98 protein-coding genes and 1 tRNA gene (2 of these 99 cut by a window edge) are annotated in these 115,343 nt (G+C 38.6%); 57 read left to right on the top strand and 42 right to left on the bottom strand.

The genetic code is table 11. The features are described from left to right. Together EG365_RS03465 and EG365_RS03460 are read right to left on the bottom strand one after the other, a co-directional pair. Positions 1-841: the 5' portion of a diguanylate cyclase domain-containing protein gene (locus EG365_RS03465; RefSeq protein WP_000448850.1), read on the bottom strand. The gene continues 596 nt to the left of window position 1, outside the view; the window shows 841 of its 1,437 coding nt (coding positions 1-841); the start codon lies at positions 839-841; its stop codon lies beyond the left edge, outside the window. Positions 842-1,009: 168 nt separating this feature from the next. Next, positions 1,010-1,801 carry a hypothetical protein gene (locus EG365_RS03460; RefSeq protein WP_000222200.1) on the bottom strand — a complete coding sequence of 264 codons (792 nt, stop codon included), beginning with the start codon at positions 1,799-1,801 and terminating at the stop codon, positions 1,010-1,012. Between the two features lie 179 nt (positions 1,802-1,980). Here EG365_RS03460 and uvrB point away from each other — a divergent pair, with 179 nt between their 5' ends. The 8 genes from uvrB (at position 1,981) to proB (ending at position 11,517) form a co-directional block, all read left to right on the top strand. Further along, on the top strand, positions 1,981-4,002 hold the full coding sequence (uvrB, locus tag EG365_RS03455) for an excinuclease ABC subunit UvrB (RefSeq protein ID WP_001004983.1): 2,022 nt from the start codon (positions 1,981-1,983) through the stop codon (positions 4,000-4,002). A gap of 93 nt (positions 4,003-4,095) precedes the next feature. Beyond that, complete coding sequence (locus EG365_RS03450; protein WP_000885644.1) at positions 4,096-4,683, top strand: lipocalin family protein; 588 nt, start codon at positions 4,096-4,098, stop codon at positions 4,681-4,683. A gap of 108 nt (positions 4,684-4,791) precedes the next feature. Next, a complete protein-coding gene (rarD, locus tag EG365_RS03445) occupies positions 4,792-5,739 on the top strand; it encodes an EamA family transporter RarD (RefSeq protein ID WP_014466252.1) in 948 nt (315 codons plus the stop codon). 216 nt (positions 5,740-5,955) lie between these two features. Beyond that, the gene (locus EG365_RS03440; protein WP_000031228.1) at positions 5,956-7,413 is read left to right on the top strand and encodes a glyceraldehyde-3-phosphate dehydrogenase; all 1,458 of its coding nucleotides are present in this window, start codon (positions 5,956-5,958) and stop codon (positions 7,411-7,413) included. A gap of 149 nt (positions 7,414-7,562) precedes the next feature. Next, positions 7,563-8,297: a hypothetical protein gene (locus EG365_RS03435; RefSeq protein WP_001183836.1), complete on the top strand. Its 735-nt coding sequence runs from the start codon at positions 7,563-7,565 to the stop codon at positions 8,295-8,297. 11 nt (positions 8,298-8,308) lie between these two features. Next, positions 8,309-8,983: a hypothetical protein gene (locus tag EG365_RS03430; protein WP_000468065.1), complete on the top strand. Its 675-nt coding sequence runs from the start codon at positions 8,309-8,311 to the stop codon at positions 8,981-8,983. A 164-nt stretch (positions 8,984-9,147) separates the two neighbouring features. Next, the gene (gene cgtA, locus EG365_RS03425) at positions 9,148-10,368 is read left to right on the top strand and encodes an Obg family GTPase CgtA (RefSeq protein ID WP_001212949.1); all 1,221 of its coding nucleotides are present in this window, start codon (positions 9,148-9,150) and stop codon (positions 10,366-10,368) included. Positions 10,369-10,383: 15 nt separating this feature from the next. Continuing rightward, the gene (gene proB, locus EG365_RS03420; RefSeq protein WP_000573844.1) at positions 10,384-11,517 is read left to right on the top strand and encodes a glutamate 5-kinase; all 1,134 of its coding nucleotides are present in this window, start codon (positions 10,384-10,386) and stop codon (positions 11,515-11,517) included. A gap of 26 nt (positions 11,518-11,543) precedes the next feature. Here proB and EG365_RS03415 read toward each other — a convergent pair whose 3' ends face one another. Together EG365_RS03415 and EG365_RS03410 are read right to left on the bottom strand one after the other, a co-directional pair. Further along, positions 11,544-12,200, bottom strand: coding sequence for an HAD-IB family hydrolase (locus tag EG365_RS03415; RefSeq protein WP_000271361.1), 657 nt, complete (start codon positions 12,198-12,200; stop codon positions 11,544-11,546). Then, complete coding sequence (locus tag EG365_RS03410) at positions 12,167-13,375, bottom strand: DUF1615 domain-containing protein (RefSeq protein ID WP_001039861.1); 1,209 nt, start codon at positions 13,373-13,375, stop codon at positions 12,167-12,169. The genes EG365_RS03415 and EG365_RS03410 overlap by 34 nt, the downstream gene beginning before the upstream one ends. 83 nt (positions 13,376-13,458) lie before the next feature. Between EG365_RS03410 and dusB the strand changes: the two genes are divergently transcribed. Beyond that, a complete protein-coding gene (gene dusB, locus EG365_RS03405; protein ID WP_000275423.1) occupies positions 13,459-14,484 on the top strand; it encodes a tRNA dihydrouridine synthase DusB in 1,026 nt (341 codons plus the stop codon). Between the two features lie 43 nt (positions 14,485-14,527). On the opposite strand, the gene EG365_RS03400 is transcribed toward dusB, so the two are convergent. Continuing rightward, positions 14,528-15,574, bottom strand: a complete 1,047-nt coding sequence (locus EG365_RS03400; protein ID WP_000055185.1) for an NAD(P)H-dependent flavin oxidoreductase — start codon at positions 15,572-15,574, stop codon at positions 14,528-14,530. 110 nt (positions 15,575-15,684) lie between these two features. Beyond that, positions 15,685-16,386: a VIT1/CCC1 transporter family protein gene (locus EG365_RS03395; RefSeq protein WP_000885355.1), complete on the bottom strand. Its 702-nt coding sequence runs from the start codon at positions 16,384-16,386 to the stop codon at positions 15,685-15,687. 252 nt (positions 16,387-16,638) lie between these two features. Between EG365_RS03395 and EG365_RS03390 the strand changes: the two genes are divergently transcribed. Together EG365_RS03390 and wecB are read left to right on the top strand one after the other, a co-directional pair. Next, positions 16,639-17,859, top strand: coding sequence for a tetratricopeptide repeat protein (locus tag EG365_RS03390; protein ID WP_001988579.1), 1,221 nt, complete (start codon positions 16,639-16,641; stop codon positions 17,857-17,859). A 2-nt stretch (positions 17,860-17,861) separates the two neighbouring features. Then, complete coding sequence (wecB, locus tag EG365_RS03385; protein ID WP_000718061.1) at positions 17,862-18,998, top strand: non-hydrolyzing UDP-N-acetylglucosamine 2-epimerase; 1,137 nt, start codon at positions 17,862-17,864, stop codon at positions 18,996-18,998. A gap of 7 nt (positions 18,999-19,005) precedes the next feature. Here wecB and EG365_RS03380 read toward each other — a convergent pair whose 3' ends face one another. From EG365_RS03380 to EG365_RS03340, 9 genes are all read right to left on the bottom strand, one after another. Then, the gene (locus tag EG365_RS03380; protein WP_000744212.1) at positions 19,006-19,911 is read right to left on the bottom strand and encodes a hypothetical protein; all 906 of its coding nucleotides are present in this window, start codon (positions 19,909-19,911) and stop codon (positions 19,006-19,008) included. Continuing rightward, on the bottom strand, positions 19,889-21,733 hold the full coding sequence (locus EG365_RS03375) for a hypothetical protein (RefSeq protein WP_000750603.1): 1,845 nt from the start codon (positions 21,731-21,733) through the stop codon (positions 19,889-19,891). Before EG365_RS03375 ends, EG365_RS03380 begins: the two co-directional genes overlap by 23 nt. After that, the gene (locus EG365_RS03370; protein WP_000035259.1) at positions 21,734-22,984 is read right to left on the bottom strand and encodes a glycosyltransferase family 2 protein; all 1,251 of its coding nucleotides are present in this window, start codon (positions 22,982-22,984) and stop codon (positions 21,734-21,736) included. Beyond that, complete coding sequence (locus EG365_RS03365; RefSeq protein ID WP_000067476.1) at positions 22,971-23,867, bottom strand: hypothetical protein; 897 nt, start codon at positions 23,865-23,867, stop codon at positions 22,971-22,973. The genes EG365_RS03370 and EG365_RS03365 overlap by 14 nt, the downstream gene beginning before the upstream one ends. Then, positions 23,867-24,607: a hypothetical protein gene (locus tag EG365_RS03360; RefSeq protein WP_001186267.1), complete on the bottom strand. Its 741-nt coding sequence runs from the start codon at positions 24,605-24,607 to the stop codon at positions 23,867-23,869. The genes EG365_RS03365 and EG365_RS03360 overlap by 1 nt, the downstream gene beginning before the upstream one ends. Before the next feature lie 194 nt (positions 24,608-24,801). Next, on the bottom strand, positions 24,802-26,244 hold the full coding sequence (locus EG365_RS03355; protein ID WP_000063728.1) for a cryptochrome/photolyase family protein: 1,443 nt from the start codon (positions 26,242-26,244) through the stop codon (positions 24,802-24,804). Between the two features lie 103 nt (positions 26,245-26,347). Continuing rightward, positions 26,348-26,830 (bottom strand): FKBP-type peptidyl-prolyl cis-trans isomerase, encoded by a 483-nt coding sequence (locus EG365_RS03350; RefSeq protein WP_000123995.1) that lies wholly within the window; start codon positions 26,828-26,830, stop codon positions 26,348-26,350. Between the two features lie 135 nt (positions 26,831-26,965). Further along, positions 26,966-28,252, bottom strand: coding sequence for an NAD(P)/FAD-dependent oxidoreductase (locus tag EG365_RS03345; protein WP_000193163.1), 1,287 nt, complete (start codon positions 28,250-28,252; stop codon positions 26,966-26,968). 99 nt (positions 28,253-28,351) lie between these two features. Next, on the bottom strand, positions 28,352-29,671 hold the full coding sequence (locus tag EG365_RS03340) for a D-alanyl-D-alanine carboxypeptidase PBP6B (RefSeq protein ID WP_000667917.1): 1,320 nt from the start codon (positions 29,669-29,671) through the stop codon (positions 28,352-28,354). Positions 29,672-29,843: 172 nt separating this feature from the next. Between EG365_RS03340 and EG365_RS03335 the strand changes: the two genes are divergently transcribed. Together EG365_RS03335 and EG365_RS03330 are read left to right on the top strand one after the other, a co-directional pair. After that, positions 29,844-31,547, top strand: coding sequence for a M61 family metallopeptidase (locus EG365_RS03335; protein ID WP_000903512.1), 1,704 nt, complete (start codon positions 29,844-29,846; stop codon positions 31,545-31,547). 400 nt (positions 31,548-31,947) lie between these two features. Continuing rightward, positions 31,948-34,185 (top strand): NADP-dependent isocitrate dehydrogenase, encoded by a 2,238-nt coding sequence (locus EG365_RS03330; RefSeq protein WP_000896679.1) that lies wholly within the window; start codon positions 31,948-31,950, stop codon positions 34,183-34,185. A gap of 117 nt (positions 34,186-34,302) precedes the next feature. Here EG365_RS03330 and EG365_RS03325 read toward each other — a convergent pair whose 3' ends face one another. Further along, on the bottom strand, positions 34,303-35,091 hold the full coding sequence (locus EG365_RS03325; RefSeq protein ID WP_000706554.1) for an rRNA large subunit pseudouridine synthase E: 789 nt from the start codon (positions 35,089-35,091) through the stop codon (positions 34,303-34,305). A 200-nt stretch (positions 35,092-35,291) separates the two neighbouring features. Here EG365_RS03325 and icd point away from each other — a divergent pair, with 200 nt between their 5' ends. Further along, positions 35,292-36,548, top strand: coding sequence for an NADP-dependent isocitrate dehydrogenase (gene icd, locus EG365_RS03320; RefSeq protein WP_000542119.1), 1,257 nt, complete (start codon positions 35,292-35,294; stop codon positions 36,546-36,548). 100 nt (positions 36,549-36,648) lie between these two features. Here icd and EG365_RS03315 read toward each other — a convergent pair whose 3' ends face one another. The 4 genes from EG365_RS03315 to EG365_RS03300 form a co-directional block, all read right to left on the bottom strand. Then, on the bottom strand, positions 36,649-37,140 hold the full coding sequence (locus EG365_RS03315; protein WP_001218091.1) for a hypothetical protein: 492 nt from the start codon (positions 37,138-37,140) through the stop codon (positions 36,649-36,651). Continuing rightward, positions 37,141-37,551 carry a hypothetical protein gene (locus EG365_RS03310; RefSeq protein WP_000069666.1) on the bottom strand — a complete coding sequence of 137 codons (411 nt, stop codon included), beginning with the start codon at positions 37,549-37,551 and terminating at the stop codon, positions 37,141-37,143. It lies immediately after the preceding gene. Between the two features lie 225 nt (positions 37,552-37,776). Further along, positions 37,777-37,902, bottom strand: a complete 126-nt coding sequence (locus EG365_RS03305; RefSeq protein ID WP_000853581.1) for a hypothetical protein — start codon at positions 37,900-37,902, stop codon at positions 37,777-37,779. Beyond that, a complete protein-coding gene (locus tag EG365_RS03300) occupies positions 37,899-39,077 on the bottom strand; it encodes a YbfB/YjiJ family MFS transporter (protein WP_002016789.1) in 1,179 nt (392 codons plus the stop codon). The genes EG365_RS03305 and EG365_RS03300 overlap by 4 nt, the downstream gene beginning before the upstream one ends. A 96-nt stretch (positions 39,078-39,173) precedes the next feature. Between EG365_RS03300 and EG365_RS03295 the strand changes: the two genes are divergently transcribed. The 4 genes from EG365_RS03295 (at position 39,174) to EG365_RS03280 (ending at position 45,496) form a co-directional block, all read left to right on the top strand. Then, positions 39,174-40,055 carry a LysR family transcriptional regulator gene (locus EG365_RS03295; RefSeq protein ID WP_000925116.1) on the top strand — a complete coding sequence of 294 codons (882 nt, stop codon included), beginning with the start codon at positions 39,174-39,176 and terminating at the stop codon, positions 40,053-40,055. A 197-nt stretch (positions 40,056-40,252) separates the two neighbouring features. Further along, entirely contained in the window at positions 40,253-41,647 is a 1,395-nt protein-coding gene (locus EG365_RS03290) for an L-cystine transporter (protein WP_001025080.1), read from the top strand. A 148-nt stretch (positions 41,648-41,795) separates the two neighbouring features. After that, a complete protein-coding gene (locus tag EG365_RS03285; protein WP_000784939.1) occupies positions 41,796-42,611 on the top strand; it encodes a PhzF family phenazine biosynthesis protein in 816 nt (271 codons plus the stop codon). Between the two features lie 122 nt (positions 42,612-42,733). After that, positions 42,734-45,496: a M16 family metallopeptidase gene (locus EG365_RS03280; RefSeq protein ID WP_000480989.1), complete on the top strand. Its 2,763-nt coding sequence runs from the start codon at positions 42,734-42,736 to the stop codon at positions 45,494-45,496. Between the two features lie 57 nt (positions 45,497-45,553). Here the strand turns inward: EG365_RS03280 and EG365_RS03275 are convergent, their stop codons facing one another. Continuing rightward, positions 45,554-45,937, bottom strand: coding sequence for a DUF3144 domain-containing protein (locus EG365_RS03275; protein ID WP_000078676.1), 384 nt, complete (start codon positions 45,935-45,937; stop codon positions 45,554-45,556). A 103-nt stretch (positions 45,938-46,040) separates the two neighbouring features. On the opposite strand from EG365_RS03275, the gene EG365_RS03270 reads away from it, so the two are divergent. Next, positions 46,041-46,673: a hypothetical protein gene (locus tag EG365_RS03270; RefSeq protein WP_001150006.1), complete on the top strand. Its 633-nt coding sequence runs from the start codon at positions 46,041-46,043 to the stop codon at positions 46,671-46,673. 35 nt (positions 46,674-46,708) lie between these two features. Here EG365_RS03270 and EG365_RS03265 read toward each other — a convergent pair whose 3' ends face one another. Continuing rightward, on the bottom strand, positions 46,709-48,172 hold the full coding sequence (locus EG365_RS03265) for a CYTH and CHAD domain-containing protein (protein ID WP_000230510.1): 1,464 nt from the start codon (positions 48,170-48,172) through the stop codon (positions 46,709-46,711). Positions 48,173-48,337: 165 nt separating this feature from the next. Between EG365_RS03265 and EG365_RS03260 the strand changes: the two genes are divergently transcribed. From EG365_RS03260 to rapA, 6 genes are all read left to right on the top strand, one after another. Continuing rightward, positions 48,338-48,721, top strand: coding sequence for a DUF962 domain-containing protein (locus EG365_RS03260; protein ID WP_000636741.1), 384 nt, complete (start codon positions 48,338-48,340; stop codon positions 48,719-48,721). A gap of 116 nt (positions 48,722-48,837) precedes the next feature. Continuing rightward, positions 48,838-49,449 carry a thiamine phosphate synthase gene (thiE, locus tag EG365_RS03255; protein WP_001214802.1) on the top strand — a complete coding sequence of 204 codons (612 nt, stop codon included), beginning with the start codon at positions 48,838-48,840 and terminating at the stop codon, positions 49,447-49,449. A 42-nt stretch (positions 49,450-49,491) separates the two neighbouring features. Beyond that, positions 49,492-50,790: a glutamate-1-semialdehyde 2,1-aminomutase gene (gene hemL / locus EG365_RS03250; RefSeq protein WP_000059234.1), complete on the top strand. Its 1,299-nt coding sequence runs from the start codon at positions 49,492-49,494 to the stop codon at positions 50,788-50,790. A gap of 61 nt (positions 50,791-50,851) precedes the next feature. Beyond that, on the top strand, positions 50,852-51,556 hold the full coding sequence (locus tag EG365_RS03245; protein ID WP_000499850.1) for a phosphopantetheine-binding protein: 705 nt from the start codon (positions 50,852-50,854) through the stop codon (positions 51,554-51,556). A gap of 132 nt (positions 51,557-51,688) precedes the next feature. Continuing rightward, positions 51,689-52,327 carry an RluA family pseudouridine synthase gene (locus tag EG365_RS03240; RefSeq protein ID WP_001279312.1) on the top strand — a complete coding sequence of 213 codons (639 nt, stop codon included), beginning with the start codon at positions 51,689-51,691 and terminating at the stop codon, positions 52,325-52,327. Positions 52,328-52,471: 144 nt separating this feature from the next. Continuing rightward, entirely contained in the window at positions 52,472-55,309 is a 2,838-nt protein-coding gene (rapA, locus tag EG365_RS03235) for an RNA polymerase-associated protein RapA (protein WP_000413587.1), read from the top strand. 56 nt (positions 55,310-55,365) lie between these two features. Here rapA and EG365_RS03230 read toward each other — a convergent pair whose 3' ends face one another. Both EG365_RS03230 and fabR read right to left on the bottom strand, forming a co-directional pair. Beyond that, positions 55,366-56,382, bottom strand: coding sequence for an AI-2E family transporter (locus tag EG365_RS03230; RefSeq protein ID WP_001191208.1), 1,017 nt, complete (start codon positions 56,380-56,382; stop codon positions 55,366-55,368). A gap of 166 nt (positions 56,383-56,548) precedes the next feature. After that, the gene (fabR, locus tag EG365_RS03225) at positions 56,549-57,244 is read right to left on the bottom strand and encodes an HTH-type transcriptional repressor FabR (protein ID WP_000195202.1); all 696 of its coding nucleotides are present in this window, start codon (positions 57,242-57,244) and stop codon (positions 56,549-56,551) included. A 140-nt stretch (positions 57,245-57,384) separates the two neighbouring features. Here fabR and EG365_RS03220 point away from each other — a divergent pair, with 140 nt between their 5' ends. Together EG365_RS03220 and EG365_RS03215 are read left to right on the top strand one after the other, a co-directional pair. After that, complete coding sequence (locus EG365_RS03220) at positions 57,385-58,455, top strand: ferredoxin reductase (protein ID WP_001147894.1); 1,071 nt, start codon at positions 57,385-57,387, stop codon at positions 58,453-58,455. A 12-nt stretch (positions 58,456-58,467) separates the two neighbouring features. Then, positions 58,468-59,562, top strand: coding sequence for a fatty acid desaturase family protein (locus EG365_RS03215; RefSeq protein ID WP_001057073.1), 1,095 nt, complete (start codon positions 58,468-58,470; stop codon positions 59,560-59,562). A gap of 32 nt (positions 59,563-59,594) precedes the next feature. On the opposite strand, the gene EG365_RS03210 is transcribed toward EG365_RS03215, so the two are convergent. After that, complete coding sequence (locus tag EG365_RS03210; RefSeq protein ID WP_000246244.1) at positions 59,595-60,059, bottom strand: hotdog fold domain-containing protein; 465 nt, start codon at positions 60,057-60,059, stop codon at positions 59,595-59,597. Positions 60,060-60,179: 120 nt separating this feature from the next. Between EG365_RS03210 and EG365_RS03205 the strand changes: the two genes are divergently transcribed. Continuing rightward, on the top strand, positions 60,180-60,812 hold the full coding sequence (locus tag EG365_RS03205; RefSeq protein WP_000253006.1) for a TetR/AcrR family transcriptional regulator: 633 nt from the start codon (positions 60,180-60,182) through the stop codon (positions 60,810-60,812). Positions 60,813-60,866: 54 nt separating this feature from the next. On the opposite strand, the gene EG365_RS03200 is transcribed toward EG365_RS03205, so the two are convergent. Continuing rightward, entirely contained in the window at positions 60,867-61,568 is a 702-nt protein-coding gene (locus EG365_RS03200) for an SIMPL domain-containing protein (RefSeq protein ID WP_001259423.1), read from the bottom strand. A gap of 467 nt (positions 61,569-62,035) precedes the next feature. On the opposite strand from EG365_RS03200, the gene EG365_RS03195 reads away from it, so the two are divergent. The 3 genes from EG365_RS03195 (at position 62,036) to EG365_RS03185 (ending at position 66,651) form a co-directional block, all read left to right on the top strand. After that, positions 62,036-63,409, top strand: coding sequence for a diaminobutyrate--2-oxoglutarate transaminase (locus EG365_RS03195; RefSeq protein WP_000117540.1), 1,374 nt, complete (start codon positions 62,036-62,038; stop codon positions 63,407-63,409). A gap of 2 nt (positions 63,410-63,411) precedes the next feature. After that, positions 63,412-64,944, top strand: a complete 1,533-nt coding sequence (locus EG365_RS03190) for a pyridoxal phosphate-dependent decarboxylase family protein (protein WP_000227392.1) — start codon at positions 63,412-63,414, stop codon at positions 64,942-64,944. 276 nt (positions 64,945-65,220) lie between these two features. Continuing rightward, positions 65,221-66,651, top strand: coding sequence for an aldehyde dehydrogenase family protein (locus EG365_RS03185; protein WP_001183475.1), 1,431 nt, complete (start codon positions 65,221-65,223; stop codon positions 66,649-66,651). Between the two features lie 71 nt (positions 66,652-66,722). Here EG365_RS03185 and EG365_RS03180 read toward each other — a convergent pair whose 3' ends face one another. Then, entirely contained in the window at positions 66,723-67,208 is a 486-nt protein-coding gene (locus EG365_RS03180; RefSeq protein ID WP_000357087.1) for an Lrp/AsnC family transcriptional regulator, read from the bottom strand. 134 nt (positions 67,209-67,342) lie between these two features. Between EG365_RS03180 and EG365_RS03175 the strand changes: the two genes are divergently transcribed. The 8 genes from EG365_RS03175 to blp2 all read left to right on the top strand — a co-directional run bounded on the left by EG365_RS03175 (position 67,343) and on the right by blp2 (position 79,432). Beyond that, entirely contained in the window at positions 67,343-69,064 is a 1,722-nt protein-coding gene (locus EG365_RS03175; protein WP_000469457.1) for an alpha-keto acid decarboxylase family protein, read from the top strand. 140 nt (positions 69,065-69,204) lie between these two features. Beyond that, positions 69,205-70,584 (top strand): amino acid permease, encoded by a 1,380-nt coding sequence (locus EG365_RS03170; RefSeq protein WP_000339846.1) that lies wholly within the window; start codon positions 69,205-69,207, stop codon positions 70,582-70,584. A gap of 455 nt (positions 70,585-71,039) precedes the next feature. Beyond that, positions 71,040-72,071 (top strand): substrate-binding domain-containing protein, encoded by a 1,032-nt coding sequence (locus EG365_RS03165; RefSeq protein ID WP_001238909.1) that lies wholly within the window; start codon positions 71,040-71,042, stop codon positions 72,069-72,071. A gap of 100 nt (positions 72,072-72,171) precedes the next feature. Next, positions 72,172-73,551, top strand: coding sequence for a phosphate ABC transporter permease subunit PstC (gene pstC / locus EG365_RS03160; RefSeq protein ID WP_001050723.1), 1,380 nt, complete (start codon positions 72,172-72,174; stop codon positions 73,549-73,551). Next, positions 73,548-74,945 (top strand): phosphate ABC transporter permease PstA, encoded by a 1,398-nt coding sequence (gene pstA, locus EG365_RS03155; RefSeq protein WP_000107954.1) that lies wholly within the window; start codon positions 73,548-73,550, stop codon positions 74,943-74,945. Before pstC ends, pstA begins: the two co-directional genes overlap by 4 nt. A gap of 13 nt (positions 74,946-74,958) precedes the next feature. Further along, positions 74,959-75,861 carry a phosphate ABC transporter ATP-binding protein PstB gene (gene pstB / locus EG365_RS03150; RefSeq protein WP_001091973.1) on the top strand — a complete coding sequence of 301 codons (903 nt, stop codon included), beginning with the start codon at positions 74,959-74,961 and terminating at the stop codon, positions 75,859-75,861. Between the two features lie 146 nt (positions 75,862-76,007). Then, positions 76,008-76,970, top strand: a complete 963-nt coding sequence (gene sohB / locus EG365_RS03145) for a protease SohB (RefSeq protein WP_000897185.1) — start codon at positions 76,008-76,010, stop codon at positions 76,968-76,970. A 275-nt stretch (positions 76,971-77,245) separates the two neighbouring features. Further along, complete coding sequence (blp2, locus tag EG365_RS03140) at positions 77,246-79,432, top strand: Ig-like repeat protein Blp2 (RefSeq protein WP_000196843.1); 2,187 nt, start codon at positions 77,246-77,248, stop codon at positions 79,430-79,432. A gap of 49 nt (positions 79,433-79,481) precedes the next feature. Here the strand turns inward: blp2 and EG365_RS03135 are convergent, their stop codons facing one another. The 9 genes from EG365_RS03135 to EG365_RS03095 form a co-directional block, all read right to left on the bottom strand. Next, positions 79,482-80,123, bottom strand: coding sequence for a DUF2238 domain-containing protein (locus EG365_RS03135; protein ID WP_000570322.1), 642 nt, complete (start codon positions 80,121-80,123; stop codon positions 79,482-79,484). 82 nt (positions 80,124-80,205) lie between these two features. Further along, positions 80,206-81,594, bottom strand: a complete 1,389-nt coding sequence (gene purB, locus EG365_RS03130) for an adenylosuccinate lyase (protein WP_000993080.1) — start codon at positions 81,592-81,594, stop codon at positions 80,206-80,208. A 54-nt stretch (positions 81,595-81,648) separates the two neighbouring features. Next, entirely contained in the window at positions 81,649-82,383 is a 735-nt protein-coding gene (gene hflD / locus EG365_RS03125) for a high frequency lysogenization protein HflD (RefSeq protein ID WP_000229971.1), read from the bottom strand. Between the two features lie 13 nt (positions 82,384-82,396). Next, on the bottom strand, positions 82,397-83,530 hold the full coding sequence (mnmA, locus tag EG365_RS03120) for a tRNA 2-thiouridine(34) synthase MnmA (protein ID WP_001187603.1): 1,134 nt from the start codon (positions 83,528-83,530) through the stop codon (positions 82,397-82,399). Between the two features lie 4 nt (positions 83,531-83,534). Next, complete coding sequence (locus EG365_RS03115) at positions 83,535-84,023, bottom strand: NUDIX hydrolase (protein ID WP_000741964.1); 489 nt, start codon at positions 84,021-84,023, stop codon at positions 83,535-83,537. A 119-nt stretch (positions 84,024-84,142) separates the two neighbouring features. Further along, complete coding sequence (locus EG365_RS03110; protein ID WP_001107201.1) at positions 84,143-84,688, bottom strand: gamma carbonic anhydrase family protein; 546 nt, start codon at positions 84,686-84,688, stop codon at positions 84,143-84,145. 99 nt (positions 84,689-84,787) lie between these two features. Beyond that, positions 84,788-85,936 carry a D-alanyl-D-alanine carboxypeptidase PBP5/6 gene (gene dacC, locus EG365_RS03105; RefSeq protein ID WP_000197256.1) on the bottom strand — a complete coding sequence of 383 codons (1,149 nt, stop codon included), beginning with the start codon at positions 85,934-85,936 and terminating at the stop codon, positions 84,788-84,790. A 126-nt stretch (positions 85,937-86,062) separates the two neighbouring features. After that, complete coding sequence (locus EG365_RS03100) at positions 86,063-86,485, bottom strand: MCR_0457 family protein (protein ID WP_000480885.1); 423 nt, start codon at positions 86,483-86,485, stop codon at positions 86,063-86,065. 147 nt (positions 86,486-86,632) lie between these two features. Then, entirely contained in the window at positions 86,633-87,004 is a 372-nt protein-coding gene (locus EG365_RS03095) for an MCR_0457 family protein (RefSeq protein WP_000846423.1), read from the bottom strand. Between the two features lie 102 nt (positions 87,005-87,106). Between EG365_RS03095 and surE the strand changes: the two genes are divergently transcribed. The 3 genes from surE to EG365_RS03080 all read left to right on the top strand — a co-directional run bounded on the left by surE (position 87,107) and on the right by EG365_RS03080 (position 89,850). Then, positions 87,107-87,874 (top strand): 5'/3'-nucleotidase SurE, encoded by a 768-nt coding sequence (gene surE / locus EG365_RS03090; protein WP_001023216.1) that lies wholly within the window; start codon positions 87,107-87,109, stop codon positions 87,872-87,874. Between the two features lie 114 nt (positions 87,875-87,988). Then, complete coding sequence (locus EG365_RS03085; RefSeq protein ID WP_000550750.1) at positions 87,989-88,819, top strand: peptidoglycan DD-metalloendopeptidase family protein; 831 nt, start codon at positions 87,989-87,991, stop codon at positions 88,817-88,819. Between the two features lie 101 nt (positions 88,820-88,920). Continuing rightward, complete coding sequence (locus tag EG365_RS03080; RefSeq protein WP_000886770.1) at positions 88,921-89,850, top strand: LysR family transcriptional regulator; 930 nt, start codon at positions 88,921-88,923, stop codon at positions 89,848-89,850. A gap of 57 nt (positions 89,851-89,907) precedes the next feature. Here the strand turns inward: EG365_RS03080 and EG365_RS03075 are convergent, their stop codons facing one another. After that, positions 89,908-92,526, bottom strand: a complete 2,619-nt coding sequence (locus tag EG365_RS03075; protein ID WP_000192292.1) for a Lon protease family protein — start codon at positions 92,524-92,526, stop codon at positions 89,908-89,910. Positions 92,527-92,692: 166 nt separating this feature from the next. On the opposite strand from EG365_RS03075, the gene EG365_RS03070 reads away from it, so the two are divergent. From EG365_RS03070 to rpmE, 4 genes are all read left to right on the top strand, one after another. Then, on the top strand, positions 92,693-94,882 hold the full coding sequence (locus EG365_RS03070; protein ID WP_000428302.1) for an AmpG family muropeptide MFS transporter: 2,190 nt from the start codon (positions 92,693-92,695) through the stop codon (positions 94,880-94,882). A 2-nt stretch (positions 94,883-94,884) separates the two neighbouring features. After that, positions 94,885-95,286 (top strand): lactoylglutathione lyase, encoded by a 402-nt coding sequence (gene gloA, locus EG365_RS03065; RefSeq protein ID WP_001242511.1) that lies wholly within the window; start codon positions 94,885-94,887, stop codon positions 95,284-95,286. Positions 95,287-95,419: 133 nt separating this feature from the next. Continuing rightward, positions 95,420-96,391: a bile acid:sodium symporter family protein gene (locus EG365_RS03060; RefSeq protein ID WP_001984712.1), complete on the top strand. Its 972-nt coding sequence runs from the start codon at positions 95,420-95,422 to the stop codon at positions 96,389-96,391. Positions 96,392-96,584: 193 nt separating this feature from the next. Next, the gene (gene rpmE / locus EG365_RS03055; RefSeq protein ID WP_001200845.1) at positions 96,585-96,809 is read left to right on the top strand and encodes a 50S ribosomal protein L31; all 225 of its coding nucleotides are present in this window, start codon (positions 96,585-96,587) and stop codon (positions 96,807-96,809) included. Positions 96,810-96,871: 62 nt separating this feature from the next. Here the strand turns inward: rpmE and EG365_RS03050 are convergent, their stop codons facing one another. Genes EG365_RS03050 through epmB form a run of 3 tightly spaced genes read right to left on the bottom strand, consistent with a single transcriptional unit; the run spans position 96,872 to position 101,754 of the window. Next, a complete protein-coding gene (locus EG365_RS03050) occupies positions 96,872-98,980 on the bottom strand; it encodes an EAL domain-containing protein (RefSeq protein WP_002000052.1) in 2,109 nt (702 codons plus the stop codon). Continuing rightward, positions 98,977-100,722 (bottom strand): hypothetical protein, encoded by a 1,746-nt coding sequence (locus tag EG365_RS03045; protein ID WP_000981543.1) that lies wholly within the window; start codon positions 100,720-100,722, stop codon positions 98,977-98,979. Before EG365_RS03045 ends, EG365_RS03050 begins: the two co-directional genes overlap by 4 nt. Positions 100,723-100,737: 15 nt before the next feature. Next, the gene (gene epmB, locus EG365_RS03040; RefSeq protein WP_000611579.1) at positions 100,738-101,754 is read right to left on the bottom strand and encodes an EF-P beta-lysylation protein EpmB; all 1,017 of its coding nucleotides are present in this window, start codon (positions 101,752-101,754) and stop codon (positions 100,738-100,740) included. A 73-nt stretch (positions 101,755-101,827) separates the two neighbouring features. Between epmB and efp the strand changes: the two genes are divergently transcribed. From efp to EG365_RS02995, 8 genes are all read left to right on the top strand, one after another. Continuing rightward, positions 101,828-102,397: an elongation factor P gene (gene efp / locus EG365_RS03035; RefSeq protein WP_000035083.1), complete on the top strand. Its 570-nt coding sequence runs from the start codon at positions 101,828-101,830 to the stop codon at positions 102,395-102,397. A 166-nt stretch (positions 102,398-102,563) separates the two neighbouring features. Continuing rightward, a complete protein-coding gene (locus tag EG365_RS03030) occupies positions 102,564-104,660 on the top strand; it encodes a carbon starvation CstA family protein (RefSeq protein WP_000380469.1) in 2,097 nt (698 codons plus the stop codon). Positions 104,661-104,662: 2 nt separating this feature from the next. Then, positions 104,663-104,965, top strand: a complete 303-nt coding sequence (locus EG365_RS03025; RefSeq protein ID WP_001009532.1) for a YbdD/YjiX family protein — start codon at positions 104,663-104,665, stop codon at positions 104,963-104,965. Between the two features lie 168 nt (positions 104,966-105,133). After that, a tRNA-Val gene (locus EG365_RS03020) sits at positions 105,134-105,210 on the top strand. Between the two features lie 218 nt (positions 105,211-105,428). Further along, positions 105,429-105,908, top strand: coding sequence for a hypothetical protein (locus EG365_RS03015; protein ID WP_001107802.1), 480 nt, complete (start codon positions 105,429-105,431; stop codon positions 105,906-105,908). A 391-nt stretch (positions 105,909-106,299) separates the two neighbouring features. Beyond that, positions 106,300-107,061 carry a hypothetical protein gene (locus tag EG365_RS03010; RefSeq protein WP_000041487.1) on the top strand — a complete coding sequence of 254 codons (762 nt, stop codon included), beginning with the start codon at positions 106,300-106,302 and terminating at the stop codon, positions 107,059-107,061. Between the two features lie 134 nt (positions 107,062-107,195). Then, positions 107,196-107,708, top strand: a complete 513-nt coding sequence (locus EG365_RS03005; protein ID WP_001182561.1) for a phage antirepressor KilAC domain-containing protein — start codon at positions 107,196-107,198, stop codon at positions 107,706-107,708. A 681-nt stretch (positions 107,709-108,389) separates the two neighbouring features. Continuing rightward, positions 108,390-108,944 (top strand): TetR/AcrR family transcriptional regulator, encoded by a 555-nt coding sequence (locus tag EG365_RS02995; protein WP_001120607.1) that lies wholly within the window; start codon positions 108,390-108,392, stop codon positions 108,942-108,944. A 436-nt stretch (positions 108,945-109,380) separates the two neighbouring features. Here the strand turns inward: EG365_RS02995 and EG365_RS02990 are convergent, their stop codons facing one another. Further along, complete coding sequence (locus EG365_RS02990; protein ID WP_000628137.1) at positions 109,381-110,823, bottom strand: PucR family transcriptional regulator; 1,443 nt, start codon at positions 110,821-110,823, stop codon at positions 109,381-109,383. 131 nt (positions 110,824-110,954) lie between these two features. On the opposite strand from EG365_RS02990, the gene EG365_RS02985 reads away from it, so the two are divergent. The 3 genes from EG365_RS02985 to EG365_RS02975 are packed head-to-tail and all read left to right on the top strand — an operon-like array spanning position 110,955 to position 114,265. Next, the gene (locus EG365_RS02985; RefSeq protein WP_001001107.1) at positions 110,955-112,343 is read left to right on the top strand and encodes an NAD(P)/FAD-dependent oxidoreductase; all 1,389 of its coding nucleotides are present in this window, start codon (positions 110,955-110,957) and stop codon (positions 112,341-112,343) included. Positions 112,344-112,361: 18 nt separating this feature from the next. Further along, positions 112,362-112,712, top strand: coding sequence for a cupin domain-containing protein (locus tag EG365_RS02980; protein WP_000210402.1), 351 nt, complete (start codon positions 112,362-112,364; stop codon positions 112,710-112,712). Between the two features lie 56 nt (positions 112,713-112,768). Next, positions 112,769-114,265 (top strand): CoA-acylating methylmalonate-semialdehyde dehydrogenase, encoded by a 1,497-nt coding sequence (locus EG365_RS02975; protein ID WP_000078456.1) that lies wholly within the window; start codon positions 112,769-112,771, stop codon positions 114,263-114,265. A gap of 906 nt (positions 114,266-115,171) precedes the next feature. Here the strand turns inward: EG365_RS02975 and EG365_RS02970 are convergent. Further along, a protein-coding gene (locus tag EG365_RS02970; protein WP_001121396.1) for an amino acid permease crosses the window boundary here: on the bottom strand, positions 115,172-115,343 show its final stretch. 1,232 nt of this gene lie beyond the right edge of the window; only the last 172 of its 1,404 coding nucleotides appear in the window; its start codon lies beyond the right edge, outside the window — the gene reads right to left on this strand; its stop codon occupies positions 115,172-115,174.

Genomic DNA, 115,343 nt, shown 5'->3' with positions numbered 1-115,343 from the left:
TTTGACCATCTAACGCATAGTTAACGGCTTCACGCTTGTGGTGAATATTTCCTTGCCAGAGTTCAATCAGCTGTTCTCTAAAAGTTTCCACCATCTCTTTGGCAAAAATTTTATGGGTATTTTTTAACAGAGTGGTTTTATCTGGTGCTTTAAATAAATCGAGAGTCGACTGATTGACGTCTAAAATTAAAATGTCTTCTATGCATTGGCGAACAAATTCAGGATGTACATCTAAAAAAGTTCTAAAGTCTTCAATTCCTAATAGCCTAAGCTGATCAATTCTATTTTTAATACGGCTAAAATCTTCAACCCAAAGCGAAGTCGGGGAGTAGATAAACATTGACTCTGCTAGGCGTCGATTTTTCTCTTCCTGACGAAGTGCATTTTGATACGGAGTAATGTCTTCGGTGGTAATTAAAATACGGTCAAACGTAGTTTCAGAACCCGGTAAAATTGCTCCACGTAGTTGTACATCAATACGTTTACCAGAGAGCGTGTAATTTATAGTGGTACTCGAGAAATGAGTTTTGCCATTCCATAACGCTTCGAGTTCATGAATATGAGCTTCAAACATTTCTTTTTTAAAAATAAGATTTAAGTTGGCACATAACTCTTCTTGGTTTTTTGCTTCAAAAAGGTCTAATACTTTTTGGTTGACCTTAATAATTTTAATTTTATGAGCACATTCAACCACTAGATTTTCATTTTGACTTAGAAATTCATATAAGTTTTCAACCCCTTGATTTCTCCATAAGTCAAATAACTGCTTAACTTCACTAAAGTCTTCAATCCACATTGGAATTGGGGTGAGGTCAAAAATTGAAGAATCTAAAGTTTCCATGCGTTTCTTTTAAGTATTCAGTTTGTCTTAAAGTATAATGAGAAAAACTAAGGTTTGGGAAATAATCGATTTAAATCTATTAGAATAATTAAAATAAAAATATTAAATATAAGTAAAATAATGAGAAAGCAGAATTTATCTGCTTCACTCATAAAATATCAAAGTAAATTAACGGTTAATAGGGTGGTCGATATTTTTCTCACCGCGCCATAATTTTATAAAATCTTGCTCATCAAAATCATAAAGTTCCATAAGCGCAACAATTACACTTACGAAAATCATTGCACCTTCTGAGTTACCATGAATATTAAAAATCTTACCATTGAGTTTACCTAAAATATCCCTCAATTCGTGGTCACGGCCTCTGCCATAGCGGTCACGAGGATACAATTCCTCATTAAGCACAATAAGCGCTATCGCTTTTTCAGCACGTGATAAATCCGTTTTATCTAAAGCATCTTCAAAAGATTCACTGGCGTGATTAAAGTAAAAAATAACTTCATCATTAATGAAACTTTGAACCATTTTTTGAGTGAGTGTTGGGAACTGTGAAACAGCATCTTCTTCAACATACGGTTTAAACGATTCAGGAAAAATCACATTGTGATGTATGCCTTTAAAAAGAGGAGCGATTTCGGAAACCTTATAACCTGCGATCCCACATCCTAAAGCTGTCACAAAGTATTTCATTTTAGGATGATTTTTTGCATAAACTTTAAAGTCTTCAACATAATGCTCGATTTGGGAGAGTGGCATTTGTTGGATATGTTCATTTAATGTTGGAATTGCAAAGCTCTGACCAGCCCAGCCACGTCCTACACCCTCTACAGCCCCAAAATGCTGACTGGCAACACGTGCGGCTCCACTACCATGTTGTCCAGCCATATTACTACCGAAGACAAACACGGTATCTTCAGGGAGTTCGGTTACAATACTTTCATCATGATATTGATAGGTCATGGTTATGCTTTTTATCTAATGGATAAGTCCATGTTGCAACCGTTTACAGCATTGGTCAAGTATCAAGATGCTTAATATTTTCGATATAGATTAATCTCACTATAGACTTTAAATTAGGGAAAAAATCCCCATTAATTTGCTAGACGATAAATTCAAATTTTTTATAAAGAGAGAGAACTGTGAACGAAAATCAACCTTTCGATTTGGTCACTCATTACCAGCCAGCGGGTGATCAGCCACAGGCAATTGAAAAGCTGGTGAATGGTATCGAAAAGGGTTTTCGTAATCAGTTACTGCTAGGTGTGACCGGTTCAGGTAAGACCTATACCATGGCAAATGTGATTGCCCAAACTCAGCGCCCGACGATTGTGATGGCGCATAATAAGACCTTGGCAGCCCAGCTCTATGGTGAGTTCAAAGCCTTCTTCCCAAACAATGCAGTTGAGTATTTCGTAAGTTATTACGACTACTATCAACCCGAGGCTTATGTTCCGTCATCAGATACATTTATTGAAAAAGACGCAGCAATTAATGACCATATTGACCAGATGCGATTATCGGCAACGCGTGCTTTGTTAGAACGTCGTGATGCGATTATTGTTGCTTCTGTTTCGGCCATTTATGGTTTGGGTGACCCAAATGCTTATATGCAAATGTTATTGCATGTGGTCCAAGGTGATCGAGTAAGTCGAGACGAAATTATTCGCCGTTTGGTTGAAATGCAATATACCCGTAATGAGCTTGAATTCTTACGTGGTACGTATCGTATCCGTGGTGAAATTATTGATATTTTCCCGGCAGAATCCGACCAACATGCGATTCGTATTGAACTCTTTGATGACGAAGTAGACTCAATTCGCTGGTTTGATCCGCTTACCGGTAAAATGGTCCGCAAAGTACCACGTGTCACGATTTACCCGAAAAGCCATTATGTGACGCCAAAAGACAACCTAACACGTGCTATCGATACCATTAAGGATGAATTGCAAGACCAGCTTAAGTTCTTCCGTGAACATGATAAGTTACTCGAAGCGCAGCGTATCGAGCAACGTACTCGTTATGATTTGGAAATGATGCAGCAGTTAGGGTACACCAATGGTATCGAAAACTACTCACGTCATTTATCGGGACGACCGGCAGGTGAAGCACCACCGACTTTATTTGACTATGTACCAGAAGATGCCTTACTTATTATTGATGAGTCGCATGTAACGGTTCCTCAAATTGGCGCAATGTATAAAGGTGACCGTTCGCGTAAAGAAAACTTGGTGAATTACGGTTTCCGTTTACCAAGTGCGCTTGATAACCGCCCAATGAAATTTGAAGAGTGGGAGCGTATTGTTCCAACGACTATTTTTGTGAGTGCCACACCAGCTAGATATGAACTGGAAAAATCAGAACAAGTGGTTGAGCAGGTTGTTCGACCAACAGGCTTGATTGATCCTGAAATTGAAGTTCGTCCAGTGCTTACCCAAGTCGATGATGTTTTGTCTGAAATTAATATTCGTAAGAACTTAAATGAGCGTGTGTTGGTAACGACTTTAACCAAGCGTATGGCGGAAGATTTAACTTCTTATTTAAAAGAATATGGCGTTAAGGTTGCTTATCTGCACTCGGATATTGATACAGTTGAACGTGTCAAAATTATTCATGAATTACGTACAGGCGTATTTGATGTACTAGTGGGTATTAACTTGCTGCGAGAAGGCTTAGATATGCCGGAAGTTTCTTTAGTTGCTATTTTAGATGCAGATAAAGAAGGTTTCTTACGTTCTGAGCGTTCGCTTATTCAGACGATTGGTCGTGCTGCGCGAAATGTGAAAGGTAAAGCAATTTTATATGCTGATACAATCACTGATTCTATGCGAAAGGCAATTGATGAGACAGAGCGTCGACGTGCAAAACAAATCGAGTTTAATGAGCAGCATGGTATTACGCCACGTAGTGCAGTTCGTCAGGCTGTGAAAGAAATTGATACGGGTGAAGTACTTTCTGATGATCAGATTGATGAGAAAGTACTAGAGCAGGCGCAAGCACTTAGCGCAGATGAACGACATATTCTTTCTGACCCTAAATTGTTTAGTAAGCACATTACTAAGCTAGAGAAAGAAATGTTAAAGGCGTCGAAGGATTTACAATTCGAGCAAGCGGCGCGTATTCGTGATGAAATTGTTCGTTTAAAAGCGCAAATGTTGCAATAAATGGATACATAACACTACATGATTTGTTTAAAAAACAAGCTACTGTAGATATTTAAGTTATTTTGTATTCACAACAAAGAGTTGAGGGCAACAATGGCATTTCGAAATAATGTTCCGCAAGCCAGTTGGCGCTTGGCAAAAATTGCATTGGGCGGTATTGTTCTGACTGGCTTAGCTGTCGGAACATATGCCTATGCCCAGCAGAAGCCTCTACCTACCGTCGATAAGGTTGAATTAGACCGTTATTTAGGTGTGTGGTATGAAGTCGCGCGTAAACCTGCTTTTTTCCAAAAAAAATGTGCTTACAATGTATCTGCAACCTATACCTTAAATGAAAATGGAAACATAGTTGTAGATAACCGCTGCTACGATAATCAAAAGCAATTACAGCAATCTATCGGTGAGGCTTTTGTAGTCAATCCGCCGTATAACACGAAATTAAAGGTAAGCTTTTTACCAGAGGCTGTAAGATGGATTCCGATAATTCGTGGAGACTACTGGATTTTAAAGCTCGATGAAGATTACCAAACAGTTTTGGTAGGCGAACCTTCCCGAAAATATCTTTGGGTTTTATCTAGAACGCCACATCCACACAAAGAAGTGGTTGATGAATATCTAAATTATGCAAAAACATTAGGATTTGATATTCGAGATATTATTCATACCGAGCATAAAGAATAAATATATACTGCTTAAGAAAAAACCATGTTTTCGCATGGTTTTTTCTTTTTTATAGTGGATAAATCAAGTATTGTATCGCTTTATTTTTCTTAAAGTATAAAGAGGTTAGTGATGTTAAAGGGCGTGATTTTGTCTGTCATGGCATCATTAACTTTTGGTGTTCTTTATTTTTATACTCAATTACTCGGCCAGCTTGATAGTGAACAGACTTTCGGATGGCGTATTATTGCGACTTTGCCATTTTTAACTTTATTTATGTGGTGGAGTGGTGATTTAAGCCATATTAAAAATATATATCAACGTATTTTAGCGAAACCTTCTTTACTTCTATTACTCATTACAACATCCGTTTTGACTTCGGTGCAGTTATGGCTGTTTTTATGGGGGCCTATGCATGGACGTGGTTTGCAAGTTTCTTTGGGATATTTCCTGTTACCACTTGTTTTGGTTTTAGCGGGTAGTGTCTTATATGGAGAGAAAATATCGAAATTTCAGTGGGTCGCTATTGTCCTTGCAATTATTGGCGTAGGGCATGAGATTTTTCGACTAGGAAGTATTGCTTGGGAAACTGCTTTAGTGGCTATAGGTTATTCCGCTTATTTCTTGTTACGTAAGAAAATTAAAACGGATAATTTAGGGGGCTTTTGGTGGGACCTTCTGATTATTATGCCAGTTGCAATCTATCTGACACATACAGGGTTATTGCCATATAGTAAGTTCCTCGATCAGCCGACACTCGGGTTGGTTATTGCGGGTTTAGGTGTGCTTAGTGCTATAGGCTTGGGATGTTATATATTGGCAAGCCGTTATTTACCTTTGGTTGTGTTTGGTTTGCTTGGATATCTTGAACCGGTGTTACTTGCTTTAGCATCTTTAGTGCTGGGGGAAAGCATTGGTAAAGAAGAATGGTTTACTTATCTTCCAATTTGGTGTGCCGTTTTCGTATTGGTTTTAGAAGGGGCTTTTCATCTTTACCAACAGCAGCAAAAAGCCAAAAATTTGCAATTAAATATCGAAAAATATCAAAAAAGATTAAAAAATGATGCTCACGATTAGAGCATCAAAATCTAAAAAGTAAGAAAAAGCAAAAATTTAGCGGCTTTAAACAATAAGATAATAAAAAATAATTATAGGTATTTTATGAATTTATGATGAATTTTGGGAAAATCTAGCCACTAACGTCAGCTTTTGATTCATTCTTGCCAATAATTCCATTACAATTACGGGGTTTTAAAAATCACGCCTAGATATAATTAATTAGAGGACGTATCTGTGAGCAAAGACACTATCATCGCCCTGCACGCTGAACACCAAGGCCGTTGGAAAAACCGTGAAGAAATCGCGGAACGTATGATTGCATTAATCGGTCAATTATACCGTGAAAAAAATATTGTCGTATCTGTTTACGGTCGCTCTTTAATTAACCGTTCTGTTATCCAAATTTTGAAAACTCACCGTCGTACACGTGTTGTAGATGTTGAGCTTTCTGTAGTAAATACTTTCCCAATTTTAGAAGCTTTAGCAAAAGTTGAAAATATCGGTTCTGCAGAAGTTGATATCGGTAAACTTGCAGTTGAATATAAAGAAAAAGGCGGTGATGTTGACGCTTTTGTTGCTCAAGCTGTTGAGTCAATTAAAGGTAGCGCAACTTCTGAACAACCTAAAGATGTAGTTCTTTACGGTTTTGGTCGTATTGGCCGTATCTTGGCTCGTTTAATCATTAGCCAATCAGGTTTAGGTCGTGGTTTAAGCCTTAAAGCGATTGTTGTTCGTAAGTCTTCTGACGGTGACTTGGCTAAACGTGCTTCTTTACTTCGTCGTGATTCTATTCACGGTACTTTTGCAGGTACAATTTCTGTTGATGAAGAAAACGAAGCAATTATCGCTAACGGTAACTTCATTAAAGTGATCTATGCGTCTAGCCCAAGCGAAGTAGACTATACTCAATACGGTATTGAAAACGCGCTTTTAATCGACAACACTGGTAAATGGCGTGATGCTGAAGGCCTAAGCCAACACTTGAAATGCCCAGGTGTTGCACGTGTTGTATTAACTGCACCAAGTAAAGGCGAAATGAAAAACGTTGTATTTGGTGTAAACAACTCTGACATTTTAGATGAAGACAAAATCATCTCTGCTGCAAGTTGTACAACAAATGCGATCACTCCAATTCTTAAAGTATTGGATGACAAATATAAAGTTCTTAATGGTCACGTTGAGACAGTTCACTCATTTACAAATGACCAGAACTTGATCGATAACTACCATAAAGCTGATCGCCGTGGTCGTGCTGCTACATTGAACATGGTTATTACTGAAACTGGTGCTGCTAAAGCTGTTGCTAAAGCATTGCCTGCATTAAAAGGTAAGTTAACTGGTAACTCTGTACGTGTTCCAACACCAAACGTATCTCTTGCGATTTTAAACTTAACGCTCGATAAAGAAGTTGATCGTGAAGAAGTGAACGAATACATTCGTCAAATTTCAATCAACTCTAACCTTCAAGGTCAAATTGGTTATACCAACTCTACAGAAGTGGTATCAAGCGACTTTATCGGTTCTCGTACTGCTGGTGTATATGATGCTCAAGCAACGATTACTTCTGGTAACCGCTTAACTGCATATGTTTGGTACGATAACGAAGTAGGTTATAGCTGCCAAGTATTACGTATTGCTGAGCAAATGTGTGGCGTAAGCTATAAAAAAATCCCTGCAGAAACTAACGCTTAATCTGCTTTAACGTTAGATAAAAGAATGTGACAAAAAAACCCAGTTTAGACTGGGTTTTTTTACAACCGTACAAAATATATGCTGATTATTTTTTAGAAATCAATGAGAATACGGTTTAAGGAACAAAAAGAAATAGTAAGGGATTGGAATTGCAGCAGTTTAAAAGATTATTGATCGTCTTCTTTTTTATTATCATCGCGAATATATGTGGTGTACTTATCGCCATTTGGGTGTTTAAACATTTTAATATTTATATTCCTTTGAAAAACCAAGCAGTAGCGATCGATTTACAAGAACCATTACAGGTACAAGTTAAAGTAAAAGATGCTTTAAATGTCGATGTAAAAGGGCGAGTGAATGCTAATATTCCTATTAATGAGAAGTTAAATATTCCTTTGACGCAGACTTTAACACCACGTGTCTATTTCGATAATATGGTGCCGATTAGTACGGTTATTCCAGTTAAAGAAACTTTAAAAGTTGACCAAAGTTTGCCAATTGACACGAAAGTTCAGGTGAGAGTACTTGGTAAAGATATTACTTTGCCATTAAAAGGTAATATTCCTTTACAGTTGGATGTACCTATTGATATACAAGTTCCACTCGATCAAAAAGTTCATTTGAAGTTTGATGCGCCAGTAAAAACGGTCTTAAAAGAAAATCTTCATATTCCATTAAATGCTCAATTAAAAACAAATATTCCAATTCAGGGAAGTTTGAATGTCCCTGTGAAAACAGCTTTAAATGCGTCGGTAGATGTAAAAAATACCTTGCCAGTTAAAATCGAGCATGGTGAGTTAAAAATACCACTATCGAGCATGAGCCTGAATCGCGTTAAATCTGGCGAAGATCACTCTTCACCTGTTCAGAACCAGACAAAATAGGTGAATGGCTTATGTTTGGCTCATTAAAAAGTATATTAATCAGTTTCTTTCTGATTATGATACTCACGGCAATCTTATTTTGGTTCTATTTAAACATACAGGCTTCAGTTGTAGTTTCAGCACATGAGTCGGATATTCGTCTACCAGAATCATTAGAAACTAAAATACATGTTGGTAATAATTTGCAGGTCCAATCGATAGGTAAATTAGACACATCTATTGATATTGACCGTCAGATTTCAGTTCCATTAAAAGGAAGATACTTGGCTGATTTAGAGTTTGAAGTCGAGACTCCAATTACGGTAAGTGTTGATTATGCGACAACATTAAAAGTCGATCAGGTGATGCCTTTAGAAACAACCACTGATTTAATTTACAAAAATAAGTTATTACCAAGGTTTCCATTAAAATTAAATATCCCGATTAAACTTGATATTCCATTTCAGTTAAAACGTAGTTATACCATTCCGGTTAAAATTGCTTTTAATGGTCCGGTTTATTTTGAGTTTGACGAATCTATAAATTTGCCAATTAAACATCAGTTTAATCCAAGTTTGAACGTTAACGATGCAATGGAAATGGGGAATATTTCAAGCTTTAATGCCATTATGTATAACTCTGTTCAGCACACTAAAGCTAATTTGGACATGAAGATGGATTTACCTTTACGTAATGTCCATCCTTAGGTAATTAATCAATAAAAATAGATCATGGCTTGCTGTAGGTTTATATCCTGATAAAAAGAAATAAAATAAGCAGCAGGAAAGTAGAATTCTCTCGATTTTCTATTCGAGAATTTTCTGAAAATATGGCAGAATAGGCGGTTTTAGAGTTTTTAGAGGATTGGCAAATGCGCTTTGTTGATGAAGCAGTCATTACCGTAGAGGCTGGCGACGGTGGCAATGGCGTAGCCAGTTTTCGCCGTGAAAAATTTGTACCATTTGGTGGCCCAGATGGTGGTGATGGCGGACGTGGTGGAAGTATCTATATTCAAGCAGATGATGATACAAGTACCCTAGTCGATTACCGTTACACCCGTAAATTCCGCGCTGAGCGTGGTAAAAACGGTGCAGGTGCTAACTGTACCGGACGTGGTGGTGAAGATGTGGTTTTAAAAGTACCCGTTGGTACAACAATTGTTGATACAGATTCAGGCGATATTATTGGCGATCTGGTAGAAGACGGCCAAAGAGTCATGGTTGCAAGCGGTGGTGAAGGTGGTTTAGGAAATACTCACTTTAAATCATCAACCAACCGTGCTCCACGTAAATGTACGACAGGTACAAAAGGTGAGTTCCGTGAAATTCGCCTTGAGTTGAAAGTATTAGCAGATGTTGGCTTATTAGGTATGCCAAATGCTGGTAAATCAACATTTATTCGTGCAGTAAGTGCCGCGAAACCAAAAGTAGCAGATTATCCATTTACCACTATGGTTCCTAACCTAGGTGTAGTAGATGCTGACCGTCACCGCTCGTTTGTGATGGCAGATATTCCGGGACTTATTGAGGGTGCAGCAGAAGGTGCAGGTTTAGGTATTCGTTTCCTTAAGCATTTAGCACGTACACGTATTCTTTTGCACATTATTGATGTACAACCAATTGATGGTTCAGATCCGGCCCATAATGCTAAAGCAATTATGAATGAACTTGCCAAGTTTTCTCCTACTTTGGCGAAGTTACCAATTGTATTAGTACTTAATAAACTTGATCAGATTGCTGAAGAAAGCCGTGAAGAATGGTGTCAGCATATTCTAGATGAGTTGCAATGGACAGGTCCTGTCTTTAAGACCTCGGGTTTACTCGAAGAAGGAACCAAAGAAGTTGTTTATTACCTCATGGATCAGATTGAACAACAACGTGAACGTGAAGTTGAAGATCCTGAGTACGCAGCAGAAGTAAGAGCATTCCGTGAACAGCTTGAAGCTGAAACACGTGAACAGACCATTGCAGCGAAGGAAGCATATCGTGCTATGCGTAAGGCACAACGCCTTGAAAGCATGATGGACGATGATGATGACTTCGATGACGATGAAGACGATGGTGATGTAGAAAGCATCTACGTTCGTGACTAAAAAACCGAGGAAAACATGATAGAAGTGGTCGATGGGCAACGTAAGCTCAGTGAGTGTAAACGAATCGTTGTTAAAATCGGATCATCTTTACTCACGGCAAATGGGCAGGGTCTAGATCTGGACGCTATTTCGCATTGGGCGAAACAGATTGCAGATTTACACAATGCTGGACACGAAATTATTTTAGTGTCTTCAGGAGCTGTGGCAGAAGGTATGGTTCGTATGAAGCTTGCGAGTCGACCCACCGATCTACCCAGTCTTCAAGCATGCGCCGCAATTGGGCAGATGGGCCTAATTCATACTTGGTCTAGTGTGCTTGAAAATCATAGTATCCGAACTGCTCAGGTGTTGTTAACACATGATGATTTGGCAGACCGCCGTCGTTACTTAAATTCATGTGATGCATTGCAGAACTTGATTGATTGGCGTGTTATTCCGGTCATTAATGAAAACGATACTGTATCTACCGATGAGATTCGTTTTGGTGATAACGATACACTAGCAGCTATGGTTGCTGGTCAAGTACATGCTGATTTATTAATTATTTTAACAGATCAGCAAGGTATGTTTGATTCAGACCCACGTCATAATCCTGATGCAAAGTTATTATCAACTGTGCGTGCCATGGATGATGTTTTATTTGAAATGGCTGGTGGTGGCGGTGTGCTTGGACGAGGTGGCATGGTCACTAAAGTTCGTGCTGCACGTTTAGCTGCCAAGTCAGGTTGCCCGACATTGATTGCTAGTGGTGAAAGCGACAATGTGTTGTCACGAGTGATGGCTGGTGAGATGCTGGGTACATTGTTTACGACTGATAAAGACCGTATGACAGCGCATCAGCAATGGCTTGCTGCACATTTACAAACAGCGGGTCGTCTTGTAATTGATGATGGCGCAGTTGAAGCGATTAAATTGAAACATCGCAGTTTATTGCCTGTTGGGGTAAAAACTGTTGAAGGACATTTTGATCGTGGTGATGTGGTTGAATGTGTCGATAAACAAGGTAAACGTGTTGCGGTTGGGCGAGTGAATTTTAGCTCTCGTTCTGCTGAAATTATTAAAGGTCTTTCTTCAGACAAAGTTTATCAAGTACTTGGTGAAGCCCGTTCATTAGAAATGATTCATCGCGATCATATGGCAATTTACTAAGTTGTTCTAAATTAAAAAAGCTCGCATCATGCGAGCTTTTTTTGTGGGGTTAATGAGGGCAAGATTCGATCTTCACCGACCATAAAAGGATGTGTAGCAAGACTAAGCATGTCTAAATCTTCTGAGCTATTTCCATACGCATAGATTCGCTGATAATGTTTTAGAGAATATTGCTCATGTATTCTTAACTTCTTTTGCTCACTACTACAATCCGGAGTTGAGTAGTAACCTGTCATCATGCCATTTTTAATTTGAGTCTCTGTACAAATTAATTCGATATCTAGTAATTTGCAAAGTGGAGCAAGATAGATATCAATAGAGGCAGAAACTAATACCACCTGATCACCTAATAGCTGGTGTTGCTGTAATTGTGCAAAAATTTCAGGTGAAAGTGCAGAGACGAGTTCTTGTGCGTATTCTTCACCTAGTCTTTGCAATTCAATTGCAGGAGTATCTCTGAACATGCTACGAAATAGCTTGGCACGCATAGCATGGGCTGGATAAAAGTTAAGATAATAGGCTTGAATCCATGGCAGGATTTTCAAGCCTTGCTTCACAATATGACGTTTAGACAACGCATAAAAGATAAACCCTGTAAAACTGTCTTTACTGCACAAGGTTCCATCAAAATCGAACAGGGCGAGATTTTTTATAGTCTTATTCGTTTCGCTCGTTGCATACATGTTTCATATCGTCCGTTTACGCGGGTTGCATACCAGTTAGTATTATAGTCACGACTTAGTTTAGGCCCAGAAATCACCACTTGCGGCATAATTGCATAGAGCGGCTCTTTGCCAGTTTTTGATTTATAAAGTTTAGTCAGCGCAATATAAGTTTGAGTACTCTCAAACTTTTTCTCTTTTTCTAATTTTAAATCATCACGAATCTGTCTTGGTGTAACTAAAACATTATTACTAGCAAATACGGTAATTAGTTCTTTTTCTGACTCGCTTTGAGTTGCGCGTGGATCACCATCTTTTGTGTAAAGGAGTAGATCGCCATCAAGACTTATATCCTTGTCGGTGAGTTCTTTTAGCATTTTTTGAAAAGCTGCATTACGACTAGAGTACATACCAGAGTTGTAATCTGCAAAACGATAAATGGCTTTATCATAATCTGCCGGATAAACCATTAAACGGTGAATTCCATAATAAAGGCCGCCATACTCGGTATATAAGTCATCACGTAGTGCAGCAGTATTCATACTCGAGCGTTTGTTTGCTTTGGCATAATTAATATGAACTTGCATTGAACCCAGTGTAGTGATCGGATTCATTTTTTCGCCAATATCTTGTCCAACTAATTTAGCTGCGCCAGTTAAAGCACTCACGTGATAGTGTTTGGCCATAAAATCGAAAATTTCTCGGTAAAGTAAATCAAGGTCTTTCTCGGTTTTAACTTTACGCATCTGACTCATATAGTTATTGTCAGGAGAGGGTTGGGTTCTTAGTACTTCTTCAAAGTAACCTGCAATTGTTCCACCAATGGTTTTGCCAAGCTTATCTTCAAATTTTTCATTTAAACGTGTACTGACTTCCTCAACCGCTTTTTGTCCTAATCCTGGCACTTGAGGATTGGCGACAAAATTGGATTCCTGATCAACGACCGCCACAATACTACAGACATTTTGTTTGGTTTTAGGAATGTCTAAGTCTTTCATAATGTCATCAATATCTTTAGCCCATGACTCACGGTCATACACACGAGATGGGATGAGACGTTTGATTTGCTGGCTTTCTAATTCAGGCTCATCATTATTTGACCACCAGGCTTTATCTCCACAAGCAGCTAAACTCATGCATACGGCAACCATACCGAATGATTTAAATAAAAAACGGGAAGACAACGGTTTGTTCATGGAGAGGAGGACACCTGCATAAAAAGATGAGCTGATCAAGCGGATGAAGTATACTATGCCGATCATCAATTGTATGAATATATATGTATATTGGTCCCTATCAACTGTCAAATAATTTAATTGTTGCCCCTATGGCCGGTGTAACTGACCGTCCATTTAGAACGCTGTGCAAGTATTTCGGTGCGGGTCATGCAGTCAGTGAAATGATGACTGCTGACAAGACTTTACGTATGACTAAAAAAAGTCTTTATCGTGCTAATTTTGATGGAGAGTTAGCTCCAATTTCTGCACAGATTGCTGGTTCCGATCCAGAACAGTTGGCTGAAGCGGCTCGTTACCAAGTCGCAAATGGCGCGCAAATTGTTGATATCAATATGGGATGTCCTGCAAAGAAAGTATGTAATAAATTAGCGGGTTCAGCATTATTACAAGATGAAGATTTGGTAGCTCGAATATTAGATGCAGTCGTTGCAGCAGTTGATGTTCCGGTAACTTTAAAAACCCGTTTGGGATTTTTAAATGGCCAAGAGAATATTCTACGGGTGGCTAAGCGTGCCGAAGAGGCTGGCATCGCTGCATTAGCACTACACGGCCGTACGCGTGAAGATATGTATTTAAATACCGCCCGTTATGAATTGATTAAGCATGTTAAAGAATTAATCCATATTCCTGTGATTGCTAATGGTGATATTGATAGTCCTGAGAAAGCAAAATATGTACTGGACTATACTGGGGCGGATGCAATTATGATTGGGCGGGCTGCACAAGGTCGACCGTGGATTTTTCGTGAAATTGCCCATTACTTAAAAACTGGTGAACACCTTGCTGCTCCGAATATTGAAGAAGTTAAAGAAGTGCTTTTAGGGCATTTGTCTGAGTTATATCAGTTTTATGGTGAATACTCTGGTTGTCGTATTGCCCGTAAGCATATTGCTTGGTACACCAAAGGTTTACGCTCAAGTAATGAGTTTCGACAAAACATGTATAAAGTTGAAACGACTGCTGAACAAGCTTTAGTTGTTGAGAGCTATTTTAATCAATTACTTGCTGAAGGTAATTTGATGAGCGATGTTCAGGTTGAACAGGTTAATTTATTAGATACTCACTAAAATAAAGCAACCAGTACAGAGACTGGTTGCTTGGAATTTTTATCTATTCACTGTCTAGCATTTCAACGACCAGTTGATTAACCAGATCGGGTGCTTCAAGTTCACGTATTTGTGCAACGTTACTTCCTGCCCAAAAAGCACCAAAACCGTAATCTTGGTGTTTGCTTGCAATAGCATTTAGTTGCTTTGCTAAATCATAGGTATAAGGATATTCAGGTTGTACAGGGCGAGTAGGTGAATCAATTTTTGTATGCCAATGGTTGAGTATCCCCCGAGCAGGGCGCCCAGAAAGACTAGCACTAATCTGTGTTACAGGTTTACTAAATAGGGCTTTGCGGTATTCGGCAGAAGCATTTGAAGTTTGGCATTGAACAAATGCTGTCCCTAATTGGACTGCGGCTGCGCCTAAGCCCAACATATGTTTGGCTTGTAAGCCAGTCATTATGCCACCTGCGGCTACAACTGGAAGTGTACAGTGCTGCACAATCAGTTGAACCAAGTCACTAGTTTTAATTGCCCCATCAAAAGTCTGGTTGAAAATCCCTCTATGTCCGCCTGCCTCAATCCCTTGGGCAATAATAATATCGATGCCCGCTGCCTCAATAGCTTGAGCTTCGATCAAATTAGTTGCCGAAACCATAGTCAAAATACCAGCCTCTTTTAAAGCTTTAATTTGATGCGGATGCGGAATACCAAAGTGAAAACTTACTGCTTTTGGCTTAGTTTCTAAAACAACATTTAAAAAATCATCATTGTCTAAAAAACTTGGATAGATACAGTGTAATTCTTGGGGCGGTTGAGCACCGAATTTTTCAAAATGAGGACGTAGGTAATCAAGCCATTGTTTTGCTTTTTCTACATTAAGCTCAGTCGATTGATGACAGAAAAAATTAACTTGAAATGGGTTTTCCGTGAGCGCTTGAGTTTTTAAAATTTGTTCACGTGCACTTTGCGGTGTGTTTGCTCCTAAGCCTAATGATCCAAGGCCTCCTTGATTTGAAACCTCGGCTGCTAATTCAGGAGTAGAGACGCCCGCCATAGGAGCCAGAAAAATTGGATGTTTGATTGCAAGTTGTTGTAATAGGCTCATTTTATTCACCTCAATTCTTTCTCTTCACCATAACGTGAAAATAGAATGAAGAGCAAATAATATTGGCTATTTAATTTTTAAATATTAAGAGTCTTATTTAAAAAACTCTCTTATAAAGGAGTGACATTAAATAAGGAACCAATCCAGCTTGAAAAAGCCATCGCTAAAATACCCCATAAGGTAATACGTAAACTACCTTTGATTTTAGAAGTGCCTGCAAAATAACTCGAAAGGGCACCTAAAATTGCTAATGCCGCGATACCTGTAATAAGCACACTTGGCATAATTAAATGCTCTGGGCTAAACAAAATGGCAAGCATAGGGAAAAATGCCCCAAATGAAAATGATGCTGCTGAGGAGAGTGCTGCTTGAATTGGTTTTGCCGCCGTATTTTCATGAATACCGATTTCATCTCGGGCATGTGCACCCAAAGCATCATGAGTTGTAAGCTGAATAGCCACCTCCTTTGCTAGTTCTTTTGAAAGTCCCCTAGAAATATAGATTTGAGTTAATTCATCCAATTCTTTTTGAGGGTATTTTTTTAATTCTTTTGCCTCAATAGCTAAATCTGATTTTTCAATATCTTCTTGAGATTTAACCGAAATATATTCTCCGGCAGCCATTGAGGTTGCGCCTGAAATGAGCCCGGCAATACAAGTGATAAATAGAGTATGTGAGCTTGCCCCACTTGCAGCCATCCCCATAATTAAGCTAGTCACTGAAATAATGCCATCATTAGCGCCTAATACTGAGGCTCTTAGCCAACCTGAGCGTTGAATGGCATGATGCTCTGTATGATGTGGAAAAGCCATGTGTTTTTCCTTATTAATGTTTTATAAATGCTATGAAATTTTACAATTTATTGGTCAAAAAATATGTCATTATTATAGGAAATTTAGGGATAAGACAGAATAGATCAATAATAAAAATGGAGATTAAACAATTATTTTAAAACATCCTTAACCTAACTTAACGATGTAACTTATTATTTTTAATTATAATATTTATTGATCATTCCAGAGACTTGCCCTCCCTAATAAGTCTAATTTACTGTAGAGGTGAAAATGAAAAATATCAAAACAATAAACTCTATAACACATTCAATATTACTGATGGGAGCAGTGATCTCTTCTTTGGGAATGATCGGTATAAGCTCAGTTTATGCACAAGAGCAAGTCGACCCTGCATATAAGCCCGGTAACCCTATTTATGATAAATGGGATAGATTTTATAAAATTGAACAGTCTCAACCGCAAGAAGCAGAAAAAATATTAGTTGAGCTTAGTAAACTGACACCAACCGATATTAAAGTCTGGAAAAGTCTTACTTATTTACAGATTCGGCTTGAAAAAAGGGTAGAAGCTTTACAAAGCTTAAGGCAAGCAAGAAATTTAGCTCCTCAAGATGACACCTTAAAATTACAAGAAGCTTATTTGCTGAATCAGCAGAAAAAAGATCGTGAAGCATTGGTTTTATTTAAAGAGTTAAGTTCCTCTTCAGACCCTGAAATTGCTGCTAAAGCATCTCAGGCAGTTAAAAATTTAAGTGGGGGAGAAGTTAAACCATATTTTAGAGATATTTATTTTGCACCGTCTTATGAGTCACGTTATGACGATGTGATTTTTCCTTTAAAAATGAGGTATGGCAAAAACATCGATAACGGGCGAGCCCAAGTATATGGCTTTCTTAATTTAAACCGCGATACTCAATCACAAGGTGGGGTCCGACCTGAAATTATTGATGAAAATGCAGCCACTTTAGGGGTGGGGGCAAATTATCAACCATGGACTTCCATTCCTGTGCGAGCCTATGTCGAAGTTGGTGGAAGTTATGACTTGATTGATAGAAATAGAAAGCGATTTCGTGAGAGTGTTGTAGGCGGTGTAACGGGTTATCAAGAATGGTATTCACAATCAAACTGCGATCATTCACTTTGTTTAGATAATTATTTTACTGACTTATATGGCAATGTCGCGACTTATTCGAGAGAGGACTATAACGTTATTGGGGACTTACGCTTACGCACAGGTTTAAATCTCTATAAGGGTGAGAGTGGGTCTGTGCAGGCTTATGTGAAATTGCATGGCTTAGCGGATAGCGAAGATGAATATTACAATAATTTATTTGAATATGGCCCAGGCATTTCATGGCAGCCTTTTAATTATCAACCGATAAAACTACGGGTTGAACGTCTATATGGCAATTATTTTAAAGACGTACCGGTTAATACAAAAGATCATTACAACAATACTCGTGTAGAACTTGTTTTTTATAAGGATTTCTAATAATGAAGAAAATTTTTATTTCAATTGTATTTGGTACTCGTCCAGAGCTCATAAAGTTGGCTCCGGTAATTTTATTAGCAAAACAAGACTCACGATTTCAGGTAGAAGTTATTTTTACAGGACAACATGATGAATTAGTTCGAGATGCGATAGATTTCTTTGGGGTTGAAATTGATCATCGTCTTAAAATTATGAATGCTGGACAAAGCCTGAATCAGCTTTTAATTCATGGCTTAACGCAACTTGAAAATATCTATACAGATAGTCAAAAAAGAGATGCAATTGTTATTCAAGGTGATACTACAACCGTATTAGCTGCTGGGCTAGTTGCATTTTCAATGAAGATTCCTGTTGCCCATGTCGAAGCGGGTTTACGTTCTTATGATTTAGATCATCCATTTCCTGAAGAAGGCAACCGCCAGTTAGTTTCTCGTATTACCAAATGGCATTTTGCCCCTACAGAACAATCAAAGCGTAACTTGTTAAATGAGCAGATTCCACCTTCATTGATTACAGTGACAGGGAATACGGTAGTCGATGCTGTGTATTTAGGAAGGAAACTCATAGCTGAAAAGACGGGTTTGAAAAATCAACTTGAGCCTTACGGAATTGAATTAAAACAAAATGATAAAGTTGTACTTATAACTGCTCACCGCCGTGAGAATTTTGGCGAAGGAATTCAGAATATTTGTAATGCTGTTGAGTATTTAGCAAAACATCATCCTGATTTACATTTTATTTGGCCTGTACATTTAAATCCTGCTGTACATAATGTAGTGCACGATAAGTTTAAAAATCATGCTCAAATTCATCTTGTGAAGCCACTCGATTATCCAAGTTTATTGGCCGTTATCGACCGCTCCACCTTTATTTTAACGGACTCTGGTGGTTTACAAGAAGAAAGCCCATCATTTAATAAGCCTGTCTTAATTTTAAGAGACACGACTGAACGCCCGGAAGTGGTAGAGGTGGGAGCAGGGGTATTGGTTGGAACAAATCAGCAGAAAATTATTGAAGAGGCTGAGAAACTTTTAACGGATTCGCAGCATTACCAAAAAATGGCTCATGTTGAAAATCCGTTTGGTGATGGATGTGCTGCCCAGCGAATATTAGATGAAATTGCCAGAACTTATAACTAGAGATCATTTATTTTGAGTTTTCTGGTCCGTTTATGGTGGCGGGTGTGCTGCCATAAACGAATCGATACCATAGACCGACAATATAAACGGACCATCGGCCCATATAGTGGGGGCCATCAAAAATATAAATTTTTTTCCCTTCATACGCCTTAATTTGAGAGATAATTTCCCAAGGATAGGCTGCACGAAATTGACCATTTTTCTTGGTTCGAAATGCTTCTAAAACAATAACCGTTTTATCTTTTCCAAGTGTCTGCTCAAGTTGATCTAAAATGCGTCTAGCTTGTTCGGGAGTTCTTACTCCGACACCTACACCATCTTGGAAAAAAACGCCTGCTTGTTGAGGAAGCCAGCTTTTAACCCATAAATCGTAGTTTTCGGGTTCACTTTCACCACTATAAACACTAACCCAAATAGGTGAGGGTAATTTTTCCAAAACATGTCCTAAGGTACTTACTCTTAGCCATGTTGGGTCGGCTTCTACTGGAAAATAATAGCCTTTTAAAGATGCATCATTTTGTTCTTGAATAATTTGTGCAGATTTTTCTCCCAAAGCAACGACATTAGCACGCGCTTCGTGTTCATTATATTCACCTGCTAACCCCAATATAAGATTTTTAGCCCAAGGTTGCTGTTTAATTTTTTGTAAATCAATGGCTTTTTCCCATTGAGGAAGATTGGAGTTTTTCCACCAAGATTTAGATTCAACGACTGACCATTGGGGAACAAAAGTATTTATTCCTAAGTAATGCCAGTTTCCTTTAGGAGGAGTAGTATCATTGTCAGGTTGCCAGAAGATACCCTCAATAATGGGAGGTTGCCCATGATTTTTGAACAACCCCGCATAACCCACTACACTACATATAATTAAAATAATAAAAGCAGTTATTTTAATTGGTATCTGTTTTTTCATTATTACGTCGTAACCAATACCACAAGAAGATCACTATTATCATAATTGCAGAGATAATCACAACTAATAAAAAGAATGATGATTGCTGAACTAATGGCGCTTTTTGATTACCTACAATTAATTTTTGAAGAACATAAATATTGCCGTTTTCAGACACCAGCATTTTGGTCACATTATTTGGGATTTTATGCTGTATTTTTCCCCATAAATGCATAAAGGTTTGTGCACCGTTTTCAGAGTCTGTAATTACATCGAAGCGGTTATTGTTATAACTTACGATAAAGCCATTCGCTGCTGCGGGTGCATAAATAATATTTTGATGCATTAAGACTTGTTGCTGATAAATCTCTTTGTTCACTCTCACATTCACTGCTTGTGGGGAAGTCGGAGAGAAGCGTACTAGGTTCACTGGCATTGGTGCCTGTGTCAGCAGCATGTTTTTAGCGACTTGTCCTAAAATAATGGCAATATTTAATGCCCCTGATTGGTCATCAATTGCAATCGTTGGCTTGGTGGCTAAGGTCATTGAAAGAGCAGCAACACCATTTTTAAGTTTATGGGGAAGTTTTACCGTTGATTTGGCGGTATCAACCCAAAGTGAGCCGTGAGCATTGGGTAAACATTGAGAATTGGCAATAACCGAGTTTTCAAGTTTCAAGCTAAAGTTGGTTGTATTTGAAATTTCCTTGGCAAAGATGTTGAACTGTCGGTTTACAGGGTCGGATGCGAGATCCGCCGTTTTCATACTTCCTGCAAGTCCTCCATCAATCCATGCTGTAATATTTGAACCTTGTAATAGTCCACTTTGAATACGAAGTGCGATTTGCCCTTGCAGAATATCAGTAGGTTGCCATACTGCCGGAAAATCAAGAAATAAATTCTTTTCGGCATGATTTAGTCGAAAATCCTGAATACCTAGATCTGCAAGCGTATCAATTTTTTTAAATTGCGCCCAAGCTGGTGCTGAGATTGTAGTTGGAAAAATAGCGCTACCCGTATCAAGCTGTTGCACATAAGTTGGATTAATTAGCCCGTTAATGGCAGCGGTAAGCTCTTGTGGAGTGTGATAAGTAATAGATAGCGTCGGTACACCTTCAGCCAGTTTAGCAATTTGTACTAAGGCTCCTCCTTTGAGTGGGCTTGCCGAACGAATCACTTCAATAATAAAGTTCGTTTCAGGATTTAGATTGGTTTGGCCTGAATCAACCCATTCAATTGGCGTTACGGAGCTCCACGAACTTACTAATCGGCCCAACATAGAGGCTTCGGTAATTTCTTTACGGTTATATTTTAAAATTCCGACAAAAGGTGTAGGTCGTCTAGCCTGAGGGTTAAATAAAGCGTCCGGTAGATCTTTTAAACGGTACTCATTTCGAATAGGCGTAAAGTCGAGTTGAGAATTACTCAAATAAGTTAAGTGATCAATATCTTCTGTACAGAATGTTTCTTTTGTTTGGTTAAGCGTCGTTGGTTTTGCATATTGTTGAATAATAAAATCTAAACGGTGAAAACCACTCTGACTGGCAGGAATATTAAATTTGAATTGGCCATCACCATTAAGCGTAGTGTTATAAATGAGCTTATCGTCATATTTGACGAGTACTGTTGTGTCATTTTCAGTTGAGTAGTCACTCGAAAACTGAATGTTTTGCCATTCAGCACCTTTTCCAATATAGAAAAAGTGAGGCTCGACTGTATATTTAGTCGAGGTACTAATATCGTCGAGTTTCCATGTATAAGCATGAGTAGACATGCCAAGCAAAAAACTGGTGCTGGCAAGGAGCACTTGAGCTGTTTGGTAAAGATCAAAAGTCTTTTTCATTTATTTTTTCTCCTTGCTACGTTCCGTTTTGTACCATTGAAGGGAGTTGCCCTGTATTTTATTTTTTAGCATGTCGAATGCGGCTTTAAACACAATAAATAAGAAGATTTGTGAGTAACTTACGTAAGATAAGACAGAATAAAAATAGAGTTCTGGTTTAACTTTTTCTAAAGAAAGCGTAAACCACATTTGTGCTACATAGAGACAAAATGAGAGTCCCCACAGTAGTGTAAATGGACCAGGAACTGAAATACCTGCAATATCAAGTAAGCCAAGCGTTAAGGTAATATGACTCCAGAATAAAGCCGGTACAAAAAGGATATAGCACATAATGTTATTTAGAATTTCAATTCCGATTGGGAATGGGGTTCTGAGTGCTACAGGTAAATATTTGCGTGTTACATAAAAATTACCTTGAGTCCAGCGTGAGCGCTGTTTAACGAATACACTTAACGAAGGAGGGTCCTGTTGCCAACCGATTGCATAGGGAACCCATTTAATTCGTTTTTGTCCGATAAAAATTCGGAAACTCATTTCTGTATCATCGACTAGCGATTTTTCATCAAAACCGCCCAAAGTCTCTAGAGCATCGCGCCAGATGACATAATTTGTTCCCATTAATGTTGATAGTTCAAAACGTTGCCAGCGTCCACCTTGAAAGATCCATTGGAAAAAGATGAATTCAATCGCAATAAAACGAGTCAAAATACTATCTTGCCAGTTACGGGTTCTGACTTTGCCATTTACCGCGACTAGCTTTTTATCGGCTAACAAGGTTTGGGCAAGTAATCGGACGCAATCGGGTTCAGGGGTGCTATCGGCGTCGTAAACAACAATTAACTCACCTTTGGCATGGGGAAGACCATTATTAAGCGTTCTTGATTTACCTTTACCACCCATCCCTTTGGGTACATTGACAATTTTTATGCAAGGATAAATTTTTGCGAGGTTTTCTGCGATTTCAAGGGTGTTGTCTTTGGAGCCATCATTGATCAGTAAGACTTCATAAGACTTTGCCGGATAGTCCTGTTGAGCAATGGCATGCAAAGTGTCCTCAATCACAACGCCTTCATTATAAGCAGGGATCAAAACACTTAAGACTGGCCATCTTTCTGGTATTGGTAAGTTTTGCAGCTCTTTTTCAGCCGTTTTGGAATACTTCCACGCTTGATAGCTTAACCATGCCCAAAATGCTTGTGGAATCCAAATACCTAAAAAGCCAAATAAAAACAGGATATCAATTGGAGCCATTTTTACGGACCCTCCTAATAATAGAAGAGATGAGCAGCAATAATAAAATTGCCCCCACCACTAAGGAGATCCATGAAATATAGCTACCAAACGTGCCGAGTAGATCCGGATACGTCGTTGTTAAAATCAGGTCAAGTGGAACAACAACAATACTTAATATAATAAATATATAACCTATAAGATTCGTACTTACATGTTCAGGAGTACTCTCATAATCAATATTATTAAAGTTCCAAGAAATGCCGAGTTGAGGATATCGAATATTAGATAGAGGTAAATCAGCAGGGGGATTAATGATAATTTCATAACCTGAAACATGACCGTTAAAACCCTTGGCCGAGTAAAAAAAATGTTGGCCTTGTCTGACTTCTCTTGAGGGTAATGGTAAATTTGCTGAATTTAGCTGGATAATATAACTACCTGCTGGTTGAGAAATTAAATTTTCATCCCATCCCGTACTCACAAAAGCAGCCATTGGGCGTAAACCAATAGCGGTCGAAAAAGTTGCTTTTGCGGCAAAATATTGAGGTTGTTCAGTTTTAAAAAGCACAATAGGAATAGCACCTTGGCTTACTGCTTCTTTTAACAAGAAATAGTGAGGAAAACCGAATACTTCGTCTGGCAAGATAATGCCGGGTCTAATTCCGTTATGGATAAACTTTTGGAAACTTTCAGAGCTAATCTGATCAATCGTAAAGACAGGCCACCATGTATCTTGGTAAGGGAAAAACATGGAAAGATCACTAGGACTTTGAACCTCGGCTTTTATTTGCTCAGCTTTAATTTCGCAATGATAATATTGTCGATAGAACTGTTGTAATGTGGCATCTGGATATTGGCTAGAGGCGATTACAATTCCACAAATATTAAGAAGATTAGACATTAGCTCATCTCCTCGGGTGGAAGAGGAACAATTTTGTATTCCACCTCAAGACGCAAGGTCGTAATTTCTTTTAATTTTTTTAAGAATACAGGGTCTTCTTCTGTTTTCTGCTGGCGAATCATAATACTGTAAATATTTTCCAGATCATCATCTGCAAACTGGAAAACAATCTCGTTGGGTTCATGTTGGCTCAAAATTTTAATCATTTCATTTTGAGTTGTTTTCCAGACATCATCGCCTAACATTTCTTTAATCAGACTGCGATTAAGAATTCGAATTTCGAATACTTCATAATCTTGTACATTGTGGTGATCAAGTAATTTAAAAAAACTACGCTGAAAGTATTTTAAAGCACTGAGCGGGAAAATATCGCGGCGATAATTTCGGTCATAGCTTTGAATATCACGGTATTTCTGTACATTAATTTCAATATTGTGGCGTACGGCACTTAGAAAGAGCGGTATTAGGGGAATAATGAATAGTAAAAGTAACTGACGTTCAATATGTGTTTGTGCGCCTAAGTCGAGTAAAAAGTATACGGCAACTCCAATAAAAGCCACTAAACCTACAATTAAAGACAAACCGACTTCTAAAAAAGCACCTGAAATTAAAAGAAGAAGAATAAAAATCCAACTTCCTCTAAAACTCACAGGCAGCCACTCGTATGCAACCATTCCCATAAATAGATGAGCTGCGATAATCCATAAGACGAGTGTTCTACCGGGGTGTTTTTGTTGCATGTGGCCTATGCTACCTTTTTTGTAATGTTAATTTTTTTATACTTTTATAATGAAAGGTGTTGATTTGCGAAGTAGTTGTTGTTTCTGTCCTTTTTAGGTATCTATTATGTTTATTTGTAGATTAAAGCCACTGTATAGTCAAACCTTGTTATTAATTTTTCATCAAAAATAAACAGAGCAGACTCAATTGTTATCTAAATATTCTTGAAAGTTTCAATTGCTTTAAGGCGTGTTTCTTTTAAATCTACTATGGGTTTTGGATAATTTAAACCAAGATCGGTTTTGCTTGAGTAGGGGTCATGAATCGTTTTATTGTCCAAATGAGTCAATTCTTTTATCCATTGGCGAATATATTCACCCTCCGGATCAAACTTCTTTGATTGAGCAATTGGGTTGAAAATCCGAAAATAAGGTACGGCATCTGTTCCTGTTGAGGCACACCATTGCCAACCGCCATTATTTGCGGCGAGGTCACCATCAATTAAATGTTGCATAAACCATTGTTCACCAATGCGCCAATCAATCAAAAGATTTTTACATAAAAACATGGCCGTAATCATACGTACTCGATTATGCATCCAGCCTGTTTGTAAAAGTTGTCGCATCCCAGCATCAACAATAGGAATACCGGTTTGACCCGTTTGCCATGCGGTTAAATGTTCTGGATTATGGTTCCATTTAATCTTCTGAGTATCTTTCTTAAACGGGATGTGTTTAGAAACATGCGGAAAATCAAATAAAATATGTTGGTAGAACTCTCTCCAAAGAAGTTCGTCTAACCATGTTTGTTGGCCTTCATTGACTAAGTGAAAGTTGCCATGTTGATTGCGAAAGAGTGCTTGTAAACACTGTCGAATAGATAAAATACCAATATTTAAATAAGGTGAAAGCTTACTTGTAGCTTGTATATGAGGAAAATCGCGCTCGACTTTATAGTGACAAACCGATTCTTCAATAAATTGATCTAATTGTTCTAATGCGTATTGTTCGCCAACAGGCCATAAATCTTGCTGTTCTTTTGAGAGAGATGAGCAAAATAGTTTTTCAATTTCGTCTAAATCAATATTTTTCCCCTGTAAAAAATCTAGTGGTACTTCATTTTGTTTATTAGGGACCGGATAACATTGAGATAAACCGCTTGTGTCGAGCTTTGTATAACAAGCTTTTTTGAATGCACTAAATACTTGATATGGTTGTTGTGATTGGTTACGGATTGAACGTAAAGGAAAAATAGTACGGTCATGGAATAAAAATAGTTCTTTGCCATGCCGATTTAAATAGTCTTGTACATTTTTATCTCTTTTTAATTCATTTACGCCTATTTCGATATTGGCATACACGTTTTCAATATTATATTTCTTGCTGAAATCAGAAATAAAGTTTGCGATCTCTTTCCAATAGGGAATGACTTGAATAACTAGTGGAATATGAAGTGCTGCTAACTCTTTCTGAAGCGTTCTGAGTTGTCGTAAATAAAAACTTATTTTTATTGGAGCATCGGCGTGTTGTTTCCATTGCTCTGGCGATAAGATGACTAAACCGAGTGAAGGTCCTTGCTGGCTGGCGTGCCATAAAGCTGCATGATCATGTATACGCAAATCTTGGCGAAACCAAATGAGCTGATAAGCATTTGACATGCAAGTCCCTAAAAATAAATTAACTCTATGAATATTATATAAATTAAAGACATAAAAAAAGCAAAGCCGAAGCTTTGCCTTTTATTATCTTCTAAAAGAAGACTTAGTGGTGGTGACCACCCGCACCGTGTACGTGACCGTGATCTAATTCTTCTTGAGAAGCTTCACGGATTTCTACGATTTCAACTTCAAAAGTTAAATCTTGACCAGCAAGTGGGAAGTTTGCATCAACGATAACGTTGTCACCTTCAACTGCTTTAACAGTAACGATTTGAACGCCGTCATCTGTTTGAGCTTGGAATTGCATACCTGGTTGAATGTTATCAACGCCTTGGAACATTTGAGCAGGAACTTCTTGTACTAGGTCTGGGTTATATTCGCCATAACCTTCAGCAGCTGGTACGTTAACAGTGAATTTATCACCAACAGTCTTACCAGTTAATGCATTTTCTAAACCAGGAATGATGTTGCCTGCGCCATGCAAATAGGCAAGTGGTTCACCTTGAGATTGATCAAGTGTTTCACCCTCAGCGTTTGTTAATTTATAGTGGAATGAAACCACGTGGTTATTTGCAATTGCAGTCATGTTTTTGATCCATTCAATCAATTAAAGCGTACATCATAAAGTGAAAAATAAATTTTGTAGACTACAAAATCTCAATCTTTAACACTTTTTCTAATGCGTTTTTATCTAAATAGGGATGAACTTAAAAAATTCAACTCAATACAGCTTAATTTTTGGTCGTACTCGTCTTGTAAGTAAATCTTTCATTGTGAGTAGTCCAGCTTGAGTGTATCCGTGAATTGTTGCTTGATGTAAACGGTATAAAGATACATACATCGTTTTGGCAATATATCCTTGGACACTGACATCCCCCAGTAATTCTCCAACCGCTTTATTACGACTTAAAGACACAAGTGAACCTTTGTCATTAAAAGTAAACATCGGTTGTGATCGACCATTTAGTCTAGCAGCCATAGCATCGACTAAAAAGCTTGCTTGTTGACTAGCAACTTGAGCGCGTGGTCCGAGAGGCGGGTGTCTTGCATCAAGTTGGCAATGCGCACAATCACCAAATGCAAATACATTAGGATCGGAATAGGTCTGCAGCGTTGCATAGACCATTAAGCGGTTAATATTGTCACGTTCGAAATCGCTAAGACTTTCAAGTACTTTTGGTGCTTTTACCCCAGCTGCCCATACCGTAATATCACTGTTGAGCTGGTTACCATTACTAAAATAGATACAGTGTTCATCAATTTTTTCAACCCGGTGCTTAGTTAAAATTTCAACACCCATTTTTTGAAGCTGTTTTGCGCTATGTTCAGCTGTTTTTTCACTTAGGGCAGGGAGGATGCGTTCTGAGGCCTCAATGAGTGTAATTTTGACTTGATTCGGATGGATCTTTTTTAAACCATAGCGATAAAAGTTTTTGGTCGTTTCAATCAGTTCAGCCGCAAGTTCGACACCTGTTGCCCCCGCACCAATAATTCCAATATTTAATGTACGTTGATCGGGTTGATTTTGCGCTTCGATATATAAATGTAAAAGATCTTGCTGGAAAATATCCGCCTGTTTACGGCTATCGAGGAAATGGCAGTTTTCACGAACACCGGGTGTATTGAAATCATTTGATACTGAACCAAGCGCTAAAACCAGTGTATCGTAACTGAGTTGTTGAATATGGGTATTTTGTTCTTTAGAGACTTGAGGGGGAATTAAATCAATTATTTTCTTATCTTTATTTACTGCTGTTAATGTTCCCAACACAAATTCATAGTGGTGTTTCTTTGCATGGGCAAAATAATTGGTTTGCTCTTCGTGAGGATTTAAAGAACCCGCCGCAATTTCATGAAGTAATGGTTTCCAGATATGAGTTAAATTTTGGTCAACCAATGTAATTTTGGCTTTACCATTTTTCCCAAAAGTTTCACCAAGTTGTGTGGCGAGTTCTAAACCACCAGCACCACCACCGACAATAACAATATGATGTAAGTTTTGGGTCATTTTTATCACCTAATTATTTTTCTATAAAAAAAAGATGGCTGAATTATGCCATCTTTTCTTTATAAAATTTATTGTGCATCTGTGCACAATTTGATGTTTTTAGTGCGAATCTATAGGGTAGAGTTTTGCTGCACTGTGCTCACTTGATGAAAAGATTGAGAATAGGCTTGAGAACCACATCATAATTCTTTGGAAAATATTTGCTTCTTCAATGTGTACATCATTTTCAATTTGAAGACTGCGAATGAGCTGGTTGTTTTGATAAATTGAAACTGTTGCCAAATTCATCGCTTTCATTAACGGTGCTGTTAACTTTTGCTCATTTAACTGAATATTTACACGTGTTTGAGTTGTTTCAAGTGGAGCAATAACTTTAGGTTGTTGATTGCTATCAAGAACTTGAATACGCTGTGTAGCATAATCAAACGTATTTAAATCAATTGGTGTTGGCTCAGCATATAAAGAAGTCGTAACAATGGTTGGCTGCTTAGTTTCTACTTTAAACATTTTTAAAGTTGATTTAATAACAGGCAATTCAGCAATTAATTTTTGCTCAGGAATAACTACTTCATCACGTGTATAAGCATAAGCAAGATTCATTAATTTATCTGCAATTTCAGCACGTTTCACGGCACTTGGTGTACCTAAGACAATTACCAGTAAACGTCTTTGCGGTAAGTTCGGTGAAAATGAAGGGCGTGAAGCTGTTAGAGCCAAGTTATAACCTGCTGCTTTGGTATAGCCAGTTTTTAAGCCATCTACAGATGGATCATATTTGAGCGCAAGGTTCGTCGCATGGTGAAAACGTTGATTGTAGCTAAAGCTCGGCATTTTCGAATAATGTAAATATTCAGGGGTCTGGTGAATCACTGCCTGACTTAATAAGCTCAAATCATGAGCTGTCGTGTAATGATCCGGCATTGTAATACCAGCAGGATTACTAAAGTGCGTGTCTTTCATACCCAGTGCTTGTGCTTCTTGATTCATACGCTGTACGAAATGAGGCACATCACCAGAAATTTTTTCAGCCAAAGTCACAGCTGCATCATTTGCAGACATAACAATTAAACCAGCCAAGAGCTGATCAACTGAAATTTGCTCGCCCGCTTTGAGGTACATTTGTGATTCATCCCACTGCACCACGCTTACGACTGGTGTTGCAGTAATGACTTCGTTCAGTTTTAACTTTCCAGCCTTAATCTCTTTTAATGCAATGTAGGCCACCATCATTTTGGTTAAAGATGCTGGCGCACGTTGTACATGACTATTATGCTCAGCAATAATTTGACCAGATTGGGTATCTACAATTGTCCATGCAGCGGCTTCAACACTTTCAGAAGCAATATTAAGTAGAGCAGCATTGGTAAGAGTAGTACAGAAAATACTAAACAGCGTAAAAAGAGATAGGAAGAATTTCACTAGGTGACCTTGACGTTTACTGGCAAATACGGAACACAGATGCCCAGCATGCTATGCCTTTTTTTTGTAGAAGGCTAGTGTGAATTGTTGCCAAAAAATACATCTACGCAAGTCGATACAAAAAAGTGATAATCTAATGTGAAACCGTTCTTATTTTTAAATTGAAGAATTTATGTTGCATTATCAAATTGAGTTCGATGATTACAAACAACACCTTGTTCACGTGACAATTCGCTTTTTAGCGAATCCAAATCAGGAACTATGGTTACCAACGTGGATTCCGGGCAGTTATCTCATTCGAGAGTTTTCTAAGCACATCGAGGCAGTAAAGGCCTATGATGAAGCTGGACGCATGCTCAATATTAAAAAGACTGAAAAAAATCGCTGGCGTTTATTTAACACCGATCACGAGTTAATTACTGTTGAATATGATGTTTATGCATATGATTTATCAGTACGTGGCGCTTATGTAGATCAAACGCGTTTATATATTAACCCTGCCTGTGTGTGTTTAGGCTTAGAAGGCCAAGAACAATCTGCATGTGAATTAGAAATCTTTTTGCCGGATGAATTAAAACACTTTCAGTTAGCAACAGGATTAGCTTCAAAAAGTTTAGTAAAAGGACGTTTTACTTTAAAAGCTGATCATTATGATCAACTCATTGATAGTCCATTTGAACTGGCTGATCAAACGCGTTTTAGCTTCGAAACGCATGGAATTGAACATGAGTTTGTAATTTCAGGTACTCACGCTACGAATGTTGATCGTTTAAAAACGGATATTGAAAAAATTTGTGCAGCCGAAATTGATCTGTTTGGTTCGGCACCGTTTAAAAACTATACCTTCATGACCATGGCAACAGGGAATAGTTACGGTGGGCTAGAGCATTGCAATAGCACAAGTCTGATTACTCCACGAGATGATTTGCCGAAATCGAATGAACCTACTGAACCTTCGAAAGATTATCAACGTTTCTTAGGTTTATGCAGTCATGAATATTTTCATTCTTGGTTAGTAAAGTTTATCCGTCCAGAAAATTTTGCGAACTACAACCTGCATCAAGAAGGCTATACCTCGCTACTGTGGATTTTTGAAGGGTTTACTTCGTATTACGATGATTTAATTTTATTACGTAGTGGCGTGATTTCCCAAAAGTCTTATTTAGATTTGTTGAAGTCACAGATTGATCGCTATTTGCAAAACCCGGGACGTTTTGTTCAAACAGTAGCAGAATCAAGTTTTGATGCTTGGATTAAATTTTATCGTCAAGATGAAAATTCGAATAATGCAGGCACGAGCTATTATAACAAAGGTGCATTAGTTGCCTTGTGTTTAGACTTAGGCTTACGTTTACGTGGTTCTAGCCTTGATGCCTTAATGCGTCGATTGTATGAAAATACGCAAAACGGTGTTCAGGTTAATGAGCGTACAATTTTTGATTTATGCGAAGAGCTAACAGGTGATAGTTGGTTAGAGCAAATCAATCATTTGATTAATACTACTGAAGAGTTACCACTCGATCAGTTATTCCCTGAGTTTGGTTTAAGTTATACGCTTAAAAATGATAAGACTTTAGCTTATGGTTTAAAGCTAGCTGATAAGCCTGAAGGTGTGTTAGTACAAAATGCTCACCGTGAGGGAGCTGGTGCTAAAGCGGGTATTTCTGCTAATGATGTCATTATTGCAATTGATGGACTAAAAGCGACCACAAAACTTATTGAGAAATATGCTAAACAAAAGGGTAATTACTCAGTCTTGGCTTTCCGCCGTGATGAGTTATTGTCGTTTGAAGTTACAAGTGACAGCATAAACTTAACTGAAGTTGAACTTATTATTGAAGATCAAAGCAAAGCTGACAAATGGTTAAAAGCCTAAATAACCGTTAATTAATTTATAAAAAACCGATGTTTCGTGCATCGGTTTTTGTTTTTTCCTAACTTCAAAACATAGAAAGAGTCTTTATCTTTGAGTTTGTTTTGAATGAAAAGTATAATAATTGTCAGAACTCTGAAAGATATCTCATGTAATTTAAGACTGTTCTATACCTAAAAAGTTGGTAAAAGCACATTTATTACCATAAGTTAGGTATAAGATTATTATCGATAGATTTAAATTATGTATTATTTCGCTGCGAAATGTCGTTATCACTGGATATTTCGTTGACTGAAAGCCAATGAGAGTCGATACTCTCAGGGTTTTATTTAAGCATATCGGTTCGTAGGCACTGGGCCAAAAGCTCGGTCCTCAAAACTCAATTCAACGGAAGGGGCTATATATGGCTGGTGAAAAGTCAACCATCATTTACACACTGACTGACGAGGCGCCATTATTGGCGACTTATTCGCTACTGCCGATCATTGAGACCTTTACTAAGCCAGCTGGTATCGAGATTGTTAAAAGTGACATCTCTGTAGCTGCACGTGTGCTCGCAGAATTCGCTGACTACCTAAGTGAAGAGCAAAAGGTATCCGACAACCTTGCTGAGCTAGGTCGTCTTACACAAGATCCAGATACTAACATTATCAAACTCCCAAATATTAGTGCCTCTGTTGCGCAATTGACAGCATGTATTAAAGAACTTCAATCTAAAGGTTATGCAATTCCTGACTATCCGGAAAACCCAGCGACTGAAGAAGAAAAAACAATCAAAGCTCGTTATGGCAAATGCCTAGGTTCAGCAGTAAACCCTGTTCTTCGTGAAGGTAACTCTGACCGTCGTGCTCCTGCTGCCGTTAAAAATTACGCTAAGAAACACCCTCACTCAATGAGCGAGTGGAAACAATGGTCGCAAACTCACGTTTCACACATGGAAGAAGGTGACTTCTACCACGGTGAAAAGTCAATGACACTTGACCGTCCACGCAATGTAAAAATGGAACTTATCACAAACAGTGGTAAGAGCATTGTTCTTAAGCCAAAAGTTGCGCTTCAAGAAGGCGAAATCATTGACTCAATGTTCATGAGCAAAAAAGCGCTTTGCGACTTCTATGAGAAACAACTTGATGACTGCCGTGAAGCAGGAATTTTATTCTCATTACACGTAAAAGCGACAATGATGAAAGTTTCACACCCGATCGTTTTCGGTCACTGTGTGAAAATCTACTATAAAGAAGCTTTCGAAAAACACGGTAAGTTGTTTGACGAATTAGGTATTAACGTAAATAACGGTATGGCTGGGTTATACGAGAAAATCGAAACTCTTCCAACCTCATTACGTGAAGAAATCATTGAAGATTTACATGCTTGCCAAGAACACCGTCCTGCACTTGCGATGGTTGACTCAGCAAAAGGTATCACTAACTTCCATTCACCTAACGACATCATCGTAGATGCTTCTATGCCTGCAATGATCCGTGCTGGTGGTAAAATGTGGGGTGCTGATGGTAAGCAATACGATGCTAAGGCAGTAATGCCAGAATCAACATTTGCCCGTATTTACCAAGAAATGATCAATTTCTGTAAATGGCATGGTAACTTTGATCCAAAAACAATGGGTACAGTACCAAACGTTGGTTTGATGGCTCAAAAAGCTGAAGAATACGGTTCTCACGACAAGACTTTTGAAATTCCTGAAGCAGGTATTGCAAACATTACTGATCTTGACACTGGTGAAGTGTTATTGACTCAAAATGTTGAAGAAGGCGATATCTGGCGTATGTGTCAGGTGAAAGACGCTCCGATTCGTGACTGGGTAAAACTTGCAGTAACTCGTGCACGTAACTCAGGCATGCCTGCGATCTTCTGGCTTGACCCATATCGTCCACACGAAAATGAATTGATCAAGAAAGTACAGAAGTACTTAAAAGATCACGATACGACTGGTCTTGATATCCAGATCATGTCTCAAGTACGTGCAATGCGTTACACACTTGAGCGTGTAGTTCGTGGCCTCGATACAATTTCTGTAACCGGTAACATCTTACGCGACTACTTAACTGACTTGTTCCCAATTATGGAACTTGGTACTTCTGCGAAAATGTTGTCTATCGTTCCGCTTATGGCGGGTGGTGGCATGTACGAAACTGGTGCGGGTGGTTCAGCACCTAAACACGTACAACAACTTGTTGAAGAAAACCACTTACGTTGGGATTCGCTTGGTGAGTTCCTTGCGCTTGCAGTTTCTCTAGAAGAAATGGGTATTAAAGAAAATAATGCTCGTGCGAAGTTACTTGCGAAGACACTTGATGAAGCGACTGGTAAATTGCTTGACAATGACAAGTCTCCATCACGTCGTACAGGCGAACTTGACAACCGTGGCAGTCACTTCTACTTGTCACTTTACTGGGCAGAAGCACTTGCTGCACAGAACGAAGATGCTGAGTTGAAAGCTAAATTTGCTCCACTTGCAAAAGCATTAGCTGAAAACGAACAGAAGATCGTTGCTGAGCTTGCTCAAGTACAAGGTAAACCAGCTGATATCGGTGGTTACTATGCAGTTGACCCAGCGAAAGTAAGCGCTGTAATGCGTCCAAGTGCTACATTTAATGCAGCGCTTTCAACTGTTCAGGCTTAATTACTAATTCATTAGTACATAGCTAAAAGCCGGTGCATAAGCACCGGCTTTTTATTTTTATAAAATAAAAGTCATTAAAAAAAGCCCACTAACGTGAGCTTTAAAACTTAAATATTTTTATCGGCTATTGCGGCTACGACCACGTGGTGCTTTGGTATTTGGACGCGTTGTACCGTTAGTCTTACGACGCGGTTTTTCACTTTCATCCATTTGCCAAATACGCTTTGTACCAGATTTTTTTGCAGAACCATCTTTGTTCTTGCGAACCATTGGCTTACCGCCAGTGCCACCTGGTTTTTTCACATATGAACGTGAACGATAAGGTTGTTCAGCCGGAACATCTTTAAAGTCTGGGTAGAGTAGAGGCTCAATTTCTTTGGTTTCGCCCGGTTGTAATCCCAATTGAACTAAGTCAATCGTACCAATTTTTGTACGAATGAGACGTAAAGTCGGAAAACCTACCGCAGAGGTCATGCGACGGACTTGGCGGTTACGACCTTCACAAATAGAGATTTCAATCCAAGATGTTGGAATGCTGGCACGGTAACGTACAGGAGGATCGCGGTCCCATAACCATTCAGGCTCACTTACCTTAATTGCTTTAGCTGGTAAAGTCATACCATCATTAAGCTCTACACCCTTACGAAGCTGCTCGAGTGCTTCTTCTGTTACATCGCCATCAACTTGAACTAAATACGTTTTGTATTTTTTATTCGCAGGGTTGGTAATGAACTGATTCAAACCACCATGATCAGTTAAGAAAACTAAACCCTCAGAGTCCATATCAAGACGGCCTGCTATGCGCAAAGTCGGGTCATCTACAAAGTCAGAGACCGTCATGTGTGCTTCGTCTTTACGAAACTGGGAGAGAACGTCATATGGTTTGTTGAGAATGACGATTTTCATAAAAAATGACTTCTTCTTTCAAATAAGCGGTAAAAACATTGAGCTATATTTAAGTGCGAAATTTGCTTATTTCCCACATAAATCTCAAAAAGGGTTAAATTCGATTAAGCTATTATGCGTTAATAAAAGTTGAAAGTATTGTTTATCGATAATTATTTTTGTTTGGTTAGTTAAATATTATAAAAGGGAGAATCTACATAATGGGTTATCAGAAGATCGTGGTTCCTGCCGACGGTGATAAAATTACAGTAAAAGCAGACCTGTCACTGAATGTACCAAATCATCCAATTATTCCTTTCATTGAGGGTGACGGTATTGGTGTAGATATTACACCGGCAATGAAAAAAGTTGTTGATGCGGCAATTTTAAAAGCCTATGGCGGCAAACGCTCTATTGAATGGATGGAAGTGTATTGCGGTGAAAAGGCCAATAAAATTTACGGTACTTATATGCCGGAAGAAACCTTTGAAGCGCTGCGTGAATTTGTAGTTTCAATTAAAGGCCCTTTAACTACACCAGTCGGTGGTGGCATTCGTTCACTTAATGTTGCACTACGCCAAGAACTGGATTTGTATGTATGTGTGCGTCCTGTGCGTTGGTTCCAAGGCGTCCCTTCACCTGTTCAACATCCTGAGTTAACTGACATGGTGATTTTCCGTGAAAACTCGGAAGATATTTATGCAGGTATTGAATGGAAAGCAGATTCTGAAGAAGCTAAAAAAGTTATTAAATTCCTTCAAGAAGAAATGGGGGTCACAAAAATTCGTTTCCCTGAAGGATGTGGTATTGGTATTAAACCCGTTTCCAAAGAAGGAACACAGCGCTTAGTTCGTAAGGCCATTCAGTTTGCAATCGATAATGACAAACCTTCGGTGACTCTTGTTCATAAAGGCAACATTATGAAATATACCGAAGGTGCCTTTAAAGAATGGGGGTATGAGTTAGCGCTAGATCGTTTCGGTGGTGAATTAATCGATGGTGGCCCATGGGTTAAAATTAAGAATCCTAAAAATGGTAAAGACATCATTATTAAAGACGTGATTGCAGATGCTTTCTTGCAACAAATCTTGATGCGTCCTGCTGACTACTCTGTAATTGCAACCCTTAATTTAAATGGTGACTATATTTCAGATGCTTTAGCAGCAGAAGTAGGGGGAATCGGGATTGCGCCAGGTGCGAATATTGGTGGAGCTATTGCAGTGTATGAAGCAACGCATGGCACTGCACCTAAATATGCTGGGCAAGATAAAGTCAACCCGGGTTCAATTATTCTCTCTGCTGAAATGATGCTCCGTGATATGGGGTGGACAGAAGCAGCGGACCTGATTATTAAAGGTATTTCAGGAGCGATTGCAGCTAAAACCGTAACTTACGATTTTGAGCGTTTAATGCCGGGAGCGACCTTGTTACGTTGCTCAGAATTTGGCGATGCCATAATTCAGCACATGGAAGATTAAACTTTCATAGAAAAGCCCTCAATTGAGGGCTTTTAAAGTCTTTAGATTTATAATATTGAAAAATAATAAAAAATAAGAATTTAAAACGTTAAAATTTTAGCTAGGAATTAGCCGTATATGCCCACAATATACATGCTAATATCGTTAAACTCAGTAATATTAAGCCTTGCCCATGATGTGTTGCATACAGTGGTACATTTCCAATGGTATGCGTCATTTTGTAGTTTAGAATAGGCCGAATACAAAAGAAAAAAAGCGGTAATGATAAAATCACTGTATTACTAATTTTAATTGTATGGCGAAAATAGTAACTAAATAGTCCTATTAGGGCGGCATACAATAATGTTTTAAATAGCACCTCTCCACTGGTGTATATATCTATACCGAGATAAAAATTAAACTTCCATATCAGAAGACTAACTGTAGCAATTATTGCGATAATACCTACAACAACGGCATTTGCTGGGTTTGATACATTGAACATTTTTAGAGTTTTTAATTGATATAAATTAATTTGCTTAAAATATATATTATAAAAACATAGAGTACAGTGACGATTTTTAACTTTATAAAACTCCCTAAAAATCCTCATTTAGACATTTTGAGACTCAAGCGAGTTTGAGCTTGTTTCTTTAAATACCCATAGGGCAAAACAAAATATGATCACGATGAGTAGCCCTAAACTTTGACCATGACCCGAGAGATAAAACGGAACATCTGGGATAGTTTGAATGGCTTTGTAGTCAAGAATTGGCTCTAGCCAAAAGTATGCAAATGGAACAGCAATTAAAAATTGTGTTGTAAACTCAATATGATTGCGTGTTAAAAAGCCCAAAATAGCTGCTGTGAGAATATAGATAACAATCCTTACCGAGACTTCGTATGATGTTGTCATATCTAGTGCAAAGATGGTCTGACACTTAAATGCCAGTAATAAAACACCGATAAAAGCGAACATCGCCAAGAGCTTTAAAAGCTCATCAATATAATTGTTATTGCTCATGTTTTGCTCAATTTTAAGTATTAAAAATTATAAATTTTGACTGAATATAGATCAGAAAATAGCTCTCTACATTGACATAATATGACATTTTTTGTCAGTTAAGTATTTTAATAAGGCTACTAAAATAGTTGTTATGCGGTTTGTTCTACTGATCTATTCATTAATTTTTATTTTGACAATATACGACTACTCAATGGAAAAGCCCCTGATATATCGGGGCATTTTTTATTGCATAAATTCCGGATGCTTCTGGGGCTTAGAGATACCAATTTTCTTTTGATAGCTTTGGTCTAAAGCCTGAATAATGAGTACGAAAATAATCAAAAAGAGAGGAAAGAATAAAGTTTTCACGATTTGGTTTCTCCGAGAGTGTTCGGCGGGGAAGAACGGATAGGAATTAAAAGGCTCAATGCAAATAACAAAACAATGCCGCCCATTAAAAACAGATGGGCATAAGACCAATGCAAGTGATGTAAAGTACTAATAACAACGCCACCTAATAACTGAGTGCTGGCAAACCCAATGGTGGCAAGGCTCCAGATTTTTTGATAACGCTGTTCATAAATCTGTAGCAGGCTGTAAGAGCTAATAAATACGGTGGCAGGTGTGAGTAAACCTGTAAGAAAGGACGATAAAGTGAGCAAAGCAGTAGCATGTGAAAAAAATGGTAGGGCAACTGCCAAGCAATAGACACCGTATAGACATTTAATTGCCTGCAAATATCCAATAAGGCGGCTTAAACAATACGCCACAAAGGCGCCAACACAACTTCCGACCCCATAAAGAACCCAAAATAAGTTTCGTTGTTGCAATGGAAAATGTAGGGTCCCCGATAAATAGTCCATCCAAAACAAAGAGTGAGGGATATATGCAAAAGCACTGCACATATAAGCAATAATAATGACCAGTCCTAAACGTGAATGTATGAAGTTTTGAGGAGCGTGATTGGCCGTTTGAACGGACTCGGTAGGTGGGTGCCTTAATAACTGTAAAAGTACCAAACTGCCAATAATGGAAATGACGGCAAAAATTTCCCAGACATATTGAACAGGCATATTTTTAAGTGCAGGAATAATGAGAGTGGCAGATAACACGCCTGCGCCAATACCACTAAACCCTAAAAAATTGACTTTGAGCCTTTGGCTAATTGCAATATTTTTCATGGCAAAGCTGGGCGCTAAAATCATGAGTAGGCCACCTGCGATACCTGAAATGGTGCGCCAGAGAATAAACCAAGCCAGAGACATGTGTATAAACGAACAGCAGAGTAGGCTTAAGCTGCCTAAAACCGCCGAAGTCATAATCAAAGCAGGTATAGATTTTTCTTTAATGCTAAACAGGGCCAATAGTGCGCCAACCAGATAGCCCAATAAATTTGCACTTCCTAAGTAGCTTGCAAAGTCGTGAGTCCATCCATATTGCACAATCATAATAGGCATGAGTGCGGTATAGGAAAATCTAAAAATACCAATTCCTAGGCAAGTCGCTAAAAAGACAAGCAGGCTCATTCGATAGAACGTAGACATGAGAAATCTCTCAATTTTTTTATTATTAAAAGCGAGTTTATTTATCATTAGAAATAATTTAATATGATATTAATTATCTTGTTTTGAGATAGTGGCATGTTGCTTAAGTCTTTAGAGTTTTTTTTAGCGGTTGCAGAGAGTGGAAGTTTTTCATTGGCTGCACAAAAAATGTGTACGGTTCAATCCAATATCACGAGCCACGTGAAAAAGCTTGAAGAAGAGTTAGGTGTGATTTTATTAAATCGTCATAACCCCGTTACATTAACCAATGCAGGACACCAGCTACATAGTTATGCTGTGCAAATGATCGCACTGCATAATAAAGCGAAGACAATCTTCCGAGAAGGTGATATTGACCCGAATGAAACTATTCGTTTGGGCAGTATGGAAACGACAGCAGCAATACGACTTCCTCAATTGCTTAATGAATGTATGCAGCAACATCCGAATCTGCCGCTTGAACTTCAAACTCACCCGACAGGATATTTGTTAAATGCTGTGCAACAAGGAGAAGTCGATTGTGCTTTTGTCGCTTCTAAATATGTGATTCCAGAGCTATATAGTTTTCCGGTGTGGCAAGAACAACTGGTTTTGGTTTGCCCAAAACAACAAATTGATTTTCCCGACATTGCCACCCTCGCAAAGACTCGTTTTATTGCATTTCGACAAGGATGTTCCTATCGGCATGCAATTGAGTTGTTTTTAAATGATCACAGTGTGCCACCTTCGCAAATTATGGAAATGGGCAGTCTGGATGGCATTGTAAGCTGTGTGGAATTAGGTGTCGGTTTTGCTTTATTGCCAAAGTCATATCTGAATAAAGTAGCCGATAAAGTCTCATTAAGTTGTTTTGAAATTAACACTGAATCTGCACATTTCACTACTTATTTGGTCGCTCAGCCTCCTGAAACATGGGGCAGTAATCTAAAGCAATTTATTTGTTTTATTGAGCAACAATTTATACAGAAATGCGCTTAATTTTTATACATAAATATCTAACGTAACTTATGTTTTAAAAGTGATATATATGTATTTAAAAGTCATTTTATATTCTCATTCAGATCGGTAATGATCTGCATGCTAGAAAATTGTTGAAAAGGGTAGTTTATATAGGCCGGCTATGGTCAAATATGCCCCCTTAAAAGATGACACAAGCAATAATTTGGAGTTTGGGAATGAATATACCCTTAATCATCAATATTGTGGTTTTTGTCGGGTTAATATTTTTACTCGCCCAAACACGTAAAACGGACTGGAGCTTATCTAAAAAAGTTCTAGCTGGCTTAATTTTAGGTGTAGTGTTTGGTTTAGGACTACATTTGATTTATGGCGGTGGCCATCCGATTCTTGCTGAATCTATTAGCTGGTTTAATATTGTTGGTAACGGCTATGTAAAACTTTTACAAATGGTCGTGATGCCTTTGGTCTTTGTTTCGATTTTAGGTGCAGTAGCGAAGCTACACCAAGCCTCTTCTTTAGGAAAAATCAGCTTCTACACCATCGGGACTTTGTTATTTACCACACTCATCGCTGCGCTGGTTGGGGTATTTGTGACGAACTTGTTTGGTTTAACTGCCAAAGGTTTGGTACAAGGGGCGGCTGAAACAGCTCGACTTACTGCAATTCAGACTGACTATGTGGGTAAAGTAACAGACTTAAGTGTACCGCAATTTATTCTTTCTTTTATCCCGAGTAACCCTTTTGCTGAGTTAACGGGTGCAAATCCGACTTCAATTATTAGCGTGGTTATCTTTGCTGTCTTTTTAGGGATAGCAGCACTCAACCTAATGAAAGATGACGCAGAAAAAGGTCAACGTATTCTGACGGCTATTCAGACATTACAGTCTTGGGTAATGAAGCTTGTTCGTTTAGTGATGACGCTTACACCATATGGTGTTTTTGCCCTCATGACGAAAGTTGTGGCAAGTTCAAATGTCGCAGATATCTTGAACCTAGGCGGTTTCTTGGTGGCGTCTTATTTAGGTTTGGCGATTATGTTCGTCGTGCATGCTATTATTTTGACTCTGACCGGTGTTTCTCCACTTAAGTTCTTCAAGAAAGTTGCTCCAGTTCTAACATTCGCGTTTACGAGTCGTTCAAGTGCTGCAAGTATTCCACTTAGCATTGAGGCGCAAACTCGTCGTTTGGGCGTGCCTGAGTCTATTGCAAGTTTCTCTGCTTCTTTTGGTGCCACTATTGGACAAAATGGTTGTGCGGGTTTATATCCAGCCATGCTCGCAGTCATGGTTGCGCCAACTATGGGTATTAACACCCTAGACCCAATGTGGATTGCTTCGTTAGTGGGTATTGTGACTTTAAGTTCAATTGGCGTAGCCGGCGTTGGTGGTGGTGCAACTTTCGCAGCATTGATCGTACTTCCTGCTATGGGCTTACCTGTAACATTGGTTGCTCTTCTTATTTCAATTGAACCACTCATTGATATGGGACGTACTGCGTTAAACGTAAATGGTTCGATGACTGCTGGTGTAGTTACAAGCCAATTTATGGGGCAGACCGACAAAGCTATAATGAATAGCGAAGATGAAATTGAATTAACTCAACATCATTAAGAGTTAATATTAAACGGCTCTCCACTCTGGATGAGCCGTTTTTTTATATGTGTAACTTGCAACTGTGATGTTAATTTTTAAAAAACTGTATCTATTTTTCTTTTAAATAATTTTCGAAAATGAGCCTATTAAGAAAGAGAGCACTAACATGAAAATGTATCAAGTCGATGCTTTTACCAAAGAGCTATTTCGTGGAAATCCGGCTGCTGTGATTATTGGAAAAGAGTGGCCAAATGCAGATTTAATGCAAAAGATAGCACTTGAAAATAACTTATCTGAGACTGCTTTTGTAAAAATTATAGACTCTGAAAATTATGAAATACGCTGGTTTACTCCAACGGTTGAGGTGGATTTTTGTGGGCATGCGACTCTTGCGAGTGCTTTCGTATTATTTAAAGATTTTACTGAGAAAAAGACTCTTAATTTTCATGTACGAAACTTAGGTTTGTTTGTAGTTCATCAAGATGAAGACGGCAAAATCAGAATGGATTTTCCAATTCGTAAAGCTCAGCAAGTTGAAGATTATCCGGCTATTTTACGTCAAGCATTAACAAAACCTTTTAAAGCGGTTTATCAAAATGTTCAAGCCTACATTGTTGAATATGAGTCAGTGCAAGATGTGTTAGATGAGCAACCTGACATGAACTTACTTAAAGCCTTAGGTAAGCGGACTGCAATTACAACTACAGCAATGGATTTTGCAATCACCTCAAAAGCTGACGATCAATATGACTGTGTTTCTCGTTATTTTGCACCTGTCGCAGGCATTGATGAAGACCCGGTTACTGGTTCAATTCATACCGCAATAGCGCCACTATGGGCAGAGAAACTCGCTAAAAATAATATTGTGGCCTATCAGGCTTCTAGCCGTGGAGGCGTATTGTATTGTAATGTCTTAAATCAGGAACGTATTGAAATTTCGGGATATGGCAAACTTTATATGCAAGCCGAAATTTTTCCTTAAAATATAAGGCCGTTTAAATAAACGGCTTTTTTTTCAAATCTTTACTATGAAAGTCAGCTCAAATTTCCTACTATAGTCACACAACTATTGATTTTTTATTATTCAAATTAATTGGTATTTATATGTTTATGCAGTTTAAACAACTGACTCTCTCCCTATGTATTTTTGGTTTAAGTGCTGCCTCTTTTGCACAAACAACATTAGTAAAAAGTAAGCAAAATGTTGAGGAATATAAATTAGATAATGGTTTTCGGGTAGTGCTTGCGCCGAATGACAAAGAAAATAAAATCTTTATTAATACCATTTATTTAACGGGTTCTTTAAATGATCCACAGGGTAAAAGTGGTTTAGCACATTTACTCGAACATTTAGCATTTAAAGGCACGCAAAATGTAAAAGGTGAAGAATTCCAACGCCGTTTAGATCAATATACGTTAATGACGAATGCGAGCACGGATTACTATTCAACCAAATACACCAATATTGTCCGTCCAGAAAAAACAGCACTCGATCAAGTGCTGTACCTTGAATCTGAGCGCATGGACAAATTAGTTCTACAAGAAAAATTTGTGCCTTCTGAAATTGAAATCGTAAAGCGTGAACGTGAAGTCCGTATGGATCAGCCTTTTGCTGTCTTGATGGATCAAATGTGGAAGTCGGCTTATGGTAATCAATATCTAGGTCGATTACCGATTGGTGATTTACCTGAGCTTAAGTCAATTAAAATGCCTGAGTTGAACCAGTTCTATCGCAGTTGGTATGCGCCTAATAATGCGGTCATGGTGATTTCAGGCAAGTTTGATAAAACTGATGTTTTGAAAACGATAGACCAATATTTTAGCCCAATTCCTGCGCGAGCTGTGCCTAAGCCTGTTCAAGTGCCTGTGTTAGATTCTACAAAACTCAAAAACCGTGAGTTTGTGGTGAAAAAGGGTAGTGATTTGGCCAAATTCCATATCTATATGGATGGTAAAAACACAAAAATTCAACCGGAACTGGCTTTCGCACCTATGTTGTATACCATGCAGCCAAGTGGTCATTTGTACCAAAATATGGTTGAAACAGGTGTTAGTACAGACGTTCAGGCATCAACATGGCTAGATCAAGATTTTAACGTCGTATTTTTAGGTGCTATTTATTCACCAAAAAATGACCCTAAAAAAGTTGAAAGCGCTTTGCTCTCTGGAATTGAAAAGGGTAAACCTTTTACAGAGACTGAGCTAAATCGTGTAAAAAGCTTAATGAAAACGCAAGGTGAGTTAGTCAATAAAGATGCCGTTGCTTTGGGTTCCCGTTTAAGTGATTACACTGTAGCGGATGGGCAATGGGACCAATATTTCAAAGATTTAGATTCAATTGATAAAGTGAAGCTCAACGAGGTAAATCAAACCTTAAAACAGTTCCTTGTTGCAGGTCATCGTATTGATGGCGATATTTTGCCAACACCAGAAGACCAAAAGAAAGCATTACAACTCGACGCAAAAGATAAGCCTAAAACATTAGATCAAACAGATGTTAAAGCAGAGCCTTTAAAAGATCCGAAAGTTTATCAACAAGAAGTTGCCGAGTTTTTAAAAACGTCTAAGCAATATGCCGAAAGTAATGAGAAAAAGATCCTTCGCGGAAAACTTAAAAATGGAATGAAGTATGCTTTATTCCCTGTAGAAACCCGTGATGATCGTACCTATGCCACCATTACTATGGATTTTGGTACTGAAAAATCTTTATTCGATAAAGGTACGGTTGTTGATTTAACTTCATATTTATTGCTTCGCGGTTCTGATAAATATAGCTTGCAAGATATTGCCGATAAATCGATTGATGCAGGTGGCGCAGCTTATGCAAGTGCCGATGGCAATGGTATGACCATTAATATTCAATCTAAAACTGAAAAGTTCGATGAGTTTTTCAAGTTTGTTCTAGAGGTCATGAAAAATCCTAAATTTGAACAATCTCAATTTGACTTAATTAAATCTCAAAGCTTATCTAGTCTTGATCGTCCTTATACCGAACCGGATGTGGTAGCAGGTCTAACATTATCTCGCTTGGTAGAAGAATACCAGCCGGGTGATTTGCGTTATCACTTTGAACCGGAGCTGGCTAAAAAACAATTAAAGAATGTGACTCAAGAGCAAGTCAAAGAGCTTTATCAGCATTTCTTTGCCATGAATCATGCGCAAATTGCGATTACAGGTGCATTTGATACCCAAAAAATGAAAAAGCTATTGAATCAAGAGTTCGGAAGCTGGAATAGCAAACAACCGTATGAAAAAATCTTGATTCAACATGTTGATTTTCCTGCCCAGCAAGTACATGTCTTATCTGAGCAGCGTGAGTTTGGTAGTTATCAAAGTGTACTTGCATTACCGGTTGGGAAAAATCATCCCGACGCTTCTGCATTAATTTTAATGAATTACATTTTGGGTGAATCTCAAATTTCATCACGTTTGGCTCAAGAGCTTCGTGAAAAAAATGCATTGGTATATGGTTTTGGTACTGGTTTGCAATTAGATCGAGACACGAATGTAGGTGCGTTAAGCATTAGTGCAAATTATACGGCTGGTCGCTCAGCACAAGTTTCTGCTTCAGTTCATAAGGTTCTAAATGACTTAATTACTCATGGTATTACAGAGCAGGAGCTTGCAGCAGCGAAGGCGGATATTATGAAGAAACGTGTTACTGCCTTAGAAGATGAACGTAATATCCACGGTATGTTAAATCTAGAGCTTGAGTCAGGTAAAACATTACTTGACCGTGTTAAACATGACCAAGAGTTAACAAAGTTAACGGTTGCTGATGTGAACGCAGTTATTAAAAAATATATTAAACCTTCAAATCTTGTTGAAGTTATGGCTGACCAGTATGGTCAAGCACAAAAGCAGTAAATAATTGCCAAATAAAAAGCCACTTCATGTGGCTTTTTATTTGAGTGGTAAAATATTTTAATGGTCGTGTTTGTGAGTATGAAAATCTTCATTCTTACGGAAACGTAAGTAGTTATCGAACTGTTCACAATACTCATCAAAGTTATCTTCAAGCATCATTTGGAACTGTTGAAGAAGATAAGACATCACCTGATCTTTTGCATCACGCATTTCATTACCATCTTTAAAATTATTGGCAGCCACCCATGTATTAAAACGAGCAGTTGCAAATAACATGGCTGCGCTCACTTGACCACGAAGCTCGGCCGGGTCTGGCTTTTGGCCTTTTGGCGGGCGACAAAAATCATTTGCTTGTTTAATGAATTCATCCGCACGCTCAAAGAAAACAGCATTTAACGCTTCTTCTTCAGTAATATCTGTTGCATTAATCTTTTGAGACATGACTTATTCCCGCAAAAATAGAGCTGCTTATTATAGGCAAAGCCTTGCGGAAACAAAACCTTTGCCTTAGTCTGTAAATAGCCTAAGTATTGGGAGTTATAATATGCAAGATGCAATAGCCGTTCAAAGTCTAAAAACAGACATTGCTTTATTACGCCAGCATATTTTTCCACCCCAATATTTGGAGCATGTAGAAGGGCTGCCAATTTATTATGGTTTGCAAGAAGAAGTTGTGGCCTATTATCAGCAATGGAAAGATTTAATAGAAAGGGCACAAGAGCTTTTTCAACCTTTTATGGAAGATGAATTACCAGATGCAATTCATTTACCAAGCCATCTAAACTTACCCTTATTCTTTTTCCATGTAGACCGAATTCGGATTAATAAAACACGCGCAAAAGAATCAAAAACTTTCCGTGGTGTGGCCAGTCTTATTGAAAAATGTGGGCAGTTTGAAACAGATCAGATATTTACCATGCAAGAATGGTTGCAAAGTGATGATACAGCAGCGCTAGTTGCACACCGTGAATTTATTGATTTACGGACGTATGTATTCCAGCATGGTCAAAGTGAATATACGCGTTCACGGTTTTATACCAATGGTATTGTGTTAGGGGTAGAGCTACACTTTAAACTCGTCGATGCTCGCGATAAACCAAGAAAACAGCGTAGTGATAGCTATAGCGATCCATTAGCAGATAACGGTGTATGGAAAGTATTTGGTAAATATAGATAAAAAGTCGCGGCATATTTGCCGCGACTTCAAGATTCTTACCAAAATGTTTTTGCCTGTTTAAATTTTTGCAAAGCTTCGGCAGATTGATTTTGTAAATAAGGTTGTTTGGCTTTAACCCATCCTAATGCAAACCAAAAATGTGGGTCGTGTTCAACCGCTTTATTAAATAGATCTTCGGCAATAAATAAGTCGTTATAAAGTCCTAAAGTATTTTGCACAGGCTGTAATTGTTTTAAAAACTGCTGAACATTTTTACGAGGATATAAGCTCGATATAAACTCAATGCAGTAACGAAGCTGTTTGGCTTTCTTGCGCGTTCTGTGCTGTTCGGTGACTTCAAGTTCAGTGAAATGATCGGCATTACTCACCACTTGATGGTGTAACTTATCTAAGCTTTTTCCTATATATTTTTTCAATTTTCCTTTGGCGTTTTGATCGTCTTCTTCTGAATAGGCAAATGCTAATAAGGCGAGTATAAGCTTAATGGTATCTGCGGATTTAAACAGTGTGGCAAGATCTTTTAATGGCTGTTCAGAGATCGGAAGTAAAAGCTCAGGTGAACCATGCTGCACAATCATAGGTAAAATTTCGGTACGAATAGCATCTTCGTCTCGCGTGTCCCCAAGCTGACGGAATAGTTCGGCAATTTGCTCTTCCCACACAGGGTTTAACTCGTCTGACCATGCTGAAAAATGTTTTAGTGCACTACGTAAACGGCGTAAGCTTACGCGTGCCTGATGAATGTGCTCAGCCTCGGCAACTCCATCGGCAATTGCGGCCATGTTAGGCAAGAATTGTCCCAAACAGTTTTCTACAATCTTTTTGAGTGCCTGTTCTGCTGAAATGTTTTTATCTAAGTTCAGTTTTTTTGCGTGAACAGCCGGTGAAGCAGCTTGCCCCAATGCGAGTAAATTACCGCGCTCGGCTTTACTTCTAACATCGAGCCAAAGTTCATAACGATTAATCCATTGCTGAGCAAATTGAATCAGTGTTTTGACTGCACCTTGTTTAAGTTCGAACTCAACTTCGCAAATTTTGCTTTGTGCTGTTGCTGTTTTTACGGCGCCGTCATCAAGACAGACTTCAATTGCCGTGTCATCTGCTTCAAAAACATGATAGGTACGTTGTACATCAGTCTCAAACTGTAAGCTTAGCTTTTCGACTTCAGAGCCTAAAGCTTGAGTAATCAAATCTGTGACGGCTTTATTGTCTTTATATAACTCAAGGTTTAAGTCAGGTTCTTGATCGCATTTTCCTAAAAAAACTTCTTCTTCGACACGATGTAAATGACTTTGGCCGGCAGCCTTAAAGGTTTGTACCCACAGATCATTTTCTTTACGTAAGCGTAAGGCCATACCATTTTTTGCAAGTAGGCGGTCTGGCGTATCGTAATACTTGGCCTGTAAATGAATATACTGTGCTTTATGTTTTTTTAAATATTGCTGGACGGTTTTTTTCTTCGATTCAGGTAACTGAAACTTAAGCTCAACTTCAACCATAACAGATCTCCCTGAATCAGGTATTTAAACTATCTTGAATAAGTATAATAGCTTAGCGCTAAAAATAATGTTTTTGATAGAGAAAGTTACAATCAAACATATGACGCTACACTTTTATTTAGGTGTACAATCAGGTGATGTTTTGATCAAATAAAAATCAGGAAGATGATCGTGAATGCACCCGTAAATTTTAATCATGAAACTCAGCCAGAGTTTGAATTACCTATTAAAAACTATCAGGAATTTTATCGTTTTTATTTAACTGAACACCGTAATATTATGAGTAGGCGCTTACATGCGGTGGGCAGTAGCATTGGTCTATACTTTTTTTCAAAAGCTATTCGTAAGAAACAGGCCAAATACGCACTCTATGGTTTAGTTTCTGGCTATGCATGTGCATGGGTTGGACATTTTATGTTTGAGAAAAATAAACCTGCCAGTTTTAAACAGCCACTTTATAGCTTTATTTCTGATTGGCGAATGCTCTCTGATGTTGCGACTGGTCGATTAAGTTTAATTGATCGCAAGCACGATAAAATTCCAAGTTAATTTTTATTTCTATTTTTAATATACCGATTGGTACTGATAAGCCTATATCAATCGGTACTTATGATGACTTATAAATCCGTTATACTAGCGAAGTTTTTAAAAAGCGAGAGTAGAGTATGCGCGGTTTATACCTCATTACCAATGATGACCCAATCCAATTATTATTAGAAAAATTAGACGCCGCACTCGCAACCCGTCAAATCGCAATTTTACAGTACCGCCGTAAAAAAATAGACAAAGCCGAACAGCCTGCTGAAGTTGAACAGATCAAACAATTATGTGAAAAATATCAGGTTCCTTTTGTCATTAATGATGACCTAAAACTGGCTGCTCAGTTTGGTTTAGGTGTGCATTTAGGCCAAAGTGACGGTGAAATTACCGATGCAAAATCGCAGTTACCAGAAGGTGTCATTATTGGCCGTACTTGCTTAAACTCTTTAGAGCTTGCTCAAAAAGCAATTGCCGATGGCGCAACTTATGTTGCCTTTGGTGCGGTTTATGCAACTGCCACTAAACCGGAAGCTGGCAATGTAGGTATAGAAGTGATTAAGCAAGCAGCAGCTCAATATGATTTACCTATTTGTGCAATTGGTGGTTTGACTGTTGAAAATTCAAAACCCGTGATTGAGGCTGGAGCTGACCTCTGTGCAGTCATTAGTGATATATTAGGTCGATCAACTGCTGAAATTCCTGCCCGTGTACAAGCGTGGGCACAATTATTTTCTTAAGCTTTCAAAATTATTTTTTAGATATTTAAGACGAGCATTTCCATGAGTTTATCTCCAAAGCAAGAACAGTTATTTAAACAAGCCAGCAAACACATTCCAGGTGGTGTGAACTCTCCAGTACGTGCCTTTAATGGCGTTGGAGGCACACCGGTTTTCATTGAGAAAGCCAAAGGTGCGTATTTGTGGGATGTAGATGGTAAGCGCTATGTAGATTATGTTGGCTCTTGGGGACCAATGATTTTGGGCCATGCTCATCCGGATATTATTAAGGCTGTGCAAACAGCAGCAGAAGATGGCTTAAGTTTTGGTGCACCAACCGTACATGAAACAACATTGGCAGATATCATTTGTGAAATCATGCCATCTATTGAATTGGTACGTATGACCAACTCTGGTACAGAAGCGACTATGACTGCTATTCGTTTAGCACGTGGTTATACTGGCCGTGACAAGATCGTGAAGTTTGAAGGTTGTTACCACGGACACTCTGACTCATTGTTAGTAAAAGCAGGTTCTGGTTTATTAACTAAAGGTGAGGGCGAACCAACATCAAAAGGTGTACCAGCTGATTTCGCTAAACACACTTTAACACTGCCATATAACGATGTTGCAGCATTAAAAGAATGCTTTGCTAAATTTGGTCATGAAATTGCAGGCGTCATTATTGAACCTGTCGCAGGTAATATGAATATGGTGAAACCAATTGATGGTTTCTTACAAGCGATTCGTGATGTGTGTGATGAATACAAATCTGTATTTATTATTGACGAAGTAATGACAGGTTTCCGTGTTGCATTAGGCGGTGCTCAGTCAGTTTATAACGTTAAACCTGACTTAACGACTTTAGGTAAAATTATTGGTGCTGGTTTACCTGTAGGTGCCTTTGGCGGTAAGCGTGAAATCATGGAGTGCATCGCACCTTTAGGGGGTGTATACCAAGCGGGGACTTTATCTGGTAATCCACTTGCTATGCGCGCTGGTATCGAAATGTTTAAACATTTACGTCAACCGGACTTTTACAGCAAGTTATCTGCTCAACTTGAAAAGTTACTTGCAGGTTTACAAGCAGCAGCAGATGAAGCGGGTATTCCATTTAAAACTCAGCAAGCTGGCGCAATGTTTGGGCTTTACTTTACTGACCAAGAAGACATCACAAGCTTTGACTCTATGTTGGCATGTGATATTGAAGCTTTCAAAAAGTTCTTCCATGGCATGTTAAAACGTGGCGTAAACTTGGCACCGTCAGCATTTGAAGCAGGCTTTATTTCATCTGCTCATTCTGATGAAGATATCGAATTTACCATTCAGGCTGCAAAAGAAACCTTTGCCGAAATGAAGTAAGCAAAAAGGCCCGTTTTAAACGGGCTTTTTAATTTGAGCTATTTTATATTTGTAGAGAACAATGTTTTATCCCTTACCTCGAAAAATCCAGTTAGCCGCAAGTACTTCAAATTGGCCTATTGAATCTACGCAAAGCATATTGCTCCTAGTCGGGCTAGATGATCTTGAAAATATATCTGATTGGGCGCATCAGCCATTAGCCGATCATTTAGAAATACTAAGTAAAAGAGCACAAGCACTCGAAATTCCGGTCATGATGATTCAGTCATCTCAACTTCAACAGGCCATGTTACAGCTTGGGCAGCACTTGTCATCAAACACTCAGGCACAGGTAATTATGGCGGGGAATTTATCACCGCTATTTAAGCAAATCATGCAGCTTGTTTTATCCATTACCGATTATGTAGCTATTGTAAATGATGCAATATTGGCGAGTAGTTTAGAGCAGCATATACAATGGATTGAAAAAATAAGTTTTGACCATATTCAACATATAAACACGCAGACTTTAATGCGCTTATGGTCTTTAAGTGCACCGTCATTACAGGTCTTGTCCGATAAAGGAATTTTATTGGCAGTTGCTGAACAGATAGGGCGACATCCAATGGAAATTCATCCCGAAATAGATTTAAGAAACTATGGTCTAGACGCTTCGGGAGTCAATTATTTGGTGGAATTATGGCGTGCTAATGGTGCGAGCCTAACTGTTGATGAGTTGATGCAAACTCCTACATTGCAACATATTATGCAGTTATTGAAGCTCTAATCGGCTTTAGCCGTAATGTGATTCATAATATTTGCAAATTCTGTCGTTAATTTACCCGAACGGCATTGTAATTCGGACGTAAGCTTTTTATTATTGCCCGCTTGTTTTTCATCTTGCCTTGGGAATACAACTTTGAGTGATTTTCTAAGTGAACATCTGATCTATCGTGATGATGATTTTATGGTGATTCATAAACCTTCGGACATCTTGAGTGTGCCAGGGAAAGGTGATTTACATGACAGCGTTTTGACAAGACTGGTGGCAATTGAACCACGAACTTTGCTCATTCACCGCCTTGACCGTGATACTTCGGGTATTTTGGTTTTTGGGTTATCTAAGCGTGGACAGAGTGCGATTGCACGCCAATTTCAAGACCGTCAAACTTCGAAAATATATGAAGCGCTAGTTGCTGGTCATTTAGAGGGTGAAGGGACAGTGGATATCCCTGTCGTCTATGATCCGAGTCGACCACCTTTACATATTGTCGATGCTTCTCATAACAAACCTGCTTTAACACATTGGCAGGCGATTGAACATTTCCAGATTCAGGGACAACCGGTTACGCGTGTCAAATTAACACCGATTACCGGACGTTCTCATCAACTCCGTGTACACATGCAATATCTGGGACATCCGATTGTAGGTGATACATTGTATGCAGCACCGGAACAATTACTTGTTCCTCGTCTGTGCTTGCATGCTAAACAGTTAAGCTTTAATCATCCTGTCACAGGGGAATCATTAACTTTTAACTGTCCTGTACCGTTTTAATGTAAAAACTTTCAATGAGTAATTTTTGTAGCGAAACAATTTAATTGGTTTCTGCTGCAAAATTTTGCTTTAAAGACTACATAAAAAGATGCAAAAATAAGCTACTTTGCATCGTACAATATGTAGTGCGAACTTGAGAAAAAGGTGGAAAAATTGCAGCAGTATGCTATTGGTCAACGTTGGCTATCAGATACAGAGACTGAGCTCGGTTTAGGCGTTCTTATTGATGTAGATGAAAGATCTGTCAGCATTTTATTCCCCAAGAGCGATGAAACGCGTGTTTATGCACGCAATAATGCACCGCTTTCTCGTATCATCTTTAATGTAAATGATGAAGTTCAAGACCAAGAAGGCAATAAGTGGAATGTCGAGTCTATTGAAGACCGTCATGGTGTTTTGCGTTATAACGTGGTTCGTACTTTAGAAAATGGCGAGCAAGAACGTAAAGCGCTAAACGAAACGCGTATTGGTGCACAAATTCAATTATCAAAACCTTTAGATCGTTTGCTGGCAAGCCAGATTGATTATAAAGAGTGGTATGACCTACGCATTGAAGCAATGCTGATGCAGGCGCAAATGCAAACCAGCCCATTACGCGGCTTGGTTGGGGCTCGTGTAGGTTTAATTCCGCATCAGCTTTATATTGCACATGAAGTCGGTAAACGTTTCGCACCACGTGTTTTACTTGCTGATGAAGTAGGTTTAGGTAAAACAATTGAAGCTGGTTTAATTATCCACCAACAGCTTAAAACCGGCCGTTCTGAACGTATCCTGATTTTAGTCCCTGATTCTCTTCAGTATCAGTGGATGATTGAAATGCGACGCCGTTTCAATTTGCAATTTTCTCTGTTTGATTTAACCCGTACTGCATCTATCAAAGAACATGATCCAGAACTTAACCCGTTCTTAACTGAGCAATGCATTATTGCCAGCGTCGACTTGATGGTGGACCATGACGATTTGCGTGAGCAAGCATTAGAAGCTGGTTTCGATTTACTCGTCGTCGATGAAGCACATCACTTGATGTGGAGCGAAGAAGAGGGTGGTAACGATCGTTACGACTTGGTTGAAGAGCTTGCTGAAAATACGGCAGGTGTATTGTTGCTTACTGCAACGCCTGAACAGCTGGGTGTAGAAAGCCACTTTGCGCGCTTACGTTTGTTAGATCCACAGCGCTTTAGTAGTTTAGAGCGTTTCTTGGATGAAGAAGCTCAATATCAGCAAACTGCGCAAATTGCAGAAGTGCTTATGTCGGATGAGCCTTTAACTCAAGAGCATTTATCTGCTTTAGAAGGTTTGTTAGGTCATTCAATTGAAGACCAACCTGAGCAACGTTTCAGAGCGATTCATGAGTTGTTAGACCGTCACGGTACAGGTCGTATTTTATTCCGTAATACGCGTGAAGCGATTCAAGGCTTCCCCGGCCGTGATTGCCAACCTGCGCCTTTACCTGCGCCAGCAGATTGGTCAAAAGACGGTAAATTACGCGAGCAAATGTGGCCAGAAGAAGCACAAATTGATGGCTCATGGATGCAAAATGATCCGCGTGTACCGTGGTTAATGGAAATTCTACGTAAAGAACTTAAGCATAAAAAAGTTCTTTTAATTGCCCGTAGTGGTCCTGTTGTCGAGTCTTTAGAAAGTGCGCTTCGTTTGCATGCAGGTATTCGTACAGCTATGTTCCATGAAGGTATGAGTTTGCTTGAGCGTGACCAAGCGGCTGCTTACTTTGCAGAAGAAAGCTACGGTGCTCAAATCTTACTTTGTTCAGAAATTGGTTCAGAAGGCCGTAACTTCCAGTTTGCGAGTGATTTAATTTTATTTGATTTGCCTGCAAACCCTGACGTTTTAGAACAACGTATTGGTCGTTTAGACCGTATTGGTCAAGAAAACCGTATCCAGATTCATGTACCTTACTTAATGGGCACCGCTCAAGAGCGTATGTTCCGTTGGTATAATGAAGCATTGAATATTTTCAGCAATATTTCTCCAACAGCTCAAACGCTACAAGAAAACTTTATTGTTGAATTAAAAGATTGCTTGCTTGCCGACCAAGGTCAAACATTTGAAGATTTACTTGAAGAAGTTAATGTTCAACGCCAAGCTTTAGAAGCAGAGTTACAAGCTGGTCGAGATCGTCTGCTTGAGTACAACTCATGCCGTCCTATCGTTGCACAAGAAATTGTTCAAGCGTTAGAAGACTATGATGACAACACAACGCTGCCTATGTTTGTGAAGCGTTTCATGTCTTCAACTAATATTGACTTTGATGAGCAAAGTAACGGTACAGTCATTATTCGTCCAACTGACCAGATGCAAGTGCAAGGTTTGGCATTAGACGAAGAAGGTATGACTGCGACTTTCTATCGTGATCAAGCGCAAATGCGTGAAGACGCTCAGTATCTAACTTTAGAACATCCGTTTATTGAAAGTGTCATGGAAATGATCCGCACACAATCATTTGGTAGTACCAATGTTGCTGTGCTTAAGTCCAATGCATTAAAGCAAGGTTCGGTTTTACTTGAAGTCTGGTTTAAAGTTGATGTGGTGGCACCAAAATCCTTGAACTTGCCATCAAGCTTACCAAAACAACTTATTCGCGTATTGTTAAGTGAAAATGGTCAGGACTTATCTGAAAAGATTGATCCAACCATTTTAAAACCGTATTTGCATCATTTAGATGGCAATAGCTGCCGCCAAGTGGTTAAAGCCCGCCGTGAAGTGATTGAAGAGCGTTATAAACAAGCGCTTGATATTGCTAAAGAAGGTTTACCTCAGCTTCAACAGCAAGCAAAAGAGCATTATGGTAATAAATGGCAATATGAGATTGATCGTTTAACTTACTTAAAACAGTTCAACCCGAGCATTCGCCAAGACGAAATTGAGCGCTTACAGAAGTTGCAAAAAGAAGGTTTAAGCTTGCTTGATGGCTTAACCGTAACCCCTGAAGCGATTCAAGTGCTTGTAGTAGTCAAACCATAAGCAATGAGTAATAAAAAAAGCGCCACACAGGCGCTTTTTTATTGAGTAAATTTAAGTTAAATCAATCTGGCATCTTTTAATTCTAGTTTTAAATAAGCATAGAAAATCGGTGCTGCAATTAAGCCACTTAAGCCAAAGATTGACTCGAAAATTAACATAGCCAATAAAATTTCCCATGCATTGGCATTAATTTTATGACCAATAATTTTGGCATTAATAAAGTATTCTAACTTGTGAACTAATACGAGGTAGAGTAGCGCAACACCTGCTAGACCGAGTGAAATTGTAAGAGCCGCAATAAAAGTTAAAGTATTTGAAATTAAATTCCCTAAAATTGGAATTAAGCCAAACATAAAGGTAAGAATGGTTAAGGTTTTGGCGAAAGGTAGGTGAACACCCCAGATCGGCAATAGTACAAAAGCAAATAATATAAAGAGCAGCGTATTAATCGCTGAAATTTTAATTTGTGCAAAAACTACATTTCTAAAAGAAATTGATAATTTTTGAATACGTTGAATCAGTAACGATTTGAAAACAGGTTGGGGTGTACGTCGGTGAAAGCCGTGAATAGCAACCAATATACCGATAATAAGACCCATCACCATAGTCACTAGATTATGCAAAATATCGGAACTGGCATTTTTTAATGTAGTTACGTTATCTTTCATAAACGCGAATATTTCATCTTTCAGTTCTGTAACGCTATCTGGAATATAGCCCGGTAAATATTTCCCAATCTCCGCTTGTAAGTGCAGTAGTGTTTGGTCGACTTTACCGTTAATACTATGTAAACCGACTCCTTTTAAATCATATACTACAAAGCTAATTAAACTTGTAATGAAAAAGGCAAGAAGAGAAATAGTAATAATACTTAATAAAATACTAATAAAAATGCGGGCTCTTTGACCATCAATATAACGTTCAACAATAGAGCTTAAACTAATAATAATTTCATAAATGAGAAAGCCTGCAAAAAAACTTGCTAAGAGATGCAGGGGGATAACCGAAAGCAAAAAAATGCCCATCAGAATATAGCTTGCAATCAGGCTTTGACGATTACTCAAACTTTGCATGTGAATCCCTGAATAACGTGGGGAAGTATTGATATGTATTGCTAGAATTATTTACTTATACTCTTGCATCTAAGCTGCTTCAATCCATGGTTTATATTTTTATTAATCAGTAGGCACAGGTGTATAAAAAATGGCTTGTAAAATCACAAACCATTTTATGTGGAATCTATCTTATTTTTGCTTCGTCTAGATGACGGGCACCTTCTAAAATCATCCGGATCATGATCATTGTTTGTTCTGCGACTTCAGCACGCTGATCAATAGGAAGGTCAATCACTTTGGCACCCATGTGAAAAACAAGTTGTGTAATTGCTTTTGCAACAAGTTCAGGGTGGTATAGATGATTGTTATTGAGGCGTTCTAAGCGAATTAAATCTTCTTGTAGCTCTTGCTGAAAGAAGTTGAGCTGTCGATCTACAGCAGCTTTATAAGAAGCGGAACCTGTAAAACCTTCTCGCAACAATAAACTTAAATTACCTTCATCAGCATCCAGCTGTTGCAGAAAAATTTCTACAGAACTACGAATAATGCTGTCTTGCAAAGATGCACGAAGGCGAGCTTGACGAATAATTTTACGTAAAACGATACCGGCACGGTCAATGAGTGAAATAGCTAACTCATCAATATCTTTAAAGTGACGATAAAAACTGTTTGGGGCAATACCAGCTTCTCTTGCAACTTCTCGTAAGCTGAGTGAGGCAATACTTTTTTGTGGACCAATCAGGTTAAGAGCTGCCTGAAAAAGTTCTTCTTTCGTAATCGTCGCTTTTCTTCCAACAGAACGCGTTACTGTTTTTATTTCAATGACATCTTGTGATGAGGTTGTGTCATTTGGGCTCTGAGAAAGTGAGGTTTGGGTCATGTTTTTCAATATATTCTTAAACTGTCTGGATTATAGCGTTAGACAGGGAACTTGTGAAATTGTAATTAAAAGTACGAGTGTATATACAAATATATATACATGTGTATAATAATTAAAAAAGAGCGACAGAGCCCTCAGTTATGCAAGCAATCGAAAAGAGAAATTCTCTATTCAATTCATTAACACAAGCTGTATTTGACAAAAATATGGCGAACTTCTGGCTACAAAAAATAAATCCTTTATGGTCTGTGCAGCATGGACTAGTTCAAATTGTAAAAAAAGAATTCGTAGCTCATGACACTGTGAGCCTGACATTAAAATGCAACCGCTTAGTGAAAATGGGCGCGGCAGGTCAACATCATCCAGTGATTGTTGAAATTGCGGGCCGTCGCTATGAACGTACTTATAGCTTGACGCAAATTGATGCAGAGCACTTACGTTTAACAGTTAAAAAAGTTGCTGATGGTATTGTCAGTAACTGGTTTATTGCAGAAAGCAAAATTGGTGATGTTTTTGAGCTTGGGCAGCCTTATGGCGACATGCAACAAAACATTCAGACACCGAAATTAATTATGTTAGCTGCTGGTAGTGGTATTACACCAATGTTGAGCTTAATCACAGCAATTAAGCAAAGCCAACAGTTAGAAAAAACGCAGGTTCAGCTTTTATATTGGGTCAAACAGCGTTCTGATGCTGCTTTTACAGAGTACTTTGAACAAGTGGCTGAACAAAACCCAAACTTTAGCTATCAGGTGTTTTACACACAAGAAACACCAAATGATGAACGTTTAAATGCCGAACATCTTGCACTGGTTGATGGTATTGAAAACAGCACAGTTTATGCATGTGGTCCATCGGGTTTTGTTTCAACTGTTGAACAGCTTTTTGAAAAAGCACCAACTGTACTTACAGAAGCATTTAGTTTAACTAATGAAAGTTCTGCGGATGACATTGGTTATGTGAATGTCACATTAACCCAGTCTAATAAAGTGATTGCAATTCCTAAAGGCCAATCCATTTTGGTCAGCCTTGAGCATGAAGGCCTTAAGCCGACACATGGCTGTCGTATGGGAATTTGTAATAAATGTGTTTGTAGTAAAACGCAAGGTTCTACACGTAATTTACTAAACGGTAGCCAAAATACGGAACCAAGCCAATTACTTAAAATTTGTGTGAACTCAGCACAATCCGATCTAGTTATTGATCTTTAAGAGAGAACTCTTATGAATATGCCAGTGAAAGTCGAATATTTTAAAAATCCTAAAAATCGAGATTTGACTCCAGCAGAACTTGAAGCATTTGCAAAAGAGCTTGATCAGATCAAACAAGAAGTATTGGATGATTTGGGTGAAAAAGACGCTAAATATATCCGCCGTGTCTATGCTGCTATTCGTTATAGTAGCTTTTTAGGCCGAGCTTGTTTATTTGCAGGTTGGTTCCCGCCAGCGTGGATTTTAGGTACAGGTTTATTAGGTTTCTCTAAAATTATGGAGAACATGGAGCTCGGCCATAATGTTATGCACGGTCAATATGACTGGATGAATGACCCGAAATTTAATGGTCAAACTTATGAATGGGATACTGTAGGTACCTCTGACAACTGGCGTCAAACCCACAACTATAAACATCATACTTATACCAATATTAAAGGTATTGATGATGACATTGGTTATGGCTTACTTCGCTTATTCCCTGAACAACGTTGGAAGCCAGGGTTCTTATTGCAGCCTATTTACAGTATTCCATTTTGCTTATTGTTCCAGTGGGGCGTAGCAATTCAGAATCTTGAAATTGGGCGTGTACTTTACAAGCGTAAAACTAAGGCACAATTTTTAGAAGAGTTAAAACCGGTTAATAAAAAGATTGGCAAGCAACTCTTTAAAGATTATGTTTTCTTCCCACTTATTGCAGGGCCGGCAGCACTACCAGTATTTACAGGTAACTTGGTCGCAAATGGCCTTCGTAATATCTGGACCTTTAGTATTATTTTCTGTGGTCATTTCACGAAAGATGCAGAAGTGTTTCCAAAATCTGTTTTACAAGAAGAAAGCCGTGGACACTGGTATATGCGCCAAATTCGTGGTTCTTCTAACTTAACAGGTTCAGAAGCATTCCATATTTTGTCTGGTCACTTAAGTCATCAAATTGAACATCACTTATTCCCAGATATTCCTGCTCGTCGTTATCGTCAAATGGCTCCAAAAGTTGAGGCGGTTTGTAAGAAATATGGCTTGAACTATAACAATGCAAGCTTTGTTAAGCAGTTTGGACAAGTGGTTGGGCGTATTGTGAAATATGCGTTCCCATTTAAAAAATAAGATAAAAGAGCCCTGAGAATTCAGGGCTTTTTTTATTTCTTTTTAGAAATCCACATGGTAATTGTGGCATGAAATACTTTATCTTTGTGAGTGTCGTAAATATCTACGTTGACTAAATATTCTCCAGCTTTTTCCCAGTTATAATCAGCTTCCACTGGTGTAGCAATTGCAATTAAGTCTGTTTCAGCTTTTTTTAAATATTCAACAGTCATTCCTTTTGGAATCCAGCGATGGGTAGATGGGACAGTAACTTCTGTCATTGTTCCACCCGCCAGTTCAGCCATATTACACATCGCAATCGCATGGACTGTTCCAATGTGGTTAAGCACAGAACGCTTCTTCTTAATAGAAATTTCGCAATAATTCGGTTTTAACTCAATAAAAAGAGGGGAAATACTGCCGAAATAAGGTGCTTTTAAGCACAGCATACGAGAGAAAGTCCACTTGCCTTTAGGAAAAGCAGTTACTTTATTCCAGAGCTCTAATGTGGTTGCCATAATTTGACTTCCTTTAATTTTAAAAATACAGAATATTATTCTGTTTAAGAATATAGTTCTGTTTACAAATATGCGTCAAGTCATTCAAAATATCTCCGATGACTGGTCAGAGAATACAAAATGGTATCTGCTCAAAATTTATTAGAACGCTTATATCCTGGAAGAAGAGCTGCTTTAAAACGACAAATATTATTAGATGCTTTAGATTGTTTTTTAGAGCAGGGCATTGAAACGACTAGTATTGAAATGATTCGTGCCAAATCAGAAAGTAGCGTTGGGGCGATTTATCATCATTTTAAAAATAAAGAGGGTATAGTTGCGGCCTTATTTTTTTCAGCTTTAGATGATCAAACAGCTCTGAGAGATGAATATTTAAAACAGTCCAAAACATTAAAAGATGTTGTAGAAGCTCTAATTTATAGTTATGTGGACTGGGTAAGTGAGCAACCGGAATTTGCAAAATTCTTAATTACTGCGCGTTTTAACATTATAGAGGGGGAGGAACAGCAACAACTTACACAAAAAAATAAGAGTAGAAACCAAAAGATATTTAGCTTGATTTCAAACTTTGAAGAATTTAAAGCATTTAGTTTAATTCCACATGAACTTTTGCTTTCATTAGTGATTGGTTCTACAGAGAGCTATTGTCGTGCGTGGTTATCACAACGTGTAAAAGCTGACCCCAAAGACTATAGAGAAATTCTGGCAAAAGCAGCTTGGAATTCATTACAGGATTTGCGTTTAGAACATTAATAGCGAGCAATAAAAAAACCGCATGAAGAATGCGGTTTTAGATTGAAAAATGAATTATTTAAACTGGATTGAACCGTTTGCATTTACAGTAATTTTAGACTCACCAGCAGCCATATCTTGAGCTGGTGCCGCTTCAGCAGCAGCGAACTTAGCTAGGCTGGCACGCATTACAGGTTGAGGAAAATAGTTATTCGTGTTCAGGTTTAGAGTGACCAAAGAATATTGGCTTTTATTCCATGCTTGAGTCAACATTTGCGCACGCTGTTGAAAGTTTTTAGACGCTTCTACCATCAATTCATTCTCAACTTTTTTACGTTGCTCATCTGAGACGCTAAAATTAATGGATTGAGTTTGAAAGCTTTGTTGTAACTCATTAATTAATTGGCTAGCAGCTTTAAAATCTTTACTTTCTAAACGAATTTCCGCGCGGCCACGCCATTCTTTTAATTTATTACTGTCATTGTCATAAATTGGATAAGTGCTTTGGGCACCAGTTTCCACTTTCACTTGTGGGTATTTACGCGAAGTTGCGAGTGCTTGGTTCATTAACTGGTTAATTTGATTTGAAAGCTCTGCAGGCTGCTTATTGCTTTTTTCAATATATAAAGTTGCATGCATTTCATCGTTTGAAACTTGGCGAGAAGCTTCTGCTTGAACATTTACAATATTGTAGTGAAGGGCATTATCATCTTGGGCAAAAACCATAGGGCTGAGTACCGTACCAAGGAGAAGAGTAGATATTGCTAAAGTACGCATAAATTTATCCTTTAAAAATTAATATAAATTTAATTTTTTTCATTAAGAAATGTTAAACATAAGTTATGCATAACTTTTGCAGATTTTGTGGGGTATTTGTAATATTTAAATCAAGTTTTTTAATTTTTGGTAAGAATAAAATTCTTTAAAAATAAAAAACTTAGAATTAAAGTGTTTCAATGTAACTTAAAAAATCACACGAATATAAAAAAAGAATATTTTCTTTAGGTTGTCACATAGTATGATGATAATTCATCATAACTATTGGGATAATACAATTTTTCAATAAGATTAGATGAGTAAAGTACACAAAAGACGTTTTTTTTCTTGCAAAATTAGGTATCATCGCGCTCCTAGTTACAAGATATAAAATATGTGTCTTCGCTAGTTCTATAAAGCACCGAGTCAAAGGACCAAAAGTCACCAGACTTATTTCTTTCTACCCTTATCAGAGATGGTAATCCGATATGAGCGTTACTTCTGTCAACCCTGCCACTAATGCTACCAACGAATATTATTTGACTCGCCAAAGTCAAATGGAATCGAATGTTCGTAGCTATCCACGTAAATTACCGTTAGCGATAGCGAAAGCACAAGGTTGCTGGGTTACTGATGTTGAAGGTACACAGTACCTTGATTGTTTAGCTGGGGCAGGTACATTGGCTTTAGGTCATAATCATCCTGCGGTGATTCAAAGTATTCAAGACACATTGGCAAGTGGTTTGCCATTGCATACTTTAGACTTAACCACACCTTTAAAAGATGCGTTTACTGAAGCGTTGTTAGCATATTTACCAGGTGGTAAAGAAGAATATTGCTTACAGTTCTGTGGTCCTTCTGGTGCAGATGCGACTGAGGCAGCAATTAAACTTGCTAAAACTTACACTGGCCGTAGCTCAGTGATCAGTTTCTCTGGTGGTTACCATGGTATGACTCATGGTTCACTTGCAATGACTGGTAACTTAAGTGCAAAAAATGCAGTGAATGGCTTAATGCCAGGCGTACAATTCATGCCATATCCGCATGAATATCGCTGCCCACTTGGTTTAGGTGGTGAAGCTGGTGTTGACGCTTTAACTTACTATTTCGAAAACTTTATTGAAGATGTTGAAAGCGGTGTAACTAAGCCAGCTGCTGTTATTCTTGAAGCAATTCAAGGTGAAGGCGGTGTTGTTACAGCTCCAGTAAAATGGTTGCAAAAAATCCGTGAAGTGACTGAAAAGCACAACATCGTTTTAATTTTAGACGAAGTTCAAGCAGGCTTTGCTCGTTCAGGAAAAATGTTTGCATTTGAACATGCCGGTATTGAACCTGATGTCGTTGTAATGTCTAAAGCAGTAGGTGGTGGTTTACCACTTGCAGTATTAGGTATTAAGCGTAAATTTGATGCTTGGCAGCCTGCTGGTCACACTGGTACTTTCCGTGGTAACCAACTTGCTATGGGTACAGGTCTTGTTGTATTAGAAACGATCAAGGAACAAAACCTTGCTCAAAATGCACAAGAGCGTGGTGAATTCTTACAAGCTGAATTGAAAAAATTAGCTACTGAATTCCCATGTATCGGTAACGTACGTGGCCGCGGTTTAATGATTGGTGTTGAAATCGTTGACGAGCGTAAACCTGCTGACCGTATCGGTTCTCACCCTGCTGACTCTCAGTTAGCGGCTGCGATCCAGACTGCTTGCTTTAACAACAAGTTATTGCTTGAAAAAGGTGGTCGTAACGGTACAGTAATTCGTTTACTTTGCCCACTCATCATTACTCAAGAAGAGTGTGTAGAAGTAATTGCTCGCTTTAAGAAAGCAGTTGCAGAAGCATTGGTTGCAGTGCGAGGCGCGTAAGTATGGTGGATTTTGCAGAACATCGTAAAGCGTTACTCTGCAATGATGCACAATCCATTGCTGACTATGAGTCAGCAATGGGCGAAGCGGTAAAAGCCGTTTCAGCATGGTTGCAAAATGAAAAAATGTACACAGGCGGTAGCATTAAAGAGTTGCGTTCAGCAATTTCTTTCCAACCTTCAAAAGAAGGTATGGGTGTACAACAATCTCTTCAACGTATGATTGAGCTTTTCTTGAATAAAAGCTTGAAAGTACACCATCCACACTCATTAGCACATTTACACTGCCCAACCATGGTGATGAGCCAGATCGCGGAAGTGTTAATCAATGCAACTAACCAGTCTATGGACTCATGGGATCAAAGCCCGGCAGGTTCATTAATGGAAGTTCAGCTTATTGATTGGTTGCGTCAAAAAGTAGGTTATGGTTCTGGTCAGGCTGGTGTTTTCACTTCTGGCGGTACTCAATCTAACTTGATGGGTGTGTTACTTGCTCGTGACTGGTGCATTGCGAAAAACTGGAAAGACGAAAATGGTAACCCATGGTCTGTACAGCGTGATGGTATTCCAGCTGAAGCAATGAAAAACGTCAAAGTCATTTGTTCTGAAAATGCGCATTTCTCTGTGCAAAAGAACATGGCAATGATGGGCATGGGCTTCCAGTCAGTTGTGACTGTTCCTGTGAATGAAAATGCACAGATGGATGTTGATGCTCTTGAAAAAACAATGGCGCATCTTCAGTCTGAAGGTAAAGTTGTTGCTTGTGTCGTTGCGACAGCGGGTACAACTGATGCTGGTGCAATTGATCCATTGAAAAAAATCCGTGAAATTACTAATAAGTATGGTTCATGGATGCATATCGATGCTGCATGGGGCGGTGCACTGATCTTGTCAAATGACTATCGTGCAATGCTTGATGGTATTGAGTTGTCTGACTCGATTACCCTCGACTTCCATAAGCATTATTTCCAAAGCATTAGCTGTGGCGCGTTCTTGTTGAAAGATGAAGCGAACTATCGTTTCATGCACTACGAAGCTGAGTACTTGAACTCTGCTTATGATGAAGAGCATGGCGTACCTAACCTTGTGTCTAAATCATTACAAACGACTCGTCGTTTTGATGCTTTAAAATTGTGGATGACCATTGAATCACTCGGCGAAGAGCTATATGGTTCAATGATTGACCATGGTGTAAAACTGACTCGTGAAGTTGCAGATTACATCAAGGCAACTGATGGTTTAGAGCTTTTAGTTGAACCACAATTTGCTTCGGTATTGTTCCGTGTTGTTCCGGAAGGTTACCCAGTTGAGTTTATCGATAGCTTGAACCAAAACGTAGCAGATGAATTGTTTGCACGTGGTGAAGCAAATATCGGTGTAACAAAAGTTGGTAATGTACAGTCATTGAAGATGACAACATTAAGCCCTGTAGTAACTGTCGACAACGTTAAGAACCTTTTAGCTCAAGTATTGGCTGAAGCTGAACGCATTAAAGATGCGATTGCTTCTGGTAACTACGTACCACCAATCGACTAATTGAGTTGATACCCCAAAAAGCTCGGTTTATTGCCGGGCTTTTTTATTACATATTATTTTTATTAAAAGTGTGTATCAGAAGAAGGGTATATGCACAAAACATGCATATTTTCAAAAAACAAAAATAATTATGCATGATTTATGGTGAGCAAATTTCTTATTGTATTGGTATGTTCCCGATTTTTTGGTCGCATTGATATATCAATACGGCACTTGCTTTAAACCATTTTGCATAAAGTAAGAAGTCGTAATTACAATTAAGACAAGGAAGAAGAAATGCAACAAGCGAATATGCTTAATGAATTTAAACTTATTATTGGCGGTCAACTTTGTTCAGGTGAACAAGGTGAACTGGAAATTATTAATCCTGCTACTGGCTTAACTGCGGCACATTGTGCAAAAGCATCAGTTGCACAAGTGAATCAAGCTGTTAGTGCAGCTAAACAGGCTTCTAAAGCTTGGCAGCTTGTCTCGCATGATGAGCGTAAATCAATTTTAAACAAGATTGCAGACGGTATTGAAAAGCACGCTGAAATGCTTGCAGAGCTGGTGGTGCTTGAACAAGGTAAACCACTCGCACTGGCACAAATGGAAGTGCAAGGTGCAATTGGCTGGACGCGTTATGCGGCTTCTATGGATTTACCGGTAGAAGTAATTGAAGACAGTGAAACTAAACGTATTGAACGCCATCGCCAACCATTGGGTGTAGTGGCTTCAATTACGCCATGGAACTGGCCACTCATGATTGCAGTTTGGCATATCATGCCTGCTTTACGTGCAGGTAACGTTGTCATTAGCAAACCTTCTGAATACACACCATTATCGACTTTACGTTTATGTGAAATCATTCAGCAAGAAGTTCCAGCAGGTGTAATCTCAATTGTGGTTGGTGCTGGTGAGATTGGTGAAGCATTATCTTCTCATCCAGATGTGCAAAAAGTCGTGTTTACGGGATCAACTCGAACAGGGCAGCACATTATGGCTGGTGCAGCTCAGCAGCTAAAACACTTAACTTTAGAGCTTGGTGGTAATGATGCTGGTATTGTATTACCAGATGCAAATATCGATGAAATTGCTGCTAAGATTTTTAATATGGCGTTCTTGAATGCTGGTCAAACATGTGCGGCATTAAAGCGTTTATATGTGCATGAAAGCCAATATGAGGCTTTATCTCAAAAGTTAGCTGATATTGCCAACGCTCAAGTTGTGGGTGATGGTATGGCGTCTTCTACAACATTTGGTCCAGTACAAAACCAAATGCAATATAATAAGGTAAAAGCTCTTATTGCTGAAGCGATTGCACAAGGTGCAAAAGCACTCTCTGGACAACAACAGCTACCAGAGCAGGGCTACTTTATTGCGCCAACTATTTTGACTGAAGTTTCTGACTCTTGCCGTGTGGTGCAAGAAGAGCAATTTGGTCCAGTGTTGCCTGTTTTAAAATATACCGATATCAACGATGCTATTGCTCGTGCCAATGACAGTGAGTTTGGTTTGGGTGGTTCAATCTGGTCTTCTGATCTTAAAGCCGCACAGACCTATGCTACACAGCTTCAATGTGGAACAGTTTGGATTAATACCCATGCAGAAGTACTGCCTCATGCACCTTTCGGAGGCTGGAAAATGTCTGGCTTAGGCGCTGAGTTTGGTTTGGAAGGTTTGCTTGAAAATACGATCGGGCAAACGGTTCACATCAGTAAAGTCTAAAGATTAGTTTTAAGGCGGATTTAGTATCCGCCTTTTTATTTTCACTTTTAAGAGTGAAAAGCTGAGTTACTTTATTGAGAGTGATGATAGCTCATGCTTTTAGGTTTGATTAAAAAATGATTCTGTTCTTTAATTTTTTTCAGAACAATGTAAGACTTTATGTGCCCTATAAAATTATAAGAAAGTAATCTTTCAGTCACAAATTGCGAAAGCTGTTCTAAATTTTCAGCAACGACTTTTATAATAAAATCAGCATCACCACTAATTGAAAAAGCATCCTGAATGTTATCTTCAGCTTCAATCAGCTCTTGGAAAGCCTGCTGTGATTTCGCCTCGTGTGTTCTTAAGTTTATGTGAATCATCGCTGTAACTTCTAGTCCTAGCGCCTGTTGCTGGATGCGTGCCGTATAACCGAGAATCACGCCTTTTTGTTCAAGCAATTGACGTCGTCTTGAACATTGAGAAGCAGATAAACCGATTAAATCTCCAATTTCCTGATTGGTGAGTCTTCCATTCTTTTGTAGTGCCTGAATGATTTGCCAGTCGAACTTATCCATTGCATAAAATCCTTTTATGATACACAAATCATGTATTTTTATTAAAATGCGTTTTCATTATGCACGAAATCTAAAAGATAGATGAAATATTATTTTTCTATGGAATAAAAATTGGTCTCAAAGGATATAGAGCAATGTTCATAGAAATTGGTGAATTTTTAAATCTTCGTCTAAAACAAATGGGTATCCAACATCTTTTTGGTGTACCTGGTGATTTTAACCTCTCATATCTAGAACAAGTTGAAGCAGACCCACAACTCGAATTTATTGGAAATTGTAATGAATTAAATGCTGCCTATGCAGCAGACGGTTATGCACGAATTAACGGTTTTTCTGCCTTGGCAACCACTTATGGTGTAGGTGACTTAAGTGCTATTAATGGTATTGCCGGTGCCTATGCAGAAAATGTACCTCTTATTCATATCTCAGGTATTCCACCTTTACATGCAGTTCAAAAGGGCACTCTCATACATCATACGTTAGTTGATGGTAACTACGACAACATTATGAACTGTATGAAAGAGTTCACAGTTGCCCAAACTCGTTTAACTCCTGCAAATGCAGCTTCTGAAATTGACCGCGTATTGCGTCAGTGTTTCCTTGAACGCCGTCCTGTACACATCCAACTACCTGGTGATATTACTCACGTTAAAATTGAAGTGTCTGAGCGTCCGCTCGACCTAAGCTACCCAGCTGTTGAACCTGAATTATTGCAAAGTGTGGTAAGCAAACTTTGTGACATTATTGAGAATGCTCAAAGTCCAGCGCTTTTAATTGATAATGAGGCTTCAGTTTTTGGTGTAACTTCACTTTTAAATGATTTATCTCAGAAATGCTCAATTCCATTTGCAGGTATGAATACTGCAAAAAATATTATGGATGAAGGCTCACCTCGTTACATCGGAACTTATGTGGGTGGAGCAAGCCAACCGCATGTAAAAAATATCATTGAACAATCTGACTGTTTAATTGGTGTTGGCGCGCGCTTTACCGATGTAGGCTCAGCTGTATTTACGCATCAAATTGAGACCAAGAACTACATCGAAATTAAATCTTATGGCTTGAATATTTTTGGTCAGGATTTTCCGGGTATTGAAATTGGACAATTACTTGTCGAGCTAAATAAAAAAGTTGCACCACGTAAATCGTCAATACCTCTTCTTGAAAAACAACCTCAGAAAGTAATTGAAGCGCCAGCCCAACAGAAGCTTAGTCAAGATGTGCTTTGGAACTACATTTCAGGGTTCTTAAAAGAAGATGATGTGATTATTGGTGAAGTAGGAACATCAAACTCTGCTTTATCAGGTATCAAACTTCCTGCTACAGCTAAATATATTGCACAGCCGCTTTGGGGTTCTATTGGTTATACCTTGCCAGCTTTGCTTGGTAGTTTGTTAGCTGCTCCTGAGCGTCGTCAAATTTTGTTTATTGGTGATGGTTCATTCCAGCTTACGGTACAAGAACTCTCTACGATTATCCGCCATGGTTTAAAACCAATTATTTTTTTGTTGAACAATGGCGGCTACACCATTGAACGTTTAATTATGGGTGAAAATGCTGCCTATAACGACGTGCAAAACTGGAAATACACTGAAATTCCAGCGGTATTTAACGGTAAAAAAGGCCATACAACTTATGTGGTTGAGACTGCTGGACAGCTGAAGAGCGTTTTAGACAACGTTCATCAAAATGATCAATTAACCTTTATTGAATTGAAACTACCAGCAATGGATGCACCGGTGAGTTTGAAAAAATTTGCTTCTGTGATTGCACGTTTTGACTATGGTGATCGCGGCTACGAAATTTTAAAGGAGCGTTCCCAACCAGTTAAATGTAAGGATGCAATCTCTTTTTAAATAGAAGATAGGACACGTCTTCTCAAAAATTAAATGGACTCATACTAAAGCAACTTATGTCCGAAGGTCGGTTTCTGGCCTTCGGATATAGTGCTGAATAAAGGTGTACAGGAAGTGACACCAACATTGGAGATAATGTTATGGATGCAAACAATAAGCACGAGTTAAAACAAGGCTTATCCAATCGGCATATTCAACTCATCGCACTCGGAGGGGCGATCGGAACAGGGTTGTTCTTAGGTCTATCACAAACAATTAAACTGGCAGGTCCTTCAATTTTATTGGGATATGCAATTGCAGGAATTATTGCCTTTTTGATTATGCGTCATTTAGGTGAAATGGTTGTTGAAGAACCGGTAAGCGGCTCTTTTAGTTATTTTGCGAACAAATACTGGGGCAAAATGGCTGGTTTTATGTCTGGCTGGAACTACTGGGTTTTGTATGTACTGGTGAGTATGGCTGAACTGAGTGCGATTGGTACTTTTATTCAGTTTTGGTGGCCAGAAATTCCGACATGGCTGACCGCTCTATTTTTCTTTATTTTAATTAACGGCATTAACTTGGTAAATGTCCGCTTTTTTGGGGAATCGGAGTTCTTATTTTCCTGCATTAAAATTGTTGCGATTTTAAGTATGATTGGCTTCGGTGCTTATCTTTTACTTTCAGGCTCAGCAGGTCCGCAAGCGGGTGTTGCAAATTTATGGCAACACGGTGGTTTCTTCCCGCATGGTATTCATGGCTTTATTATGGCCTTGGCTGTCATTATGTTTGCATTCGGTGGTCTAGAGCTTATCGGTATTGCAGCAGCTGAAACGAAAAAACCTGAAACAACAATTCCAAAGGCAGTAAACCAGATTGTTTATCGCATCCTGATTTTTTACATTGGTGCAATCGGTATTCTTTTATGTCTTTATCCATGGAATATGGTGGCAGAAGGCGGTAGCCCGTTTGTCTTAATTTTCCAGTCCCTCAATAGTAATGGCGTTGCGAATGTTCTGAACTTTGTGGTCTTGATTGCTGCTATTTCGGTTTATAACAGTTGTATTTACTGTAATAGTCGTATGTTGCATGGTTTAGCAGAGCAGGGCAATGCGCCAGCAATTTTGAAAAAAGTAAACAGCCGCGGTATTCCGGTCCCTGCAGCAATTGTGTCTGCTTCAATTACAGCAGTCTGTGTAGTGGTCAACTATTTAATTCCAGGTCAAGCTTTTCAGCTCTTTATGATGTTGGTTGTGGCTGCGCTTGTTATTAACTGGCTTATGATCTCAGTCACGCATTTGAAATTTACCAAAGCAATGAAATTGCAAAAGCGTCAAACCAAATTCCAAAGCATTATGAGCCCATGGAGTAATTATTTAACTATTAGCTTTGTATGTTTCATTCTCATTATTATGGCGATGACACCAGATATGAGGCTCGCTGTTATTTTGGGGCCTATCTGGCTTGCTGTTTTAGCGATTATGTATTTCTTTAAGTATCGTAAAAAAATGGTCGCAATGCCGGAAGTACAATCAAACTAATAAGCTAAATTTACAGTGATATTGCGGTTATCTGACATATGACAGATAACCGTTTTTGTTTTGTCATAATATTTTCATGTTCGGGCGAAATAATTTTTTAAAAATAAAGGTGACACGTAAAAAATTGAGAATTGTGTCAATAAAATAATTTTGTAACATCAATTCATTAAATTACTTAAGTTTTTATAATTTAAGCATAATTATAATTTTATTATTTTGAACATTTGTCATATTTCCCATTAAATCTAAATATCAAAGTATTTGTAAAATCATCTTAAATATTTGATATAAAATACATTTAAAAATGTGACAATGAACATTATAAAAATCATGAAAGCGTCATAATACTGTAACTTATTTGTCATATTTTCTATTCACAATGCAGCTATCGAAGAGCGTACAAGCACTCAACAAAAAGTGACGTACAACCTATTGCATTAATGAGAGAGAACAGAATGCGCTTAAATCCACGTCAAATCGCAATTGCATTAGCAGTAACTGGGGCCGCTGTAACAACGACTGCAAATGCAGCTCGTGATACGATTCAAATTGCTGGTTCTTCAACTGTATTACCATTTGCCAGCGTTGTAGCTGAAGAGTTTGGTAATACATTCCCTCAATTTAAAACTCCTGTTGTAGGTTCTGGTGGTTCTTCTGCTGGTTTAAAACAGTTCTGTCAAGGTGTTGGTGACAACACAATCGACGTTGCAAACGCTTCTCGTAAAATTAAAAGCACTGAAATCGAAGCTTGTAACAAAGCTGGTGTAAAACAAATTCAAGAAATCAAAATTGGTTATGACGGTATTGTATTTGCGTCTAGCTCAAGCAAAGCAGCTTATAAATTAAAACCTTACCATGTGTTTGCTGCTTTAGCTGCACAGTTACCTTCAAAAGGTAAATTGGTTCCAAACCCTTATACTAACTGGAACCAAATTGACAAATCACTTCCTAATGAGCCTATTACGCTTGTTATTCCTGCGTCTAACCACGGTACGCGTGAAGTTTTCCAAGAAAAAATGGTTGAAGCTGGTTGCGAAGCGTATGAATACTTCAAGAGCCTAGACAAAGATGCTCAAAAGAAAGCATGTTCTACTTTCCGTAAAGACGGCCGTGTAATTGAAATTGCTGGTGACTATACAGAAACTCTAGCTCGCTTAAAAACTTCTCCAAGTGCAGTAGGCGTATTTGGTTTAAGTTTCTATGACATGAACCGTGACAAGTTACGTGTAGCGACAGTAAACAACGTAGTTCCTTCTGAGAAAACTGTGTTAAATGGTACATACCCTGTATCTCGTCCACTATACTTCTATGTAAAAGGCGAGCACTTAAAATCAGTTAAAGGTTTACCACAATACGTAGAATACTTCCTAAGCAAAAAAGCGACTGGTAAAGGTTCTAAAGCTGAGCGTGATGGTTTAATCGCGATGTCTGATGCAGAACGCGCTAAAGTTTTAGCTGACTTTAAAGCAGGTAAAACTGTTAAATAAGTTGGTTTGAATAGGGGCTGGTGATCTCAAGCGATCATCAGCCTTTTTGTCTAACACGTTTTTCCCAAATTATGACAATTGAGAAAACAGTGGAGAATACATGAATCTGCTACTTATCGGTGTGTTGTTAGCCCTTGTGGCAATTGCATATCAACTTGGGCTGAGAAAGAGCCGCCACCTAGCAGGTAAGGGAAGCAACTCGGCGACATTACATTCTCGTCCTGGTTATTATGGCGCACTGGTTGGGCTTTGGTGCGGTATCCCTGCTTTTTTAATTTTGATCATTTGGAACTTGGTTGAGCCAAGTATTTTAAATCATATTATCTTTAACAACGTACCTGCTTCTGTGACAGCTTCTCTAGATGAGGCAGCAAGAAGTGTACTTGTTGATCGAGTTCAAGCGATCGCTTCTGGTTTTGGGGTAAGTGATCATCCCGCGGCTTATGAGTTGGCTGCTGCTCAGCAATATGCAAAATTTCAAACTATTGGCTCTTTTGCCAAATTTGCTGTTGTTGTCTGTGCCGCTTTGTTGGGCTTAGTGTGGGCAAAGAAGAAAATCAGCCAAGAATATCGCGCACGTAACCAAGTTGAGCGTGCAATTAATGTTGGTTTGATCTTATGTTCTGGCGTTGCAATTTTAACCACGATCGGCATTGTAATGTCGATGTTTGGTGAGGCAATGCACTTCTTCCATTTTGTAAGTCCAATCGACTTTTTCTTTGGTACAGAATGGAACCCCGGCTTTAGTACTTCAGGTAATGCAGAAGGTAGTTATGGTTTATTACCATTACTATGGGGCACGCTCATGGTCAGTGGTATTGCCTTATTAGTTGCTGTACCTGTTGGCTTAATGATTGCTATTTATTTAGCTGAGTATGCTTCGCCGTGGTTACGCTCATGGGCAAAACCTACCATTGAAGTTTTAGCGGGTATTCCAACAATCGTTTATGGTGTTTTTGCCATGATGATTATTGGGCCATTCTTTAAAGCTGCTGGTGCGTATGTCGGTATTGAAATTAATGCAACCAGCGCTTTGACTGCCGGTTTTGTAATGGGAATTATGATTATCCCATTCGTTTCATCTTTGTCTGATGACATTATTACTCAAGTTCCTCGTGCACTTCGTGATGGTTCGTTAGGACTTGGCGCAACGAAATCAGAAACGATTCGCCAAGTGGTTTTACCGGCAGCTTTACCGGGTATTACAGGGGCATTTTTATTGGCTGTTTCGCGTGCCGTAGGGGAAACCATGATTGTGGTTTTGGCAGCAGGGAACAGTCCACTTCTACATGCAAATCCGTTTGAAGCTGTTTCGACAGTTACCGTAACCATTGTAAAACAGTTAACGGGTGATACTGATTTTGCGAGCCCACAGGCCTTGGTGGCATTTGCACTGGGATTAACACTCTTTGTGATCACTTTAGGATTAAACATTGTTGCACTGTACATTGTGCGTAAATACCGTGAGCAATACGAATGAGTACATCAAATACATCGTCTCCTATGGATCAGAACGTATTTGATCCACAAGCTGCTGCTCAGGCACGTGATCGCCGTAAAAAAGTGATTGAAAAATCACTGGCTAAACGTCACCGCAAAGAAAAAGCTTTCCGCTTTGCAGGTTTGTCAGCAGTTGTTATTGGTCTTGCATTCGTTGCGCTACTGTTTGGCAGTATTTTGGCAAAAGGGTTACCAGCATTCTGGCAAACCAGTATGAATGTACCAGTCTACTTCGATCCTAAAGTAATTGATGCAGGTCCAGTGCCAGTACGCACACAAGGTGAAACACCTGCACATTACCAAGAACGTTATGTCGATTGGCAAACGAAAATGGGTATGGTCGATTGGGATAGCCTGATCGTAAATGGCATGATTGCTAAAGATCCTTCACTTGCATCACAACGCGATTATTTAAGTAGCCTTTATGCAAGTTCTGAAGCTTATCGCTTACGTGATATGGTGTTTGCTGACCCATCACTCATTGGGAAAAAAGAGAACCTAACTTTCTTGGGTGATGCCAATGTAGATGTATGGCTGAAGGGTAATATTGACCGCTCATTACCAGACGACCAGCAGCAACTTGATCCGGAAATCCGCAAGTTGGCAGATGACCTTAAAGCAAAAGGTGTACTTGAAAATACCTTTAATACGACTTTATTTAAGAATCCTGACTCTCGTAGTTCACCAGCGATTAGTGGTCTTGCAGGCGCATTCATGGGTTCATTATTCATGATGCTGATTGTGATCATTATTTCAATTCCAATCGGTGTTGCCAGCGCAATCTATCTTGAAGAGTTTGCTCCAAAGAATGTCATTACAGACATTATTGAAGTCAACATTAATAACCTTGCTGCTGTACCTTCAATCGTGTTTGGTTTGTTGGGCGCTGCAATATTTATTGGTTGGATGCATTTACCGTTGTCAGCTCCTTTTGTCGGTGGTTTAGTATTAAGTTTAATGACACTACCAACAGTCATTATTACAACACGTGCTTCTTTAAAGGCTGTGCCACCTTCAATTCGACAAGCTGCCCTAGGTTTAGGTGCGTCTAAAGTACAAACCGTTTTCCATCATGTTTTACCGTTAGCATTGCCGGGCATCATGACGGGTGCAATTATTGGTGTTGCACACGCACTCGGTGAAACGGCACCTTTACTTTTAATCGGGATGAGTGCATTCGTTGCAAGTGTTCCAACCACCCCATTTGATCAAGCAACTGCTTTACCTGTCCAAGTTTATCTATGGCAGGGTAATGAGTTGCGTAACTTCTTCGAAGGCCGTACTGCTGCTGCGATTATCGTACTTCTTGCATTAATGATTGGTTTAAACAGCCTTGCAATTTGGTTACGTAAAAAGTTCGAAGTGCGTTGGTAATAGAGGATAAATCATGAATACTATTGATATTACGAATTCCTTAGAAAAGGATAAGTTAGTGAATACTGAACAATCTCAACTTACAGATACACAACTGCATCATGGCACTTCGTACGTTTCGCATTTTGAACCACATGCTTCAAAAAAGCCAAACTCAACCGAAATCAAGATCAGTGCACAAGATGCCCATGTTTATTATGGTGACTTTGAAGCGATTAAAGGCATCGATTTAGATATTTATCAAAATGAAGTAATTGCGTTTATTGGGCCATCAGGCTGCGGTAAATCGACTTTCCTGCGTACTTTAAACCGTATGAACGACACGATTGATGGCTGTCGTGTGACAGGTAAGATCACTCTAGATAACAAAAATATCTATGATCCAAATCTGGATGTTGTATTGCTGCGTGCACAGGTTGGTATGGTGTTCCAAAAGCCAAATCCATTTCCTAAATCTATTTTTGATAACGTGGCATATGGTCCGAAGCTACACGGTTTAGCACGTGACAAATATGACCTAGAAGAAATTGTTGAAAATAGCTTGCGTAAAGCAGGTCTATGGGAAGAAGTGAAGGATCGTTTAAACCAACCGGGTACTGGCTTATCTGGTGGCCAGCAACAACGTTTATGTATTGCACGTACAATTGCAGTAAGTCCAGAAGTGATCTTGATGGATGAACCTTGTTCTGCACTTGACCCAATCGCAACGGCAAAAGTGGAAGAGCTGATTTCTGAACTGTCTGATCAATACACAATCGTTATTGTAACGCACTCGATGCAACAAGCAGCGCGTGTTTCAGACCGTACAGCTTACTTCCATTTAGGTGATTTGATTGAAGTAAACTCTACAGAGAAAGTATTTACTCAGCCTGACCATCAATTGACAGAAGCGTACATTACTGGCCGTTTCGGTTAATTGATCGTTGTAAAAGAAAAAGAGCCTAGTGCTCTTTTTTTATTTAATAAATGAAAATGACTCTATTTTGCAAAATCGCTATTGAATTTTAATCAAAAGAACCACATCTTAAGGCTATAAAGACAAACTTATGAGCATAGAATTTTATGTTATTCCATTTGCCTAAACTCCCTGCGGAAATACGTGTCAGTCATTTAAATGCACGTGTAAATGAACAGAGAAAAAAAATTGCACAAACCACAGCAAGTCGTTTAGAACTTTTACAATTGGCTCAACAACTTGCAAAAGAAGCTAAAATTCGCCGTAAGAACAACCAGAAAATTTTTGTTTTAGATTTTAAAGGTGACATTCAGGCATCTGCGGTTGAAAATCTTCGTGAAGAAATCACCCTTATTTTAGCAACGGCTAAAGCTGGACGTGACCGTGTTGTGGTACGTCTTGAAAGCCCTGGTGGTATGGTTCATGGATATGGATTGGCGGCAGCTCAATTGGTTCGTTTGCGTGATGCAGGTTTTCATTTAACGATTTGTGTCGATAAGGTCGCGGCAAGTGGCGGCTACATGATGGCTTGTATTGCAAATGAAATTATTTCTGCACCGTTTGCTGTCGTGGGTTCGATTGGTGTTGTGGCTCAGGTACCAAATTTTAATCGTCTTTTAAAAGAACATAACGTGGACTTCGAACTTTACACAGCAGGGCAATATAAACGTACTGTCACCATGTTTGGTGAGAATACTCCTGAAGGTAAGGCGAAGTTTGAAGAAGAGCTACAACAAACGCATGTGTTGTTTAAGCACTTTGTAGAGAAATATCGTCCACAGCTTAATGTGGACAAGGTTGCTACAGGTGAACATTGGTATGGTCAAGATGCACTTGATTTAAACCTTGTAGACAAACTACAAACTTCCGATGAGTATCTATTAGCATTGTTACCTCAGCATGATGTATATGTAATTAATACCCGTAAAAAAGCAACTTTGGGTGAAAAATTAGGTTTACAAGCAGCTCAAATGGCAGATAGCCTGATCCCGGCTGTAATGAATAAAGTGGCTGATACTTTAGCAAAAGCGAATTCAACTTTAGTTCAAATGCGCGATACTAAATTTTAATTAAGATATATTTTCAAATTAAAGAGTGCCTTTTAGGGGTGCTCTTTTTTATGCGAAAGACTAAAAGAATTTAGTTTGAATTGCCGGAATGCCCATTCATTTTTATAAAAAATAGATATTGAATAAAGATTCAAAAAAAATTGTTGATAAATATACTTATTGAATTGTGATAAATAAGTGATTTTGATATTTTAGGCAACAATAAAATAGCTTTTAGATGATCCATTTAAAAGATAAACATTTAAAAATATAACTGAAATTTAGGACAGGAAATAATGACAAGAATAATTGTAGCATCCAAAGAGGGTTTGGACGTTCTGCAAGATGGTCAGCTCAATAAGGTGGTTTTAAACCAACCTACTATTATTCAAATTGGTGTAAGTCAAAAAGATATCGCATCGATGGAAAAGCAGGGTGGAAGTCTAGTCATCCATTTAAAAAATGGAGAAACAATTGTCTTAGAAAATTTCTTTAATGAAGCAACGAATACAACAGAGCATTCACTCGTTTTTCCAACTGAACAAGGAAAATTTGTTGAAGCACAATTTGATGCTCAAGGTAAGGTTATAGATTATAGAGGCTTAAATCATGTTACGGATTTGGCCTATACCAGTACCAGCCCTTCAACTGCAACAATGGCCGTTGATAATGATCCAAGCTTTTCAATGGGTAATGTACTAAAAGCAGGCTTAGCAGTTTTAGCCGCTGAAGGTTTATATCTTTGGGCATTTGATAAAGATGACAAAGATGATTCACCCAGCACTCCCGATTTAATAGCACCTGCTGCTCCTACAGCTACGCTTGCTGATGATACTGTGACAGTGACTGGCAAAACTGAAGCAAATGCGAAAATCTACATTAAAGATGCAGCAGGTAATACAGTGGCCTCAGGTGTTGCTGATGCGAGCGGAAATTACACGATTAAATTAGATAAGCCGTTAGTGAATGGGGATAAATTAAATGTTATTGCCCAAGATGCGGCTGGAAATAATTCTAAAGTTACTGTGGTAACAGGAACAAAAGATACAATTGCCCCAGATGTTCCACAAGCTCAATTGAGTGATGATGGTTCCTTAGTGACAGGTAAAGCAGAAGCAAATGCAAAAATTACTGTTTATGATGCCACTGGCAAAGTATTAGGAACTGTTTTTGCGAATAAAGATGGTATTTATTCTTTAAAACTTACTCCACCATTAACCAGTGAAGCGGGCGGTAAAGTGGTTGCCGAAGATGCTGCGGGTAACAAATCTGAGGAAGTTAAAATTATTGCGGGTAAAGATACCATACCACCAGCATCTCCTTTTGTTGAAGTAAATAAAGAAGGATCGGTAATCCATGGTAAAACTGAAGCAAATGCAAAAGTTCAAATAAAAGATGCCGATGGTAAAGTGATTGGAAGTGGGACCGCCGATGCTCAAGGTGAATTTCAAATTACACTTTCACCTGCTTTAAAAGAGGCGCAAAAGGGCACAGTGGTTGTGGAAGATGCTGCTGGTAATGTATCTAAACCAGTTGAAATTACGCCAGGCTTTGACTCGATTGCACCAGATAAACCGACTGTTCAAATTAATACAGATGGTACTTCTGTAACCGGTACGGCTGAGGCCAATGCCAAAATTGAAATTAAAGATACAACAGGGAAGGTAATTGGTAGTGGAACAGCGGATGCGAATGGAAAATTTACAATTTCTATTTCACCAGCTTTAACGGATAATAAACATGCTTCGGTATCAGCTATAGATAATGCTGGAAATAAGTCTGAAGTTGTTGATATTGTAGGTACAAAAGATACAACACCACCAGCAAAACCTATATTAAATAGCGTAGATGATGATGTAGGCGCTGTTAAAGGAGCTATAACGGCTGGTTCTGAAACTGACGATGCTAGACCAAAACTTACAGGCTCAGGTGAAGCAAATGCAACTCTTACGATTTATGATAATGGTGTTGCAATTGGAGTTGTGACGGTAACAAGTGGTAGATCTTGGTCATTTACATTTGATAAAGACTTAGCTCTTGGTAAGCATACTATTACTTTGACTCAAACTGATGCGGCAGGCCTTACCAGTGAGGCAAGTTCTCCATTTACCTTTTATGTAGTTGCACCGAAAACTGCGAGCCTGTCTGAAACTTCAGTAGATACTTTAAGTACAGAAGGGCCATCTTTGGCAGATAGTGTCGGACTGCATACTTTAAAGGCAGCGCAAAGTACAACAACTGAGACGAATAACCCGCAGAAATCGGTTCCTTTAGATGATTTATTAAAAAGTTCTACGGCTAGTGAATCAGACCCAATCGCAAAGCTTCTCTCATCAACAGCGTTAAAAACGACTCAGGCATCTGAGCCAATCGAAGTAAATGCATCAGTTGGTCAGATAACATCAAATCCTGATCATCCTTTACCTGATACAACTTCTTCGGTTTTACAAAACCTTTTAGATCAAACTTATCCAGTTGTTTAGGGTATTTGAGACAACATGTAAAAAGCGCTCAATGAGCGCTTTTTTAATTTTAATTTATTGTTTGATTTTTTGGTGTTGTGAGAAGAGCGATTAGCCCATAGAGGATTGCGCCAATTGTAGCGATTAACATGTCTTTATGTGCATCCCACATATCACCTTGTTGCCCATTATAATTTTCAGCTTGTTCAGGTGATAGCCCGATTGCAATTACCCATTCGATCAGTTCATAAAAGACACTAGACGCCATCACAAACTGGACTACAAGTAAGAATAAAGAAAAAGGACGTGCAGTGGGTAACCATACTTGGAATACACGATAAATAAGAGGATAGAGCAAAACACCATAGGCAAGATGAACTAAACGATCATACATATTGCGGGACCAACCCATATATTGATCTAGGTTGAAATGGAACACCTGTTGTATCCAGTCATTGTATGGAACGTAGGAGTAGAGATAGTGAGCACCAATAATATGGATTAATAAAAACAGTAGATAAAAAGTAAAACTTAAGAAATCCAGTCCAATTTTTTTGAAAATAATAAAAAGCAGAATCACCATAAAAACAGTGCCAGCTTGATGAAGCAAATAAGCCTCAAACTCAAGTGGTTGAATACCTGAAATGATAATGGCAATAAAAAGCAGGCCAAGTGCAATATAGTGTTTAACTTTGAATTCTTTTTCGATCATTTTATAAATAAGTCTTTATTCTGATTTGTATGAGTGTAATAAAAAAGCGAAGCCTAAGCTTCGCTTTTTATAACTTTTTTAATTAGATTTTGCTAATTAATTCGTTAATTTGTTTAGCTTGTTCAGCAGCATTACCTGTGTAAGTTGCAGGTGTAAGCTCAGCTAAGCGGGCACGCTCTTCACTTGGTACTTGAGCAAGTTCGTTACCATTTACGAAGTCAACCATCATGTCACGCGTCATTGCTTGACCACGAGTTAATGCTTTTAACTTCTCATATGGTTTTTCAACATTATAACGACGCATAACTGTTTGAATTGGCTCTGCAAGAACTTCTTGAGCTTGGTCAAGATCTTCATTTAAGCGGTTTGCATTGAGTTCAAGTTTACCAATACCTTTTAAGCAAGCATCAAAAGCAATTAAGCTTTGAGCAAAACCAACACCCATGTTACGAAGTACAGTTGAGTCAGTTAAGTCACGCTGCCAGCGAGAAATTGGTAATTTTTCGCCTAAGTGAGCCAACACTGCATTTGCAATACCTAAGTTACCTTCAGAGTTTTCAAAGTCGATTGGGTTAACTTTGTGCGGCATAGTTGATGAGCCAACTTCACCTTCTTTAAGTTTTTGCTTGAAGTAACCTAAAGAGATATAACCCCATACGTCACGGTTAAAGTCGATCAAAATTGTATTGAAACGACGTAACGCGTCAAATAATTCAGCCATGTAGTCGTGTGGCTCAATTTGAGTTGTATATGGGTTAAATGTTAAACCTAAAGATTCAACAAAAGCTTGTGAATGCGCTGGCCAATCCACATTTGGATAAGCAGAAAGGTGAGCATTGTAGTTACCTACAGCACCATTGATTTTGCCTAGTAATTCAACATTTTCAAATTGTTTGATTTGGCGAGCTAAACGATATGCAACGTTCGCCATTTCTTTACCCAAAGTTGTTGGGCTAGCAGTTTGACCATGTGTACGAGACAACATCGGTTGTTCAGCATGAGTTGTAGCTAAAGCAGAGATTGCATTTAAAATTTGCTTCATGCTTGATACTAAAACTTCACGACCGTTTTTAAGCATAAGTGCATGAGACAAGTTATTGATGTCTTCTGATGTACAAGCAAAGTGAATGAACTCACCCGCATTTTGTAATTCAGCAATACCTGCAATTTTCTCTTTCAAGAAGTATTCAACTGCTTTTACGTCATGGTTAGTTGTGCGTTCAATTTCTTTAATGCGGTTCGCATCTTCTTCAGAGAAGTTGCTTACGATTGCATCTAGTGCTGCATTTGTTTCAGCTGAGAAAGGAGCAACTTCAACAATTTCCGGACGGTTAGAAAGCGCTTGTAACCAACGCACTTCCACAGTGACACGAGCATGAATTAAACCAAACTCAGAAAGAAAAGGGCGTAGCGCATCACATTTGCTGGCATAACGTCCATCTAATGGTGATAGTGCGGTTAAAGCGTTCATAACGATTCCTTAATGCTGGAATAAACATAAAACAAAAATAATCTCGTTACAGCCTTAGATAACTTGGTACTGTAAACGAGCAAGTGCTTGAATATCCTGTAGCAATTTACGTTTGCTAAAAATCATGTTCCATGAACTACCGCCGAGTTGTCGCCATAAATGGGCCATTTGTAGCCCCGTAAACAGACAAGCACGAATACGGTTGGTATGGTTGGTATCTTTAAATGCCTCAGCATTACCACGAACAAGAATGCGTGGATTAATCTGTCCGGCAGTATCAACATAGGTTTGCGCCAAATTGGCTAAAATACTTGGGTGTAAATAGTTATTATCAAAAAAAGAAAGCTGTTTTAAAATCTTCTGCTGCGCTTTTTCAATAATCGCCACATATTCAGGATTGCTATAGACCTTTTTCTCTAACTGCAAAAGTGACATCGCATAAGACATAGGAAGTTTTGCACTACGCATTTTAGGCAAACGAGATTTAGGCGCATTGGTAAAAGGCTGAGTGATACAATTTTCAAGAGTTTTAAGACCCAACGAAATATCAGCCAATTGATTAAAAAAATCCAACGTCTGAACAGCATTATTATTTGTTGTAGGGCGAATATTTAAACTCGCCTTTATTAATAACTCAAAATAAAAGTTACCACTTTCACCAATACTTTGCTGACCTGTCATGGCGGTCATATGCGTAAGCTGGGTCGCTTGAAATACCCCAGCCAAGGCAAGGGCACGGTTTTGGCGAACATTCAAGGCTTGTGATTGTTGAAAGGGTAACTCCACCATGCCATTCATTCCCTTAAATAAAATTTGGTGTAGGGGCGTTTGTATGGTGAATAACACCCCCGCCTAGGCAAACTTCATCCGAATAAAATACAACACTTTGGCCTGGTGTAACTGCACGTTGAGGTTCATCAAACTCAACACGAACACCATGCTCACTATTTTCATCAATAAACACTGTACAAGCTTGATCAGGCTGGCGATAGCGTGTTTTAGCGGTGCAACGTAATCCTTCAGCCGGAATATTTTGCTCGCCTGCTACCCAGTCAATGGCCTCACTCCAAAGCTGTGTACTTTGCATAAGTGGGTGATCATGTCCTTGGCCGACCACTAAACGGTTATTGGCAACATCTTTATGAAGTACAAACCATGCACCTTCTGATGCACCTTTCATACCGCCTAGACCAATACCGCCACGTTGACCGAGCGTATAGTACATCAGACCGTGATGTTCACCAACTTCTTTGCCGTTATCAAGTACAATTTTACCTGGTTGAGCGGGTAAATATTGTTTAAGGAAGTCATTAAAGCGACGTTCACCGATAAAACATATACCAGTTGAATCTTTTTTCTTCGCAGTTGCTAAGTCCAGTTCTTCAGCAATTCTACGAACTTCCGGTTTTTCAATTTCCCCTACCGGGAAAAGGGTTTTATTAATTTCACGGCCATGCACTGCATGTAAGAAATAAGTTTGGTCTTTATTTTTATCTAAACCACGTAATAAAGGTGCATATGCTTCACCTTTAGAGTTATAAGCAGTTTCAGCACGACGAGCATAATGACCTGTTGCAATAAAATCTGCACCTAAGGTCATGGCATGATCTAAAAATGCGCGAAACTTAATTTCTTTATTACATAAGATATCTGGGTTTGGAGTGCGACCGGCTGCATATTCAGCCAAGAAGTGTTCGAATACGCGGTCCCAATATTCCATAGCAAAGTTTGCAGTATGAAGCTTAATACCGATTTTATCTGCGACTGCTTGAGCATCGGCTAAATCTTCCATTGCCGTACAGTATTCCGTGCCGTCATCTTCCTCCCAGTTTTTCATGAAAAGGCCTTCAACTTGATAACCCTGTTGAAGTAAGAGCGCCGCAGAAACAGAGGAATCTACGCCACCAGACATACCGACGATGACACGTTGTTGCATAGGACTAGGCATCCAAATGAGAAGTTAATGAGGGAGAGAAAGGGTGCTCATAAATAAGAGCTAAAGGATAATGTTGTCCTTTCATGGCGTCTTCAATGGCTTTAATGACAAGAGGACTACGTGCACGGGCAGATTCTTTAAGTTCATCTAGAGTCATCCAGACAGCAGAAACAATACCTGTATCAAGTTTTGGGTCGCTTTCGACGTGGGTCACATGTGCTAAAAAGCAGAAGCGATAATAAGTACGGTCCGGAAACATAGGCGGGGTATAAGTATAAATACCAAGTAGGGCATCTATATCTATATGATGTCCTGTTTCTTCAAGCGTTTCACGGATCGCTGCTTCTGTTAGTGTTTCACCACATTCCACATGACCAGCAGGTTGATTAAACACTGTGTGTACAAAACCTTCGCTATGTTCTTCGACAAAAAGATAGCGTCCATCTTTTTCTACGACTGTAGCGACAGTGACATGAGGAGTCCATGCGGCCATAAAAAAGCACCATGAATTTAAAAGTCGTATGATACGAAATTTAGGGGTTTTTGGCTACGGTCATCTTACAAACGATAGAGCATGCGAATAACTCTATCGTTTGAAAAACTCGATTTGTTTTAATTTATTTGATTATCTTTATGGTTATTTTGCACTTTTACATAATGTCTTGCTGAGTAAGGTAAAAATGCCAATTCTTTTTCGGTTAGAGGACGTACTTGTTGTACGGGGCTTCCAACATAAAGATAACCACTTTTTAAGACTTTACGAGGCGGAACTAAGCTTCCCGCACCAATCATCACATCATCTTCAATAACAACATCATCTAAAATAACCGTATTGATTCCGACTAGTACGCGGTTACCAATAGTACAGCCATGTAAGGTAACATGATGGCCTACTGTCACATCTTCACCAATAATAAGAGGTGAACCATTAGGTTTTGTATCATTTTTATGGCTGACATGTAGCATACAGTGGTCTTGTACATTACTGTTTTTGCCAATTTGAATACTGTTTACATCTCCGCGAATGACTGCAAAAGGCCACACCGAAACATTTTCGGCCAATTTAACATCACCTACAACCACGGACATTTCATCAATGTAACAGCTTGGATCAATTTGTGGGTGATGGTCTAAATAAGGACGGATGTTTTTTGCCATGAGAAGTATCAATAGAAAATTTAGTAAAAGTATAAAATAAAAAAGCACTCACGCTAATAGCATGAGTGCTTAATTCAACTATTCTAAAATTATTTAAATTTAGAATAAGTTGCTGAAGAATTGTTTGATATGGTCAATTAAACGTGCGAAGAAACCAGCTTCTTCAACAGGTTTTAAAGCAACCAATGGTTTTTCAGCAATAACTTTACCATCTAAACTAGCAACAAGCTTACCAACGACTTGACCTTTTTGAAGTGGTGCACTTAGGTTCGGTTGAACAACCAACTGAGTTTTAATGCCGTCCGCTTTGCCTTTAGGCATAGTCACATTAAAGTTTTCAGCTAAACCAACCTGAACTTCATTTTCTTTACCAAACCAAACTTTAGCTTTTGCAAGCACTTGGTTTGCAGGTTGTACATTTGCAGTTTCAAAGTTTGCAAAACCCCATGCCAATAATGCACGAGTTTGGTCAGCACGTTCAGACATGCTTGGTGTACCGAAAATAACTGAGATTAAACGCATTGGACCGCGTTTACTTGAAGTTGTTAAGCAGTAACCAGCTTCATCAGTATGGCCTGTTTTTAAGCCATCAACACTTGGGTCAGTGTAAAGTAAAGCATTACGGTTACCTTGTTTGATACCGTTAAATGTGAATTCTTTTTCAGAATAAATCGGGTAGTATTTTGAGCTGTCTTTAATAATATGTTGTGCTAAAACAGCCATATCTTTTGCAGTTGAGTAATGACCTTCAGCTGGCATACCAGTTGAGTTAATAAACTGGGTATTGGTCATTCCGATACGTTTTGCTTCCTGGTTCATCATGTGAGCAAAAGTACCTTCATTCCCAGCAATATGTTCAGCCATTGCTTTTGATGCATCATTACCTGACTGGATAATAATACCGCGAAGCATTTCTAAAACAGTTGCTGTGCCATTTAATGGAACATACATACATGATTCAGAACTACTGCCTTTACACCAAGCAGATTCATTCATACGAACCTGTTCATTTTCGGTAAGCTCACCTTTTAATAATTTTTGTTCAATGATGTAGCTTGTCATCATTTTAGTCATAGAAGCAGGAGCAAGCTTTTCATTTTCATTTTTAGAAGCGAGAATTTGTCCTGTCTCGTAATCCATTAATACATAAGACTTATTATTTAATTCTGGCGGAGCTGATAAGACAGTTGCTGCATAAGAAAAACTTGGTAAGAGGAGGAGTGCAGCAATAGCGCTTTTTCGAGTCATTCTAGGTAATTCCAATATCTTGTATGAAGCAGAAGAGCCTAGCATTTTAGGATAAAGCAAAGCCGACTTCTATGGGGGAAGTCGGCTTTTTCAAACAGTATTGTAACTAGAGAGTTTTTAACTAATTTAGTTTTGCGATTGATAAGCTTTCACGTCTTGGCAAACTAACGTATTTTGTTCGTTACCAGCAGCTTTTGCATCATTACGTGCTTCTTTTAAGACTTTCTTGAAGCTCTTGTCTTTACTACGTTTTTCTAAAGCTGCAACTGGATCGGCTTCATTTGGCAAATAGTCTTTTACAAGACGCTCATAACCTTGAGCAAATTCGGCATCTTTTTTACCAATTAAACTTGGGCAAATTTCAGAAAGTACTTGAATTGCTGCTAATTCTTCCGGTGTAGTACCTTTGGACGGTGTAACTTCAACAACATTTTCATTTTCAGTTTTCTTTTCAGCTGTTTTTTTCTTGTCAGCAGCATAACCCACTGTTGCCATTGTCATGAGTAAAACAACAGAAAGTGATTGAACTAAACTTTTTTTCATAAACATGGATAACCTGAAACAAAAATTTGAAATATGCCGATAGCTTAAACAATTTAAACGCTAAAAAAATGGAAAAAATGTATTGTTATGTAGGTTTTCTGCTTTATCTCAACAGAAAACCCCAAAGATAAGTGTACTGATTGAGCTAAGCTCTTAATCTTTGTAATTTACCACTTCCTCACAAAGTTCATGTTGTTCGTGGTGATCCATTTCTTTGGCAGCCTGACGTGCTTCACTTAACAGGGTTTTATATTCTGAATCATTTTGCAGCGCAGAGAAGGTAATTGATTTATTGGAATAACCACTCAGGTACATTGCAATAATCTTTTGAGTATTGGTTTCAAGTTTTTTATTTGCACCAACAAAAGTAGGGCAAATTTCCTGTAAGACTTGAGTAGAGGCAATGTCATCTTTAATTAAGCTGTCAGCTTCTTGTGTTGAGATACCCTCATCAGCAAAAACCGCTTGAGTACACAATGTGATACTGATCCCCAATACTTGAAAAAAAGGAGCGAAAGTTTTCATTTTTTCACAATTTTATAATGCTATGGAGGCATAAATATATATAATTCAACAAATAATTCAATTGAGAAAACCTCTGGGTTTATTTGTCGAGAAAGATTTTTTGTGAATATTTTAATTGCCAATGATGACGGTGTCTTTGCACCAGGTATACAAGCTTTAGCTGACGCATTAAAACCACTAGGCCGTGTTGTAGTGGTTGCTCCAGAAAGTGAAAGAAGCGGGTTTTCGAGTGCCTTAACTTTAGATCGTCCTTTACGTCCTATTCAAATTGCTGAAGATGTATGGGCTGTTAATGGAACACCAGCCGATTGTGTTTATTTATCCATGAATGGATTATTTGATTTCGAATTTGATTTGGTTGTCAGTGGGATCAATAGTGGCGCAAATTTAGGCGATGATGTTTTATATTCGGGAACTGTTGGTGCAGCCTTTGAAGGTCGTTTAATGAAACAACCTGCAATTGCGGTTTCTTTGGCTGGGCCTGATGTACGTTCATACGACCATAAAGATGATTATGCGCAAGCAGCTAAATGGGTACATGACTTTATCGCAAAAGGATTACCTGCACTGCCACCGCGACATATTTTTAATATTAATATTCCAGATGTACCTCAGCTTAAAGGTACACAAATTACTTACCAAGGCCGCCGTGCCCAATCTAAACCTATCACCAGCCATGTAGACCCTAGAGGAAGACAGGTTTACTGGATTGGTCTTGCGGGTGAGGCGGTAACTGATCCACAGCGTATTGCTAGTCAAATACAATCTGATTTTTTTGCGGTCGCGAATGGTTTTGTGAGCGTGACGCCAATTCAGATGGATGCAACAAACTATGCGGTTTTAGAAGATTTGCAGGCCAGTTTGGGGTAATAAACTGAGCCGAATGTTATAACTTTGTGAATAAAGAAAAAGAGGAACATGTTTCCTCTTACTTTTTTGGTACTCTTAGCCGAAATGATTTGTAGCATTTAGTGAGGGAGATCGATGCATTTAACTGGGCAACAAAGCAGATTGCATATTCAAAGAGACAAAATAATGAAAATTATGATGTTGTCTGTAGCTGTAGGTTTTACTGTTGCAATGGCAGGATGTGCTTCTAAACCACAAATTAATAATAGTTCTCGCTATGCAATGGCTCCTAACTATTACACAGTCCGTTCAGGTGATACTTTAAGTGGTATTGCAATGCGCTATGGTCTGGACTATCTCAGTATTGCAGAGATGAATGGTATTGCACCGCCATATCGTATTTATGTTAATCAATCATTACGATTGAAGAAATCTTCTTCACCAAGAACTGTGTCGACACAAGTCATGGCGCAACCGGAACCAATTAAGCGTCAAACAATTGCTTTACCGACAACTACTGCACCAACCACAACCACTCCACCGCCAGCAACTGTTGCGCCATCAACCAATACAACAGTGGGAGCATCTATTCCAAGCTCAAGCTTACGTTGGGTGAAACCAAATAACGGTCCGGTTATTCAAGGCTTTAATTTGGCGAATAATGTCAAAGGAATCCGTTACGGTGGTAACCAAGGTGACCCGATTTATGCGGCGGCTGATGGTCAAGTTGTATACGCAGCCGATGGTCTGAAAGAATATGGTAACTTAGTTTTAATTAAACATATTGATGGTTACATCAGTGCGTATGCCCACAATAGCAAGATGATGGTGAAGAGTGGTGACAATGTAACCGCAGGCCAAAAGATTGCTGAAATGGGGTCTTCAGGGGCATCTCGCGTTATGCTTGAGTTCCAAATTCGCCTTGACGGTAAACCGATCAACCCTGCAAATCTTTTACCAAATTAGCTAATGCATTAAATATAGGTTTCCTCGTATAATACAATTGGTTGCTTTCATTACAACAATAAGCATTTTTTATAAATTTAGAATTAGATTTGAGGAAACCTATGTTAGATCAGCTTCGTGCTATGGGTGTTTTTGCTTGTGTGGTTGAAAAAAGTTCATTTAGTGGTGCGGCACGTGAATTAGGCATTACAACAAGTGCTGTAAGTCAGCAAATCCGTTCTCTTGAAAATGAAATGGATGTAATTTTATTACATCGTTCTACGCGAAAACTTAGTTTGACTGAGGCAGGGCAGGCTTTTTTCTCAAGTTGCCAAGAAATGTTGGCAGCCGCAGAAAGAGGCAAAATCAGAATCAATGAATTGCGAGATGATTTGATTGGTGACTTGCGTATTGCAACTACCCCTGATTTAGCAGTTCAGCACATTATTCCTGCTTTATCTCACTGGATGTCTGCCCATCGTGGTCTATCTGTTCATTTTGAAGTGGGGCATCGATATATCGATTTAATCGAAGAGCGAATTGATATTGCAGTGCGCATGAGTTCTACAGCGGTAGAAGAGAGCGACTCTGTTATTCCTATGGCTTTTGTCGATCAGATTTTGGTAGCCTCTCCCAGCTATCTCAATCAAACAAGCCCGATCTTGCATCCAAATGATTTAAACAACCATGAGTTGCTTTCTATCAATGCAATGAATGACTCACGTAGTTTTAATTTTCAGCACGCTAAAACTGGTGAAAAATTAAATATAGAGATGGCAAGCCGTTTGCAAAGTAATAATTTACAAGTGGCTAAAGCGCTATGCCAGCAAGGGCATGGAATTGCCAGAATTTTATATTTAGATGCTCAAAAAGAATTAAAGAATGGTTCTTTAATTGAAATCCTTCCAGATTGGAAACTCCCAGCTTTCACTTTATACGCAGAGATTGCAAAACACGATCAACAGCCAATGAAAATTCAACGTTGTGTCGAAGCGCTTAAGCAATACTTTAGTCAGTTGGCTGGCGGAAGAGCAATGCAGATTGTTCGTTAATTTTTACCTCATTCATAGAAAAGGGCTTGTAAAAACAAGCCCTTTTTTATGTCAGTGTTATTTTTGCTTTAGCGTAGCAACTTCCTCTTGAGTTTCTTGAGGAAGATCATCGGCTGTGAGCTCTTCATGCTTTTTAATTTTTTTCTTATTTTTCTTTTTCTTCTTTGGCTCCTCTTCAACTTCTGCGCCATCTTCGATCGCTTGCCAGTATTCAAGCTGTTCCATTACAGCAGCATAAATAGAGTGTTTGCTGTATTTGCCTTTTTTGTCGAGAGTACCAACAGGGCGAGCCATTAAAATCTCAAGTGCTTGATCAATTGTATCAATTGCATGGATATGGAATTGACCCATTCGCACCGCATCAATCACATCTTGACGTAGCATTAAGTGTTGCATGTTTTGGCGTGGAATAATGACACCCTGTTTGCCAGTTAAACCTTGTAGCTTACATGCATCATAGAAGCCTTCAATTTTCGCATTTACGCCACCAATTGGTTGAACTTGACCTAACTGGTTCATAGAACCGGTAATTGCCCATGACTGATCAATTGGTAACTGACTAATTGCAGAGATTAATGCAGAAAGCTCGGCAACTGTTGCACTGTCGCCGTCCACTTGGCCGTAGCTCTGTTCAAAAGCCAGAGCAGCAGAAAAATGTAAAATCTGTTCACGTCCAAAGTGAGCTTTTAAGAAGCTAGACATGAGTAACACGCCTTTGGCATGCAATGAACCACCTAGTTCTACGCTACGTTCAATATCAAGAATATCACCACCGCCTTGATAAACCGAGGCAGTTAAGCGTGAAGGTAAACCAAACTCAACATCTGCATAGTGAATGACAGAGAGGGCATTAATTTGACCTAAACGATGGCCAGAAGTTTCGATTAACTGGGTTCCACGCGATAAATCTTGCCAGTAAAGTTCTCTTAAATAGCCTAAGCGATATTGTCGGTGTTGTAGGGCAAGGTTAATGTGCTGGTCGGTTACCATCTTATCATTGGCTTTAAATGCATGATGATGCGCTTCACGAATAAGATCACCCAACGTTGAAGCATGTAACGACAATGAGCTTTGGTCTTCGGCCTGACGGCTTGAGTCTGTCAGTAATGCCGCTAGAGCACTGCGGTCAAATGGAAGCAGTTTATCGGCTTGTACATAGTCTGCAATCAGCTGCATATAAGCTTGTTCATTTTCGTCATTACGTTGTAATGTATCGGTAAAATCTGCGCGAATTTTAAATACGCTACCAAGCTCTGGTTCTACTTCTAAAATTTCATAATAAATCTCAGGCTCTGCCATCAGTACCACTTTAATATCAAGTGGAATAGCAGCAGGCTCTATCGAGATACTGCCGGTTAAAGTCAACATATGTTCAAGAGAAGAGAGCTTGAGTTGGCCCGATTTTAAGGCACGCTTTAAACCTTGCCATGCATAAGGCTGTTCGAGTAGTTGTTCAGCCTCCAGCATTAAAAAACCACCATTGGCTTGATGTAGGGCACCGGGACGAATAAGAGTGAAATCTGTAGTAATTGTGCCGTTGTGGGTGAGTTGTTCTACATGACCCAGCAAGTTGTAGTGCGTTGGGAAATCTTCAAAAATAACTGGTGCACCGCTATTTGGCTTGTTTGAGACAATCACATTTGCTTGATAACGCGCTGGTACACGATTGAACATAGCAGGAGCAAAGTCATCTTCTTCTTGTTCTAAAATTAACTCAACATTGTCAATGATATCTTGAGCATACTGTTTTAAATAATCTTCAAGGCCTTTCACTTGCCCATATTTATTTAAAATTAAGTCCATGCGTGGCATAACCACTTGAGTGGCGATGTCTCGATTTAAAACAGAAACTTTGTCGCGTGCATCATCTTCTAAGTCGCCCAAATGCAGACCAAGACGCTCAAGCTTTTTATCCATATAGCGAATATTGGCTGCAATCTCAGCACGCTGTTTGCTATTTAAAGCGTCAATTTCTGTTTGAGTCAGTTCTTGAACCTGATTATCTTTTAACTGTACAGGTACAAAGCCATGTTTCTCATTTCGAGAAATCAATTTTAGATCAAGTTCTTCGCCTTCTTTCGTTAATTCGACAAGTGCTTGTTGCTGTTCATCACCAGTTTCCTGACGGATTCGCTCGATACGGTTATGATAAGTCTCTGCGCTAAAACGACGTTCAAGCTGCTTTAAAATAATTTGCCAAGTTTGATGAAGAGTTTGTTGAAACTTGGTTCCTTGTCCAGCAGGAAAGCGTAGCGCAATAGGCTGACGAGCCTGTTTAAAGTTATAAACATATACCCAATCATCTGGAGTAGGCACTGTTTTGGCATGTTGTTGTAGTAAACGCTTAATCATGGTGCGTTTACCTAAGCCTGCTGTTCCTACCGCAAAAATGTTATAACCAGAGTAGGGTAAGGAAATACCGGCTTCTACCGAAGCTTTGGCGCGATCTTGCCCTAAAAAGTTGTTGAGCGGCTTGATGCGTTTTGTTGAGGCTGGAATATTTTCAAAATTTGGAATATGCGTAAGTTGTTCGGGTTTTAACGCTGTTTTATCTAAAGTCATTTTAATATCAGGTTGCTCAAAAGCTGAAGGAAATGCATTTATTGTGACGTTTGTGGTGTTTGTTTTAGCGAGTGATAAAGTTGAAGATGTCACTTGATCAAGTTTTTGTGTCACTGTTGATATCCAGCAAAAGAAAACGAAGGTTGAAGATTAAAGGTATACAGGTTTAGCATAAAATATCAAGCAAACTTGCCGTTTTTATCATCAAAACAAAACTTGATTGCATAAAGAATCTTGAAAGCAATTGTAAGAAGCGATTGAATAGGCGCATTTATAATTTATGGAAAATAAAAAACGAATGACCACACAAACCTCTGGTTGGGTCTCGGCGTTTAAAGCATTTTTAGACCGTCGTGCATTAATTATGCTATTTCTGGGTTTTTCTGCCGGAATACCCATTTTATTGATTTTCTCTAGTCTCTCTTTATGGCTAGGTGAAGCAGGCATTGATAAAAGTGCCGTCACTTTTTTCAGTTGGGCGGCTTTAGGATATTCCTTTAAATTTGTTTGGGCTCCCTTAATTGATGAGTTACCTGTACCAGTCTTAACTAAAGCTTTAGGCCGAAGACGTGCATGGTTGCTTATTGCGCAGTGTTTAATCGTACTTGCGATATGTACAATGGCTTTTGCCGACCCTGCTTTAGGTCACAGTTATCTTGTTCAAATGGCGGCAGGCGCAGTTTTACTTGGCTTCTCGGCTGCAACGCAAGATATTGTGATTGATGCTTATCGTATTGAGCTGGCTGAAACTGAAATGCAGACAGTGTTGGCATCAACTTATAATGCGGGTTACCGGATCGGTATGATTGTAGCTGGTGCTGGTGCATTATTCTTAGCGGCGCATTTGGGGACCGCAAAAGGAAATTATATTTACGAGGCTTGGAAGACGACCTATTTAACGATGGCAGCAGTCATGTTGGTCGGTATTATTACAACTTTACTCGTTCGTGAACCTAAAGTTGATCGTATATATAAAAACTATAAATCAAGTGATTATTACCGTCTGGTTTTAGTATTTTTTATTGCAGTTATCTCATTTGTATTAACCTATATTTACTCAGGCCAAGTTACCGAAGCAATTTCAAAAGCTGGCAATATTCAAGATAGTGCTGCTTTATTTGGTTTAGAAGCTTTAAGGTTCTTAACGGCGACAGGTGTTGCCATTCTAGCTGGTTATCTATTGGTTAAAATAGGTGTGGTGAACCAGCAAATGGCTAAGGAAACTTGGATTGCCCCAATTCTGGATTTCTTTAAACGTTATGGTGTCAAACTTGCCTTAGTACTTCTATTCTTGATTGGGTTCTTCCGTATTTCAGACATTATTGCTGGTGTGATTTCTAATGTCTTTTATCAAGATCTGAACTTTAGCAAAGAACAAATTGCTGAAGCCGTAAAAGTTTATGGTGTTATTTTCAGTTTGGTGGGTGGTTTCTTAGGTGGCTTATTAGCTCAACGTATGAACATCATGAAACTGATGTTCGTTGGTGCTGTATTGGCAAGCTCTACTAATCTCATTTTCATTGGCTTAGTAAAATCTGGAAAACCGCTTGATATGGTGGATGTCCAAATTGGGAATAACCATTATAAAGTGAAGCCAGATGAAGTGGGGTATTGGAAGCTCAAAGTGCCAAGCTCAAGTTTTAATGGCACCCAACAAATTGATGTCAAAGCTGGTTATGCTTTGCAAGATCAACAAGCCGAGACTATCGTTCGGGCTCAACCTCTAGTGACAACTCACTCTGAGAGTGTTCCTTTACAAATTTTACCTTTAATGGGAAGTGATCAGATATCGGCTAACTCTTCCGAAGGCAGTGTCGTGATTCGTGGGCAGTATTTTGGTAAAGCCTTATCACCTACTCAAAAGATTGTGGTGAATCTTGATGGACAAAATTTTGATGCAAAAATGACAGATCAAAAGGGCGTGTTTAACGCAGCAATTGATATGCAAAAATTATTGTCATCACCAAGTAAGCAACTTACTGCTTCAATTGTCGATGGAAATCAAAAAATATTATCGATTGCTCACCATTATGAAGTCGCTTCAAATTCTGTACCAAAACCTGAATTAGATGTGAATATTGATCCTTTACCGTACATTGATACTCAATCAGGTCAAGAAGTTGAGATTAGTGGTAAAGTCATTAAACCTTATAGCTCACTATGGCTTTATTTTGCCATTGTTGTTGATAACATGGCTTCAGGCTTAGCCGGTGCGGCATTTATTGCGTTCCTTTCAAGTTTGACCAGTGTGTCATTTACTGCTGTTCAATATGCGATCTTTAGCTCACTTATGACCCTTACCCCAAAACTTTTAGGTGGATATTCGGGTACCATAGTGAGTAATATTGGATACCCAAACTTCTTTTTGATGACCACAATGATCGGGATTCCAATCTTAATTTTAGTTGTTTGGGTTGGAAAACTGCTTAAAGATCATCAAACACATGACATAGAAAAGGCAGGTGAATAAACATGCGAATGCTTCATACAATGTTGCGAGTAGGCAATTTAGAACAATCTTTAAAGTTCTATACCGAAGTATTAGGGATGAAGTTACTTCGTAAGCGTGATTATGAAGAAGGTCGCTTTACACTGGCATTTGTTGGTTATGGCGATGAAGAAAATAATACCGTGCTTGAACTTACTCATAACTGGGATACCTCAAGTTATGATTTAGGAAATGGCTATGGTCACATTGCGATTGGTGTTGAAGATGCTTATAAAGCATGTGAAGAAATCAAAGCACGTGGTGGTAAAGTCGTTCGTGAAGCTGGCCCAATGAAGGGTGGTGTAACGGTGATTGCATTTGTTGAAGATCCGGATGGCTACAAAGTCGAGCTTATTCAACAAGACGCAAATGCTAGAAATAATTAAATAAATGACTCAGGCGCTTTAAGATTTAGGTCTTAAAAGTCTAGCTTTATTTTTATAGCCCAGTATGATGAAGGCTTGACCAAATGGTCAATTTATCAACTGGGCTTTTCTTTATCTAAAATAATCATAGGATGTGAACATGCTGAAGTTCTTGGCACTTGATCGATTTACAATTTTGTTGGTTGGCATGGTACTACTAGCAACTTTTTTTCCAGTCAGTGGTCAAGCTGCGCAGTATTTCAATACATTAACTACAGTCGCGATTGCTATTTTATTTTTCTTGCATGGTGCCAAGCTGTCTCGTGAGGCAGTCATTGAAGGTATTTTGCATTGGAAAATGCACTTACTGGTATTTGCAATTACATTCTTTATTTTTCCTGCTATTGGTTTATTGGCTAAACCTATTCTTTTACCTCTATTAGGGCAGCAGCTCTATTGGGGTTTTTTGTTTATGTGTTTCTTGCCATCTACTGTTCAGTCTTCTATTGCATTTACTTCAGTTGCAAAAGGGAATGTAGCGGGGGCAGTATGTAGTGCATCTTTCTCAAACTTGGTAGGTATGTTTATTACGCCAGTTTTAGTCAGTTTCTTTATTTTAGGACAAAGTCAGCACGGATTTGATCCTACATCTTCAATTATACAAATTACTTTGTTGCTATTAGTGCCTTTTGTTTTAGGGCAATTACTTCGTCCCTATGTTTTTCCATATATGGCAAAAGTACCAAGTATTGTAAAAGCATTTGACCAAGGTTCAATTTTGATGGTGGTCTATGGTGCATTTAGTGGGGCAGTGGTTGCGGGGCTTTGGCATCAGGTGAGTTGGAAAACCTTACTGCTTTTAACCATTGCTTGTTCTGTTTTACTCACCATTATTATGCTGCTTGCACTTTATTTACCGCGCGCTTTTGGTTTTAACCGAGCTGATCAAATTACAGTGTTCTTTTGTGGCTCAAAAAAGACCTTGGCCAGTGGTGTACCTATGGCACAAATCTTATTTATTGGCCAACCTTTAGGTATGATTGTTTTACCAATTATGATCTTTCACCAAATCCAGTTAATGGTCTGTGGGGTAATTGCAAATTACTTGGCTAAATCCCAAGATTAATTCGCAAAAAAAATTTATATGGCGTATAATACTGCCCACTTGTTGTGCTTAGCTCTAACCCTTGAGGTTTCGGTGGGCCAAAAGAATGGTCTGTTGTGGTGTTGATCTGCTTGTAAAAGCTTTCCTCAATTTAATTGAGAGTGATCAATTGCGATGACAGCTTAAGCCTTTCTTCAATTAGGAGTAATCGACGATGCGCGCCGATATTCACCCAAAATATGAAAAATTAGTTGCAACTTGTTCTTGCGGTAACGTAATCGAAACTCGTTCTGCTTTAGGTAAAGAAACTATTTACCTTGACGTATGTTCAGCTTGCCACCCTTTCTACACTGGTAAACAAAAGAATGTAGACACTGGTGGTCGTATCGACAAATTCAAACAACGTTTTGCTGGTATGTCTCGCTCTATCAAGCGTTAATACTTCAAAACGAAACAAAAAACGGGCTTATGCCCGTTTTTTGTTTTTAATATACAAGACCATTATTGGTCTTGTACATCTGTTAAGCGGTCAAGTTTTTTCTGGAAATAATCCCCTTGTAGAAAGCGCGCTTCTACATTCCATGCATTGGCAAACAGGTTCATATCATTCAAGTGAGCTAATAAAATTCCAATCGGTTTTACAGTCAAATAGTTCAATATTTTTTCTTGCAAGTTATTAAGCCCTTGGTCTGAGCTTAATAGATCAGTTTTGCTGGACTGTAATTTTACAAGATGAATATCAAGCTGCTGTAATATTGAATCGCTATACATAGAAGAAGCAAAATCTCGAATTGAAATTTCCGCACCATGTTGGCGTAAGCGAGCAATGTGCTGTTGAGCAATTGGAAGATAAGGCTGAAGAGCTTGTTCTGAAAATTGCAAAATCAGTGGGCTTTCAATTTTACTTCCGATAATAGTTAGTAGTTTGGAAATCAGCTCAGGGAATGTTTTATCTTTTAGCAAAATATCAATATTAAGGTTAATAATGAGTTTCGCTTTAGGATACTGAGCAATGAAATTATGAAGCTGTTTACACGCTTCTACCAATATCCAGCGGTCTAACTGAATTGAAAGTTCGGCATCTTCTTTAAGATCACTTAAATCATTTAAGTCATACCATTGTTCACCAGCAATAAAACCACTTGTCACTTCATAGTTATGAGTTTCTTGGTCATGCTTATCGTAAATTTGCTGGTACTTCAGATGTATTTCGCCCTGAGCTAGTTTTTGTCTTAATTGCTGGAGCAAAGAGGACTGAGGCGTATGGTCAAAATGTTCAATTGTTAAATCAAGAGGAACAGCTTCAATGCTCGGTGAAACCGTTTTGTCTACGGTTGGCATTACTTCAAGTTGAGGTGTAACCTGAGGTAAGCCTTGCTTTTCCGCCTCGTTCAATAATGAGCTAAAAGAGTTCTCAGTTAATGGTTGGTTGAGAAAAGCATAACCAAGCTTTAACTGCACTGAAAAGTTTTGCTCATTCACTTTTAACAAGTGTTCTTTTTGCAAAGTTTGTAAACTCGTCAGCTGTGAGTTTAAAACTGAACTATTTTCGGCTTGTAAAATCCCGACATAACTACCCAAGTCGACTTGGAAAATCGGCATCTGTGCATGGTCTTTTAAAAAACCATGGAGCTGATTGAAATATTGCCCTAAAGTTTGCCAACCCTGTTGAAAAATTCGTTCTGGGCACTGTGCAAGTCTAAATAAAACAACGGCGTTTGCTTGGGCAGGGTGGGTCGATAAATGACGATTAATCTGCGGCCAAGCTGCACTCAACCCAACACTTTTTTCGGACGGAGCACTATTTGCTGGAGCAGTTAAATCAACTTGATAGTCGATGGTGAGTTGTACTGCGTCTTCTTCTTGGCTTGGAATAAACTCGAGTTTTAGCGCATTATTACCAGAAATACCCTGATGCTGACTCTGAATTTCAAAGCGTGCTTGATCGAACTGGCCTAAAGAAATTTTCTTAAACCGCTGTTTAAAAATATTTAAATCGTTGGGTTGTAAGACATCTAAAATCGGCAATCCAATAATATCTTCTTCTTTCTGGAAACCAAAAAGATTCAAATATTCGGTATTTGCCTTAATGTGGATGCCTTCTTGAAAAATAGCAACCGCTTTATGGCTGTTGTCGACCAGCGTTTGCGTATGCGTATGAATGGTATCAAGCTCGGCCAAAAGATGTTGTTCCGTCTGTAAAAGGCGGCTGTATGACAGTGCCCGAACCAGCGTAATATAGAAATAATCTAGCGGTTCTAATGGGACTACATCATAAATCCCTTTTTGAATATAGCTTTGATATTGCTGCGCTTGGTAATCATCTGGCTGTAAAAGTAATATTGGAAGCTGCGGCTGTTCTGAGGCTTGAACAAGGGAGAGAGTTTGTTCAATTTTCAAATCATAGGCGCGACCAAAAATAATGACATCCCAAGATGTATTGAGCTGCTTTTCAAAACTTTTTAAATCATCAAGTAATAAGGCATTAACTTGATAATCATTCCCCGATAATAAATTTAAAATTTGGTTATAACGTAACTGGTTATCATCAATAATGAGTAAACGTATTTCAGTACGTTTTAACCTTTTAGATAGTAAAGAGTTTCTCACTTTAATGCTTCCCATAAATCTTGGCTATTCACGGTGTTATTCTTTTTCAGCATGAACTGATCAAGCAGGTACTGTTGCTGCTCATTCAGAAGCTCAAATTGAAATTGAATAAAACTTTGAGTAATGAGTTGTGCTTTGAGTAGATACACTTTGATTTCTTCTGTCCCCAATCGTAAATGAATTGTTTGTTGCTCTCTAAAAATTTGAGACCCCGGTAAAATAAGCGTGTTTTGTATTTCTTCTAAGTTTTGAGTTTGTAGTAATAATGCAGGGTGATAATTACGTGTATGACGCTCTGCCTGAATATGTACAGCGCAAGGGAACATGGCTTGTGAAAGAATTTCTAAACCCAGTTCCAGACTTTTTTCTGTAGATTGTTTAATCCAGCGAATTACACCGCCACGCCACTGACCATGTAGCGTTTCCTTCACCAAAATATATTCGCCAGTTCTTAAGTTTTTAGGTGCTTCGCCGGACCATTTAATACGATAGCCATTAACACTAATATCAAGTACGGTAGTTTGATAAATGGTTTTACTCTCACGGCTTAAGCGTTGATAAGACGAGGTTTGTTGTTCTTTTTTCTCTAAATTGGATAAGACTTTCGATTCACTTTGTAAATTATAGTTATTACTTAGTTGTAGCGTTTCTTCAAAGTTTTTGGCTTTAGACAAATAGAAATGTGCAGTACTTAAGCCAAAACAAATTTGTAAAGCTGCATTATATTCATAACGCTCATGACGGCGCTGTGCTGTGGTGCCCAAAATCGTTTGAACGTGAAACTTTAATGCGGGACTTAAATAAATCTTTTCATTTTTAGACATATATTGAGCATTTTTATGCATGGTGGCAGTGACATGCTCAAGCAAAGCTTGCGTGCTAATAAAAATACTTGGGTTGAAATTCGAGCTTTGTTTTTTGTTATATACAGGCGGATGATCTTTAGTTGGGTCCACCACATACTTTGTTGAAGCAGTGTCTTTCGGCAAGATCTGAATCATGCGTGCCCAATCAAAACTACATTGAAACAGGGCTTGAATTTCTGACTGGCGAATCTGATTGGTGTTAAAAATATCTAATAAAATAAGCTGTGCATAAGCCTGCGTAATATTGGCTAACGGGTGCTGTACACCTTGAATATGATTAATATTGGTTAAATGATATTTGTATTGAACCGCTGTTTCATAAAGCTGGTGGGCAATTAACCATTGACCTTTGACAGGTTCGCTATAGAGCATATGCTGTTGATATAAAAGATTGGTCAACTGCTGCAATGCGTGGAATGTCGCCAGAATTCGTGCGGTTTGTAAGTTTTTCTTTTGTTTAAAAGAGAACAAAGAAAACTTCTGCTTTTGTAGCTGTTCGTGGCTTGTTTGCGCAATATTTAAATAAATACTGGCAAAATAACAGCGCAGAAGCATGGCCAGCTCAATAATGTGCTCGTTACGGTCGGTACTAATGACACCTTGGTTAAAGAAGTTTTTTTCTAAACTCGCCAACACATTATTAATGGTTGGGTGAAGTGTCTGAATTAAGTCAAAGCGTAAGGTTTCACTACAATTTAACTCATTCAGTTCCAAAATTGCTGTAAATAGCGCTTTTGAAGTATCACCCAATTGCATAATAGAAAGGGTAGTGACCCACTCATTAAGATCTTTAATGTTGGCTTCACAAAAGCTTAACCGTTCACGAGTAAGTGCGGTTTGATTGTGAAAAATGTCCGAAAGCGCATTATTCATCATCACTTATTATATAACTCAAAAAGTTGTAGCCCCAAAAAGCGGTGTTTTATTCTTTTCGCCCGCAATTTCCCTGACGAGTTTAGGAACCAAATATCCTGGTAGGCTCGCTAACACGTCTTGATATATCGCATCTATTTCAGATGGTATTAAATCAAAATGTTGTGCGCCTTTTACTTTATCTAATACATGTAAGTAATATGGCATAACGCGAGCTTCAAATAGACGATAACTTAAATCAGTTAAAGTTTGAGCAGAATCATTCACCCCTTTAAGCAATACTGCCTGATTTAGAACAGTAATGTGGTGTTCAGATAGCTGCAACAATTTTGAACAAGTAAAGTCATCGAGTTCAGAAGCATGGTTTGAGTGTACCACCAGAATAATACGCAGCCTACTGTTTTTTAATAAAGAAATAAGCTCTTCGTCGATACGGTTTGGAATGACAATTGGAACGCGTGAATGAATTCTCAGAATCTTCACTTGTTTGAGAGATGATAAACGTTCTAACCAAAGCGCTAATTTACGGTTAGAAAGCGTAAGAGGGTCACCTCCGCTTAAAATCACTTCGTTAATATCGGGGTTCGACTCGATATAATTTTTAATGTTTAGCCAATCTTCATTTTTAGGTAAATTTTCCTGATAAGGAAAGTGACGGCGGAAGCAGTAACGGCAATGGACCGCACATGCGCCGGTCAAAGTCAGTAAAAAACGAGATTTATATTTATGTAAAACACCCGGTAACTGATTGGCTGCTTCTTCACCTAAAGGGTCGGTGACAAACTCAGGATGTTCCTCAAGTTCTAAATGATGTGGCAACACTTGGAGTAAAAGCGGATCAAGAGGATCTTTAGCGTTCATTTTTCCGACGAACGCACGCGGAACACGCAATTTAAACTTTTCAGAAGCCAGAATCGCCCCTGATAATAGCTGATCAGTGGATAACTCGAGCAGGTTCAACAACTCTAAAGGATCGGTAATAAGGTCACTGAGTTGTGATTGCCAGTTTTGCTCTTGGTGTAAATAGTTTATCATGCGACACGATTAAGATAATGCAACAGCGCATTATATCGCATAGTTGACTTGTTAAGTTTGGAGTGTGCCAGTCATGGCCAATTATTCTACAAATGATTTCAAGCCAGGCCTTAAGGTCATGCTTGATAGTAACCCATGTTCAATCATGGAAAACGAATACGTAAAACCGGGTAAAGGCCAAGCGTTCAACCGTGTAAAATTACGTAACCTTAAAACTGGTAAAGTTTTAGAAAAAACTTTTAAATCTGGTGATACTTTAGAAGCTGCTGACATCGTAGAAGTAGAAATGAACTACCTATACAACGATGGCGAAATGTGGCACTTCATGGACCCAGAAAGCTTCGAACAAATTGCAGCTGACAAAACTGCAATGGGTGATGCTGCTAAATGGTTAAAAGACGACTCAAATGAAACATGTACAATCATGTTATTCAACGGCGTTCCTTTAAACGTAAATGCACCTAACTTCGTTGTATTGAAAGTTGTTGAAACTGATCCGGGCGTACGTGGTGATACTTCTGGCGGTGGCGGTAAGCCAGCTAAGCTTGAAACAGGTGCGGTTGTTCGTGTTCCGTTATTTGTTCAGCAAGAAGAAAGCGTTCGTGTAGATACTCGTACTGGTGAGTATTTAGAGCGTGCATAATAGTTAAAAAATAAACTATTATCGAAGGGATGATGTCAATCATCCCTTTTTTTATGCGAAAGTATAAGAGGAAAAAGAACAAAGGAGGAGTAGAGTCACAAGGATTGAGCAGAGAACAGTACATAACAATATAAAACTGCTGTAATTATTTATTGAGAGGTTAAGAATGGACACAATGCAAGCGAAATCTACGCTTCCCTCCAAATTGGTCTGGAGCCTAGTAGCAATTATAGGTGCTATTTCTTTCGGGATGCTGGCGCTAAGTCGTGGTGAACATGTTAATGCAGTATGGTTGGTACTGGCAGCTGCATGTGTGTATAGCATCGCATATCGATTTTATAGTCTATTTATTGCAACTAAAGTATTTGAATTAAACCCGAGACGGTTAACTCCTGCACATCGTTTAGCCGATGGCTTAGACTATGTGCCAACAAATAAGTATGTACTGTTTGGACACCACTTTGCCGCGATTGCCGGCGCAGGGCCATTAGTCGGGCCGATTTTGGCTGCACAAATGGGCTTTTTACCGGGCACCATCTGGTTATTGGTTGGTGTGGTTCTGGCGGGTGCGGTACAAGACTTTCTAGTTTTATTTATATCAACACGCCGTGATGGCCGTTCACTGGGTGAAATGGCAAAGCAGGAGCTTGGTCCTTTTGCCGGTATTGTGGTCATGTTGGGCGCACTTGGGGTAATGATTATTATCCTTGCGGTATTGGCTTTAGTGGTTGTGAAAGCACTTGCACATAGTCCGTGGGGTGTCTTTAGTATTGCAGCCACTATTCCAATTGCATTGTTCATGGGCGTTTACATGCGCTTTATTCGTCCGGGACGCATTGCGGAAGTTTCAATTATTGGCTTCGTTTTAATGATGCTGGCAATTGTGTATGGTGGACATGTTGCCGCAGATCCATATTGGGGTGAGTTCTTCACTTTAACTGGAACACAGCTCACTTGGTGTCTCATCATTTATGGTTTTATCGCATCGGTACTACCAGTTTGGTTGTTATTAGCACCACGTGATTATTTATCTACTTTCCTTAAAATCGGGGTTATTCTTGGTTTGGCAGTCGGTATTGTGATTGCATTGCCTGACCTTAAAATGCCTGCTGTTACCCATTTTATTGATGGTACAGGTCCGGTTTTCTCAGGTAGCTTATTCCCGTTCTTATTTATTACCATTGCCTGTGGTGCCATTTCAGGTTTCCATGCGCTGGTATCGAGTGGCACGACACCAAAACTTGTTGATAATGAAGTCAATATCCGCATGATCGGTTACGGCGGTATGCTTATGGAGTCTTTTGTCGGGATCATGGCGATGATCTGTGCGACAGTATTAGACCCAGGTGTGTACTTTGCGATTAATGCGCCAGCAGCAGTGCTCGGCACAACCGTAGAATCTGCAGCGGAAGCTGTACGTAATCTAGGCTTTGTTGTTACGCCTGAAATGTTGACAGTTTTAGCTCAAGAAGTGGGTGAAAGCTCAATCCTTTCACGTACAGGTGGTGCGCCTACCTTTGCTATTGGTATGGCTCATATCATTTCTGAAATCTTTAACAGCCGTGCCATGATGGCATTCTGGTATCACTTTGCGATTTTATTTGAAGCATTGTTCATTTTAACTGCGGTAGATGCAGGAACACGTGCTTGTCGTTTTATGGTGCAAGACATGGTTGGTATTGTTATTCCGGCGGTTAAATCTTCAGGTTCATTCTTTGGTAACTTGTTAGGTACAGCCGTTGCGGTAGGTGGATGGGGCTTCTTCGTCTATCAAGGTGTGATTGACCCACTTGGCGGCGTCAACTCATTATGGCCTCTATTTGGTGTGGGTAACCAAATGCTGGCTTCGATGGCACTCATTTTAGGTACCGTGATTCTGTTCAAAATGAAAAAAGAGAAGTATGTGTGGGTGACGATCATTCCAACCATTTTCTTGTTCATTACCTGTATGACAGCAGGGTGGCAGAAGATTTTCCACGAAAACCCGAAAATCGGTTTCTTAGCTCAAGCACATAAGTTCTCCGATGCGATTGCTCGCGGTGAAATTCTTAAGCCTGCAAAAACCATTGCCGAAATGCAAACTATTGTGATGTCGAACCAGATTAATGCTGCACTTTGTGGCTTCTTTATGATTGTATCGATTGTCATGATTATTGCCTCAATTGGTATTGTTCGCCGTGCTTTAGCAAGTCCAACACCGACTGTAAATGAAGCGCCTGCGGTATATACCGATCCTGAAGTGGTTACCACTCGAGGAGAATAAAGATGAATTTTAAATTTGCAAAAAATGGTACTGTTATTATTGCGAAAATCATCAAAATGACCGTGCTTTCGCAAAAAGAGATATTGCTCTCTCCAAAGAACTGGTCACGTATCGCAACCTTATGGCAGCGTTTACAGCAAAGCTTCCGACTCATGGTTGGTGTGCCGGACTATCAAACGTATCTGGAGCATATGAAAGCCCATCATCCAGATTTAACGCCTATGGATGCACAAACTTTCTATCGACATTGTGTTGATGCAAGATACCCATCTGCAGGTGGTAATTTGAAGAAGTGCCCTTGTTAAGTTGACCTTGATATTTGGCTAAATAAAGACGGTATGTGGTTGAACCATGTACCGTTTTACTTTTTGGGAAATGAAAAAGAGTTTGCTCAAAGTCTGCTCATTTGTATTTTTTTCACTGGTAAATCACTTGTTTTGCTTTTGAAAAATGAATATGATGCTTTCCATCTTAGGCGTATAGCTCAGTTGGTTAGAGCGCTACGTTGACATCGTAGAGGTCTCCAGTTCGAGTCTGGATATGCCTACCAAGATTTAAAGTCCTATAAACTCGAATCGCTTTATATGACTTAAAAAAGCCCTAAACTATAATGGTTTAGGGCTTTTTTTATTACTTTGTATAAACTTATAAAATCATTAAATGCATATTGCAAGAAAGGTGTTAAAGGTGCCTAGAATTAAAGAGTGTATTTTGAATAGCGAATAGAGATAATACAGTGAACCGATGAGATTGATAGGATAGTTGAAAATGGCCAAAAACTGGATGTTCAAAGGTTTTCTTGGAGATGCTACACCGGATGATGAAATACGTGCTTGTATAAATCAAGGCAAGTTTATGATCGAAATTGCAGAAAAAATAAAAAATAATGAGTTGTTAACTGATAGGGAAAGGGAGTGGGCTGTAGGTATTGTGAAGGCTAGAGGTAAGGACCAAATAATAAATCCAACAAAATATATTTCTAAAGAAGAGAGTGGAGCTCCTCCAGATCCTAGGAGATATGAAGCTGTTCTAAGATATTATTGCTATCTAAAAATTCTAAAGGTCCAAAGAAGAGCGATTGAATTAGTTTGTCATTCCTATGAAGATATAACATCAGATAATTTAAAAAGTTGGATAAAGCAAGAACGAGAAGCTGGACAGCCAATTAAAAGGCAAACAGACGATATGATTATTAATAATTCAGAAAGCATAATAGTTAGTTATGAAAAAATTAAAGGGAAAAAGTAAAAAAAGTTTTTCCCTATTTTCTAAGGCTACCATGTGAATAATTAAGTACATCCCTGTTAATCATGAAAGGATGTATCTAGATGTCTAATAAAATTAATCAAACCAGAAAAATCACTTCAGGTTTAGTAAAGTCACATTATAAAACGCTGTTAGACGCGCTAAATTTAATTTTGAATATCATTCGTCTTTTGCTTGAAATCATCAATATTTTATTTCTATAGATCTAAAACTAGTGCGCGACACGATTAGACGTATTACTTGGCTATATATATTCATATATAAACTATTTTGGCTTATATTCAAAGGGCTAAGTCTAGGTTAGTACCCGAAAGTCTGACACCCAATCAGATTGACTTAATCATTTTTGGGGATGCTTTGGGAGCATTGATATATGTCAAAGATGCGAGAATTACAGAGTAGAGCAGGAAACCCGGACCTAAGTCATTGGAAGAATAATAAGCTATTTTCAATCGCTGAAGCAGCATTATTAACATGTGGGATTGACCCATTAGATCATAATCATAATTTTGAAAATAATTTAGTTGCAGATTTACAGTTTAAAAATGTTGTAAATTGGAGACATGCTATTTTGCTTATTAGAGCATTTAAAGAAGGGATTTGCACACATGAGATAAAATCACCATGTGTCCTATTGAATAGGGAGGATTATCATGGTAACGGATATACGGAATCAAAAGAGCAATCAGCTTTAGGCATAAGTGATATTGGAGATATATGTATTTTTGGAACAAGAATACATCGAGATAATTTACATATATGGCTTAATTATAATGACTATTTTGAGCCTATTCAGTCACATACTATCAGTGCTCAAAACTCTACATATCCGTCACATGAGCCAATACAACTTAATAGCATTGTCTCACTACCAGCACCTATTTATAGAACTCCCGCATTAGATGCTGTACAAGGGGTTGTTAATAAATTTTGGGTTAGTTATGACCCTGATGGCAATCAACCACCACCAAAACAAATCCAAGTTACGGAGTGGATTAAAGCTAACTACCCAGATATTCAGGCTGCAGATATTTGTAAATATATAGATAAAATTTGCCGTCACCCCGAAGCAAAAAAAGGCGGGAACACTAAAGTAAATCAACAAATTAAAATCAAAGGGGTTACTACAAAATAACAATAAAAATCATATTGTTATTTTGGGGTCATAGCACTATTTAAAGAGTGCTGTTATCCCTTTGGTACTTCATTACCCCAATATATTTTTGATCTCCTTACTCCATACAAACACAACTGTATGGAGCTAAATAAATGCAACCTATTCGAGTTATTTATAACCAAGCATATGAATTATTAAGTACTAAACATAATACTTTAGGTCAGCCTAATTTGAATGAACCGATTTTCTCTAAAGAGGAGAGAGTGGTCGTAGATATTTCAAATCCTCATGCTTTACGCCGTGCTCTTTTGGACTATACAGAGCAAGTAATTCATCTTGAAACTCAGAACCAGTGTTTAGAGCGAACGATCGACACCATTACTCAAACACCTGCAGGAGTGAAATTTCAGCAAGCATGCAAGATCTTAAATATTAAAAGACAAGTATTAGCTAGCTGGCTGCGACAAAATGGTTGGGATCGTCATCTTAATAATATGCGTACTTCAACATACTATAGTCAGGCACGTGGGTATTGTGAAACCAAATATGAAAAGGTGATTCGGGTTCGTCCTAACGGTGAACAGTATACTTTCACTATGATAGAGTTTTTTATTCTTCCTAAGGGGATGACGATTTTAGCTAAAGCTTTTGGTAAGGATACCTAAGATAATGAACTTTATAGTTGCATGGCAGAAAAGATAAGGCACTGTGAATGAGTGGGAATCTTTTAAAAGAGGTTCTCACCTTTATAAACCCAGATTTAACAATAACTATCTCATTATTTAGCCTTACTTTTTTAATGATCTAATTTAAAACAAATGTCATTTTGTGTGCTTGACTGCTAAAGAGCAGAGCACTATCCTTTGCCTGCTGGCCACATTGCCAGGCAGTTTTGACAGACTGCTCATGAACTTCCGCATCAGAGTTATTCTTTCTGAGGTATAACTTTGTGTGGTGACTACTCGTCCCTTTGCCGTAGCGGTAGGACGGGAGAGGGACACCTTCGGGTGTGCTAGTCTGAGTTCATGCTAGTCTGTCAACCTTCTTCCGTTCTGCCACCATAATTCTATAAATGTCTGGCAGAACTCCCAATAAAAAGGAGTTGGCTTTGCACATCCATTATTTCTTGGCAGCCTTTGCCAAAAGCTATAACGACACAGCTTAAAAATTTAAAGCAGCTTGATGACCTTTAGGGTTTTCAGGCTTTAAGTCATTACAGCTCAAAAAACTTGCATTAACAATAAAACTTGAGATGTGCCAAGCACAGTCTTACGGCTTTGCTATGCCTTTTTTCTCCCCAAAAAGTATCTCGTTTAGAAACAACAAGAATTTATAACGGTAAAAATATGCCACATTCAGATCTCTCATTTCGTGCTTTAAGTGTGCTTCATACCTCTCGATATCTTTTTAATAAATATGGCTTTCACAAAGTCGGGGTTGACCGAATTATTGAATCTTCAAAAACGCCTAAAGCCACTTTTTATAATTATTTTCACTCAAAAGAACGCCTCATTGAAATGAGTCTCACTTTTCAAAAAGATGGCCTTAAACACGAGGTGCTTTCCATTATTAATGTTCAAAAAGATTTAACCGTAATTGAAAAATTTCGCAAAATTTATTATTTACATGCCGACTTAGATGGACTTTACCATTTGCCATTTAAAGCTATTTTTGAAATTGCGAAAACACATCCAAAGGCGTATCAGGTAGTCGTTGAATATCGAAATTGGCTTATTAATGAAATCTATAATTTGCTTTTAACCACCAATGCCAATGCTGCAAAACAAGATGCACATATGTTCTTATTTGTGATTGATGGGGCGATGGTTCAACTTTTAGACCCCAATAAGCAAGATGAAAGGGAGAGGTTACTTGAGTATTTTTTGCTGGGGTTTATTTAAGCCAAATAAAAAGTTTAAAGAAATAAGAATTATTTATTTCTATTTAAGTACCACCGTTTCATAAAGAGTTTAGCTTTTTTCAATTTTTATATCGTAAAACTACGTAAAACAAAAACTAATTTTTGTTGAACGGTGGTTATCTTTAATTTCTTTGAAAAACTAGATATAGAAAGGCTTTGACTGAATTTTTAAGCCTTGAGTTTGTCCAACTACGTCAAACAAAAGTTTAGAGTTGAAGGGGAATAATTTTGTTTTACAATCCTAGAAAGGAGAAGTGGTTCTAAACCTTGAGATATAAGCATTTAAATGTTTTCTTTATTGTTGTGTTCAGAGAAAAATTAATTTTTATATGAAATCATTACTTTACTGGTTAATAAGATTACGCTCGGGGGAGAGAGTAATCTTATAAAAAAGAATCACAATATAAGGATTTTAATTAAGAATCCTGTAACAATCCTATGGTTTTTGCTGCTTCTAAAGCTATCCAAAACCGTGTAATACCTAAGCTTGTTGTGGGCTTTATGCCAGTTAATTCTTCTATAACTTTCAATCTATAGACTAGTGTCTGCCGATGAATATCTAATTTAGAAGCGGTTACCTTCCAATTGCCATCATATTTTAAAAATACAGCTAGGGTTTTGAGCAATGGTAGGGAGTTAGTTTGTTCATATTCTAGAATACGGCCAAAATAATGACCAACAACAGCTCTTGCTTCTGCAACAGTTTTAGGACCTAAGGCTAGTTCTAGATCTAGGTGGTTGTAGTGAATTAGGTCGGTTTGGCTTTCTTTGATTCTTCCTAAAGCTAAACATGACTGAAAAATACTTTCTTTGAAACCAAGCATTGCTGTAATTGGACTACTTATACCTATTTTTGTTCCTTTTCCAAAATAATTAATAAGCGCATTTAATAAATTACTATCGTCAGGAAGTACTGCAAATATTCTATTTTCATCACGAGAAAATAATGGATAAATTTTATAAAATTCAGGTATATGGTGAATGTCTGTGTATTGGCGAGATCCTTTGTTTGATGGATCAATGGCTATAGTGACTAATTTACCTAGTAAGCCACGTCTTTCTAACATAATTTTTGCAGCGCCAAATTCAATTTCCCCATTTAACAAATCATCGAATAAAGCCTCACCTTCTTCTCGAATTCCGTCACGGTCTATCATTTCACGTTCTAGCTCAATACTAAGTAAGCCAGCTAATATGCGGGGTAAAAATGTCTCATCAAAAAAACGTGACTCTTTATTAATAATATTTAGAGTAGTTTGGGTTCTACCCGGTATTTTCACACTATAGGGAACATTATCTTTTTGTACCGGAGTACTAAAATTAAAAATAGGGGTGAGTGTTTCATTATCTAAGATTTGTAAATTTAAAGATAACTTTTGCCCGATAATCTGTAATCGTTCATCTAATTGTGAACTTTCCCATAACGCATCAGTATAGACTTGAAATAGCTTATTTCCTGCGTCAAAACGGTCTCTTTGAGCTTGCAAAACGCTCTCAATTACCAAACGGGCTAATCTTAAAAACTCTAAATCAAAACTAGCCCCTAATATTGGAAATCCTAAATCAGTTGCTTCATCTAGCATCTCTTGAGTTATAGAAGGTGCAAAATCTCTAGGGGCAATAACAAGGGCACTAGCTTGAGCTTCAGCGAGCTGACGTAACCATTCAATCTGTTCAAAGGGTTCAGTTGGTAAACCACCACCAGTGGTCATTACGAGGGTGCCAGGTGATATCCAATGCCAAGGATCTGGTAAATCTACAGCATGAGCCCATTTAACTATACGTTTACCTCCTGATCTACCAGACTTAAAAGTTAGGCCTAAATTATTGTTTTTCACCAATTCATCAATGGTAATCATAAGCATCCTGCTTTTTTCATCATACATTTGTATAAAAGATAGCAGTTTTTATGCTTATCTTACCAATAGAATCGTGTTTGACATGGGCTTAACATCCTCAATCAATACTAAAAATGTTTGAGGAATAATAAATGAATGAAGCACTTAGGGATGAGCTCATCAAATTACCAAATATTCCATATTGGTATGAAAGAACTGATGAAAGACCATCGTTAAATACTGAGATTGATGCTGATGTAGTCATTATCGGAGCTGGTTACACAGGCTTGTGGACTGCGTATTACTTACTTAAAACGTCACCTTCTCTTAGAGTTGTGATTCTAGAGCGTGAATATGCCGGATTTGGAGCATCAGGTCGTAATGGAGGTTGGGCTTCTGCCATATTTCCAATTTCATTATCTAAAGTAGCAAAAAATTCATCTCATCAAAGTGCGCTATTTTTACAGCAAGTAATGAATGAGACAGTAGATGAAATTGGTCAAATTCTTCAATTGGAAGGTATTGATGCCAATTATTCTAAAGATGGCTTTTTATCCATAGCTCGAACACAGGCTCAACTACAGCGTGCAAAATCTTCAGTTAAGGCTTCGAAAGATTTTGGTCTACCTGATCAATGGTATTTTCTTGATGCCAAAGCTACAAAATCAAAGATTAATGTAGCTAATGCATTGGGTGCAATTTATACACCGCATTGCGCTGTAATTCATCCAGGTAAGCTTGTTAGAGGATTGGCTAAAACTGTAGAAAAATTAGGAGCTAAAATTTATGAGAAAAGTGCTGTAACGAAAATAAACTCGGGCCAAGTTACGACCTTAAATGGAAAAGTTAAAGCCCCTATTATTGTAAAGGCTACAGAAAGTTATTCATGTCAATTAGATGGATACAAACGTTCAATTATTCCTTTGTATTCATTAGTGCTAGCCACAGAACCAATTCCTGTATCTGTAAGAAATGATCTTAAGCTAAACCATAGGTTAGCTTTTAATGATATGAGGCATTTGCGTGTATATGCGCAAATGACTGCTGATGGGAGATTGATTTTTGGTGGGCGCGGTGCTCCTTATCATTATGGTTCAACAATTTCACCCGAGTTTGATCTAGTTGATAACGTTCATGAAAGTATCCGTAGCACTATTAATGATTTTTTCCCAACGTTAAGAAGTTTAAAAATAACTCATCGATGGGGTGGAGCACTTGGCGTCGCCCGTGATTGGTCACCATCTGTAGGTTTTGATCCGAATACTGGCATTGCTTGGGGTGGTCATTATGTAGGTGATGGTGTCGCGATGAGTAACCTTTCGGGACGAATTCTCAAAAATTTAATTCTAAATATTCAAGAACCAATTAATAAGCTACCAATCGTAAATCATGCTTCTCCTTTATGGGAACCTGAGCCTTTACGTTGGATGGGAATTAATTTTGGTTTATCTGCAACGGCGTTCGCAGATAAAGAAGAAAACATGACTAATCGTCCTTCTACTGTTGCATCTGCACTAGAAGCATTGACTGGCGCTCATTAATTTTAAAGGAGTAAATACATGACAACTATGACTATTGTTAAGCGCGATGAAATTGAAAACGGCAATTTACCTGCTGCAGGTTTGCGTGCTGGCGCTGATAGTGGAAACCCTCAGTTAGGAGTTCAAACTCTTGCACCTAATGCTCAAGGGAATTTAGGGATTTGGGAGTGTCAACCAGGAGGGTGGCCTGTTATCGACAGAAAGGATACTGAGTTTTGCTACATCATATCTGGTAAAGCAACTCTAACTGATGACAAGACAGGTGAGGCTATTTCTGTAAGTGAAGGCGATTTGATAATTTTGCCTGTTGGCTGGACAGGTCGTTGGGATGTAACTGAAACAGTTCGAAAAATATTCACAATTTATTAATTCAATCATTTCCTTAAGGAAAAGTAAGGAATATATCTAAAGTTAAGGAGAATCAAATGAGCCAGATCGTTGGACATTTTATCAATGGCGAAGTAGTTGTAGATGAAAGTAATACTCAACCAGTATTCAACCCATCAACAGGTGAGATCAGTAAACAAGTAAGTTTAGGTGGAGCTAAAACAATTGATGAAGCAGTCGCTTCAGCTAAAGCAGCGTTTCCATCTTGGAGTAAAACACCTCCACTAAAACGTGCTCGCATCATGTTTAAATTTAAAGAGTTATTAGAACAAAATACTGCTGAAATTTGCCGTTTAATTGGTGAAGAGCATGGAAAAATTATTCATGATGCAGCAGGCGAGTTACAACGTGGTATTGAGAATGTCGAATATGCATGTGGCGCACCTGAGTTATTGAAAGGTGAGCATAGTCGTAATGTCGGCCCTAATATTGATTCTTGGAGTGAGTTTCATCCCCTAGGTGTAGTGGCTGGTATTACACCATTCAACTTTCCTGTAATGGTGCCGTTATGGATGTTCCCAATGGCAATTGTATGTGGAAACACTTTTGTCCTAAAACCTTCTGAGCGGGATCCTAGCGCGACTTTATATATTGCTCAGTTGTTAAAAGAAGCTGGTTTACCTGATGGTGTACTTAACGTAGTAAATGGTGGCAAAGAAGCTGTTGACGCTATTTTGGTTAATAAAGACATTCAGGCAGTAAGTTTTGTTGGTTCTACTCCAATTGCTGAATATATCTACAGAACTGCTACAGCCAATGGTAAACGTTGTCAAGCGCTTGGTGGTGCGAAAAACCACGCAATTGTTCTCCCGGATGCAGATTTAGACAATGTAGTGAATTCCTTACTAGGAGCTGCTTTTGGTTCTTCTGGTGAGAGATGTATGGCTCTATCTGTCGCAGTTGCTGTTGGTGATGAAATTGCTGACAGAATGATTGCAGCTTTAAAAGAGGCAATGGCAAATTTAAAAGTTGGTATTCATTCAGATAAACAAAATGATTTCGGACCTGTAATTACTGCAGAACATAAAACTAAAGTTATTGGACATATCAAAAGTGCAGAACAGCAAGGAGCTACTATTTGTGTAGATGGCTCAAATCTCGTCCATGCAGATTATGAAAATGGTTTTTATGTCGGGGCTACATTGATCGATGGTGTTACCAAAGACATGAGTAGTTATCAGGCAGAGATTTTCGGTCCTGTACTGCAGGTTATGCGTGTTAAGACAATGCAGGAAGCAATGGATCTAATCAATGAACATGAGTATGGGAATGGTACCTGTATTTATACTAGAGATGGGGAAGCTGCTCGTTATTTTGCAGATAACATACAAGTTGGTATGGTTGGTATTAATATTCCACTGCCTGTACCAGTAGCTTATCAAAGTTTCGGTGGTTGGAAGCGTTCATTATTTGGTGATTTATTTATGTATGGTCCAGATGGCGTACGTTTCTTCACTCGCCGTAAGACTATCACTCAGCGTTGGCCAACTGCACAAATCCGAGAGGGTGCTCAATTTTCAATGCCTACCTTATAGTTTGAGTAATAATAAAAAGATAGCTTAATGGCTTAAACCTCAAGGGGTTTAAGCCATTTTTCTTAAATTAAATAAACATTTTCTACTTTCCCATTATTGAGAGAATTCTAAACTAGAGCTATATAGCTCTTTCCTGTAAACGGTAATGGATAAAATATCGTAACTCTTATGAGGTCGTTGCTTATTATGCAAACGCTATAACAATACTATTTCTCTAACCTATGGTAAGGGTTTTCAAATAAACAAGTATTGAAAAATACCTTCCTGAATGAATCATAGAATCATTTAATAAAAGCATTTTTTGTAGCTGGCTTAATTATATGTACTAATTCTTTTTATCTTGGCACAACTCTAGCAATTTGGCTGAGTGCAACTCAGGATTATTATTAATATTAAGCTACCTTGGAAAGGTCACATTACTGCTTAAGTAGTTCTAGTAGTCCTTAATTACACGTTCAACCAGCAAAAAAGTATCTATTTCAAGGTTAGTATTCATGAATACTTTTATCGATAATATTCAGAACTCAGAAGCAATTATCACAATATAGACTGTCATCCATAGCATCTAAAGCCTACTGATAGTTTTCCATTACAGCTACTTGTACCAGTCGCTTTGATAATTCTCGCTTCTAGAGGTTAAACAAATTTAAGTCCATTAGACAATACACCAGATAGACCTGCTTATGATTTCAGTCATAACCATGACGATGAATACTACTAAAACATTTCCACAATAGTGATTGAGGAGATTGTTTAAGTACATTTGAATAGCTTACTTAGGGGAAGGAGACAGTTGCGGTCATAAGTTTTTATATCTAAGTATAGTGTTAATTATTGATTTACAAATTAAAATCTCGGTATTGTTATACCGAGATTTATTAAATTAAGTATAGAAGGTAATTACGATTATTTAGTATGTCTTAAGGGATTAACTTGTGGGACATGTGATGCCTTATTAGGGCTAACAATTTTCATAGCGCCGTATGCAATTACAATAACAAAGATTGCAATTAAGGACTGTAATAAGCTAAGTCGTGTAGCTGGATTGATCCCCATACTAACTAAAACAGCGACGATG

The sequence above is a fragment of the Acinetobacter sp. FDAARGOS_494 genome (assembly GCF_003812225.1).
In the GTDB taxonomy this organism is placed as follows: Bacteria; Pseudomonadota; Gammaproteobacteria; order Pseudomonadales; family Moraxellaceae; genus Acinetobacter; species Acinetobacter baumannii.
The sequence above is the reverse complement of the archived record's forward strand: the minus strand, read 5'-3'. Positions and strand labels throughout refer to the sequence as shown.

Excerpts from the sequence above, each read along its gene's own strand:
- EG365_RS03460 (WP_000222200.1), bottom strand. The coding sequence starts at position 1,801 with ATGACCTATCAATATCATGATGAAAGTATTGTAACCGAACTCCCTGAA.
- EG365_RS03450 (WP_000885644.1), top strand. The coding sequence starts at position 4,096 with ATGGCATTTCGAAATAATGTTCCGCAAGCCAGTTGGCGCTTGGCAAAA.
- EG365_RS03430 (WP_000468065.1), top strand. The coding sequence starts at position 8,309 with ATGTTTGGCTCATTAAAAAGTATATTAATCAGTTTCTTTCTGATTATG.
- cgtA (WP_001212949.1), top strand. The coding sequence starts at position 9,148 with ATGCGCTTTGTTGATGAAGCAGTCATTACCGTAGAGGCTGGCGACGGT.
- proB (WP_000573844.1), top strand. The coding sequence starts at position 10,384 with ATGATAGAAGTGGTCGATGGGCAACGTAAGCTCAGTGAGTGTAAACGA.
- EG365_RS03415 (WP_000271361.1), bottom strand. The coding sequence starts at position 12,200 with ATGTATGCAACGAGCGAAACGAATAAGACTATAAAAAATCTCGCCCTG.
- EG365_RS03410 (WP_001039861.1), bottom strand. The coding sequence starts at position 13,375 with ATGAACAAACCGTTGTCTTCCCGTTTTTTATTTAAATCATTCGGTATG.
- dusB (WP_000275423.1), top strand. The coding sequence starts at position 13,459 with ATGTATATTGGTCCCTATCAACTGTCAAATAATTTAATTGTTGCCCCT.
- EG365_RS03400 (WP_000055185.1), bottom strand. The coding sequence starts at position 15,574 with ATGAGCCTATTACAACAACTTGCAATCAAACATCCAATTTTTCTGGCT.
- EG365_RS03395 (WP_000885355.1), bottom strand. The coding sequence starts at position 16,386 with ATGGCTTTTCCACATCATACAGAGCATCATGCCATTCAACGCTCAGGT.
- EG365_RS03390 (WP_001988579.1), top strand. The coding sequence starts at position 16,639 with ATGAAAAATATCAAAACAATAAACTCTATAACACATTCAATATTACTG.
- wecB (WP_000718061.1), top strand. The coding sequence starts at position 17,862 with ATGAAGAAAATTTTTATTTCAATTGTATTTGGTACTCGTCCAGAGCTC.
- EG365_RS03380 (WP_000744212.1), bottom strand. The coding sequence starts at position 19,911 with ATGAAAAAACAGATACCAATTAAAATAACTGCTTTTATTATTTTAATT.
- EG365_RS03375 (WP_000750603.1), bottom strand. The coding sequence starts at position 21,733 with ATGAAAAAGACTTTTGATCTTTACCAAACAGCTCAAGTGCTCCTTGCC.
- EG365_RS03370 (WP_000035259.1), bottom strand. The coding sequence starts at position 22,984 with ATGGCTCCAATTGATATCCTGTTTTTATTTGGCTTTTTAGGTATTTGG.
- EG365_RS03365 (WP_000067476.1), bottom strand. The coding sequence starts at position 23,867 with ATGTCTAATCTTCTTAATATTTGTGGAATTGTAATCGCCTCTAGCCAA.
- EG365_RS03360 (WP_001186267.1), bottom strand. The coding sequence starts at position 24,607 with ATGCAACAAAAACACCCCGGTAGAACACTCGTCTTATGGATTATCGCA.
- EG365_RS03355 (WP_000063728.1), bottom strand. The coding sequence starts at position 26,244 with ATGTCAAATGCTTATCAGCTCATTTGGTTTCGCCAAGATTTGCGTATA.
- EG365_RS03350 (WP_000123995.1), bottom strand. The coding sequence starts at position 26,830 with ATGACTGCAATTGCAAATAACCACGTGGTTTCATTCCACTATAAATTA.
- EG365_RS03345 (WP_000193163.1), bottom strand. The coding sequence starts at position 28,252 with ATGACCCAAAACTTACATCATATTGTTATTGTCGGTGGTGGTGCTGGT.
- EG365_RS03335 (WP_000903512.1), top strand. The coding sequence starts at position 29,844 with ATGTTGCATTATCAAATTGAGTTCGATGATTACAAACAACACCTTGTT.
- EG365_RS03330 (WP_000896679.1), top strand. The coding sequence starts at position 31,948 with ATGGCTGGTGAAAAGTCAACCATCATTTACACACTGACTGACGAGGCG.
- EG365_RS03325 (WP_000706554.1), bottom strand. The coding sequence starts at position 35,091 with ATGAAAATCGTCATTCTCAACAAACCATATGACGTTCTCTCCCAGTTT.
- icd (WP_000542119.1), top strand. The coding sequence starts at position 35,292 with ATGGGTTATCAGAAGATCGTGGTTCCTGCCGACGGTGATAAAATTACA.
- EG365_RS03315 (WP_001218091.1), bottom strand. The coding sequence starts at position 37,140 with ATGAGGATTTTTAGGGAGTTTTATAAAGTTAAAAATCGTCACTGTACT.
- EG365_RS03310 (WP_000069666.1), bottom strand. The coding sequence starts at position 37,551 with ATGAGCAATAACAATTATATTGATGAGCTTTTAAAGCTCTTGGCGATG.
- EG365_RS03300 (WP_002016789.1), bottom strand. The coding sequence starts at position 39,077 with ATGTCTACGTTCTATCGAATGAGCCTGCTTGTCTTTTTAGCGACTTGC.
- EG365_RS03295 (WP_000925116.1), top strand. The coding sequence starts at position 39,174 with ATGTTGCTTAAGTCTTTAGAGTTTTTTTTAGCGGTTGCAGAGAGTGGA.
- EG365_RS03290 (WP_001025080.1), top strand. The coding sequence starts at position 40,253 with ATGAATATACCCTTAATCATCAATATTGTGGTTTTTGTCGGGTTAATA.
- EG365_RS03285 (WP_000784939.1), top strand. The coding sequence starts at position 41,796 with ATGAAAATGTATCAAGTCGATGCTTTTACCAAAGAGCTATTTCGTGGA.
- EG365_RS03280 (WP_000480989.1), top strand. The coding sequence starts at position 42,734 with ATGTTTATGCAGTTTAAACAACTGACTCTCTCCCTATGTATTTTTGGT.
- EG365_RS03275 (WP_000078676.1), bottom strand. The coding sequence starts at position 45,937 with ATGTCTCAAAAGATTAATGCAACAGATATTACTGAAGAAGAAGCGTTA.
- EG365_RS03270 (WP_001150006.1), top strand. The coding sequence starts at position 46,041 with ATGCAAGATGCAATAGCCGTTCAAAGTCTAAAAACAGACATTGCTTTA.
- EG365_RS03265 (WP_000230510.1), bottom strand. The coding sequence starts at position 48,172 with ATGGTTGAAGTTGAGCTTAAGTTTCAGTTACCTGAATCGAAGAAAAAA.
- EG365_RS03260 (WP_000636741.1), top strand. The coding sequence starts at position 48,338 with ATGATCGTGAATGCACCCGTAAATTTTAATCATGAAACTCAGCCAGAG.
- thiE (WP_001214802.1), top strand. The coding sequence starts at position 48,838 with ATGCGCGGTTTATACCTCATTACCAATGATGACCCAATCCAATTATTA.
- hemL (WP_000059234.1), top strand. The coding sequence starts at position 49,492 with ATGAGTTTATCTCCAAAGCAAGAACAGTTATTTAAACAAGCCAGCAAA.
- EG365_RS03245 (WP_000499850.1), top strand. The coding sequence starts at position 50,852 with ATGTTTTATCCCTTACCTCGAAAAATCCAGTTAGCCGCAAGTACTTCA.
- EG365_RS03230 (WP_001191208.1), bottom strand. The coding sequence starts at position 56,382 with ATGCAAAGTTTGAGTAATCGTCAAAGCCTGATTGCAAGCTATATTCTG.
- fabR (WP_000195202.1), bottom strand. The coding sequence starts at position 57,244 with ATGACCCAAACCTCACTTTCTCAGAGCCCAAATGACACAACCTCATCA.
- EG365_RS03220 (WP_001147894.1), top strand. The coding sequence starts at position 57,385 with ATGCAAGCAATCGAAAAGAGAAATTCTCTATTCAATTCATTAACACAA.
- EG365_RS03215 (WP_001057073.1), top strand. The coding sequence starts at position 58,468 with ATGAATATGCCAGTGAAAGTCGAATATTTTAAAAATCCTAAAAATCGA.
- EG365_RS03210 (WP_000246244.1), bottom strand. The coding sequence starts at position 60,059 with ATGGCAACCACATTAGAGCTCTGGAATAAAGTAACTGCTTTTCCTAAA.
- EG365_RS03205 (WP_000253006.1), top strand. The coding sequence starts at position 60,180 with ATGGTATCTGCTCAAAATTTATTAGAACGCTTATATCCTGGAAGAAGA.
- EG365_RS03200 (WP_001259423.1), bottom strand. The coding sequence starts at position 61,568 with ATGCGTACTTTAGCAATATCTACTCTTCTCCTTGGTACGGTACTCAGC.
- EG365_RS03195 (WP_000117540.1), top strand. The coding sequence starts at position 62,036 with ATGAGCGTTACTTCTGTCAACCCTGCCACTAATGCTACCAACGAATAT.
- EG365_RS03190 (WP_000227392.1), top strand. The coding sequence starts at position 63,412 with ATGGTGGATTTTGCAGAACATCGTAAAGCGTTACTCTGCAATGATGCA.
- EG365_RS03185 (WP_001183475.1), top strand. The coding sequence starts at position 65,221 with ATGCAACAAGCGAATATGCTTAATGAATTTAAACTTATTATTGGCGGT.
- EG365_RS03180 (WP_000357087.1), bottom strand. The coding sequence starts at position 67,208 with ATGGATAAGTTCGACTGGCAAATCATTCAGGCACTACAAAAGAATGGA.
- EG365_RS03175 (WP_000469457.1), top strand. The coding sequence starts at position 67,343 with ATGTTCATAGAAATTGGTGAATTTTTAAATCTTCGTCTAAAACAAATG.
- EG365_RS03170 (WP_000339846.1), top strand. The coding sequence starts at position 69,205 with ATGGATGCAAACAATAAGCACGAGTTAAAACAAGGCTTATCCAATCGG.
- EG365_RS03165 (WP_001238909.1), top strand. The coding sequence starts at position 71,040 with ATGCGCTTAAATCCACGTCAAATCGCAATTGCATTAGCAGTAACTGGG.
- pstC (WP_001050723.1), top strand. The coding sequence starts at position 72,172 with ATGAATCTGCTACTTATCGGTGTGTTGTTAGCCCTTGTGGCAATTGCA.
- pstA (WP_000107954.1), top strand. The coding sequence starts at position 73,548 with ATGAGTACATCAAATACATCGTCTCCTATGGATCAGAACGTATTTGAT.
- pstB (WP_001091973.1), top strand. The coding sequence starts at position 74,959 with ATGAATACTATTGATATTACGAATTCCTTAGAAAAGGATAAGTTAGTG.
- sohB (WP_000897185.1), top strand. The coding sequence starts at position 76,008 with ATGTTATTCCATTTGCCTAAACTCCCTGCGGAAATACGTGTCAGTCAT.
- blp2 (WP_000196843.1), top strand. The coding sequence starts at position 77,246 with ATGACAAGAATAATTGTAGCATCCAAAGAGGGTTTGGACGTTCTGCAA.
- EG365_RS03135 (WP_000570322.1), bottom strand. The coding sequence starts at position 80,123 with ATGATCGAAAAAGAATTCAAAGTTAAACACTATATTGCACTTGGCCTG.
- purB (WP_000993080.1), bottom strand. The coding sequence starts at position 81,594 with ATGAACGCTTTAACCGCACTATCACCATTAGATGGACGTTATGCCAGC.
- hflD (WP_000229971.1), bottom strand. The coding sequence starts at position 82,383 with ATGGTGGAGTTACCCTTTCAACAATCACAAGCCTTGAATGTTCGCCAA.
- mnmA (WP_001187603.1), bottom strand. The coding sequence starts at position 83,530 with ATGCAACAACGTGTCATCGTCGGTATGTCTGGTGGCGTAGATTCCTCT.
- EG365_RS03115 (WP_000741964.1), bottom strand. The coding sequence starts at position 84,023 with ATGGCCGCATGGACTCCTCATGTCACTGTCGCTACAGTCGTAGAAAAA.
- EG365_RS03110 (WP_001107201.1), bottom strand. The coding sequence starts at position 84,688 with ATGGCAAAAAACATCCGTCCTTATTTAGACCATCACCCACAAATTGAT.
- dacC (WP_000197256.1), bottom strand. The coding sequence starts at position 85,936 with ATGACTCGAAAAAGCGCTATTGCTGCACTCCTCCTCTTACCAAGTTTT.
- EG365_RS03100 (WP_000480885.1), bottom strand. The coding sequence starts at position 86,485 with ATGTTTATGAAAAAAAGTTTAGTTCAATCACTTTCTGTTGTTTTACTC.
- EG365_RS03095 (WP_000846423.1), bottom strand. The coding sequence starts at position 87,004 with ATGAAAACTTTCGCTCCTTTTTTTCAAGTATTGGGGATCAGTATCACA.
- EG365_RS03085 (WP_000550750.1), top strand. The coding sequence starts at position 87,989 with ATGCATTTAACTGGGCAACAAAGCAGATTGCATATTCAAAGAGACAAA.
- EG365_RS03080 (WP_000886770.1), top strand. The coding sequence starts at position 88,921 with ATGTTAGATCAGCTTCGTGCTATGGGTGTTTTTGCTTGTGTGGTTGAA.
- EG365_RS03070 (WP_000428302.1), top strand. The coding sequence starts at position 92,693 with ATGGAAAATAAAAAACGAATGACCACACAAACCTCTGGTTGGGTCTCG.
- gloA (WP_001242511.1), top strand. The coding sequence starts at position 94,885 with ATGCGAATGCTTCATACAATGTTGCGAGTAGGCAATTTAGAACAATCT.
- rpmE (WP_001200845.1), top strand. The coding sequence starts at position 96,585 with ATGCGCGCCGATATTCACCCAAAATATGAAAAATTAGTTGCAACTTGT.
- EG365_RS03045 (WP_000981543.1), bottom strand. The coding sequence starts at position 100,722 with ATGATGAATAATGCGCTTTCGGACATTTTTCACAATCAAACCGCACTT.
- epmB (WP_000611579.1), bottom strand. The coding sequence starts at position 101,754 with ATGATAAACTATTTACACCAAGAGCAAAACTGGCAATCACAACTCAGT.
- efp (WP_000035083.1), top strand. The coding sequence starts at position 101,828 with ATGGCCAATTATTCTACAAATGATTTCAAGCCAGGCCTTAAGGTCATG.
- EG365_RS03030 (WP_000380469.1), top strand. The coding sequence starts at position 102,564 with ATGGACACAATGCAAGCGAAATCTACGCTTCCCTCCAAATTGGTCTGG.
- EG365_RS03025 (WP_001009532.1), top strand. The coding sequence starts at position 104,663 with ATGAATTTTAAATTTGCAAAAAATGGTACTGTTATTATTGCGAAAATC.
- EG365_RS03015 (WP_001107802.1), top strand. The coding sequence starts at position 105,429 with ATGGCCAAAAACTGGATGTTCAAAGGTTTTCTTGGAGATGCTACACCG.
- EG365_RS03010 (WP_000041487.1), top strand. The coding sequence starts at position 106,300 with ATGTCAAAGATGCGAGAATTACAGAGTAGAGCAGGAAACCCGGACCTA.
- EG365_RS03005 (WP_001182561.1), top strand. The coding sequence starts at position 107,196 with ATGCAACCTATTCGAGTTATTTATAACCAAGCATATGAATTATTAAGT.
- EG365_RS02995 (WP_001120607.1), top strand. The coding sequence starts at position 108,390 with ATGCCACATTCAGATCTCTCATTTCGTGCTTTAAGTGTGCTTCATACC.
- EG365_RS02990 (WP_000628137.1), bottom strand. The coding sequence starts at position 110,823 with ATGATTACCATTGATGAATTGGTGAAAAACAATAATTTAGGCCTAACT.
- EG365_RS02985 (WP_001001107.1), top strand. The coding sequence starts at position 110,955 with ATGAATGAAGCACTTAGGGATGAGCTCATCAAATTACCAAATATTCCA.
- EG365_RS02980 (WP_000210402.1), top strand. The coding sequence starts at position 112,362 with ATGACAACTATGACTATTGTTAAGCGCGATGAAATTGAAAACGGCAAT.
- EG365_RS02975 (WP_000078456.1), top strand. The coding sequence starts at position 112,769 with ATGAGCCAGATCGTTGGACATTTTATCAATGGCGAAGTAGTTGTAGAT.